Below are 115,343 nucleotides of genomic sequence, written 5' to 3'. Positions count from 1 at the left end.
ACCGCCTCGTCCTGGACGTAGGCGTCGCCGCGGCCCTGCTTCAGCGCCTGCACGCACTCGGGGTCGCTGCCGAACGTGACGATCTTCGCGTCCGGGGCGGCCTTCTTGATCGCCGGGATGGCCGGGGTGTTGGCGCCGGCGATGACCGTCTTGCCCTTGAGGTCGGCCGGGAGCTTGATGCCCGTCTCGTCCTTCTTGGTGGCGATGACCAGGCCGGAGCTGTAGTAGGGCCCGGCGAACGCGACCTGCTTCGCCCGCTCCGGGGTGATGCTGTAGGTCTGGAACACCACGTCCACGGTGCCGTTGGCCAGCAGCGCCTCGCGGGTCTCCGACGCCGAGTTGACGATCTTCACGTTGGGCTTGCCGATGATGTACTTGGCGAGCAGCCGGCCGAAGTCGGCGTCCAGGCCCTCGACCTTCTTCGTCGCCGGGTTCTGCTGGGACAGCAGCGGCGCGTCCAGCGAGCCGCCCACGATCAGCTCGCCGCGCTGCTTGATCTTCTCCATCGTGGAGCCGGCCGGAATGTTCGACGCCACCGGCGCCGAGGCCGCCAGGTCGTCGGTCTTCCCGCCGCCGGAACCGGGCACGGCCGAGTCGGAGTCGCCGCCGGAGCAGGCCGCGAGGCCCGTCAGCGACAGCGCGGCGACCGCGGCGACCGCCGCCCGCCGCAGCCCCGCAGGGGTACGCACCATGATCAACAACCTTTCTCGGGTGGCGCGCCATGGGCGGCGCGCCGGGGGTCGCACTAGTGGCTGAGGACCTTGGCCAGGAAGTCCCGGGCCCGGTCGCTGGCGGGGGAGTCGAAGAAGGCGGACGGCGTGCCGGTCTCGACGACCTCGCCGTCCGCCATGAACACCACGCGGTCGGCGACCTGGCGGGCGAACCCCATCTCGTGGGTGACGACCACCATCGTCATGCCGTCGCGGGCGAGGCCCGTCATCACGTCCAGGACCTCGCCGACCATCTCCGGGTCGAGGGCGGACGTCGGCTCGTCGAACAGCATGGCCTTCGGCCGCATCGCGAGCGCGCGGGCGATCGCGGCGCGCTGCTGCTGGCCGCCCGACAGCTGCGCCGGGAGCTTTCCGGCCTGCTCGCCGATGCCGACCCGGTCGAGCAGCTCGCGCGCGTTCCGCTCCGCTTCGGCGCGCGAGAGGCCGCGCACCCGCGTGGGCGCCAGGGTCAGGTTCTGCAGGACGGTCTTGTGCTGGAACAGGTTGAACGCCTGGAACACCATGCCGACGTCGGCGCGCAGCCGGGCGAGGGCGCGTCCCTCGGCGGGCAGCTCCTCGCCGTCGACGCGGACCGTGCCGGCGTCCGGCGTCTCCAGCCGGTTCAGGCACCGGCACAGCGTCGACTTGCCCGACCCGGACGGGCCGATCACCACGACGACCTCGCCGCGCGCCACGTCGAGGTCGACGTCGCGCAGGGCGGTGTGCTCGCCGAAGCGCTTGTGGAGGCCGCGCACCTCGATCATTCGGTCACCCACGTTCCAACTTCCTTCGAAATCGAAGTCAATGAGGACGATAGAACTTCAAATCGACGTAAGTCAACGCGTTGCCGTACCAAGTTCGCGCATGCTATCTATCTGGGGTGCGTAACAGCAGGGATGACGGACCGACTCCTGGAGCGGAGCGCCAGCGGAGCGGAGGGAGGCGGTCCGTCCGGCGGGTGCCGGGGGGTGTGGGGGGTCGCCCCCCACAAGCGAGCGGATCGGCGGCGCTGGTGCGGCTGGTGGCCACCGGCCGGGCGGAGTCGCGGGCCGAGCTCGCCCGCCTGTCCGGCCTCGCCGCGTCCAGCGTCTCGCTGCGGGTCGAGCAGCTCATCGAGGCCGGCCTGTTCGCCGAGGAGGGCGCCGGGGCCTCGCGCGGGGGCCGGCGGCCCCGCCGCCTCCGCCTCGCCCGCGGGGCGGGCGTCTTCCTCGTCGCCGACCTCGGCGCGCACCATGCCCGGCTCGCCGCCGTCGACCTCGCCGGGACGCCCCTCGCGCTGTCCGACCTCGCGTGCGACATCGCGGTCGGGCCGGAGAAGACCCTCGCCACGGTCATCGGCAGCCTCCGCGCGCTCGCCCGCGACCACGGGCTCGCGGACGTGCCCGTCCGCGGCATCGGCATCGGGCTGCCGGGCCCGGTCGACCCGGCGACGGGCCAGGTCGTCTCGCCCTCGCGGATGCCGGGCTGGAACGACTTCCCCGTGCGCGACCACGTGACCGGCCTCGCCGGCGTCCCGGCCCTGGTCGAGAACGACGCCAACCTCATGGCCGTGGGGGAGCACCGCCGGTCCTGGCCGTCCCTCGACAACGTCATGGTGATCAAGATCGGCAGCGGCATCGGCTGCGGCGTCATCGTGGACGGGCGGCTGCACCGGGGCCGCGGCGCGGCGGGCGACATCAGCCACGTCCGGATCCTGTCCGAGGCCACCGTCGACTGCTCCTGCGGTCACCCCGACTGCCTGGAGGCCCACGCCAGCGGCGCCGCCCTCGCCGCGTCCCTCGCCGCCCAGGGCATCCGGGCCGGCAGCCCGGCGGAGATCGTCGACCTCGTCACCGACGGCGTCCCGCAGGCCACCAGCGCGGTGCGCACCGCCGGACGCCTCATCGGGGACGTGCTGACCGCCCTGGTGAACTTCTTCAACCCCGACGCCCTGGTCATCGGCGGCAGCCTGTCCAACGCCGAGCCGCTCGTCGCGACGATCCGGGGCGTCATCTACGAGCGCTGCCTGCCGCTGGCCACCCGCAACCTGGAGATCGCCACGTCCCGCGCGGGCCGCGACGCGAGCATCCTCGGCGCGGGCCACCTGCTCCTCGGCACGTCGGACGCGTGGATCGACCGCGTCCTGGAACGCTGACCCCTACCGGCGGGCGGTCGCCGCCAGCGCCTCGCGGGCGGTCGCCACGTCCGGCGCGATGGCGACGCGGCGCTGCAGCCCCGCCACCTCCGACACCCTCCGGACGATGCCGCGCGGCGGCAGCACCACCCACATCGGGACGCCGAGCTCGGTCGCCCGCATCTGCGAGTGCGTGATCACGTGCAGCCCGTTGGAGTCGCAGAACGTGCAAGAGCTCAGGTCGAGGATCAGGGCCGGCACCCCGGCGTCGAGAAGCTCCCCGGCCTGCGCGAGGATCGCCGCCCCGTTGCTCAGGTCGACCTCGTCCGGGAACGTCAGCGTCCCGCAGGTCTCCGTGCGCTCCACTCGTGCCACTCCGAGATCCATGACTCGCCCCAAAGCCGGTTTCCTCACCTGGACGACGACGGGGGGGTACATCACTGCGACTGTATGCCCCGAACCTGGACGGAATCTGAAAGAAATGGTCAAGTCTGGGACGTCCCTCGCTCATTCCGCGGCGGTCCGGTGCACGCGCGGTTCGTCCCGCCGCCTCGCACGGAACCCCGATCTGACCACCCCGCTTGTCACACCAAAGCCCTATATTTCCCTCTGCGGCGTGCCGGCCTCGCGGATCAGGGGGTGGAGATGAGCAGGGACCCGGTCGTCATCGACGGCGGCGACAAGTCCTGCGTGCGGCTCCTCCTGGAGCTCCGCGGCCATATCGCCGGCCTGGCGCCCGGCACGGTGATCCACCTGATCGCCGCCGACCCCGCGGCCCCGATCGACCTGCCGGCCTGGTGCCACCTGACGGGCCACACCTACGTCGGGCCGCTGCCCGATGCCGCCGCCCCCACCTATGCCCTCCGGGTGAGCGCCGACCCCCGTCCCACCGAGCCCGACTCCCCCTGGCGCCCCCGCTGACCGGAACCGGTCGATCTCGCGGCTACCGGGCCGTGGACCGCTGCCGTGTCATGGCCTCGGTCATCGGGACGTCACCCTGGGCGCGGTAGGCCTCGACGACCCCGGCGACGTCGGCCTCCGGGCGGTTCTGGCTCATCTTCGCCTTGGCCTCGATCCGCGTGATGACCAGTTCGAGACCCACGATCGCGCGCAGCTGGCCTTCGACGAACGCGGGTGGCGCGTCGTCCACCGACCAGGCCGGGGTCCGGCCGTTCTCGTGGCGGTCGGTGAGGCGGCGGACCATCCGCCCGACCCACTCCGGATCGTCGTGCACCACGAGACGGCCGTAGACGTGCGCGGTGAGGTAGTTCCACGTCGGCACCACGCGCCCGTGCTCGGCCTTGGACGCGTACCAGGACGGCGACACGTAGGCGTCCGGGCCGTGCAGGATGAACAGCGACTCCCCGGCGGCGGGCTCGCGCCACTGGTCGTTGTTGCGCGCCACATGCGCCAGCAGCGCGCCGTGCTCGCCGGCGTCCGGGTCGTACAGGACGGGCAGGTACGTCGCGACGAGGCCGCGCGGCGTACTGGTCACGAGGTCGGCCGCGCCGCAGCCGGCGAGCAGCTCCCTGACCTCGGCGTCGTCCGCGGAGAAATGCGCCGGTACATACATGATCACGACGGTACCCGAGCCCCGTTGTCGGCACCTCGTGCGATGGTGGACGGGTGAGCGCCGATGAAGAGCGTGACGGGGTCCGGCTGACGAACCTCGACCAGCCCCTGTTCGACGGTGCGGACGCGACGAAGCGCGACCTGGTCGACTACCTGGACGCCGTCGCGGACCGCATCCTCCCGCAGCTCGCGGGCCGGCCGCTGTCGGTCAAGCGCGTGCTGCGCGGCCAGAAGCCGTTCATGCAGAAGAACACGCCGAAGTACACGCCGTCGTGGGTGCGGACGGTCGCGGTGTGGGCCGAGTCGTCGCAGCGCGAGGTGTCGTACGCGCTGTGCGACGACCGGCGCACGCTGCTCTGGTTCGCCAACCAGCGCGCGGTCGAGTACCACCCGCCGCTCGTCACGGCCGCCGCGTGGACGAGGCCCACCCACATGGTCCTCGACATCGACCCGCCGGAGGCGGACGCCTTCGACGCCGCGGTCGCCGCCGCGCATCTCGTCCGGCAGGCGCTGGAGGGCTCGGGCCTGCGCGGCGCGGTCAAGACCAGCGGCGCCAAGGGCGTGCACGTGTTCGTCCCCCTGGACGGTGCGACCTCCATCGAGGACGTCGCGGCGGCCACCCGCGCCCTGGCCGCCCGCGCCGAGCGGCTCGACCCCGATCTCGCCACGACCGCGTTTATCCGCGAGGACCGCGGCGGCAAGGTGTTCCTCGACTCGACCCGCGCGGGCGGCGCGACCGTGGTCGCCGCCTACAGCCCGCGGATCCGGCCCGGCGCGCCGGTGTCGTTCCCCGTGCCGTGGGACGAGCTCGACCGTGTCGCCCCGGCGTCCTTCACGCTGCGGACGGCCGCCGCGCTGGTCGCCGACCGCGACCCCTGGTCCGACCTCATGCCGGAGCCGCAGGGGCTGCCCGCCGACCTGATCGAGCAGGGCCACACGATCCCGATCGCGCGGGTCCAGGCGATGCACGAGGGCAAAAGGCGGGCCCGCGCCCGCCGGAACGCGTGAGCGGGCCCGCGCGCCGCGACGGAAACGACGCCGGGCGCCCGTTTTCCCGGCCATTCGCGACCGGGCCGGGAAAACGAGCGTCGAATTGTTCAGGAATTAAGGTTCACGGGCAGCGTCCGGTGCCCGTTGGAGATGAACGACTCGACCGGGCGCAGTTCGTCCGGCTGCACGGCGAGCGACATATCCGGGAAGCGCTCGAAAAGCGCCGGGAGTGACACCTCGGCCTCCATCCTCGCCAGATGCGATCCCACGCAGAAGTGGACGCCGTGCCCGAACGAGATGTGCTCCTTGTTCGCGCGGGTGAGGTCGAAGGAGTCGGCGTCGTCGCCGTGCAGGGAAAGGTCGCGGCCGGCCGCCGCGTAGGCCGCGAGAATCGCCTCGCCCTTCCCGATGGTGACGCCGTCGACGTCGATGTCCTCGACCGCGTAGCGCAGCGGCAGGTTCGCCACCGGCGCCTGCCAGCGCAGCGCCTCCTCGATCACCTCGCTCCACGGCACCTCGCCCGACCGGACCAGCGCACGCTGCTCCGGGTGCGTCAGCAGCGCCGTGATCGCCTGGTCGAGCAGGTTCACCGTCGTCTCGTGCCCGGCGGAGATCATCAGGATCAGCGTGTCGACCAGCTCGGTCTCGCTGAGCCGCGAGCCCTCCTCGTCCCGGGACGAGATGAGGACCCCGGCCAGGTCGTCGGCGGGCTCGCGGCGCCGGAAGGCGACGAAGTCCTGCAGGATGCCGTACATCTCGGTCTGGTTGGCGATGGCCTCCTCGGGCGTCAGCGCGGTGTTGAACACGCCGTCGACGCAGCGCCGCAGCGCCGGGCGGGTCTCGACCGGGACGCCGAACAGCCGGCAGATCACCTCGATCGGCAGCGGGTAGGCGAACGCCTCCCGCAGGTCGGCGCGCCCGCCGGGGGCCGCGGCGAGCCCGTCGACGAGGTCGCGGGTGATCCGCTCGACGTCCGGCCGGAGCGCCTCGGTGCGCCGCGGGGTGAACGCCCGCGAGATGATGTTGCGCAGCCGCCGGTGGTCGTCGCCGTAGGCGGTGAACATGTTCCGCACCGAGACCCACAGGCGGAGCGGCCAGTCCTCCGCGATTTCACCGTCGATCCATTTCGTCCAGTGCAGATGCGGGTTCTTGGATACTCGCGGGTCGGCCAAAAGGCGTTTGAGCTGCTCCTGGCCGGTGACCGCCCAGGCGGCGACACCGCCGGGGAGTTCCACGGGCGTCACCGGGCCCCGCTCCCGCAGTTTCGCGGCCTCGCCCTGGACATCGCTGCCGGACGGGTCGATGACGAGCGGATTCTCCATTGGGGACCTTTCCGAGGATCGCGTCGGAGCGCCGCGGCGGGCCGCTCCCGGATGAGCAACGCCTGCCAACGTACGGCGCACTCGGCGGGCTCGCCAGGTCACCCGGGGGACTTACTCGTCTACTCCCCTTTCGGCCTTTCCTTAAATGGCCGCTCGGAAATCCTCGGGACGGGTCTCGTTGTGCTGCGGATCGGTGAAGCGGCTCAGCGGATCGCCCTCCAGGCCCGGGACGGCGACCGGCGGCGCGGGCTCCCCCCAGCCGTGGCCGGGCGAGACCACGTTGTCGGGCGGCGCCTCCGCCGAGGACCCGTACAGGTAGGAGCCGAGACCGATCAGGAGCCGCTGCACGTCCGCCTGCGGCCGGACGACGAGCCGCAGGAACTGGCTCGTGGAGCCCAGCTTGTTGCCGCACTCGCGGACGAACACCCCGTGGTGGGTGATCAGGTGGTCGCGCAGCGCCACGCCGTCCTTGCCGTCCGGCAGCTTGACCATGATGAAGTTGCCCTGCGACGGGAACACCTTCAGCCCGGGCAGGGACGCGAGCTGCTGGGCCATCAGCATCCGGTCGCGGGCGAGCAGCCGCAGGCTCTCCCGGTACTCGGCGCCGTGCTCGCGCAACAGGAACACCACGACCTCGGCGAAGGAGTTGAGGTTCCACTTCGGCAGCGCCGCCCGGACGGTCTGCGCCAGCGCCGGGTTGGCGACCATGTAGCCGAACCGGATGCCGTGCAGTCCAAAGTTCTTCCCGAGGCTCTTCAGCACGATCACGTTGGGCCGGATGCGGGCCTCGTCCGCGACGCTGGTGTGCGCCTCGGCGTCCACGAAGTCCAGGAACGACTCGTCCACCACGACCAGGTCCAGGTCGATGAGGCAGTCCAGCAGCCGGACGATCTCGCGCCGCGGGACGTACCCGCCGTCGGGGTTGTTCGGGTTGCAGACGACCGCGACCCGCGACCCCCGCGCCCGGACGAACTGGACGAACGCGTCCACGTCGAACTCGAAGCCGCGCAGCTCGTGGAGCTGGAACATGTCGACCCGCTTGCCGGTCTCCATGGGCTGGTCCGTCCACCGCCCGAACGTCGGGATCGGCGTGGCGAGGCTCTCCCGGACGAGTAGATGGTCGATCCAGGTGATCAGCTCCGTCGAGCCGTTGCCCATCACGACCGTCTGCGGGTTGTGCCCCAGCGTGGCGCACAGCTCGGCCGTGATCGTGTCGGCGTCGCTCGGATAGTACTTGAGGATGTGCTCCAGGGAGCCCGACAGCTGGGAGAACATCCCGGGCGTCGGGAAGTACGGGTTGCACGGGATGCAGAAGTCGACCAGGTCCTGACGCCCGGACGACGCCCTCTGGAGGGCGAAGAAGGACGGGCTGTGCGCGTTCTTGCGCAGCAGTCCCGGATCGATCGGGTCCGTTGACACGGAGAAGCTCCTCGCGCGCAGGGGACACGCGCCGCCGGAGGGCGGACGACGTCATCCGGTGGGGGTGTGGCCCGTCGCCCCAGGGATACGCGCCCGCGTCCGCGAGGGTTCAGCGGCGCCCGGCGTCGTCTCGGAGGAGCTCGCGGAGCTGCTCGGACGCGTCCGGTTCGAGCGCCTCGTACCGCTCCCGGTACAGGGCGGCGGACGCGGCGGCCGGCCAGCCGCCCGGGAGGTGCTCGGCGGGCAGGCCGGGGTCGGTGCGCAGCAGCTGCAGCCAGTCGGCGCCGAGCAGGGTGAGGCGGGTGAGCGGGCGCCCGCGCCGCTCGCGGTCGGGCGTCCAGGTGGCGATGAAGGACTCGTGCTCGGCGCGGATCGCCGGCACGTCCCAGGCGCGGTGCAGCAGTCGCGGCACGTCGGTGCCCTCGACGGGGACGGAGTAGAACGCGTCGGCCAGCTCCGCGAGCCCGGCGTACTCGGGGCCGTCGAAGATCGCGTCGATGTCGACGCGGCCCGGCGCGATCCACAGCCCGTCCCGCAGCCCGCCGAACCCGGCCCAGATCAGCCGGGCCCGGATCTGGTGGCGCAGGTCGCGGCGGCTCTCCGGCATGGAGTAGCTGAGCAGCGTCCACTCGCCGCCCGGGTGGGTGAACGGCGCGGGCGAGGTGACCCGGGGCGTGGCCTCCCGCAGCAGGTCCTCGGCCCACGGGGTGAGCGAGAACCGCGCGGTGCGCCCCTCCCGGGTGCGGGCGAGCAGGCCCTTGCGGGTCATCCGGGCGAGCGTGGCGCGGCCCGCGGCCTCGGCGACGCCGAGGTCCTCCAGCAGGTGCAGGAAGACGCGGGAGCTGATCGGCGGGTGGCCGCGGTCGAGGACCAGGGACCCGAGGAAGCTGAACAGCAGCTGCTGGGGCGCACGCCGTCGTGGGCGTGCGCCCGGGAACGCGTCCTGCTCGGCGGTCATGCCCCCGTCCTTCCCCGGTCCGGTTCACCGGCCGCCATCACACCATGCCGCGGGTCCTCCCGGCGGTGACCCACATTATTCGATCAAATATTGACGCTCGACATCTTCGCATCTAACTTCGGGGGACGAACGGATCTGGGAAGGGTGGCAATGGAGCTGAACGGGAAGGTGGCGGTGGTCACCGGCGCCGGGCGCGGCCTCGGCCTCGCCTACGCCGGGGAACTCGCCCGCGCGGGAGCCGCCGTCGTGGTCAACGACGTGGACGCCGAGGCGGCCGAGGCCGCGGCGCGGCGGATCGCCGGCGCGGGCGGCCGGGCCGTCGCGCACGCCGCCGCGATCGGCACGTCCGAGACGGCCGAGGCCCTGGTCGCGCGGGCGGTGGACGAGTTCGGCCGGCTCGACGTGATGGTGACCAACGCCGGCGTCCTGCGCGACCGGGTGCTGTGGAAGATGACCGACGACGACTTCGACACCGTCGTCCAGGTCCATCTGCGGGGCACGTTCACCTGCGCCCGCGCGGCGGCCGTGCGGTTCCGCGAGCAGGGCGAGGGCGGACGGCTCATCCTGATCGGCTCCCCGGCCGGGCAGCGCGGGAACTTCGGGCAGACCAACTACTCCGCGGCCAAGGCCGGCATCGTCGGCTTCGTCCGCACCTGGGCGATGGAGCTGGCCCGCGCGAACGTCACCGTGAACGCGATCGTGCCGGTCGCGGCGACCGCGATGACCGAGACGATCCCGGCGCTCGCGCCGTACGTGGAGGCGATGCGCGAGGGCCGCGCGATGCCGCCCTTCGCCCGCCGCGCCCTGGCGTTCGGCACCCCCGAGGACGCCGCCGGCCTCGTCGCGTTCCTCGCGTCCGACGCCGCGTCCGGCATCACCGGGCAGGCCGTCGGCGTCGGCGGCGACCGGCTGTCGCTCTGGACGCACCCGGTCCAGGCGGTCGCCGCCTACCGGGACGGCGGCTGGGGCGCGGACGACGTCGCCGAAGCATGGCCCACCGTCTTCGCCGGGCATGAGCAGAGCGTGGGAGAGGACCTCCCCGAGGCTCCGGAGGCGGCACGATGACGAATCTCGACCTGGAGGCCCTGGAGGCCGTCGACGTCCACGTCCACGTCGAGACCGACGCGCACGGCCACCTGTCGCTCCCGGACGAGTACTTCGAGGCGTCCGCGAAGTACTTCGGCGGCGGGCACCGCACCCCGGACGTCCACGAGATCGCGTCCTACTACCGCGAGCGCCGCATGGCGGCCGTCGTGTTCACGGTCGACATCGAGAACGCCACCGGCCATCCGGCGCTGTCCAACGAGGAGATCGCGGACGCCGCGGCCGAGCATCCCGACGTCCTGATCCCGTTCGCGAGCATCGACCCCGCCAAGGGCCGCGCCGGCGCCCGGACCCTCCGCCGCCTGATCGAGGAGCGGGGGGTGCGCGGGATCAAGTTCCACCCGTCCCTCCAGGGCTTCGCGCCCAACGACCGCAGTGCCTACCCGCTGCTGGAGGTCGCCGCCGAGCACGGGGTCCCGGCCCTGTTCCACACGGGGCAGACCGGGATCGGCGCCGGCATGCCGGGCGGCGGAGGCATCCGGCTCGGCCTGTCGAACCCGATGCTGCTGGACGACGTCGCCGTCGACCTCCCCGACCTGACGATCATCATGGCGCACCCGTCGTTCCCGTGGCAGGACGAGGCCCTCGCCGTCGCGACGCACAAGCCGAACGTCTACATCGACCTGTCCGGCTGGTCGCCCAAGTACTTCCCGCCGCAGCTCGTCCGGTACGCCAACAGCCTGCTGCAGGACAAGGTGCTGTTCGGCTCCGACTTCCCCGTCATCACCCCGGACCGCTGGCGGGAGGACTTCGCGAAGCTGGAGATCAAGCCGCACGTCCGGCCCAAGATCCTCAAGGAGAACGCGGTCCGCGTCCTCCGCCTGGGACCCGCCAAGGACCACGACCCCGACCAGGGAGGCACGCAGTGAGCACGACCGTCGCGTTCGAAGACCTGAAGGGCCTGGCCGGCGCCTCGCTCGGTTCAAGCCGCTGGCTGGAGGTGGACCAGGACCGGATCAACCTCTTCGCCGACGCGACCGGTGACCACCAGTGGATCCACGTCGACCCCGAGCGGGCGAAGAAGGGCCCGTTCGGCGGCCCGATCGCGCACGGGTACCTGACGCTGTCCCTGGTCATCCCGCTGTGGACGGAGCTGCTCGACGTCACCGGCATCACGACCAAGGTCAACTACGGGCTGGACAGGGTCCGGTTCCCGGCGCCCGTCCCGGCCGGGGCCCGCATCCGGCTGTCCGCCACGCTGGCGGAGGTGTCGGACGTCGCCGGCGGCGGCGTCCAGGTCACCGCCGACCTCGTCGTCGAGATCGAGAACGGCGGCAAGCCCGCCTGCGTCCTGCGAGCGGTCTTCCGCTTCTACCCGTGAGGCCGCGGGGCCCCGCGCACGGTTCCGGTCAGGTGTCCGTATGATGGACACCCTGGCCGGCGGCGGGGAGGGGACGATCGATGCCACGGGAAGGCACCGGACCGGATTTCATCGAGGCGCTGGCCCGGGGCCTCGACGTCATCACCGCCTTCGAGGCGCGGCGCCCCGTGATGTCGCTCGCCCAGGTCGCCGAGGCCGCGGGCCTCGCCCGCCCCACCGCCCGCCGCATCCTGCTCACGCTGCGGGAGCTCGGCTACGTGCGGGTGGAGGAGGGCGGCTACGCGCTCACCCCGCGCGTCCTCGACCTCGGCGTCGCCTACGTCCGCTCCATGAGCCTGTGGGACGTCGCGCGCCCGCACATGGAGCGGCTCGTCGCCCGGACGAACGAGTCCTGCTCGATCGCGCAGCTCGACGGGTCCGACATCGTCTACGTCGCGCGGGTCGCCGTCCCGAAGATCGTCGCGTTGACGGTGCAGATCGGGACGCGGTTCCCGGCCCTGCAGACCTCGCTCGGCAAGGTCCAGCTCGCCGCGCTCGACCCGGCCGAGGTCGACCGGATCCTCGCCGAGCCGACCCGCTCCGGGCTGGAGCCGCGCGTCCACCTCACCCGCGAGGAGCGGGACGCCGAGCTGCGCGAGGTGCGGGCCCGCGGATGGGCGCTGACGGACGAGCAGCTCGCGCGCGGCATCCGCTCGGTGGCGGCGCCGCTGCGGGACGGCTCCGGGGCGGTCATCGCGGGCATCAACGTGAACACGCACGCCGCCGAGACGCCGCTGGAGCGGCTGCTGGAGGAGCACCTGCCGCTGCTGCTGCACACGGCGGGGGAGATCAGCGCCGACTTCGCCCGGCTGGAGGCCGTCCCGCAGGTCACCCGGCCGGCCGCGGGGTGAGCACGATCCGGCCCGCCGCCGTCCCCTCGGCCTGCCGCCGCCACGCCTCCGCCGCGTCCTCCAGCGGGACGGTCTCGTGCGCGACGGCCAGCTCCCCGGCCGCCGCCCGCTCGGCGACGAACGCGATGGACTCGGCGCGCTGTTCCGGCGTCAGCTCGTTGTTGGTGTAGCCGAGCACCCGCAGCGACCTGCCCCGGATGGTCGAGGACTCGATCGGGCACGTCTCGCCGGCCGAGCTCCCGAGGTTGACCAGCCGCCCGCCGGGACGCAGCGTCCCGGCCGCGGCGGCCGCCGGGGCGCCGAACAGCGGGTCGAGCACGAGATCGACCGGGCCCTCGGCGGCGCCGGCGAACCGCCGCCCGAGCTCGGCGACGTCGGCGGTGTCGAGGGCGACGACGGCGTCCGCCCCGGCCCGCCGCGCCCGCTCCCGGCCGTCCGCCGACCGCGCGCCCGCGACGACCCGGCGCGCCCCCGCCGCCCGGGCGAGGCGGACGGCGGCCTGCCCGACCACGCCGCCCGCGCCGAGCACCACGACCTGCTCGCCGGCGGCCAGCTCGCCGCGCCAGGTCAGCGCCATGTGGGCGGCGACGGCCGACAGCCCGAGCGCGGCCAGCGACACGGGGTCGGCCCCGTCCGGCAGCGCGACGAGCGCCGCCTCCGGCACGGCCGCGACCTCGGCCATGCTCCCGTCGCCGGGCGCCATCCCGGCCGGGCACGGGAACCACACCGTCCGGCCGCCGGTGGTCCCGACGCCCTGGACGCCCGGCACGTACGGTGTCGCGGGCCGTCCGAAGTAGGACGTCCCGGTGGCGCACAGCAGGTCCAGCGGCGTGATCGGTGCGGCGAGGACGTCGACGAGCACCTCGCCGTCCCCCGGCACGGGCGGCTCGCGGTCCGCCACCACCGGCGGCCGGCCCGGCTCCCTGATCTCGGCGGCGCGCATCCGCTCGGGTCGCGTCATCGGCTCAGGTCGCGATGTCGGGGTAGGGGAGCGTGAACGGCGAGAGCCGCCGCGCGTACTCCAGCTGGAACCCGAGCGGCTCGTCGTGGTCGCGTTCGAACATGGCGATGAAGAGCGTGAGCGTCAGGAACGGGTGCGCGCCCAGCTCGAACAGCTTCGGGTAGTCGTGCCCGGCGAGTGCGGCCCGCTCGGTGTCGTCGAACCGCAGCCAGGTCGACGACTCGCCGCCGTGGCAGTTGATGATGCGGTTGGCCTGCTCCTCCTCCCACCAGGCGACGGTCGCCTCCGGCTCCTCCCGGTAGCGCTCGACGAGCTCCGGGTCGCGGTCGACGGTGTAGAGGAACTTGTTCAGCAGGTACTTGCTCACTGGCCGGCTCCGTTCGGGTACCAGGTGAAGTACGCCTCCATCGTGTGGAACAGGTCGTAGGTGTCGACGTAGTCGGCCTTCCGCCCCTCGCCCGCGACGCCCATCATGAGCATGAAGTCCATGAACCCGTGGGTGGCGTTGCCGGGCGCGTGCAGGCTGTCGAGCGTCACCTCGGCGAGGCACCCCTCGATGTCGCCGGAGGAGATCCACTCCACCGCCTTCGCGTCGAACTCCGGGTCGGGTCCGTGCGGGCCGAACTGGCGCGGGCCGCCGAGCTCCAGCGACAGGTGCCCGGTGCCGATGATCGCGACCCGCCGGTCCCCGGGCCACGACTCCACCAGCTCGCGGATCGTCCTGCCCAGCTGGACGAACCGCTTCGGCCGCGGCAGCGGCGGCGCGAAGATGTTGGTGTAGACGGGCACGATCGGCAGGTCGTTCTGCGGGCGCAGCGTGATGATCGGGCACGTGATCGAGTGGTCGATGCGCAGCTCGTTGGAGAACGCCAGGTCGAAGCCGGCGTCCAGGCCCTCCCGCAGCAGGTACGCCGACAGGTCCTCCTGGCCCTTGAACAGCATCCGCGGCAGCCCGAACTCGCGTTCCTCGTTGTACCAGTTCGCGTCGTAGAACGGCGCCTTGCCGATGAGGAACTGCGGCATGTTGTCCAGCCACAGCTGGTGGAAGTGGTCGGAGCCGACCATCACCAGGACGTCCGGCCGGGCCCGGGTGAGCGTCTCGCGGAACGCCTCGACCTTGCGGACCCACTCGTCCGCGAAGTCGGGGCGGTCCTCCCCGGTCGCCGTGCTCGCGCGGTGGTAGAAGGGGTGGTGGGTCGAAGCGATCACAGCGACCAGTTCAGCCATGACGGTCTCCGGGGGTGTAGGGGGCGGGGTCGACGGACCGGTTGTTCAGGTCGACCGACAGGAAGATCTCGTTGCCGACGGGGCGGCGCAGCTCTTCGGCGAGCTGCCCGATCAGCCCGGCGGTGCGGGCCAGGAGCGCGAACCCGCGCAGCAGCTCCAGCGGCAGCCCGAGGTCGGCGAGGGCGGCGCCGCAGACCCCGGCGCCGTTCAGCGGGAGCTTCTTGCCGAGCACCTCGGGGTGGACGCGGCCGATCGCGGCGAACAGCGCCAGGTGCGGGCCGAACGTCCCCTCCTCCGCGGCGATCCGCATCAGCCGGGGGGTGCGCGGGTCGCCGTCCTTGTGCACGTGGTGGCCGAGGCCGGGGACGAACCGCCCGGCCTCCCGCTCGGCCCGGACGGTCTCCAGCGCCAGCGCGTCCCAGCCCGCCTCGTCCGCGGGGGGCTCGCCGGCCGAGGCCAGGACGTCGTGCAGGAAGCGGCCCGTGTCCTCCGTGACGCCGAGGAACCGGGAGCCGCCGCCCAGCAGCCCGGCGGCGAGCGCGCCCTGCACCGAGTCGGGCGCGGACAGGTACGTCAGCCGGGTGACGATCGCGGTGGGGGTGAAGCCGTGGTCGGCCAGCGCCGCGAGGACGGCCTCGAACACGCGGGTCTCGCCCGGCGCGGGACGTCGCTGCGCCGCCAGCCAGAACGCCAGCTCGCCGAACCCGACCTCGCCCATCACCTCCTCCGCGAGGTCGTGCCCCAGCAACGTGATCGTCTCGCGGCTGGACGCGCCCAGCGCCGTCGGGTACTCGCGCGGCTCAGCCACGGCCGTCCTCCCGCGGTGCGCGGAGCCACTCCCGCAGCTCGGCGCCGTGCTCGTCGAGCTCCGGCGGCGGCAGCCGGTACGTCGCGGGCGTCCGCGAGAACCGGATCGGGTGCCGGGTCGTCGGCACCGCGTGGGCGCCCTCGCCGACCACCACGACCGGGTCCAGCTCGAACCGCTCCGCCATCGCGAACCCGCCGTCGATGGTGTTGATCGGCCCGCTCGGCACGCCCGCCTCCACCAGCAGGTCGAACCACTCGACCGCGCCGCGCTCCTTGAGCCGTTCGACCAGGAGGGGCCGCAGCTCGTCCCGGTTCGCGGTGCGGGCCGCGTTGGTCGCGTAGCGCGGGTCGTCCGGGATGTCGGGGATGCCGAGGACCTCGCACAGCCTCCGGAACTGCCCGTCGTTCGCCGCCGTGACGATCAGGTCGTTGTCGGCGGTCGGCAGCGGCTCGTAGGGGAACACGCTCGGGTGCGCGTTGCCCATCCGGTACGGGACGGTGTCGCCGGCGACGAAGGCGGAGCTGTGGTTGACCAGCCCGGTCAGCGCCGACGACAGCAGGTTCACCTCGACGAGCTGGCCCTCGCCGGTCGCGTCGCGGTGCCGCAGCGCCGCGAGGATGCCGATCGCGGCGTGGTTGCCCGCCATCACGTCGAACACCGAGATCCCCGCCCGGTACGGCGGGCCGTCCGGGTCGCCGGTCAGGCTCATCAGCCCGGAGATCGCCTGCACCATCAGGTCGTACCCGGGGACGTGCCGTCCGGCGCCCGACCCGAACCCGGTGATCGAGCTGTAGACGACGCCGGGGTTGCCCGCGCGCACCGTGTCGTAGTCGAGCCCGAACCGGGCGAGGCCGCCCGGCTTGAAGTTCTCGATGACGACGTCCGCGCGGCGGGCCAGCTCGCGGGCCGCCGCGGCGTCGTCCTCGTCCCGCAGGTCCAGGGCGATCGAGCGCTTCCCCCGGTTGACGCCGAGGTAGTAGGTCGCCGTGTCGCCGCGTGTCGGCGGCGTCCACGACCGGGTGTCGTCGCCCTTCGGCCCCTCCACCTTCACCACGTCGGCGCCGAGGTCGGCGAGCAGCATCGTCGCGTAGGGACCGGCGAGGATCCGGGAGAAGTCCGCCACCAGCACCCCCGACAGCGGCCCCTCGCGCGCGGTGTCCGTCATCCGGCTCCTTCGATCGTCCGTTGGACGGACGTTCGTCCGTCACCTCGATTCTGGCACGCCGATATCTGGACGGGTCAAGTGGTTGACACTTTGACTACCGGTGACAAGAGTGGCCACAAGCAGGTGTGACCGTAGAGCGGACATGAGTCCGTGCTGCTCCCGGCGGTCGTGTCCACGGACGAGGAGTGCAACCGATGAGCGAGTTCGAGCCCGGCCGTCCCCTGGTGCTGCGCGGCGGTACCGTCCTGCCGATGACCGACGGGCGTGCGGTGCTGGACCGCGCCGACGTCCTCCTGGAGGGCGAGACGATCACCGCGGTCGGCCCCGACCTGCCGGTACCGGACGGCACCGCCGAGATCGACGCGTCCGGCGGCATCGTCATGCCCGGCATGATCGACACCCACCGGCACATGTGGCAGACCGCGATGCGCGGCTACGGCGCCGACTGGACGCTGACCCAGTACTTCGTCTGGTACTACCTGGAGCACGGCAAGCGGTTCCGCCCCGACGACATCCACGCCGGGAACGTGCTCGCCGCGCTGGAGGCCATCGACGCGGGCGTGACGACGGTGGTCGACTGGTCCCACGGCCTGCAGACCCTCGACCACGCCGACGCCGCGGTGGACGCGCTCCGCTCGGTGCCCGGGCGGTTCGTCCTCGCCTACGGCAACATCCAGGCGCCGCCCGCCGAGTGGACCGGCACGCCGGAGTTCCGCGACTTCGCCGGCAAGCTCATCGGCGGCGACATGCTCGGCTTCCAGATCGCGTTCGACGTGGTGGGCGACCCGGCCTTCCCGGAGAAGCCCGCCTTCGAGGTCGCCCGCGAGCTGGGCGTCCCCGTCACCACCCACGCGGGCGTGTGGGGCGCGACCAGCGACGAGGGCATCAAGCAGATGCACGACCACGGGTTCATGACGCCCGAGACCGTGTACGTGCACGCCGCGTCGCTGTCGGCCGACTCGTACCACCGGATCGCCGCCACCGGCGGCTCCATCTCCGTCTCGACCGAGAGCGAGCAGAGCGCCGGGCAGGGCTACCCGCCCACCTGGTTGCTGCGCGCGCACGACATCCCGGTGTCGCTGTCGATGGACACGAGCGTCTGGTGGAGCGGCGACCTGTTCTCCGCGATGCGGACCACGCTGGGCGCCGACCGCTGCCGCATGCACATGGAGGCGCACGGCAGCGGGGACACCGTCACGCACTGCAGCCTGCGCGCCGACCAGGTCGTCGACTGGGCCACCCGCGGCGGGGCCCGGACGCTCGGCCGCGACGACCTCGGCAGCCTCGAACCCGGCAAGAAGGCCGACGTCGTCCTGATCAAGAACGACGACTCGCCGGTGTCGTTCCCCCTCCTCAACCCGTACGGGCACGTCGCGTTCCAGGCGCAGCGCGGGGACGTCCACACCGTCGTGGTGAACGGGCGCGTCGTCAAGCACGCCCACCGCCTGGTGGACGCGGACCTCGCCGCCGCCCGGCGCGAGGTCGAGGCCACGGTGGAGTACCTGCGCTCGTCGATGGGTGAAGAGGAATGGCGCAAGGGCATGTACCCCGACGTCCCCGAGACGAAGGTCCTCGACAACCCCTACACCTACACCGACTTCCGGAGTTCCTCCACGCACACCCGCTGACGCACCGCGTCCCGATCGGCCCGCCGCGGCGGGGTCCTGCCTGGACCGATGAGTTTCCGGGACCCGCCTGGTCTGCACTGGTGAAGCGACCTACAGCGGGAGGTAACGATGGCATCCGGACCGTTCATCACGTGCCTGTGGTTCGACGGGCAGGCCGAGGAGGCGGCGAACTACTACGTCTCCGTCTTCAAGGAGGCGAAGATCGGCGACGTCTTCCGCGCGACCGAGGCCGGCCCGGGCGAGCCCGGGTCGGTGGTGACCGTGGAGTTCGAGCTCAACGGCCAGAAGTTCGTGGGCCTCAACGGCGGCCCGCAGTTCACCTTCAACGAGGCGATCTCGATCCAGATCCCCTGTGCGGACCAGGACGAGGTCGACTACTACTGGAACCGGTTCACCGAGGACGGCGGCGAGCCGGGCCCCTGCGGCTGGGTGAAGGACAGGTTCGGCGTGTCCTGGCAGGTCATCCCGACCGTGCTGCACGAGCTGATGAGCGACCCGGACCCGGCGAAGGCGGCACGCGCCACCGGCGCGATGCTGTCCATGGGCAAGATCGACATCGCTGAGCTCCGCAGGGCCCACGCGGGGGAGTGAGAGAGCCCGCGCGGGGGAGTGACCGGCGGGCGGCGCGGCGGGGCGCCGCCCGCCCAGGCCGGGTCAGGCCGCCCCGGTCCGCCGGGCGGAACCGGAGGCGGAGCCGGAGGCCAGGCCGGGCGGCGCGGCGGCGAGGGCCGCCTGGATGGCCTCGACCAGCGCCAGCGCCGACTCCTCGGTCAGCTCGACCGCGACCCGCGCGGACGGCCCGTCGCCGGGATTGGTGAAGTCGATGTTCACCGTGTGCTCGTGGCAGGCGTGGTACGGGTGGTCGACGTAGACCGCGCCGTCGGTCAGCGTGAACCAGCCGGTGGCGCCCTTCGCCGCGCCGTCCAACTGGACCTTCACGGTCTGGTAGGTGCACATGCCGGGTCCTTTCAGGCGCTCAGGTGGCGGCCGAGGAAGGTGAAGATCTTCTGCCAGCCGTCCTTGGCGGCGTCGGGCCGGAACGCCGGCCGCTCGACGGCGAAGAACGCGTGCCCGGCGCCCGGATAGGTGTGGAACTCGTGCTCCTTGCCGAGCCGGGTCAGCTCCGCGTCGAGCGCGGCGACCTCGTCCGGCGCCGGGAACCGGTCCTCCTCGCCGAACAGGCCGAGCAGCGGGCACGACAGGTTCGGCGCCTTGGAGATGATCGAACCGGCGGTGGTCGGGGCCTCCTCCGGCGGGTCGGTCACCACGAACGCGCCGTAGCAGTCGACGGCGGCGTCGATGTCGAGATCGCAGGCGGCGAGGAACGCGTGCCGGCCGCCCGAGCAGTGCCCGATCACGCCGACCTTCCCGTTGGCGTGGTCGAGGGAGTTCAGGTAGGCGGCGGCTCCCGCGACGTCGCCGACGAGCTGGTCGTCGGGGACGCCGCCCTTGGCGCGGGCCGCGGCGGCCTGGTCGTCCGGGCTGACGCCGGCGCCCTCGCGCGAGTACAGGTTCGGGACGATCGCCGCGTACCCGTGGGCGGCGAACGTCCGGGCGAACTCCTTGGTGCCGGGGTCGTACCCGGGCAGATGGTGGATCACCACCACGCCGCCGCGCGGCGCGTCGCCCAGCGGCCTCGCCAGGTACGCCTCGAGCTCGTCGTCCCCGTGGCCCGTGATGGCGACCGTCCCGGCCCACATCGCGTCGTCCATGACCATCAGCTCCGTTCCTCGGCGGTGGGCGTGCACGCCGTGCCCGGCACGGACGTGCGGATCTCGACAGTCTCTCGCACGCCGGGCGGGGCTCAGGAGTCCAGGGTCCCGGTGCCCAGCAGGGCGAACAGGAGCAGGCCGATGGCGACCCGGTAGATCACGAAGGACGTGAAGGTGTGCCGGGCGACGAACCTGAGCAGCCAGGCGATGGACGCGTAGGCGACGACGAACGAGACGGCGGTGCCGACCACCAGCGGCAGCGGGTCGGCGCCCGACCCGAGCGCGCTCGGCAGCTCGTAGATTCCGGCGCCGGTCAGGGCGGGCAGGCCCAGGAAGAACGACAGCCGGGTCGCGGCGACCCGGTCGAGGCCGAGCAGCAGGCCGGTGGACATCGTCGCGCCCGACCGGGAGAAGCCGGGGAACAGCATCGCCAGGATCTGGGACGAGCCGATCAGCATCGCGTCGGTGAGGGACGTGTCGTCCTCACCGCGCTTGTGCCTGCCGTACCGGTCGGCGAGCCACATCACGACGCTGCCGCCGAGCAGGGAACCGGCGACGACCCACAGCGAGGCGAGCGGCCCCTCGATGAGGTCCTTGGCGGCGACGCCGACGAGCACGACCGGGACGGTGGCGAAGATGACCCACCAGCCGAACTTGTAGTCGTGGTGGTAGCGCTCCGCCGGCTGGGCGATGCCGCGGCCCCACGCGCGGACGATCCGGACGATGTCGGAGAAGAAGTACACCAGCACGGCCGCGATCGCGCCGACCTGGATGACGGCGGTGAACCCGACGACGGACGGGTCGTCCACCGGGATGTCCATCAGGCCTTCGGTGATCTTCAGATGGCCGGTCGAGGACACCGGGAGGAACTCGGTCAGGCCCTCCACGATCCCGAGGACGATCGCCTGCCCGACACTGATCACGCTCAAAGACCCGGTTCCTCTCCTGACCTGCGGCTGTCCGCGGCGAGCCTACTCCCGGCCGGTGATCGCACCGGGCGATGTGGAGGAGGTGTTCACCCATCATTAACCGAACCGACAGGCGGGGGAACGGACAGGCGGGGGAACGGCCTGGCCGGGGGAGGTCAGCCCCAGACCTCCTCGGCGGTCTCGGCGATGAGGCGAAGCTTCGCGGCCTGCTGCTCGGCGGTCAGGACGTTGCCCTCGACGGTGGAGGAGAACCCGCACTGCGGCGACAGGCAGATCTGCTCCAGCGGGACGAACCGCGACGCCTCGTCGATGCGGCGCTTGAGGTCGTCCTTGGACTCCAGCTCGCCGCGCTTGGTGGTGACCAGGCCGAGCACGACCATCTTGCCGGGCGGGACGAACCGGAGCGGCTCGAAGCCCCCGGAGCGCTCGTCGTCGTACTCCAGGAAGAAGCCGTCCACGGCCAGCTCGCCGAACAGCGCCTCGGCGACGAAGTCGTAGCCGCCCTCCGCCGTCCAGGACGAGCGGAAGTTGCCCCGGCACATGTGGGTGGTGACGTTCATGCCCTCGGGGCGCCCGCCGATCGCGGCGTTGATCTGCTTGATGTAGCGCAGGTGCAGGTGCTCGGCGTCGTCGCCGCGCTCGGTGATCATGGCCCGCTGCGCGGGGTCGTTGAGGTAGGCGAGGCTGGTGTCGTCCAGCTGGAGGTACCGGCAGCCCAGCTCGCCCAGCCGGCGCACCTGCTCGGCGTAGGCGGCGGCGAGGTCGTGCCAGAACTCCTCGATGTCGGGGTACACCTGCGGGTCGATCGCCGCGGGCCCGCCCCGGTAGTGCACCATGTTCGGCGACGGGATCGTCAGCTTCGGGGTCACGCCCTCCTCGACCGCGTCCTTCAGGAAGGCGAAGTGGTCGGCGAAGATCGTGTCGTCCAGGCGGACCTTGTCGTGCACGCGCAGGGCGGCGGTGGTGAACTCGATGTCCCCGTCCGCGCCGTGGAACCGGACCTTGATCTTCTCGTCCGCCGGGCTGATCCCGCCGAGCCGGTAGATGAAGTCCATGTGCCAGGACGTGCGGCGGAACTCCCCGTCGGTGGCCGACCGGAGCCCGGCCTCGCGCTGCATCCGGACCACGTCGCGGATGGCGGCGTCCTCCGCCGCGGCCAGCGCGGCCGCGTCGATGCGGCCCTGGGCGCGGTCGTCCCGGGCCGCGAGCAGCTCGGGCGGACGCAGCAGGCTGCCGACATGGTCGGCGCGGAACGGCGGGGCCGTCCGCACGGAACCGGTTGCACCTTCGGTCACGGCTCGCTCCCTCCGCGAGGCGGGGTCTGTGGCCCTGCCAATCTAGGCACACTCGCGACGACGATCAATGGTCTGCCGAAGATGGGCCGCGGCCTCGTGCTCGGCGCCGCCTCCGGTCCGGTCCCGTCCCGCCGGTACGGGAAAGGCCGTCCCGTGCGGATCATCGATGGTTGGATCATCGCCATGCAGATGGTGGAACGCCCGTGGGGCGTGACCGCGTACGGCGCGGCGAGTGTCAAGGCGGCGCCGGACCTGGTGCGGGCCCGGTTCAAAGTGATCCGCGTGGAGCAGACCCCGTCGGACGCGTTCGCGGTCGCCAGCGACGCGGTGCAGGCGGTGCGGCGGGCGCTCCGCGGGCACGGCGTGGCGGACGGCGCCGTCGAGCGTTCCCGGCTCGGCCTGAAGAGTTCGTGGAGCTACGGGTCGGAGCGCAAGTTCCTCGGCTACGAGTGCCAGGCGGCGTTCTCCGTCGAGTCCGCCGATCTCGACGACGTGCAGGGCCTGCTGGTGGACCTCGTGGCCGCCGGCGCCAACGAGATCGAGGCCGTCGAGTTCGACGTGACCGGCAAGGGCGACCTGCGCGCCGAGGCGCGCCGCGAGGCCGTGACGGCGGCCCGGCGCAAGGCGGAGCTGTACGCGGAGGCCGCCGGGGTCCGGATCGGCGCCGTCATCCACATCGACGACGTGGACCCGGAGGGGGCCGGCTTCGAGCGGTACCGGGGCCACGGCTCCGGCGGTGCCGCGTCCCCGCAGGATCTCGCTCCAGGACATGTGGTGGTCTCCGCCGCCGTCATCCTCGGGTTCTCGATCGCGCGGGACTGACACCCGCGGTCAGCCGGCCGCGTTGCCGAGGGCGGCGACCGCGGCGAGGTCGCGCCACGCGGTGGTGGGGCGCAGGGTCTCGTCGGGATCGCCGTTGAAGGGGTCCAGGACGACCGTGTCGGCGCCGAGGGCCCGCAGCCGGTCGAGGTCGTCCGCCACCTGCTCGATGGTGCCCTCGCCGGCGAGGCGGTCCGGCCGGGTGACGGGGGACCGCGTCAGCCGGAGAAGGATGCGGGGCTGGAGCGCGGGAACCGGGCGGCCATGGTCGTCCGCGATGGTCTTCAGGCGCTCCAGGGCGTCCTGGAGCCACGGGAGGGTGAAGCGCAGCGGGTGCCACGCGTCGCCCAGGCGCACGGCCCGGCGGAGCGCGGCGTCGCTGTGCCCGCCGATCCAGAGGGGGATCCGCCCGGCGCGGTAGTCGGCGGTGTGCTCCCACGCGGTGCGGATCGTCTGCAGGTACTCGTCGGTCAGGGCGCCCCGGCGGCCGAACGGGACGCCGAGCGCCGCGAACTCCTCGCGCGCCCATCCGACGCCGGTGCCGAGGACCAGCCGCCCGCCGCTGAGGTCGTCGAGGTTGGCGGCCATGCGGGCGACGAGCAGCGGGTGCCGGTAGGGGACGATGAGCACGGTGGTGCCCAGCCGCACCCGGTCGGTCACGCCCGCCAGCCAGGAGAGCGTGGTGAACGGCTCGTAGAACGGCGCCGGGTACTGCTCGGCGACGTCGGGCGTGATGGCGACGTGGTCGGAGACCATCAGCAGGTCGAAGCCGAGGCCCTCGACCGTCCGCGCCCACTGCCGCAGGACGCCCGGGTCGGTGCCGGGGCCGAAGTTGGGAACGTTGACTCCGAAGCGCATCATCCGAGGCTAGCCGCCGTCAGGGGCGCGGCCAGGGATGGCCGGCCAGCCGCTCGATGTCGGTGTTGAAGCGCTGGAGGAAGGCGGCGAAGGCGGCGACCTCGTCCGATGTCCAGTCGGCCATGATCTTGTCGATGCCGGTGACGATCTGGGCGCGCTCGGCGTCCAGCCGGCGCTCCCCCTCGGCCGTGATGCGGAACTTGCGGGCGATGCCGCCCTCGGGGTCGGGGATGCGCTCGACCAGGCCGTCGCGGAGCATGGCGGAGGTCTGCCGGTTGAGGGTCGAGGGGTCCAGGTCGAACGCCTCGCTGAGCTGCCGGATCGACATCGGGCCCTCGATGCGGACGCGGCTGAGCAGGATGTAGGCGCTGCGCTCCAGCAGGCCGCCCTCGCGCCGGGACCGGCGGGTGGCCAGGCTGTGCCGCCCGAGCAGCATCGTCTCGTACTCGATCAGGTCCGTGGGCTTGTCCATGCGGTTCCTTCCGGCGCCTCCGTTCCCGAGGTCCCGTGTGCATGCATACCACAGTGATATGTGTCATACACACGTTGTGCATTCAGCACATCATATGTAGCGTGCACACGCCGGTGTCGCCGAGAAGCAGGGAGATCCACGTGGACGATTCCAGGCCGTCCGCCCGGTCGGGGAACGGCGTCGTCGCCGTGCTGGCGGTGGCCGGCATCGTCGCGGCGTTCATGCAGACGCTGGTGGTGCCGCTGATCGCGGAACTGCCGCGCCTGCTGGACACCACGGCCTCCAACGCGTCCTGGGTGGTGACCTCGACGCTGCTGGCGGGGGCGGTCGCGATGCCGGTGATCGGCCGCCTCGGCGACCTGTACGGCAAGCGCCGCGTCCTGCTGGCCTGCGCGGTGCCGCTCACCGCCGGGTCGGTGATCTGCGCGCTGTCCGGCTCGCTGGTCCCGATGGTGGCCGGGCGCGGCATGCAGGGCCTCGGCATGGGCATGATCCCGCTCGGCATCAGCGCGCTGCGGGACGTCCTGCCGCCCGAGCGGCTCGGCCCGTCGATCGCGCTGATGAGCTCGTCGATGGGCATCGGCGGCGCCCTCGGCCTGCCGGTCTCGGCGGCGGTGGCCGAGAACCTGAGCTGGCGCGCGCTGTTCTGGGGGTCGGCCGCGCTGGCCCTGCTGATCGGCGTGCTGATCTGGCTGCTGGTGCCCGCGATCCCGCCGGGCGCGCGGGGCCGGTTCGACATCCCCGGGGCGCTCGGGCTCGGCACCGCGCTCGTCTGCCTGCTGCTCGCCGTCTCCAAGGGCGCCGACTGGGGCTGGACGAGCGGCACGACGCTCGGGCTGCTCGCGGCCTCGGTGGCGGTCACCCTGATCTGGGGACTCTGGGAGCTGCGCACCCGCGATCCGCTGGTGGACCTGCGGATCACCGCGCGGCGCCAGGTGTTCGTCACCAACGCGGCGTCGATCGTCATCGGGGTCGCCATGTACTCCCAGGCCCTCATCGTCCCGCAGCTCCTGCAGCTTCCCGAGGCCACCGGCTACGGGCTGGGCCGGTCGATGCTGGCGGCCGGCCTGTGGATGGTCCCGAGCGGCCTGATGATGATGGTCGTCTCACCGCTCGGCGCCCGGCTGTCGAGCGCCCGCGGCCCGAAGACGACGCTGGTCACCGGCAGCCTCGTGATCGCGCTCGGCTACGGGTCGTCGGCCGTCCTGATGGGGTCGGCGTGGGGGCTGCTCGTCGTCACCTGCATCTGCGGCGTCGGGGTCGCGCTCGCCTACGGGGCGATGCCCGCGCTGATCATCGGGGCCGTGCCGCGGTCGGAGACGGCGTCGGCGAACAGCTTCAACACGCTCATGCGCTCGATCGGGACGACGGTGTCGGCGGCGGTGGTCGGGGTCGTCCTCGCCCACATGACCGTCGACCTCGGCGGGCACACGCTGCCGTCCGAGAACGGGTTCCGCACCGGCATGATGATCGGCTGCGGCGTCGCCCTCGCCGCCGCCCTGACCGCGCTGGCCCTGCCGCGGCGTGCCGCCCCGGCCGCCGCCGGGCACGCCGTCACGGCCGAGGCGCACGCCCCCACCAAGGCCTGAGCCGCGCCCGCGTTCAGCGGGCGTCGCCGCCGGCGCGGCGCAGCAGGTAGGTGTCCATGATCCAGCCCTTCCGGGCGCGGGCCTGCGCCCGGACGGCGCGGATCTCGTCCGCGACCTCCGCGACCGGCCCCTCGATGAGAATCTCGTCGGGGGTGCCGAGGTAGGCGCCCCAGTAGATGTGGAAGCCGGGTCCCGCCTCGGCGAACGAGCAGTGCGCGTCGAGCATGACGACGACGTCGTCGGCGGTGGCGCCCTCGGCGGCGAGGCGGCGGCCCGTGGTGATGTGGACGGGACGCCCCACCCGCGTCAGGCCGACGCGGTGCCGGGCGGTGAGCGCCGACACGCTGCTGATGCCCGGGATCACCTCGTACTCGAACTCGGCGCCGACCTCCTCCAGCGCCGCGAGGGTGCTGTCGTAGACGCCCGGGTCGCCCCAGACCAGGAGCGCGCCGGTCTCCCCGTCGGCCAGCTCGCCGTCGACGAACGACTCGTAGATCCGCGCGCGGCGGGAGCGCCAGTCCTCGACGGCCGCGGTGTAGGCGGCGGCGGTGCGGTCGCGTTCGGGGTCGCGGGCCTCGACGATCCGGTACGGGGCCCGGCCGTGCTCGGCGATGAGGGCGCGCCGAAGGTCGCCCAGGTCGTGCTTCGCCCCGCCCTTGTCGACGAGGAGGAACGCGTCCGCCGCGGCGATGGCCCGGGCCGCCTGGAAGGTCAGCTGGTCGGGGTCGCCCGCGCCGATGCCGATGATCGAGAGCCGCTTCACGCCGCCAGTGTGCCAGAGCGCCTCCGATAGGCTTGTCGCCCCGTTTCCCCCCGAGGAGGACAGTGGACACGCGCGTCATCACCGTCGTCGGAATCGGCGCCGACGGGTGGCAGGGGCTCCCCGAGGAATCGCGCGAGGCGGTGCGGAAGGCGGAGGTGCTCTTCGGCAACGACCGGCAGCTCGGCCTGGTCCCCGTCGAGGAGCCCGAGCGGGTCGCCTGGCCGTCCCCGCTGCTGCCCGCCCTGCCGGGCCTGCTGGAGAAGTACGCGGACCGCGAGGTCGCGGTGCTGGCGAGCGGCGACCCCATGTTCCACGGCATCGGCTCCACCCTCGCGGAGATGCTCGGCGCCGACCGGCTCCGCGTGCTGCCGCACCCGTCCTCGGCGTCGCTGGCCTGCTCCCGGCTCGGCTGGCCGCTGGACCGGGTGGACGTCCTCAGCATCGTGGGGCGTCCCGCCGCGGTCCTGAACGCGGCCGTCGCCCCCGGCCGCCGCCTCCTCGTGCTCGGCGCCGGGCGGGAGGCCCCGATCATCGTCGGCGCGCTGCTGTCCGGCCGCGGCTTCGGGCCGAGCCGGATGACCGTCCTGTGCGATCTCGGGGCCGCGGAGGAGACGGTCCAGCGGGGGACGGCGCAGGAGTGGACCGAGCCCGCCGCGTCCGCGCTCACCCTCACCGCCGTCGAGTGCGTGCCGGGCCCGGACGCCGCGCCGCTGCCCCGCACGGCCGGGCTGCCCGACGACGCGTTCGAGCACGACGGTCAGATCACCAAGAGCGAGGTCCGCGCGGTGACGCTGTCCCGGCTGGCTCCGCTGCCCGGCGAGCTGCTGTGGGACGTGGGCGCCGGCACCGGGAGCGTCGCGATCGAGTGGGCGCGGGCCCACCCGACCTGCGCGGCCGTCGCGATCGAGAGCAGCGCCGGCCGGGCGGAGCGGATCGGCCGCAACGCGGCCGCGCTCGGCGTGCCTGGCGTGCGGGTCGTCGAGGGCGAGGCCCCGGACGCGCTGGACGGCCTCCCCGCGCCCGACGCGGTGTTCATCGGCGGCGGGCTCACCCGCGCCGGCCTGCTGGAGCGCTGCTGGGACGCGCTGAAGCCGGGCGGACGGCTCGTCGCCAACGCCGTCACCCTCGAATCCGAGGTCAGGCTGGTCGAGGCGCGCGCGGAGCGCGGCGGCGAGCTCGTCCGCGTCGCCGTCGAGCGGGCGGGCCGGCTCGGCGGCTTCACGGCCTGGCGTTCCGCGCTGCCCGTCACGCTCTGGACGGTCCGCAAGGATCCGGCGTGACCGTCCGCTTCGTCGGTGCCGGCCCCGGCGCCGCCGACCTCATCACCGTGCGCGGCCTGCGCGTGCTGGAGTCCGCGCCGGTGTGCCTGTACGCGGGGTCGCTCGTGCCGCGCGAGCTGCTGGACGCCTGCCCGCCCGGCGCCCGCCTCGTCGACACCGCGAACCTGACCCTCGACGAGATCGTCGCCGAGATCACCGCGGCGCACCGAGACGGCCTGGACGTCGCGCGCCTGCACTCCGGCGACCCGTCGGTGTTCAGCGCCGTCGCCGAGCAGATGCGGCGCCTGGACGCGGCGGGCGTGCCGTACGAGGTCGTGCCGGGCGTCCCCGCGTTCGCCGCGGCGGCGGCCTCGCTGGGGCGGGAGCTGACCGTGCCGGGCGTCGGCCAGACCGTGATCCTCACCCGCACCGCCGTCCGCGCGACCCCGATGCCGGACGGCGAGGACCTGGCGACCCTCGGCGCGAGCGGGGCCACGATGGTCCTGCACCTGGCCGTGCAGCGCATCGACGCGGTGGCGGCCGAGCTGCTGCCGCACTACGGCGCCGGCTGCCCGGTCGCCGTCGTCGCCCGCGCCACCCGGCCGGACGAGGTCGTCCTGCGCGGCACCCTCGCCGACATCGCGGACCGCGTGCGCGCGGCGGGCGTGACGCGCACGGCGGTGATCGTCGTCGGCCGCGTCCTGACGGCGTCGGCCTTCCCCGACAGCCACCTCTACAGCGCGGACCGGGATCGAGCGTGCGGCGCGTCCTGATCCTCGGCGGGACGGCCGAGGCACGTGCCCTCGCGGCCTCCCTGACGGACGTGCACGTCGTGTCGTCGCTGGCCGGACGCGTGTCCGACCCCCGCCTGCCGGTGGGGGAGGTGCACATCGGCGGGTTCGGCGGCGCGGAGGGCCTGGCCGCGTGGCTCCGCGAGCACCGGATCGACCGCCTTGTGGACGCGACGCATCCGTTCGCGGAGCGGATGAGCGCCTCGGCCGCCCGCGCCTCGGAGATGACGGGCGTGCCGCTGCTCGCGCTGCGCCGGCCGGGGTGGCACGAGGAGGACGGCGACGACTGGCGGCGCGTCCCGTCCCTGGCCGACGCCGCGCGTGCGCTCGCGGATGACGCCCGTGTCTTCCTCACCACGGGCCGTCGCGGCATTCCGGTGTTCGCCGCCCGGGCGGACGCCTGGTTCCTCGCCCGGTCGGTCGACCCGCCGGAGCCGCCCGTCCCGTCCAACGTGCACGTTCTGCTGGCGCGCGGCCCCTACACGGTGGACGGCGAGCGCGCCCTGATCCGCGAGCACCGCCTGAACGTGCTCGTCACCAAGGACAGCGGCGGCGCCATGACGCGCGCGAAGCTCACCGCCGCCCGCGAGGCGGGCATCCCGGTCCTCATGGTCGACCGCCCGCCGCTCCCCGCGGGCGTGCGGACGGCGGACGACGTGGCGGCCGCCGCCGTGTGGGTTCAGGGGTAGAGCGGGTTCAGGGGTGGCGGCGCGGGGTGTAGACGACGCCCTGATCGGTGACGCGGGTGGTGGACGAGCCGATGATGAGCAGGCAGCGCATGTCGACGTCCTCGGGGTCCAGCTTCCCGAGCGTCGTCACGGTGACGCTCTCCTCCGGGCCGCCGACGTCGCGTCCGACCACGACCGGCGTCTCGGGGGAGCGGTGCTCCAGCAGCAGGTCGCGCGCCGCCGGGAGCTGGTGCCTGCGGCGGCTGGACGCCGGGTTGTAGAGGGCCAGCACGAGATCGGCTTCGGCGGCGGCCCGCAACCGCCGCGCGATGACGTCCCACGGCTTGAGGATGTCCGAGAGCGACAGGACGCAGAAGTCGTGCCCGAGCGGGGCGCCCGCCCGTGCCGCGACGGCCTGCGCGGCGGTCAGGCCGGGCACGACCCGCACCGGCACGTCCGCGAACTCGTCCTCCGCCGCGACCTCCAGCACGGCCGCCGCCATCGCGAACACGCCCGGATCGCCGGACGAGACGACGGCCACCCGCGCCCCGTCCCGCGCGAGGGTCAGCGCCTGCCGCGCCCGGTCGGCCTCCACCCGGTTCCCGGACGAGTGCCGCCGCTGGCGCGGGTTCGCGGGGACCCGGTCCAGGTAGGGGCCGTAGCCGACGAGGTCGGTCGCGGACGCGAGGACGTCCTGCGCCTCCGGGGTGAGCCACGGCCGTCCCGCCGGGCCGAGCCCGACGACCGTGACCGCGCCGGAGCCGTGAGCCGGTCCGGGGGGCGGCGCGGTGAAGGACTTCTCCGCCGGGCTCGTCAGCAGGGCGAGCGACATGTACGGGACGTCCGCCGGATCGACGTCGGCGAGCGGCACGACCCGCTCCCGCTCGGACGATGCCCGCTCGACGTACCAGGCGTCGCCGAGCCTTCCGGCGTCCTCGAACGCCTGCCTGACCTTCGGGAACGTCCGGCCCAGCTTGAGGACGGCCGCGGCGTCGGTGTCCCGCAGCCGTTCGGCCAGCTCCTCGCCGGGCAGCGTGCCGGGCAGGACGGTCAGCGTCTCCTCCCGTTCCGCCAGCGGGCGTCCCGCCGCGGCCGACGCCGCGCTCAGCGAGGTCACGCCGGGCACCACCTCGGTCGGGTAGCGCGAGGCGAGCCGCTTGTGCAGATGCATGTAGGACCCGTAGAACAGCGGGTCCCCCTCGCTCAGGACCACCACCGTCCGTCCCGCGTCCAGGTGGGCCGCGAGACGGGCGGCGCAATCGGCGTAGAACTCGTCCAGCGCCCCCTCGTAGCCGCCCGGATGGTCGGTCGTCTCGGTCGTCACCGGATAGACGAGCTGCTCCTCGACCTGGCCGTCGCGCAGGTACGGTTCGGCGACCGACCGGGCGATGCTGCGGCCGTGCCGCGCGCAATGGAAGGCGACGACGTCGGCGTCGCCGATGAGCCGCGCCGCCTTCACCGTGACCAGCTCCGGATCGCCGGGCCCGACCCCCACGCCGAACAGCCGTCCCGCCATCACTCCGCCTCACTGGCGACGGCGTTGACCGCCGCCGCCGTCATCGCGCTGCCGCCGCGCCGCCCGCGCACCGCCAGATGGTCGAGGCCGCTCGCGGCGAGCGCCTCCTTCGACTCCGCCGCGCCGATGAACCCGACCGGCACGCCGATGACCGCCGCCGGACGTCCCGCGCCCTCCTCGACCATCTCCAGCAGCCGGAACAGCGCGGTCGGCGCGTTGCCGACGGCCACGACCGCCCCGTCCAGCCGGTCGCGCCACAGCTCCAGGGCGGCCGCGCTGCGTGTGGTGCCGAGCCGCGCGGCCAGTTCGGGCACGCCCGGCTCGCCCAGCGTGCACACGACCTCGTTGCCCGCGGGCAGCCGGGCCCGCGTGACACCGGACGCGACCATCCGCGCGTCGCAGAGGATCGGCGCGCCGTCCAGCAGCGCCGCCCGTGCCCGCCCCACCACGCCCGGCGACCACACCAGATCCTCGACGAGGTCGGTCATCCCGCACGCGTGGATCATCCGCACGGCGACCCGCGCCACGTCGTCCGGCAGCCCCGACAGGTCGGCCTCCGCACGGATCGTCGCGAACGACCGCCGGTAGATCTCGGCGCCGTCCCGGACGTAGTCGATCACTGCTGTCCCTTCGCCGTCTTCAGCACGACCGGACCGCGGGGCATCCCGCAGCGCCGCTCGCATCCCGCCCAGTGGACGGGGGTCTCGGGGGCGCGGCTCAGGCCGCCGACGAATCGCCGGGCCTCTCCCTGCACGTCCCCCCGCGACTTGGCGCAGCCGGGACTTCCCGTGCACGCGGTGACGCCGACCCAGGGTGAATCGGGGTCGGTCGCGAACCCCGCGGAGCCGAGCCGTCCCGCGATGCGGTGCGCGTCCGCCGGGCCCAGGTCCCGGACGACGACGCCGCGCCAGGGCGTCACCCTGACCTCGTCCGCGATGCCGGCGAGCGCCTCGGCCTGCGCGCCGGACAACCGTCCGAGCGGCGGGACGGCCTCCAGCGCGACCAGCCCGTCCCGCTGCGGGATGACCCCGGCGTGCGGACGCGGAGGCTCCGCGGCCGCCGCGGCCTCCACCAGCTCTCCGCCGAGTTCGGACGCCACACGCCGCGGGCCGTCGGGTATCTCCGCCAGGCGCCAGGCGCCGCCGCGGATCCTGAGAAAGATCTCGGCCGCCGCGACCATCGTCCGGACCGGGTCGTCGGACGGCAGGACGCTCGGAGCCCCGGCCAGCAGAAACCCGCCGGGAGTGTGCGTGAGGTCCGCTTGCAGGGAGGCCACGTCGCCGGTGCCGTCATCGAACGCGAACAGGAACCGTCCCGGCAGCCCGGCCAGCAGGGGCCGTCCGCACAGCGTCCGATCGAGTTCGGTGACCAGCGGGTCCGTGTCCAGGGCGCCGTGCGCGCCGCGCCCGCCGAGCGGCGAGGCGACGATGTTGCGCACCCGCTCATGGGACGGAGCGGGAAGCAGCCCGGCGGCCTCCAGCCGCCCCGCGAGCGCCGCCGGGTCGCGGACGCCGCGCACCTGGAGGTTCCCCCGGGACGTCAGCTCGATGACGTCCGAGCCCACCTCACGGGCGGCGCCCCCGAGCACTCTGAGCTGCGTGGACGACACCGCGCCCCCCGGCACCCGGACGCGCGCCAGCGCCCCGTCGGCGGCGTCGTGAGTCTGCAGCGCCCCGGGACACGCGTCAGCGCGGGCTCTGACATTCGGCACGGGGAGGATGTTAACCACACTTTGCGGGCGGGCCGCGCTGCCGTAGGGTTCTGGGCAGGCGATGGCAATGGGAGGAAGCCGGTGCGAATCCGGCGCGGTCCCGCCACTGTGACCGGGGAGCGAACCCCGCTTGAGGCCACTGTCCGCACGGACGGGAAGGCCGGGGCGAGCATCGATCCGGGAGCCAGGAGACTCCTGCCGTCGCGACACCCGCGACCGGGGCGAGGACCCCAGGGGGAGGAACGGCCGTGTCCGCTGGCACCGTGCTGCTGCTGTCGACGTCCGACACCGATCTGCTGAGCGCTCGCGCGTCCGGAGCCGACTACCGGCTGGGCAACCCGGCGCGGCTCGCCGTGGACGATCTGCCCGGGCTGGTCGAGGGAACGGCTCTTGTCGTGGTGCGCCTGCTCGGCGGGCGGCGGGCGTGGGAGGACGGGCTCGACGCCCTGCTCGCGGGGCCCCGGCCGGTCGTCGTCCTCGGCGGCGAGCAGGCCCCCGACGCGGAACTGATGGAACTGTCGACGGTGTCCGGCGGCGTCTGCGCCGAGGCGCACGCCTACCTCGCCCACGGCGGTCCCGCCAACCTCGCCGAATTGCACGCGTTCCTGTCGGACACGGTGCTGCTGACCGGACGCGGGTTCGCGCCGCCGCGGCCGGCGCCCGCCTGGGGACGGGTCGAGCGCGAGACCCGCGGTGGTGACGGGCCCGTGATCGGCGTGCTCTACTACCGCGCCCACCACATGGCCGGGAACACCGACTTCGTCGAGGCCCTGTGCGACGCCGTCGAGGACGCCGGCGGGCGGGCGCTTCCCGTGTTCTGCTCGTCGCTCCGCACGGCGGAGCCCGCACTGCTCGACACGCTCCGGGAGGCGGACGCGCTGGTCGTGACCGTCCTCGCGGCGGGCGGGACCAGGCCCGCGACGGCCGGGGCCGGGGGCGACGACGAGGCGTGGGACGTGGGCGCCCTGGCCGCGCTGGACGTCCCGATCCTCCAGGGGCTCTGCCTCACGACGAGCCGCGCCGAGTGGGAGGCGAGCGACGACGGCCTGTCCCCGCTGGACGCCGCGTCGCAGGTCGCGATCCCCGAGTTCGACGGGCGGATCATCACCGTCCCGTTCTCGTTCAAGGAGACCGGCGAGGACGGCCTCACCGTCTACCGGGCCGATCCGGAGCGGGCCGCGCGGGTCGCCGGGATCGCCGTCCGGCACGGGCGCCTGCGGCACACCCCGCCCGCCGAGCGGCGCGTCGTGGTGATGCTGTCGGCGTACCCGACGAAGCACTCCCGCGTGGGCAACGCCGTCGGACTCGACACCCCGGCGAGCACCGTGCGGCTGCTGGCGCGGCTCGACGAGGCCGGCTACGACCTCGGCGAGGGCTTCCCCGGCGTCCGGGAGCAGGACGGCGACGCGCTCGTCCACGCGCTCATCGCGGCCGGCGGGCAGGACGAGGACTGGCTCACCGAAGAGCAACTCGCGGGCAATCCGGTCCGCATCTCGGCGGCGTCCTACGAGCGCTGGTACCGCACCCTCCCGGAGGTGCTCCGGGGCGAGACGGAGCTGCACTGGGGCGCGCCTCCCGGGCAGCTGTTCGTCCAGGACGGCGACATCGTGCTCGCCGCCCTCCGCGCCGGGAACGTCGTCGTCATGGTGCAGCCGCCGCGCGGCTTCGGGCAGAACCCCATCGCGATCTACCACGATCCCGACCTGCCGCCGAGCCACCACTACCTGGCCGCGTACCGGTGGCTGGCGGACGAGTTCGGCGCGCACGCGATCGTCCACGTCGGCAAGCACGGCAACCTGGAGTGGCTGCCCGGCAAGGCGGCGGGCATGTCCGCGTCGTGCGGCACCGACGCCGCGCTCGGCGACGTCCCGCTGATCTACCCGTTCCTCGTCAACGACCCGGGGGAGGGGACGCAGGCCAAGCGCCGGGCGCACGCCGTCCTCGTCGACCACATGGTCCCGCCGATGGCCCGCGCCGAGACTTACGGCGACATCGCCCGCCTCGAACAGCTCCTCGACGAGCACGCGACCATCGCCGCGATGGACCCGGCGAAGCTGCCCGCGATCCGCGCGCAGATCTGGACGCTCATCCAGGCCGCGCGACTCGACCACGACCTCGGGCTGGACGACCGTCCCCACGACACCGAGTTCGACGACTTCATCCTGCACGTGGACGGGTGGCTGTGCGAGGTGAAGGACGCGCAGATCCGCGACGGCCTGCACGTCCTCGGCGAGGCACCGGAGGGCGCGGCCCGCGTCGACCTGGTCCTGGCCATGCTCCGCGCCCGCCAGGTGTGGTCGGGACGCGAGACGCTCCCCGGCCTGCGCGAGGCGCTCGGCCTCAGCGAGGACGGCGGCGAGGCCCTCGGTGACGTCGACGCGGCCGAGGCCGCCGCCCGCGATCTCGTCCAGGCCATGGAGGACGCCGGCTGGTCCGTGGACGCAGCCGCCCGCGTCGCCGAAGGCCTCCCGGAGGGCCGCCGCGAACCCGTGACCCGCGTGCTGGAGTTCGCCGCGTCCGAGGTCGTCCCGCGCCTCGCCCGGACGCCCGACGAGCTCGACCACGTCCTGCACGCGCTGGACGGCGGCTACGTCCCGGCGGGCCCGAGCGGGTCGCCGCTGCGCGGGCTCGTCAACGTCCTGCCGACCGGGCGGAACTTCTACTCGGTGGACCCGCGCGCCGTCCCGAGCCGGCTCGCCTGGGAGACGGGGCAGGCGATGGCCGCCTCGCTGCTGGACCGCTACCGCGCCGACCACGGCGAATGGCCGCGCTCGGTCGGCCTGTCGGTGTGGGGGACGAGCGCGATGCGCACGGCGGGCGACGACGTCGCCGAGGTGCTGGCCCTGCTCGGCGTCCGCCCGGAATGGGACGAGGCGTCCCGCCGCGTCACCGCGCTGGAGCCGATCCCGGTCGCCGAGCTGGGCCGGCCGCGCATCGACGTGACCGTCCGCATCAGCGGCTTCTTCCGGGACGCGTTCCCGCACGTCGTCGCGATGCTGGACGACGCCGTCCGCCTCGTCGCCGGGCTCGACGAGCCCGAGACCGACAACCACGTCCGGGCCCATGTCCGGGCCGACATCGCCCAGCACGGGGACGACCGGCGGGCCACGCTGCGCGTCTTCGGGTCCGCGCCGGGCGCCTACGGGGCCGGGCTGCTCCCGCTCATCGACAGCCGCAACTGGCGCGACGACGCCGACCTCGCCGAGGTGTACGCGGTGTGGGGCGGCCACGCCTACGGGCGCGGCCTCGACGGCGTCCCCGCCCGCGCCGACATGGAGAGCGCCTACCGGCGGATCGCCGTCGCGGCCAAGAACATCGACACCCGCGAGCACGACATCGCCGACTCCGACGACTACTTCCAGTACCACGGCGGCATGATCGCGACCGTCCGCGCGCTGACCGGCCGGGCCCCGGAGGCCTACGTCGGGGACAGCACCCGCCCGGACGCCGTCCGCACCCGGACCCTGTCGCAGGAGACCGCGCGGATCTTCCGGGCCCGCGTCGTCAACCCGCGCTGGCTCGCCGCCATGCGGCGGCACGGGTACAAGGGCGCGTTCGAGCTGGCCGCGACCGTCGACTACCTGTTCGGCTACGACGCGACCACCGGCGTCATGGCGGACTGGATGTACGACCGGCTCACCGCCGCCTACGTCCTGGACGAGGAGAACCGCGCGTTCATGGAGGAGTCGAACCCCTGGGCGCTGCACGGCATCGCCGAGCGGCTCCTGGAGGCGGCCGAGCGCGGCATGTGGGAGCACCCCGACCCGGAGATCCTCCAGGGTCTCCAGGAGGTCTACCTCAAGGCCGAGGGCGACCTGGAGGACGACACCAGCCGCTGAGCCGCCTCCGGATGTCCGGCCCAGTGCAGGTGCAGGTAGGACGCGGTGACGCGGTCGTCCCCGAACCCGTCGGACCCGTCCCGCCACCGGAACAGCGGTGCCGCGCCGGTGGACAGCGCCGTCCGGTGGAACTCGTGCCCCCGGAACCGCTCGCCCGGACGGGTCAGCGGCGACTCCGCCACCGCGACCGCCTCCCGGTACCCGAGCGTCAGCCGGGACGTCATCGCCGCCCGTCCCGGCACCCGCCCGCACATCGGCAGCCCGTCGAGCTCCTCGCACAGGTACAGCAGCCCGGCGCACTCGGCGGCGACCGGCCCGGCGAACGCGGCGACCTCCGCGAGCATCGGCGCGTTCGCGGCGAGGTCGGCGGCGTGCACCTCGGGGAAGCCGCCGCCGATGACGAGCGCGCCCGTCCCGTCCGGGAGGCCCTCGTCGCGCAGCGGATCGAAGACGGCGACCTCGGCGCCCGCCGCGCGCAGCAGTTCCACGTGCTCCGCATAGGAGAAGGTGAACGCCGGCCCGCCCGCCACCGCGACGACCGGGCCGCCCTTCACCGGGACGACCTCGCCGGCCGGGTCCCACGCCGTCCCCGCGAGCGGGGGAGCGGTGCCCGCCAGCCGGAGCAGCGCGTCCAGATCGCAGGAGCGGCCGACCAGCTCACCGAGCCGCTCCACCGCCCGCACGGCCGCCGGCCCCCGCTCCGCCGCCGGGATCAGCCCCAGGTGCCGGGACGGCGTGACCACCGCGTCGTCCCGCCGGATCGCGCCGAGCACCGGCACGCCCGCCGCCTCCAGCGCGCTCCGGCACAGCTCCTCGTGCCGGTCGGAGCCGACCCGGTTCAGGATCACGCCGCCGATCCGCACGCCCGGCTCGAACGTCGCGAACCCGTGCACGACCGCCGCCACCGACCGGCTCTGCCGCGCCGCGTCGACCACCAGCACCACGGGCGCCGCGAGCAGCTCCGCGACGTGCGCCGTGGACGCGAACCCGGTGTCGCCGCGCCCGTCGAACAGGCCCATCACCCCCTCGACGACCGCCACGTCGCACCCGGCCGCACCGTGCAGGAACAGCGGCCCGACCCGGTCTTCCCCGGTCAGCCAGGGATCGAGGTTGCGGCCCGGCCGCCCCGCCGCGAGCGCGTGGTAGCCGGGGTCGATGTAGTCGGGGCCGACCTTGTGCGGCGACACCTTCAGCCCGCGCGCCCGCAGCGCCGCGATCAGCCCCGTCGCGACCGTCGTCTTCCCCGACCCCGACGAGGGAGCGGCGACGACCAGCCGGGGGATCACCACTCGATGCCCCGCTGGCCCTTCTGCCCGGCGTCCATCGGATGCCGGACCTTGCCCATCTCCGTCACCAGGTCGGCGGCCTCGACGAGCCGGCCCGGGGCGTCCCGGCCGGTGACGACGACGTGCTGGTTCCCGGGACGCCCGGCCAGCGCGGCGACCACGTCGTCCAGGTCGATCCAGCCCCACTTGAGCGGGTAGGTGAACTCGTCCAGCACGTAGAAGCGGTACGTCTCGGCGGCCAGGTCCCGCTTGATCTGCTCCCAGCCCTCCCGCGCGTCCGCCGCGTGGTCCGCCTCGGTGCCGGGCCGCCGGATCCACGACCAGCCCTCGCCCATCTTGTGCCAGGAGACCGGACCGCCCTCGCCGCTCTCGCCCAGTACCCGCAGCGCCCGCTCCTCGCCGATGCGCCACTTCGCCGACTTCACGAACTGGAACACCCCGACCGGCCAGCCCTGGTTCCACGCCCGCAGTGCCATCCCGAACGCGGCCGTCGACTTGCCCTTCCCCGGCCCGGTGTGGACGATCAGCAGCGGCCGGTTGCGGCGCTGCCGGGTGGTCAGGCCGTCGTCGGGGACGGACACGGGCTTTCCCCGGGGCATCTCAGGCCGCCTTCCTGTGATCGCGGACGGCCCCGCCGAGGTCGTCCAGCGGGACGAGCCGAGCCCCGAGCCGCACCGCCAGCCGCCCCGCGAGGCCGAGCCGCACCGGGCCTGACTCGCAGTCCACGACGATCCCCGCCGTGCCCGCCAGCAGCCCCGCCGCCCGGTCCACGTCGCCGCCCGCGGTGGCCCGGCCGTCCGTGACGACCACCAGCAGCGGGCGCCGCGCCGGGTCCCGCAGCCGCTCGGCGCGCAGGACCTCGGCCGCCCGGACGAGCCCGGCGGCCAGCGGCGTGCGCCCGCCGGTCGGCAGCGTCCGCAGCCGCGCCGCCCCCGCCTCGACCGACGACGTCGGGGGCAGGACCAGCTCGGCCGTCCGGCCCCGGAACGTGATCAGGCCGACCTTGTCCCGGCGCTGGTAGGCGTCCAGCAGGAGGCTGAGGACGGCCGTCTTCACCGTCGTCATGCGGCGGCGGGCCGCCATCGACCCGCTGGCGTCCACGACGAACAGCACGAGGTTGCCCTCGCGCCCCTCCCGGACCGCCTCCCGCAGGTCGTCCGCCCGCAGCACGAGGCCCGCGCCGTCCCGGCCGCGCGCCCGCTGGTGCGGCGCGGCGGCCAGCAGCGTCGCGACCACGTGCGGGTCGCGAACCCGCGCGTCCGGGCGCCGCGCCCCGGTGACCCGCCCCCGAGGCGTCCGCGCCCGCGATCGCCTCCCCGCGATCCCCTCACCAACCCCCGGAATCTCCAACAACGGCACCGCATACGGCGCCATGACCACCGCAACCCGCTCGCCCCCATTCGCGCCGCTCGTCCCATCCGCGGCCCCCTCACCCGACACGCCGCCCTCACCCGGCGCCGCGCCCCGCTCCGAGCCGTCACCCCCCGAATCACCGCCGCCCCACACGCCGTCGTCGCCCCACGCGGGGTTGTCCCTCCACGCGGGGTCGTTTCTCAAGGTGGGGTCGTTCCTCCGCGTGGCGTCCTGTCCCTGCGCGGGATCCTTGCCTCGTGAGGTGTCGCCCTCCTGTGTGGTGCCGTTTCCCTGGGCGGTGTCGCTCTCCTGCGTGGGGGCGTTCTCTTGCTCGGGTTCGTTTCCCGGCGGGGTGTCGCTTTCTGGTGCGGGGCCGTCGGGTGGTGGGTCGTCGTCGGGTGACGTGCTGTTCAGGAGTTCGTCGAGCAGGGACTCGTCCAGGCCGGGTGCGTCGAACGGGTCGCGGCGGCGCCGGTGCGGGAGCGACAGCCGGGCCGCCGCGCGCACGTCGTCGGCCGTCACCACGTCCCGTCCGAGCCAGGCGGCGTGCGCGAGGGCGGCGTTGGCCGTGACCAGGTCGGCGCGCAGCCCGTCGACCTCGAACCCGGCGCACACCGCCGCGATCTGTTCGAGGCGCCGGTCCGGGAGCCGGACGCCCTCCAGCCGCTCCCGCGCGGCGCCGATGCGCCCGGCGAGGGCGGCCTCCGCGTCCGCCCACCGTGCGGCGAACGCGGCGGGGTCCGCCTCGAACGCCAGCCGCCGCCGGACGACCTCGGCGCGTTCCTTCGGATCCCTGGACGCGCTCACCTCGACGGTCAGCCCGAACCGGTCGAGGAGCTGGGGACGCAGCTCGCCCTCCTCCGGGTTCATCGTGCCCACCAGGAGGAACCGGGCGGCGTGCCGGACCGACACCGACTCGCGCTCGACGTAGCAGGTGCCGAGGGCGGCGGCGTCCAGCAGCAGGTCCACCAGGTGGTCGTGCAGCAGGTTCACCTCGTCGACGTACAGGACGCCCCGGTGCGCCGCCGCGAGCAGCCCCGGCTCGAACGCCTTCACCCCCTCCGTCAGGGCCCGCTCGACGTCCAGCGACCCGGCGAGCCGGTCCTCGGACGCGCCGACCGGCAGCTCCACCAGCGCGGACGGCCGCCGCTCGGCGGGTCCGCCCGCCTCGTGCGGCCCGTCCGGGCAGGACGGGTCCGGCGCCGCCGGGTCGCACGCGAACCGGCAGCCCGCCACGGTGTCCACGGCGGGCAGCTGCGCGGCCAGCGCCCGCACGATCGTCGACTTGGCGGTGCCCTTCTCGCCCCGCACCAGCACGCCGCCCACCCGCGGTGAGACGGCGTTCAGCAGCAGCGCCAGCTTCAGGTCGTCCAGCCCGACGACGGCGCTGAACGGATAGGTGGCGTTCACTCCGAGACCTTCCGGTTGACGTGCGCGACCCGCCAGCCGTCCCGGGCGGCGGTCAGCCTTGTGGTGGACAGCGGCGCGAGATCGATCCGGTCGGCCGCGAGGACGCCGATGCCGAGCGCGTGGGCGAGCGCGGCCCGGATGACGCCCGCGTCGCAGACGGCGACGCCGGACGGCCCGGTGCCGAGCCACGCGCCGACCCGCGCCGCGAGGTCCGCCCGGCTCTCGCCGCCGTGCGGGGCGGCGTGCGGGTCCGCCAGCCAGGACGCGAGCGCGTCCGGCTCGCGGGCGGCCACCCGCGCGTAGGCGGTGCCCGCCCACCGGCCGTGGTCGGCCTCGGCGAGGGCCGCCTCGGCGCGGGCGTCGAGCCCGAGCGCGGCGCACGTCTCCCGGGCGGCCGGCGCGGGGGACGTCCAGCACGCGCCGTCCGGCAGCCGCCCGGCGAGCGCCCGCGCCCTGGCCAGCGCGGACGGGTCGGCGGCGGCGCCGGCGGGGAAGCGGGCCTCCCGCATCCCCGCCGACGTCGCGTGCCGGACGAACAGCACCCCGTTCAGGCGGGCCCGCTCACGCCGGGGCCGGCGCGGGACGCGCGGCCCGGTCGCAGAACCATCCGAAGAGCGTGCCGAACGACGCCCAGAACACCAGTTGCGTCCCGAGCGAGGTGATGCGGAACCGCCACAGCAGCGTGGCCGGGAAACCGTCCGGCACCTCGTCGACCCCCGGGAGCAGCAGCGACGCCACGACCACCGGGACGAGGAACGCGAGCACGGCCGCGGGCCAGCGCGCCCACGGCCCGCCCGGCACGCGCCGCGCCGTGGTCACCGCGATGGCGGCCGAGAGCAGCCCGACCCCGATCATCGCCAGGTACAGCACGGTCCGGCTGTTGATCGTTTCCGGGTCGCCCACCGCCGGCGGGTTCGCCGGGTACTTGAGGAACGGGACGAGGATGACGGCGGCGAAGGCGGTCCCGGCGGCGGCGAGCGCGAGCCCGCCGTCCGACCGCGGGCCGACACGCCCCCGCAGGGCCGCGAACACGAGCGCGAACACGCCGCCGGCGGCGAGCCCGTAGAGCCCGGTGGCGAGGAACAGCCCGGCCTTCTGCGTGCCCCGGCTCACCTCTTCGCCGTGCTCGTGGGCCGCCCCGGCGCCGTGTTCGTGGACGGCGCCGCCGTGCTCGTGCGCGGCGGCGGCGTTCTCCAGCGCGATCGCCTCGTCGATCCGGGGTTCACCGGCCGTGAAGGCGAAGACGCCCGCGACGAGACCGGCCAGCAGGCCCAGCAGCAGGCCCCTGACCAGCAGGGTGCGCACCATGTCAGTGGCAGGGCACGCCGAGCAGGTGCCGCCCGTCGTGCATCAGCTCGTGGAGGTAGCCGCCGGTCTGCGACACGGCGCCGTTGTCCATCAGGACGAGGTAGCCGAGCAGCAGCAGCACGGGGACCGCGAGCAGCCAGGGAACGATTCGGTGAAGGGGGATGGTGCGAGCGGGCATGCTGCGTGCGGACGCAGTGCTCACGGTGCCTCCGTAGGGGATCTAGCGCGTCCCGGACAATGAGGTCGCGATCACCCGAGCGACCTGGCTCCCGGGATCCGCGTCCCGGATACAGTGGCGCGTCCGCACCGGCATCTCACCGGATTTCCCTCGGGCGACCGTGAATCAGCCGAACCGTACGGCGCCGTGGACACCGCTGTCAATGTCGTCCACTGTCGATGTCGTCCACCCTGACCGATACCGCGATTGTGGTCATGACGCTCCGTTCACCTACCATGACGGCTTCGGTGCTTCGTGTCCCCTCGCTCCCGAAACACGATGACGATGGAGTCGTACATGATCAGCCAAGACACCGGGCGGCCCGCGTCGCTCGACGACGTCAAGGGGTGGTTCCCCAAGGTCGACCAGCTGCTCTTCACCTGGTTCCTGGAACGCCAGGAACGCATGGGGCAGCGGGGCGACCTCGTGGAGCTCGGCTCCTACCTCGGCAAGAGCGCCATCCTCATGGGGCGGCACCTGCGCGAGGGCGAGACCTTCACGGTGTGCGACCTGTTCGACTCCGACGCACCGGACGACTCCAACCAGGCGGAGATGGAGGGCTCGTACTCCACCCTGACCCGCAGGGGGTTCGAGTCCAACTACCGCGCGTTCCACGATGAGCTCCCGGAGATCATCCAAGGCCCCACGTCGCTCATCCTCGACCACGTCCAGCCCGAGACCTGCCGGTTCGTGCACGTGGACGCGTCCCACCTGTACGAGCACGTGAACGGCGACATCCGGGCCGCGCACGTCATGCTCCCCTCCGGCGGGCTCATCGTGTGCGACGACTACCGGTCCGAGCACACCCCCGGCGTCTCCGCCGCGGTCTGGGAGGCGGTGGCCGTCGACGGGCTTCGCCCGATCTGCGTGACGACCCAGAAGCTCTACGGCACCTGGGGCGACTCCGCCACCGTCCAGGACGAGCTCCTGGAGTGGCTGCGCGGCCGGGAGGACGTCTGGCACGAGGTCCAGGAGGTCGCCGGGCGGCCGCTCGTCCGCATCAAGGGCAAGGCGGCGAAGAAGAAGAACGATGGCGCCAAGCTGAAGGAGCGGCTCGCCCAGGCCGAGCAGCGGCTGGCCCGCACGGAGGAGAAGCTGGCCCGCGCCAGGCACGAGCTGGAAGCCGTCCGCGGCTCGGTCAGCTTCAAGGTCGGCCGGAAGCTGACCGCCCTCCCGCGGGCCGTGCGCGGCGGCCGCGAACCGTAGAGCGGGATCCGGGCTCCGCGTCGATAGAACGCGTTCTAGTATCGGACGCATGCGACACGGCATCGTGCTCTTCACCAGTGACAGGGGCATCACGCCCGCCGCCGCCGCGAAGGCCGCAGAGGAGAACGGGTTCCACACCTTCTACGTGCCCGAGCACACGCACATCCCGGTCAAGCGCGATGCGGCGCATCCGGGCACGGGTGACGAGACGCTGCCCGACGACCGCTACATGCGCACGCTGGACCCGTGGGTCTCGCTGGCGTCCGCGGTCACCGTCACGTCCACGATCCGGCTCGCGACCGCGGTGGCGCTGCCGGTGGAGTCGGACCCGATCACGCTCGCCAAGGCCATCGCCACGCTCGACCACCTGTCCGGCGGGCGCGTCACGGTCGGCGCCGGGTTCGGGTGGAACACCGACGAACTCGCCGACCACCACGTCCCCGCGGGCAAGCGCCGGACGGTGCTGCGCGAGTACGTCGAGGCGATGCGCGCGCTGTGGACCGAGGAGCAGGCGTCCTACGCCGGGGAGTTCGTCTCGTTCGGCCCGTCCTGGGCCTGGCCCAAGCCCGTCCAGCCGCACATCCCGCTGCTGATCGGCGCGGGCGGCGGGCCGAAGACGTTCGCCTGGATCGCCGCCCACGCCGACGGCTGGATCACCACCCCGATCGAGCGCGACATCCTGCCCAAGGCCGCCGAGTTCCAGGCGGCCTGGAGCGACGCGGGGCGGACCGGCCGGCCGGAGATCTCCGTCCTGGCCGCGATGCGCCCCTCGCCCGAGGACATCGCGGCATGGGAGGAGGCCGGCGTCACCGAGATCATGTGGGGTCTGCCGGACAAGCCCGCCGACGAGGTCGTCGCCTTCCTCGGCCGGCACGCCCGGCGCCTCGGCCTCTGACCTCCGGCGTCTCTGGAGCCCCGGGAAGGGAGCACTTTCCCTCCTGTTGAGGGAACTGGTCAAACCCAGTCGAAGCAAGAATTACAAACTTCAACCAAATTGCTCAGGCTTGGCCCGACTCGTCCTCGCCGGGGCTCACCCTGCGTCCGACACCGGCATAGCACCATTGGCGGTCGGCCCGGAGTGGAACGGTCGAACCCGGGTCCGGACGCCACATCGACAAAGTGGTGAGTCCCGGATCGACGAGTTCGAAGCCGTCGAACAGGCGCGCGATCTCCGCGCGGGCGCGCAGGGTGATCTGATACGTGGCCTTTTCGTATACCGCGCCCGCGTCCCGGACCCGGCTGTCGGTGTCGAAGTCGCCGGTCACGTGCGACACGGCCAGGTAGCTCCCGGGGACGACCGCGTCGCGCAGTCGCGCCACGATGCCGGGCGGGTCGTCGTGGTCGCCGATGAAGTGGAGCACCGCCAGCATCAGCACCGCGACCGGCCGGTCGAAGTCGATGAGCGCGTTCAGCTCCGGATCCTCCAGGATCTCGCCGGGCCGCCGGGCGTCGCCCTGGATGACCGTCACCTCCGGTGTGGCGGCCAGCAGCGCCCGCCCGTGGGCCAGCACGACCGGCTCCCGGTCGACGTAGACGACGCGGGCGTCGGGCGCGACCTGGTGGGCGATCTCGTGCACGTTGCCCTGGGTGGGCAGCCCCGAGCCGATGTCGATGAACTGGCGGATGCCGGACTCGGCCAGGAAACGCACCGCGCGCCGCAGGAAGGCGCGGTTCTCGCGCGCCATGAACGGCGTGTCCGGAGCATGCCGGACCACCTCTTCCACGGCCTCCCGGTCGGCGGCATAGTTGTCCTTGCCGCCGAGGAGGTAGTCGTACATTCGCGGGACGTTCGGCGTATTCACATCGATGCCGTCCATCATCTCCTCCCGGCCTCTCGTGGGCGGATCGTGTCCGGCTTCGGACTTATCGCGATTCGTCCCCCAACATGTAAGCATTGTGATCAACTCGGGTACAACCGAAGCCGAGATCTGTACGCGGGAGCGCAAATGCCAGGCGACGCCAGCACAGCATCGCAAATCCCCGGACCGCCCACCGAGGACGACGGCGGCGCCGCCATCGCGGCCGCCGGCGGGCTGCACAACTACCAGCTCGAACTGCACGGCGAGTACGGGCCGGTGGTGCGCTTCCCGCTGCCCGGCGCGGGCCTGGCGGTGTCGGTCGCCGACCCCGTCCTGCTGGAGGCCACCGCGAAGATCGACAAGCGTCCGGAGAAGCTCTTCGAGTTCCTGGCGCCCCTCCAGGAGTCGGGCAACCTCCAGACGATCCCGGCGGCCGAGCACGGCCCGTGGCGGCGGGTGATGCTGTCGGTGCTGGCCGGTCGCCCCTCGCACGAGGCTCATTTCGCACAGTTCACCGCGCTGGCGACCGGCATGGCCGACCGGTGGTCGGCGCGGGCGGCCGCCGGCCCGATCGCCCTCCAGAAGGACCTCAGCGAGCTGTCCCTGAGCATGATCTGCCAGTACGCGCTCGGCAGCGGCCTGGGGTCCGAGGAGTCCGCCGGACGGGTCGTGTCCGCGTTCGAGACCGTCCTCACCCACTACATGGGCCAGGCGGACGCGTCCGGTGGCGAGGAGGCCCGCCGGGCCGAGGAGGCCCTGGCCTACCTGCGCGCGACCACCGACGAGGTGCTCGCCGCGCACCGCGGGCGGGACGACGCGGACCGCAGCGACCTGATCGCCGCCCTGGCCGCCGCCGGCGAGTCCCCGGCGCGGATCCGCGACACCGTCCTGATGACCATGCTGGCCGCCCACCACACCACCGGCGTCGCCATCTCGTGGACTCTGTACCTCCTGGCCCGGCACCCGGACGCGGCGGAGCGCGCCACCGCCGAGGTGGACGAGGTCCTCGGCGACCGTCCCGCCCCGGACTACGGCGACCTCCGGAAGCTCGCCCGTCTGGACGCGGTCGTCAAGGAGGCCATGCGGCTCTACCCGCCGGGCCCCTACGGCGCGCGGGAGGCCACCGAGGACCTCCGGCTCGGCGAGTACACCGTCCCGGCGGGCACGACGATCTTCTATCCGTTCTGGGCCGTGCACATGAACCCCGAGTACTGGCCCGACCCGGAACGGTTCGACCCCGGCCGGTTCACCCCGGAGGCGTCCGCCGGACGCCCCCGCCTCGCCTACATCCCGTTCGGGCTCGGCCCGCGCAGCTGCGAGGGCGCGGCCCTGGCCATGGTCGAGGCCGAGCTCGTCCTGGCCATTCTGCTCAAGCGCTTCCGCTTCGAGCTCGCGCCCGGCCAGACGATCACCCCGATCGAGCGCTTCGTCCTCTGGGCCGCCGACGACATCCGGATGAACCTCACTCCCCGGTGAGGGCCGGGCCCGCTAGGCTCGCCGCCCGTGACGATCGATGGCTGGTGGGGCCTCATCGAGCGGGCCCGCGCCGAGGTGGGCGACCGTGCCGATGACCGGAACCCGCCCGATGACCCGCTGCCCGGCGCGCTGACGGACCTCCTCACCGGGCTGGAGGCGGCGCAGATCATCGACTTCTATGCCAAGGCGATCGAGGTGACCGACACCGCGTACCGGCAGCCGCTGTGGAACGCCGCCTATCTCATCGAGGGGGGCTGCGGGGACGACGGCTTCATGGACTTCCGCGACGGGCTGATCCTGCTCGGGCGAGAGACGTTCACGCGGGCCGTGGCCGACCCCGACTCCCTGGCGGGAGTGCCCGTGGTCGTCCGGATGAGCCGCGACGAGGGCGGCTGGATCGGCTTCGAGTCGCTGAGCCGCCCGGTCACGGACGCCTACCGGAGGGTGCGGGGCGAGACCGGCTCCCTCGACGCGGCCATGGAGACGGCCGTGCGCGGGATGACGCGTCCCGCGGAGCCGGCCGGGGAGAGCTGGGACGTCGAGGACGACGACGAGACGCGGCGGCACCTCCCGCGTCTCGCGGGGCTCTTCGTCGGCTGAACGCGCCGCCGTCACCGTCGCGTAGGTGCCGGTCCGGCCCGCGCCGTGCAGAGCCCTCGCCGCGGGGTAGAGGTGACGCATGATCGCAGAGGAAGGTTCCGGTGACCGTCCCGCGGACCGCCATCTCAGGCCGCGGGGAGCCGGTGACGACGCCGTGGCCGCGGCCGGCCGCGTGACGGAGGCGCTGGAGACCACGGAGTGCGCGCGGGGTCACCTGTACGCGTTCCATCAGCTGACCGGCCGGGCGGACGGGCAACTGGACGAGGCCGTGGAGCTCCTGCGCGCCGCGGGCCACGGCGACCTGGCGGGCCGGGTCGCCGAGGAGCTGATCGGCCGCAACGTCCTGCGGGGCCGCTGGACGTTCCAGCTCGTGGAGGAGTACGACGAGGGCTACTACCAGGCGTTCCACCGGCTGGAGGGCGAGGTGCGCGCCCGCCTCACGGGAGGCCGGCGGCACGTCCAGGAGGCCGAGATGAAGGAGCGGCGGCGGACGCGCGGCCTGCCGGAGCACGCCGCCGCGCCGGAAGGCGAGACCGGCCCGCCGCGGTGATTCGGCCAGGTCGGACCGGGTAGGCCACGCCCGTCGGCCCGGCGGAGGCCGGGCACCCACGCGACGGTATCGGGGGGCGCCGTGCGAGTACGGTGGCGGCGGCGCGCGCGGGCGGCGCGCTGGCCCGCGGGCATGGGCATCGCCCTGTGGCGGTGGCTGCGGAACTCCCGCCGGGTGCCGCGGGGACGGCTCCGCACCGGGGCCGTGTCGGAGATCAGGCGGATCCCGCGCCGCGGCGGGGACCGGATCCAGGCCCCGCGGCAGGGCACCGGGCCGGTCTACCAGCGGCGCTACACGGTCCGCGTCTCGGGCTGCCGGCTGACCGCGGCCGAGCTGATCGAGCGCCTCGGCGAGGATCTCAACGCGGCCTCGCCGGTCGAGGTCGCCGTCTTCGACAAGACCGTCGGGGCCTCCCGGCCGCTGGAGGCCGGGGACGAGTACGTGGTCCACATGCCGGGGCCGTGGAACTGCCCGGTCCGGGTGGTGGAGCGGACGCCGGAGTCGTTCCGGTTCGCGACGCTGCAGGGCCACCTGGAGGCGGGGGAGATCGAGTTCCGGGCCCGGGACCTCCCGGACGGCGACGTCGTCTTCACGATCGAGTCCTGGGCGCGCAGCGCCGACCGGTTGGGGAAGGCGCTCTACGTGGGCCTGGGCATCGCCAAGGAGATGCAGCTGCACATGTGGACGCACTTCTGCGCCCGGGTCGCCGAGCTGTCGGGCGGCCGCATGATCGGTGACGTGGACGTCCGGACCGAGCGGGCGGACGTCTCGGGTCCGGGGCGCCCGCAACGGCTCGTCGCCGGCGCGGTCACCGCCGCGTTCGCCCGCCCCTTCGCCCTGGCGGCACGGCTGCGCGACCGGCCGCTGCATCCCCGGGGCCTGGTGTTCGACGCCACCCTGACCCTGCACGGGACGTCCCGGTACTGGGGCGTCCCGTTCCTCGACGACCACACCGAGCTGCGCGGCCGCGCACGGCTCTCCCGAGCGGCCGGCCTGCCTCCCCTGCTCCCGGACGTACTGGGCCTGGCGCTCCGATGGCGGCAGCCACAGTCAGAAGACGCGGAGCTGCTGCTGGCGACGACCGGACGGACCCGGCTGGGCCGCCACCTGCTCCGACCCGCGACCAGGTGGAGCCCGGCGTTCTACGGTTCCCTGCTCGCGTATCGCGCCGGCGACCGCCGGGTCCTGCTGGGCGCCGTGGCGCGACGAGGCTCGGACGTTCCCGCCGATCTCGTCTCCCTGGCGCGCGCCCTGGACGAGCGGCCGCTGCTGCTGGACCTGGTGGCGGCCACCGAGTTCGGCCGCTGGGAGCGGTTCGGCGAACTGCGGATCCAGGGGCCCGCACTGGACGACGGCGAGCCGATGCGCTTCAACCCCGTCCTCAACCCCATATGGGGACTGCCTCCCGCGGGGCTTCTCCAGCAGGCGCGCGGCGTCACCTACACCGCCGTGCAGAACGCGGCCCGCCGTGCCGGGCATGGACGCCCGGAGCGGTCGCGCCCGCCGGAGAGGACCCGATGAGGACGAGGACCCGCGTCGAGCGGCGGATGCGCCGGCGCCACGCCGGCCTGCACCGGCTTCCCCTCAACTTCGACCCGGACCGGCACGACATGAACCGCCCGGAGCGGGGCTGGCACCTCGACGACTTCCGGCAGCCGCTGCCGCCGGAGCCGCCCGGCCCGCCGGTCGAGGGAGGGAGCTGGGAGATCGCCCGCCACCTGGTCCGGAATTACGAGTACGCCGACCCGGGCATCATCCGGGAGATCTGCCGCTCGGGACCTCCGGAGCCGGGCCGCGACATGCTGCTCGAAGGCCGGTTCTACGGGCTGCGCTTCTACCTCGGCCTCCGCGTCGGAGGCGTCGTCGACGGGGTCGTCGACGTGGACGGCCGCCGCGCACGGGTGTGGGGCTGGAACTACCGGACGCTGCAGGGCCACCTCGAACGCGGCCAGATGGACCAGGAAGTGCGCAAGTGGCTCGACACGGGGGAGGTGGAGTTCCACGTCCACGGCTTCTCGCAGCGGGCGTCCATCCCGAACCCGATCGTGCGTCTCGGCTTCGTCCTCTTCGGCCGCGCGACACAGCTCAGGTTCTACAGGCGAGCGTGCCGCCGCATGGAGACCCTCACCGCCGCCGCCCTCAAAGCAGAACCCGCAGACCGGGCATGATGCAGTCCACCCCGAGAAGGCCGCCTTCCGCGGCCTCCCCCGCATCGAGCGGTCAATACGCCTAGACGGCGCTCACCTGCACAAGCGGTGAAGCGGATCTGAAAGCGGATGGTGGCAGACTGCCACCGGCCCTTGAGCTGCGTAACCTCGGGGAGGAAGGGCGCGCGTGATCAGAGTTGAGCTATTCGACAACATGCCGATCTATGCGAACGGCCTTTCCGTCTTGCTCGGCCAGAACGGAATCACGGTGACCGGGATTCACTCGGATCTGCAGAGCGTCGGATCGTGGTTGCGGGCGGACGTTCTCGTGATGGCACTCCCGCTCGCGCACGAGGCGTTGACTGATTCGGCGTTCTCCCTCGGGGCTCCACCGTTGCTCCTGGTCACCGATGACGCCCTCGCGGTCCGTTCGACGCCGCTCGCCGCCTACGCCTGCGGCTGCGTGAATCGCGAAGCGGACGGCACGAGCTTCGTCTCGGCCGTGCGGGGGGCGGCCCGGGGCGCGCGGTTCTGGGAGGGCGCCGAGGTCACCGAGCCGGCCGCGCCGGAGCCGGCGCAGCGGCTCGGTTCGCTTTCCTCGCGGGAGCACCAGGTCTTGAAGCTCATCGCACGGGGATTCACGCACAACCAGGTCGCGACCCGCCTGGGCATCAGCCGGCACACGGTCGACACCTACGTCAAACGCATCCGGTCCAAGTGGGCTCTCGGCAACAAGGCCGACCTGACCAGGGCGGCGATGCTGGCGCTCCGGAGCTGACCCCTACCGGTTCCTGCCGGTCGGCCGGGCCGGGGCGGGCGGATGCGCCGTGGTTCCCTCTCCGGGGTCTGCTGCCGGCCACCGCCCCGCATCGGGACTGACGATGATCGCGCCCTCGGCCTGGCCGGCCAGTGCCCGCACCACCACCTGAGCGCATTCGACCGGATCGAGGCCAGGCCGCGATGACGTCAGGTTCGCGGGGCGGGCATCGGTGGCCGCCGGTCCGGTCCGGCCGTGACCTGTGGCGCGCTCCCGCACGGTGAAGCCATCGATGCTCACGAGCACGGTGCCGTCCGGTGCGATCAGCTCGATATCGCCGGTCGCCGTCGGGGTCGCCGTCGACGACCCCCGGCGCAGGTGGCTGTGGAAACCGGCCGGCAGGTCGCCGTACACCCGCATCCGCCCGATGGCCGCCGGTGCGAGAGAGCCTTCGCCGGCCGCCAGCATGGCGGCGGTCGCGGTGTCCAGGAGCGCGGGATGCAACCGGTGCTCCGAGATGTCGGCTGCGAACGCGTTCATCAGCGTGACCGCCACGAGCTTTTCCCGGCCGGCCTGGGCGGTCGCCGTCACGTTGTGCCAGCGCGGGCCGACCGTGAACGGATGCCCTTCCGGCAGGTGCGCGCGCCGGCCGGTCTCCGTCATCCGGGTGGTGAGCGCCGCGAGATCGGCCACGGGCGCGCTGCCGTCGTGCCCAAAGATCCAGCCGGTCACGTGGGGGACCCGGCCGTCCTCGGCGGTCGACCTGATCGCGAACTCGTACCCACCGTCGGAGGGGGCGAGCGTCACGTGTGCGGAGCGGGTTCCCTGGACGGTGAACGGCTCGTGGAAGGCCACGTCACGCAGCTCGACCGCCGCGCCGGAATCGGCGGACCTCTCGCCGAACAGTCTGATGACGAGGTCGAGCCAGGCGGTCTCCGGCATCACCGGAGTCTGGCCCATCCGATGCTCGTCGAGCGTCCAGTGGGTGCTCGCGCTGAACTCCATCTCCCACGTCATCGCCGCGGCCGGCAGCTCCGGCTCTGCCATCGTGTCGGTCGGTGCGGTGTCGGTCGGTGTGAGGTCGGTCGGTGTGAGGTCGGGCGGAACCGGGCAACTGATGCTGACCGGGCGGCCGAACGACGGCGGGGGCACCGCCATCGCGTCGAGGACGGCGTCGCCCGCCGCGTCCGTGGGCCTGCCCGTCCTGCCGGAGAAGAGCACGGTCAAGTCGAGAGGTGGCGCATCGGCGAAGACCTCCGCGAGGTTCGCCGAGCCCAGGGCCTTCCTGACGGAGACGGCGGCCGCTTCCGGGAATGAGATCGTTGCCGGTTCGTCGTCATGGCTGAGGTGGAACAGCCCGTTGACGGGCCCGAGCCGTGCTGTGAGCGCGGCCAGTTCGCCGCGCAGGGCGTCCCGGTCGCCGAGGTCGGCGGCGAGGGGGTGCAGATCCACGCCGCGGGCGCGCAGCCTGTCGCCGAGTGCCCGCGCGACCGCGAGGCCCGGCCCGTCGAGCCCACCGGTGACCACGTAGACGCCGCCTTCGCGAAGCACGTCGGATCCGGTGGCGGGAAGCACGAGCGGGCATCCGACGGGCAGCCATCGGTTCCGTCCGCGAAGCGCCACCAGGAGAGCCGGGTGGCCGAGCCGGAGCTCCGCGGCGATGTCCGCCCGTCTCACCCGGTCGCCGATGTCGATCACGCCGCCGCGCATGCCGGACGCGGCGCCGAGGAGGTCGCGAGCCAGGCCGAGGAGCACGGCTCTGGCGGGATCGACCCGGTCGTCTCCGGAGATGTCCACCGCACCGTTGGTGAGGACGTGGAACGTGGGCGTGCCGGGTCCGGACCGCCGGCCGGTCGCGAGCTCCGCGAACGCGACATGGCTCTCGGCCATCTCGTCCACGCGGGCGGGGAGGACGGTGGATCCGGCGGCCGGCGGCGCCGCCAGACCGGCGGCGTGGACGAAGGCGTCAGGCCGCTCGCCGTTCTCCTCCATCACGAGCCCGACACGCCGCAGATCGCCGGCCCCGCCGATGACGAACCCCGCGTCCGTCTCGGCGAAGCCCGCGCCGCGGCGGACCACCGTCGTCCGGTAGCCGGCGAGCCGGAGGGCGAGCAGGACGCGCTCGGCCTGCTCGCCGTCGTCGGGCGACAGCACGAGGGCGTTTCCGGAGCCGCCGTTCGCGGTCTCAGGCCGGGGCCGGCGCATCCATTCCACGGTGCTGAACGGGGACGGCTCACCGGTGCCGGTACCGGCGCTCGTGACCGTGTCCACGGCCTGGAGCCGCTGCGGTCCGCCGTGCGATCCGGTGTCGTCTGGCGGGTCGATCCGGTATCGGTCTCGCTGATAGGGATAGCCGGGCAGGGCCACCCGCCGGGACGGGGCCGGGTGCCCGGCGGCTTCCCAGTCGACCTCCACCCCGTTGACCCACAGCTCCGCCACGGCGTGCGCGATGCCGTCCAACCCCTCCTTTCCCGCGGGTGACCCGGCCACGACGGGGGCCTGCGGGTCGACCGCCACGGGGTCGCCGAGCGCGGTGCCGGGTCCGACGTCCAGCAGCAGCCGGCCGGGCGGGTCCAGCACGGCGCGCAGCGCCTGGCCGAGCGGCTCGGGCCGCATGGATCGGCCGGTCAGGAGCCCTGGATCGATGTTCTCCAGGTCGGTGACGCGCCGGCCGGTCGTCCCCGAGTAGATCGGTACCCGCGGTGGCTGGACCGGTGCCGCCGCGATGGCGGCCGCCCATCGTGCGGCGGCCTCTCGTGCGTCGCCGCCCGGATACCCGACCATCGCGCGGGCGCATACCGCCTCCACCGCGGCGGGGAGGTCGAGCAGGCCGGCGACGGTGGCCGCGGTGATCTCACCGAGGCCGTATCCGAGTACGGCGTGCGGTTCGACGCCGAAATCACGCCACATGGCGTCCAACGCGCATTGCATGGCGAACAGGAGGGGCTCCACCACAGCGGGGTCGGTCGCCGGCCGGTCGGCATGCCAGGTGTCGTAAAGGCGCCGGGCACCCGCCCGTTCGAACAGCTCCAGGCACTCGTCCATGGCCACGGTGAAGGCGCGGACCGACCCGTAGAGGGCGATGGCCGCGCGCGGCGGGAGCGTGTCCATCCCGGAGAACAGGAGCACGGTGGACGCGTCTCCGGCGCGACCGGTGAGCTGCCGGGCGGGGTCGGTCAGCGCATTGGCCGCATCGACGGAGTCGGTGCACACGGCGGCGAGCCGAACGGGATGTGCGGTGCGGCCGTGCTGCAGGGTCGCCACGGCGTCGGCGAAACGCTCGTCGCCGTGCGTGGCGAAATGGCCGGCGAGCCCGGCCCGGAGCTCCTCGGTGGCGCGGTTGGACCGTGTGGACAGCACGACGACATGGGGCGGGGTGCCCGGCGCCGGTGCGGGCAGCGGGTCCGGGTCGGGCACATCGCCCACCACCATGTGGACGTTGGTTCCGCCGATGCCGGACGCGCTCACCGACGCGACGCGTGGCCGGCCGGCCTCCCGGGGCCAGTGGCGCAACTCGGTGGCGATCGTGAACGGGGCCGAGGCGAGGCCGGGCCGGGGAGCGGACCGCGTCATCCCGATCGTCGGTACGATCGCCTCGCGTTCCAGCATCAGCACCGTCTTGATCAGTCCGGCCATGCCGGTCATCGTGGCGAGGTGCCCGATGTTGCACTTCACCGAGCCGATGACGGTGCCCGGGCGGGGCGGCCGGTCGTCGGCCAGCATCGCGAAGGCCTCCGCGAGGGCGCCCACCTCGGCCGGGTCGCCGAGCGGCCGGCCGGTGGCGTTCGTCTCGACGTACCCCACCTCCGCCGGGTGTACGCGGGCGAGCGCCATAGCCTCAGCGATGACCGCCGCCTGCCAGGAGACGCTCTGCGCGCTGAACGACGCCTTGTCGGCGCCGTCGTTGTTGACGGCGCTGCCTCGGATGACGGCCCTGACGGCGTCGCCAGCCGCGATGGCGTCGGCCAGGCGGCGGAGCACGACGACCCCGGCGCCGCTGCCGGAGACCATGCCGGTCGTGCTCCGCAGGCCGTCCGTCCGCCGGCCGTGGCCGAGCGGCGGGCCGACCACCGAGCCGCCCGCGATGGCCAGATCGCAATCGCCCGCCCGGAGTGACTGCGCCGCCAAGTGGGCGGCGACCAGCGAACCCGAGCATGCGGTGAGCACCGTCATGCTCGGCCCGTGGAGGTCGAGCGTGTACGACGTGAGCGTGGCGAGGTGGTCGGCCGGTCCGGCGCTGCCGAACACGCCGGCGGACTCGTCGATGCCGAACGGATCGTAGCCCGCGTTCTCCAGCGCCGCGTGGCACGTCTCGATGAAGATCCGGGTCTGCGGGTCGCAGAGGCGCGCCTCGTCCGCGGTCATCCCGAACAGGTCGGCGTCGAACAGGTCGGCGTCCGGCGTTCTCGGGCCGGTCCGCGGTCCGCCGGCCGGGGGAGAGGGGCGGGACTCCACGCCCGAGGCCAGGTTGGCCCAGTACTCCTCAAGGTCGCGCGCACCCGGGAGCCGGCAGGCCATCCCGACCACCGCGATGAGGTCGCCGGTCATGGTCACGAACCTTTCCGCTGCCGCAGACGATTTCGAAGCGCGCGCCGGTCGTACGGCGTCCAGGCGGCGCCCGCGGGCGGCCGGCCGGCTCCTCGATCGGCAGGTTCGGCCGAGCCGGCGATGAACACGGCGAGAGCGCGCACGGTCGGGTGCTCGAAGAACGCGGAGATGGGCGGTTCGCGGCCGATCCGTCGCCGCAGACGGGCGGACACGCCGATCATCGCCGCGGAGTCCAGTCCGGCTTCGAAGAAGCTGGCGTCCACGGGGATCGTCCGGCCCACCTGCTCGCGGATCGAGTCGGTCAGCGCGGTGACGAGCTGCCGCTCATCGTGCGTCATCGTCCCGCCTCCTTGCGGACGAGGGTCGCGAATGCCGCTGGGGTGGGGGCGCGGAAGACCGCGCCCATGGTGAGAGGCGTTCCGAACGTGTCGCTCGCGATCTGAGCCAGGCGCGCGGCGAGCAAGGAGTGCCCGCCGCTCAGGAAGAAGTTGGCGTCCCGACCCAGGTCGGGTCTGCCGAGCACGGACCTCCAGAGGGCGATGAGCGCCGCCTCGGTCTCGTCGGTCGCCTCGGCGCCGTTCCGGTGGTCGCCGCGGGCCGGCGGGCCGGCCGGACGTGCGGCCAGCGCACGGTAGTCCACCTTCCCGTTGGCCGTGGTCGGCAGCGCGTCGAGCACCGTGATCCCGCTCGGCACCGCGTAGCCGGGCAGCACCTCGCTCACGTGGTTCCAGAGCTCGGTCTCCAGCCCGGCCCGATCGGCGACGACGAACGCGGTGATCCTGGTGTCGGCGGCCGAGTCGCCGACCACGATCGCCGCCGCCGTCGTGACGTCCGGATGCGTCTCCAGTGCGGCCTCCACCTCGCCGAGCTCGATGCGGTGCGCCCTGATCTTGACCTGACGGTCCGCCCGGCCGAGCAGCTCGATGGTCCCGTCGGGCAGCCAGCGGGCCCGGTCGCCGGTGCGGTAGTGCCGGCCGAGCCGGGCACCGTTGCCGAACCGCTCGGCGGTCAGGTCCGGGCGGCCGTGGTAACCGGAGGCGACGCCGGCACCGCCGATGCACAGCTCGCCGGCCAGACCGACCGGCCGGGGCCGGCCGCGCTGGTCGACGATGTCGACGGTGGTGTTGGCGATCGGCCGCCCGATGGTGATCCGGGCGTCGGGGTCGGTGATCTCGGTGGTGGTCGACCAGATGGTCGTCTCCGTCGGGCCGTACACGTTGAACACCCGCGCGCCGGTCGCCAGGAGCCGTCCGGCGAGTCGCGACGGCAGGGGTTCCCCACCGCACAGGATCGTGCGGCCGGTCAGCCGTCCGGTCCCGTGCTCGGCGACCAGCCGCCACGTGGTCGGCGTCGCCTGGATCACCGATACCCGCTCCCGGACGATGAGGTCGAGCAGCTCGGCCGGCCGCGCCGCCGACTCGTCCGGAGCGACCACCACCCGCCCGCCCACCGCAAGGGGAAGGCACAGTTCGAGGGTGGAGATGTCGAACGCGAACGTGGTCAGCCATGTCATCGCGACCGAGGCGTCCAGGCCGAGCTCGGCGGTGAAGTGGCGGACCACGTTCGCCAGGTTGCGGTGGGTCAGCCGGACGCCTTTCGGCCGTCCCGTCGACCCCGACGTGAAGATCACGTACGCGGGGTCGGCGGGGGCCGGGCCGTACTCGAACCGGTCCGGCCCGGTGCCCGCCGCCGTGGCCGGATCGGGAAGCGGAACGCGGATCCGCCCGTCGAGGCACCGCGGCGGAATATCGTCGCCGCCGACGACCAGCGCGCAACCGGCCTCGTCCAGCTGCTGGAGGAGCCGGCGGGGCGGGTGGCCGGGGTCGAGCGGCACGTAGCAGCCGCCCGCCGCCCAGACCCCGATCGCCGCGGCGGCGGTGCCGGCGCCGCGCGGAGCCGCGACCGCGACGAGCGGATGGTCCGCGCGGCCGTGGCTCAGCACGGCGTCGCGGACCGTCGCCGCGGCGGACATCAGCCGGCCGTAGGTGGTGGCGCGTCCGTCCTGCGTGATCGCGACCGCGTCGGGCCGGTCGCGCGCCGCCTTGACGATCATGTCGAGCACGGTGGGCGGGGCCGGCCACGGCACGGCGGTCCGGTTGGCGACCGTGACGACGTGCCGGTCGCGGGCGGTGCGCAGGTCGAAGTCCGCGAGCGCCAGGCCGGGATCCGCGACGGCCTGGTCGAGCGCCAGCTTGAACCGGTCGAGGAAGCGCTCGGCGAACGCCGCGTCGTGGATCTCCGTGGCGTACTGGAGGCCGACGCGCAACGTCCCCGCCACCGGTTGGACGACGAGCTCCAGGTCGAACCTGGACAGGCCGGTGTGGACGTCCCGGAAGCGGGAGCCGTCGCCGAGCGGCTCGTCGGAGGTCCGTTCCGGCCGGAAGTTGTAGCAGTGCCGTACCAGGGCGCCTCGCCACCACGCGGGTTCCGAGCGGTCGGGGCGGGCGGTGGCGAGCAGTTCGAAGGGCATCGCGCCGTTCTCCCTGCCGGTGACGATCTCGCCGGAGACCCGGGCGACCAGGTCGGCGAATCCGGCCCGGCCGTTGAGGGAGACTCTCAGTGGCACCGTCGCCACGTGGTAGCCGACATCGTGGTGGCCGACATCGCCGGCGTCCTCGGGGCGGGTGTCCATCATGACGCCGACCACCGCGTCGGGTGCGGCTCCGTGCTCGTGGAGCACCAGGTAGAAGGCGGCGAGCAGGATCGCTGAATCGGTCGCGCGGCAGCGCCGGCGGAGCCCGGCGAGCATGTCGGCGGGCACGGTCAGCACCCGGTCCAGCTCGGCGCCTGAGAACGCGGGTTCCTCCGGTGAGGCGGCCGACTCCTCCAGCCGCATCCCGGTGGCGTCGAACCCGGCGAGCCGTTCGCGCCAGTACCGCACCGCGGACTCATCCTGCCCGCTCCGAGCCCGGCTGGGCACCGGCGCGGCGATCGGCGGCTCGTGTCCGCCGCTCAGGGCCAGGTAGGCGCGGCGCAGGTCGGTGAGCACGGTGTCGAGGCTGGCCGCGTCCGTGACGATGTGGTGCGCGACGACGCAGATCACATGCTGGTCCGGGCCGGGGATGAACAGGCCGGCGCGGACCAGCGGGGGCTCGCCGAGCTCGAACGGCCGTGCGGCGAAACGCCGCAGGTCCGCCGCCAGCTCGCCGGGTTCGGCCTGATGGACCTCGACCTCGACGTCGACCTCGTCCGGCCGGTGCTCGCGACGGACCGGCACCCCGTTCACCGCGGGAAACGACCTTCGAAGCGCCGGGTGCCGGGCGACCACGAGTTCCAGGGCCCGGCGGACCGGCCACCAGCGGGCCGGCCCGCTCACCTCGATGGCCGTGGCCACGTTGGACACCCCGCGGTGCGGCACGAGCTGCTGGAACGCCCACAGCCCACGCTCGTTCGCATCGAGCCCGGTACCGAGCGGGGTGGCGGCGCCGGTCATGCCGGCCGCCGGGCGCTCGCGTCGGCCGGCACGGCCGCGACGGCGTCCGCGAGCTCGTCGGGCGCGTCGTCGACGAGCCAGTGACCACCCGGGACCGCGCGCAGGTCGACGGATTCGGAGCTGTGCCGGCGCCAGCCGAGCAGCGCGCCCCGCTCGACGTCCGGGTCGTCGGTGCCGAAGCACACGGTGATCGGTACCGGCAGCGGCGGGGCGGGCCGATGGCGGTAGCCGGCGAGCACCGCGAAGTCCGCGCGCACCGCCGGCTCGGCGACCTGGCGGAGCCTGGCGTCCCCCGCGAGGGACTCGGGCACACCGCCGTCGTCGCGCAGCCGAGCCCACAGCTCCTCGCGGGGCAGGTGCGCCATGCGCCGTGGCCGCCGGGCGATGTCGGGGGCGTCGTAGGAGACGACGACGAACCGGCTCGGCATGGCCGCGCCGCGCAGGGCCAGGCCCTGGAGCACCCCGTAGGCGAGGAGTGCGCCCGCGCAGTAGCCGAACATCGCGTACGGCCGGTCGTCCACGCGCTCGATGAGGGCCTGGGCCAGGGCGTCGACCAGCGGCTCGAACACCGTGATCGGCGGTTCGGACAGCCGTCCCTGCCGGCCCGGCAGGTTCGCCGACCACAGCGAGATGCCGGCCTTCTCACCCGCGCGGGCGAGCCCCGCGAGCTGCGTGCACCCCGCCCCCGCGTGCGGGAAGCCGTACAGCGGCATGCCGTCGTTCGCCGCGAGCGGCACGAACCAGCCGTACTGGTCCTGGTCGGTCACCGGGGACGCCTCCGTTCGCTCAGCAGGGCCGCGAACCGCGCCGGCGTGGGGGCCGCGAACACGTCGGTGAAGTCCACGTCCGTGCCGAGCCGGACGTTCACCCGTTCGGCGAGCTCCACGGCGATGAGCGAATGGCCGCCGCAGAGGAAGAAGTTCGACTCGGCCGTGATCCGGGGGTGGTCGAGAAGGGTGCGCCACAGCTCGACGACGAGCCGGGTCGTCGGGTCGGCCGGCGGCTGCGGTGCCGGACCGTCGCCGGGCGGCGCGACCGACTCCGCGAGCCGACGGTAGTCGACCTTGCCGCTCCCATTGGTGGGGATGTCTCCCACCACGGCGAACCGGGCAGGAACGGCGGCGCCGGGCAGCAGCCCGGCCGCGTGCCGGCGCAGCCGCTCCATCTGGTCGTCGCTCGCGGAGATCTCGCCCTGGACGGCGGCGACGATCCTGAGACCGCCGGCGGCGTCGGGCTCGGCGAGCGCGGCCGCCGCGCGCACCCCCGGGTGCTGTTCGAGGACCGACTCGATCTCACCGAGCTCGACGCGATGCCCGCGAATCTTCACCTGCCGGTCGACCCGGCCGAGGAACTCCAGCTGCCCATCACGGCGGAGGCGCACCACATCGCCGGTCCGGTAGTGCCGGCCGAGCCCGCCGGCCGTCCGGAACACCCGGCCCGTGCGTTCCTCGTCGCCGAGGTATCCGAGCGCCACTCCGCGCCCGCCGATGCAGAGCTCGCCGGGAACGCCGGGCGGAGCGGCCCGGCCGTGCTCGTCCACGACCCGGACAGTGGTGTTGGCGATGGGGCGGCCGATGGGGACCCGCTCGGGGACGGGCGGCTCCAGCTCGGCCGCCGTGGACCAGATGGTGGTCTCGGTCGGACCGTAGACGTTGAACACCTGGCACTTCTCGGCGAGCAGCCGCTCGGCCAGCGGCGCCGTCAGCGGCTCGCCGCCGCACAGGACCCGCCGGCCGCGCAGCCGGCCGCGCAGCCGCGGCACCAGCTGCCGCCACGTCGTCGGTGTCGCCTGGATCAGTGTGACGTCCGCGCGTTCGACCAGTGAGGCGAGCACCCCGGGGTCGACCTGGGCGCGGTCGTCCGCGACGACCGCCCGCGCTCCCGTGCTCAGCGCGAGGAGCAGTTCGAGCGCGGAGATGTCGAACGCGAACGTCGTCAGCCACATCACCCGGTCGCCCGGTGTCACCTTGAGCATGTCCGCGAAGTGGCGGACCACGTTGGCCAGGTTGCCGTGGGTCACCAGCACGCCCTTGGGCCGGCCGGTCGAGCCGGAGGTGTACAGGAGGTAGGCGGGCGCATCCTCGGGACCCGGTGCGGACCGGGTCTCGGGTATGCCGCCGGGCACGGTGTCCAGCCTGACGGCGTGCCGTCCGCCCGCCAGGTCACCCGGAAGATCGCGGTCGGTGAGCACGACACCCACTCCGGCGTCGTCCAGCTCGTGCCGGGCGCGGGGGATCGGGTGCGCGGGGTCCAGCGGCAGGTACGCGGCGCCGGCCGCCCACACCCCGAGTACGGCCGCCGCCAGCCCTGGACCGCGGCCCGCGTACGTGCCGACGACGTCGCCGGGGGCGACCCCACGGGCGAGCAGCGCGTCGCGCACCCCCGCGGCCAGGCCGGCGAGCTCGCCGTAGGTCAGCTCGTCGACGGCCGGAGCGCCGGGAGTCCGCCGGGCACGATCGCTGATCATGTCCGGGACGGTCCCGGCCGGCCACGGCCGCGCGGTGTCGTTGACGCGCGCCAGGAGGGCCCGGTCCGCCGCCGGCAGGGCGTCGACCTCGCGCAGGGGCCGGTCCGGATCGGAGGCGAGCGCGATCAGCAGGTTCTCGTACCGGTCGAGAAGGTCGGCGACGTCCTCGTGGCCGTGCGCCTCGGTGCTGTAGACGGCGGTGAGCTCGAAGGGCGGGCCCGCCTGGACGATCAGCTCCAGGTCGAGCCGGCTCAGCCCGTGCCACGCGTCGACGTACTCGACGGGCCGGCCGGCCATGGTCAGCTCGTCCGGCCCGGCCGGACGGTAGTTGAACGACTGGCGGAACAGCGGCGCCCGCCAGTCGGCCGACCTGGTGTCCAGGGCGTGCCGCACCGACTCGAACGAGGCGTGTCCGTGTTCGAGCCCGCCGAGGAAGGCGTCCCTGGTCGTCCGGACGAGGGTGGCGAAGTCGGTGCCGAGGTCGACTCGCACCCGGATGGGCAGGATGTTGGCGTGGAAGCCGGCGGCGTCGTTCCGCGCACTGCCCCGTCGGGTGGTCACCGGGACACCGACCGCGAGGTCCGGGCCGGCCCCGTGGCCGGCGAGCAGCAGGTAGTACGCGGCGAGCAGGACGATGTTGTCGGTCGTCCTGGTGCGGGACCGGAGCCGGGCGACCGCCTCGCCGGCCTCCTCGGACAGTGTGCGGTCGAGCCGCGCCGCGGCGAAGGTCGGCCGGTCGGGGACGGGCCGGGCGCCCGCGAGAGCGAGGCGCTCCGGATCGATGCCCGCCAGATGCTCGGTCCAGAACTCGATCGCCGCCGCGTCCGGCGCCGGCTCGACCTGCGGCGGAGCGGGCGCGGGCAGCTGGGGTGAGGTGTCGCCGTCGGCGTACGCGTCGTACAAGGCCGCCGTCTCCCGCGTCACTATCCGCGTGGTGACGTCGTCGACGACGAGGTGATGGAGGACGACGCACACCACGGTCGCGTCCGGCAACATGATCATGTGCGCCCTGACCAGCGGAGGGCGGTCGAGGTCCATGCGTTCGGCGATCAGGCCGGTGACGAGTTCCGTCACCTCCTCAGCGGTGCCCTGGTGCACCTCTAGCGGCACCGTCGCCTCGTCGGCGGCAAGGAACCGTTTGCGCAGCTCGTGCCCGACGGGCTGGATGGACGTTCGCAAGGCCGGATGCCGCCGCACCACGTGGTCGAGCGCTTCTCGCAGCGGCCACCAGCGCAGCCGCGCCGGCACCTTCACCGCGAAGCCGACGTTGCAGATGCCGTGCTCGGGAACGAGCCGGTGCAGCATCCACTGGGCGCGCTCCTTGTCGGAGATCGGCGTGTCCCGCTCGGTGATCGCCATCAGGTCGCCGCGCCTTCCGCCGCGATGATCTCCGCCAGCGCGCCGAGCGTCGGGTGGTCGAACAGGGTGACGATGCCGGTCCGGATGCCGAACTCGGCGCGGATCTCCGACATCAGCTCGACGGCGCTGAGCGAGTTGCCGCCGAGTTCGAAGAAGTCGGCGAGTTCGCCGGACGGGGCGATGCCGAGCACGCGCTCCCACAGCGCCGCCAGGCGGTCCCGCACCGATCCGGAGGTCACCGCTGCCGCGACCGGCGTCGCCGCCGGTGCCGCGACCGGGGCCGCCACCCGCGACGAAGGCGTCGGCGCTCCCGGCTCCGTCACTCGCGGTGGCGGGAGGGTCGGTGCCCCCGCGATCACCGTGGTGCGCACCGGCACACCGTTGACGTGGGGCCGCACCGACACCTGGTACGGGTGCCTGGTCCCGAGCAGCGACAGGAACAGCGCGCCGCCGTGCTCGGGCGCGATGCCGTCGACCGGGCCCTCGTCTGGGAGGAAGGTGCCGTCGATGACCTGCCGCATGCTGAACCCGGCGATCCGCGCCACGAGGCTCCCGCCCGCGGTGTAGAGGTCGATGTCCGCGACGATGAGGCCGGCACCGGAGGGACGCCTGCGGATGTGGCTGACCGACTCGGCGGGCAGGTCGGCGTGGAGTTCGAGCGACTCGTAGCCGAACGGCAGGCTCAGGCCGTCGGCGGCCGGGCGGCGTACCGCGGAGGTCGCGCAGTCCAGCACGGCGGGGTGCAGCGGATGGACGTCGAGATCCGGCTGGAACGCCTCGGGCAGGGCCAGCTCGATGAGCAGTTCGTCGCCGTGGTCCGGCCCGGTCGTGACACCGCGGACGATGTCCCAGCGCGGGCCGACGGCGAACAGCCGCGGATGGTCTTCCTCGCCGTGGTCGGGCGACGGGGCGGTGAGCCGTTCCCGCAGATTCTGGAGCGACGCGCCGGGGCCGGGTGGCGTCGCGATCTCGTCCGCGTCCATCGAGACCACGCAGCCGGTCGCATACCGGACGTTCTCGCCGCCGGCACCGGTCGCCGGCGTGGATCCCACGGCGAAGCGCCAGCCCGGGCCGTCCGGCCGGAACAGCACCTCCACCTGCCGCGCCTCGGGCACCGGGAGGGGCCGCTGGAAGACCACGTCGGTGAGCCGCAGCGGTCCCGCGTGCGGCTCGATGACCTCGCGGTACGCCCGGACGACGAGGTCGAGGTGACCGGTGCCGGGGAGCACGGGAACGCCGTCGATCCGGTGCTCGTCGAGGACCGGGTGCTCGCGGGGATCAAGGACCGCCGACCACGTCCGGGAGCCCTCGGGCGCCGGTTCCGGCCGGACGGCCATGCCGACCGTGTGCCAGGCAGGCCAGTTGAGGCTCACCGCCGGGATCCCGGCGCGCGCCATGAGGCGGCTCTGCGCGTCGGCGAACGCGTTCGCCGCGGCGTAGTCGGCCCCGCCGAGCAGCCCGTCGACGGCGGCTCGGCTGGAGAACGTCACGAAGAAGTCGAGCGGCGGCTGGTCGGCGAGCAACTCGGCCAGCACCACCATGCCCATCGCCTTCGGCCACAGCACCGCCGCCGTGTCGTCCCGGTCGCGGCCGAGCAGCGTGCCGCCTCCCGCGACGCCTGCCAGATGGACGATCCCGTGCACCGCTCCGTGCCGGGTGCGCAGGATGTCCAGCACGCGGCGCATGCTCCGGTGGTCGCCCACGTCGCACTCCTCCACCGAGACCGTCGCCCCGGCGGCCTCCAGCGCGGCGACCCGCGCCCGGCGGCGCTCGTCGTCCGCGGCGATCCCGTGCCGGCCGAGCAGGACCAGGTGCGGGCGCAACCCGGTGTCGGCGAGCGCGCCGGCCACGGCCAGTCCGAGATCGCCGAGCCCTCCGGTCAGCACGTAGACGCCGCCCCTGCGGACGGCCGGCGCGGCGGGAGCGTCCGGCGTGTAGAGCCGATCGGTCCGAACCCATCGGCCGGGCCCGCGCAACGCCACGACCCGGTCGGTGCCGGTGGCGGTGATCTCGGCGGCGAGGTCCTCCTCGCGCACGGGGTCGCTGACGTCGACCAGCCGGCAGGTGAGGTCGGGCGTCTCCATGGCGAGGCTGCGGACCGCCCCGTGCAGTGCGGCCTTCGCCGGGTCGAGCGGTTCGGCGCCGGTGAGGTCGACCGATCGACCGGCCAGCACCAGCAGATCCGCCTCCGGGCTGTGCCGGCCGCCGTGCTGGACGAGCGCCACAAGGCTGTGCAGCGTGCTGTCGAGCTGCTCGTCCAGGTTCGTCCTGCTCGGCCGGTCGAGGACCGCCATCGACAGCGCGTGCACCAGGAGCGCCGGCCGCTTCCCGCGGTCGGCGAGCGCGGTGAGGACGTTGCCGAACTGCTCCGGCCGGTCGAGGCGGACCCGGAATTCTTCGCCCTCCTCGGCGAAGGCGGCGCCGGGGCGGACCACCACGGGCCGGTAGCCGGCCTGCCGCAGCGCCAGCAGGACCGGCAGCGACGCCTCGTGATCGGCCGGCACGACGGCCACCGCGGGTGCGCCCGCACCGGTTCGCCGGTTCGCGGGGCGCGGTTCCTCGACCCAGGTCGCGGTCGTGAACGGGGTCACCCCGTCGTGGCCGGCCGCGACGTCCTCCGGCTCGGGCGCGACGGCGCCTTCACCGCCCTCCTCCGGCGTTCGGTCCGGCACCGTGCCGCGCAGCGGCAGCCAGTGCCGGCTTCGCCGGTAAGGGTAGGTAGGCGCCGGCAGGCGGTGGAACGCCTCCCGCTGCCGGACGGCCGCCCAATTGAGCTCGTGCCCTTCCGTCCAGAGGGCGGCGGCGGCTTCCAGCACCGAGAGAAGCTCGTCGTCCCCCGCACGCGCCGGCAGCGTCGCCACCGCACCGCTCGTTCCGGCCCGCACCGCCCGGTGCTCTCTGGCGAGCCTGGTCAGCGTATGCCCGGGGCCGACTTCGAGCAGCAGCCGGTCATTCCCGCCGAGAAGATGGTCGACCGCGAGGTCGAAGCGGACCGGTCGGACCAGCTGGTCCGACCAGAACCGCGCCAGCCCCGTCTCGGCGCCGGCTGGACCGCCCGCGGCCGAAGAGAAGACGGGGACGGCCGGCTCGTGCGACCGGACGTCCGCGAACGCCAGGTCGAACTTCGTCGCCGCCTGCGCCATGTGCGGGCTGTGGAACGCGTGCGGGACCGGGAGCAGGCGAAAGTTCAGGCGGCGCTCCCTCAGCAGGGCCTGGACCTCGTCGAGCCGGTCGGCGGGACTCGCCAGCACGACCTGCCGCGGACCGTTGACCACGGCGACGCTCACCTCGTCCGGCAGCAGGCCGGACACCTCTTCGGCACCGGCGCTGACCGCGACCAAGCCCCCGGGCGGCATGGCGGCCATCGCCTCGGCCCGCGCGCAGACCAGGCGGACCGCGTCCGGGAGGTCGAAGACGCCCGCGACGGCGCCCGCGGTCAGCTCGCCGATGCTGTGCCCGAGCACTCCGGCGGGGGTGATGCCCCACGAGCGCCACATCTCGGCCAGCGCGAACTCGACCGAGAACAGCAGCGGCTGGGCGACGGTCGTGTCGGCGAGTGCCGAGGCGTCGGGGTCCCGCCAGTGCCCTTCGAGCCGGACCCCGTGCTGGGCGAACGCCTCAAGGCAGGTGTCCATCGCTTCGGTGAAAACCGGGTCGGCTCCGTGCAGGTCGGCGGCCATCGCCGGGTACTGCGCCGCCTGGCCGGGGAAGGCGAAGATCACGGGAAGTGCGTCACCGGTGCGGATCGGGGCCGCGGGCAGCGTGCGCGCCGCCTCCGCGGCGTCCCGCGCCACCACGGCGGACCGGGCCGCGTGGCGGGTACGGCCGTCCTGCAGCACACCGGCCGTGTCGGCGTACTGCCCGGCGCCGGCGCCGTCCAGCGCCGCCGCGGCGCGCTCCTGGTAGACCCGCGCCGCCTCGGGTGTCCGGGCCGACAGCACGATCACCTGTGGCCGCCGTGCGGCCGGGGAGTGCCGCACGGGCGGCCCCTCCTGCACGACGAGGTGGACATTGGTACCACCGAAGCCGAACGAGCTCAGGCCGGCGATCCGGGGCCGCGCGGCGTCCCTCGGCCACGGCGTGGTCCGGTCACCGATGACGAACGGCATCGTGTCCAGGGACAGCCGCGGGTTGGGCTCGGCGAAGTTCACCGTCGGCACGAGCTGCTCGTGCTCGATGCAGAGCACCAGCTTGATCAGCGATGCGATGCCCGAGGCGTGCCCGAGGTGACCGATGTTCCCTTTGACCGAACCGAGAACGATGGGGGAGTCGATCCGGTCGGCGCCGAGGGTCCGGTGGGCCTGAGCGAGCGCGGTCACCTCGATCGGGTCGCCGAGCGGGGTGCCCGTCGCGTGCGCCTCGATGAACGAGACGTCCGGCGCCTCCACCCCGGCGAGCACCATGGCCTCGCGGACGGCCTGGACCTGGCCGGAGACGCCCGGCGTGGTGAACCCGGCCTTCGCCGCGCCGTCGTTGCTCATCGCCGAGGCTCGGATGACCGCCCGGACCCGGTCGCCGTCGGCGAGGGCGTCGTCCAGCCGTTTGAGGACCACCGCGCCGGCGCCGGTGCCGAAGACGGTGCCGGCGGCGCGATGATCGAACGGCCGGACGTGCCCGTCCGGCGACAGGGGCCCGCCGGGATCCCACAGGTAGCCGGAATGGGCCGGCATCTCCACCTCGCTGCCCGCCGCGACGGCGATGTCGCACTCGCCGGTCCGCAGTGCCTGGCAGGCGAGATGCACGGCCACCGCCGAACTCGAACAGGCGGTCGACACCGTCAGTGCTGGGCCGCGGAAGCCGAAGCGGTAGGCGAGATGAGTCGCCGCGTAGTCCGGATGGCTGAGCGTGCTCAGGGCCGCGTTCCCGCTGGAGTTGGCCTCGTAGCCGGTGGGGCGTCGCACGTGCAGGTCCAGGTACCGGTTGACGCCGACCGCGCCGAAGACCCCCGCCCCGTCGGCGATCCGCGCCGGGTCGTACCCGGCGTCCTCGACCGCCGTGTGCCCGACCTCCAGGAAGAGCCTGATCTGGGGGTCGAGCAGGGTGGCGTCGCGCGGGGTGAAGCCGAAGAAGTCCGCGTCGAACATCTCCAGTTCGGGCGTCTCCGCCACCGCCTTGACATAGCCGCTGTCGGCCAGCATCGAGGCGGGCACGCCCGCGGCCAGGAGCTCCTCGTCGGAGGGGAACCGGACCGCTTCGTGCCCGGTGCGGAGGTTGTCCCAGAATCGGGCGGCGTCCGCCGCGCCGGGGAGCCGGGCGGCCAGCCCGATCAGGGCGATGCCGTCGGTGTGGTTGCTCATGTACTCGTCTCCTTCGGGCAAGCCGCGGAGCGGGCGGCGAGCCGCCGGCCGCGAACCTCCGCGAGGTACCGCGCCCGCCGGGTCACCGGCCGCGGTGACTCGGCCTCCTCGCCGGCCAGGTAGCCGGCGAGACCGCGGACGGTCGTGTGCTCGAACAGGACGGTGACGGGGAACGCGCGGGCGGTCACCTGCTGGAGGCGGACGTGCGCCTTGGTCAAGAGCAGCGAGGTCGCGCCCAGGTCGAAGAAGTTCTCCTCCGCACCGACCCGGTCATGTCCGAGAACCTCCTCCCACACTGCGGTGATGGTTCGTTCCAGCTCGGTCCGCGGCGCGGTGGCCGCAGAGGGCCGGGCCGGGGCGGGCACCGCGCCCGGAGCGTCGCCGAGCCGCGCGCGGTCCACCTTTCCGTTGCGGGTCAGCGGGATCTGCGGCACGAGGTGGACCGCGGCCGGCAGCATGTGGTCGGGCACAGTCCGGCGGAGGTGCGCGCGGATCGAGCCGAGCGTCGGTGCCGTGCCCGGTTCCGCGACCAGATGAGCGACGATCCGGGCCTCGCCGTCGGGTCCAGGGCGGCCGGTAGCCGCGGCGTCCCGGACGTCCGGGTGGACGCGCAGCCGGCGGTCGATCTCCGCCAGCTCGACGCGGAACCCGCGAACCTGTATCTGGGACCCGGTCCGCCCGAGCACCGTGACCTGACCGTCGGGCCCGAGACGCCCGATGTCGCCGGTCGCGAACCGGTGGTGGCCCGGGATCGGATCGCCGGCGCGTCCGGGCAGCGCGCCGGCGTACGCGTCGGCGAGGTACGGGCTTCGGACGGTCACCGTGCCGAGTTCACCGATCGCGGCCGGCCGCCCCGATCCGTCGACGACGAGCAGTTCCGCTCCCGGCACGCCGCGGCCGACCGGAAGCACCGACGCCGCCGGCAGGGCGCCGGACTCCGCGACCACGGCGAAGCCGACGATCTGCGGCGTCTCGGTCGTCCCGTACCCGTTGATGACCGTGGCGTTCGGCGCCCACCGGCGGATGCCCGGGAGATCCCCGGCCATGAGCAGATCGCCGGCGCAGCACAGCAGCCGGAGCTCGGGCAGTGGCGGGACGGCTAGCGGCAGGCTGAGCAGGCGGCACAGCGCGGGGGTCGCGTGCAGGACCGTCACGGACTCGGCGGCCAGCCAGTCCAGAAGCTCGACGGGCCTGCGAAGGAGGTCGGGCGGTACGCACAGGGTGGCACCGGCCCACAGGGGGGTCAGCACGTCACGCAGCAGAGGGTCGTGACCGAGCCCCGAAAGGAGGGCGAAGCGGTCCGCGGCGTCGATGGCGAACCGTTCCGTGTACCAGGACAGGAAGTTGGCCAGCGGCGGCTGCCCGGCGCGCACCGGCTGCGCGTACCCGGTCGTGCCCGAGGTGAACGCCGCGTAGGTGTGCCGGCGCGGGTCGGGGTCGCGCACCGGCCACGAGGCCGCCGAACGCGGTGGCGGCGGGACGAGCCATGTGGCCGTCGTCTCGCGCAGCTCGCCGGAAACGGGGCCGGCCACCGTGATGCCGACGGGGGCGTCGAGTACCGCCAGTTGTTCGGCGAGCCGGGCGGCCGGATGCCCTGCGTCGAGAACGGCGAAGGCCGCTCCGGCGCCCAGCACACCGAGCATGGCGGTCACCAGTTCCGGTACGCGGGCGGCGAGGACCGGAACGGTGTCGCCCGCCCGGACGCCGGCGGCGACCAGCGCCGTGCTCTGCTCGGCGGCCGCCGCGTAGAGCTCGCCGTAGGAGGTGCCGCGGCCGGAGGCGTCGCGGACCGCGATGCCGTCGCGGTGGCCGGCGACGGTGTCGGCCAGCGCCCGCACCAGGTCCGGGGGCCGCGTGCGCAGGTCCGCGGGGGGCCGCGCACCGGCACCCGGCACGTGGTGGGCCACCGGGCGGTCCGGAGCGCGGCAGAACCGTTCGAGCAGCGCGACGAACTGGTCGAGGAACGCGACCGCGTGCCCGGCGTCGAGGGCGGCGGTGTCGTACACGAGGTCCAGCCGGAGCTCGTCGCCGTGTTCGGCGACGTAGATGGACAGATCGAACAGCGCGCCCGGCACCGGCGGCTCGGCCAGCTCGGTGATGAGGCCGGTCATCGAGGGCGGGGCGGCGGGTGCGCCGAGCCAGTTGAACCACACCCGGAAGAGCTGGTTGCGCCGGCGGGCGCCGCTGCGCAGATCATGCAGGATCCGATCGACGGGGACCTCGGCGTTGCCCGCGCCCTCCGCGAGGGCGCGGCCGGTCGCGGACAGCAGGTCGCCGAACGTCGCCCGATCGTCCACCGTCAGGCGCAGCGGCAGCGTGGCGACCAGGAATCCGATCATGTCCAGGGTCTCCGGACGGTCCCGATGGCCGAGCGGAACGCCGACGATCAGGTCCCGCTCACCGGACCAGCGCCGCAGCAGCACCGACAGCCCGGCGAGCAGCAGGACGTACGGGGTGACCTGGTGCGCGCCGGCGATCCGGCGGATCCGACCGGCCAGCGCCGCGTCGAGGCGCACCGCGTGCCGGCCGGGCCCGCCGGCCGCCGGGCCGGTGGCCGGGGCGGGCAGCGCCGGCGGCGCCGGCGGATCGGCGAGCGTCCGGCGCCAGTACTCGCGCTGCGGGGCGCCCGCCGACCCGTTCGCGACCGCGGCACGCCGGACGGCCAGCTCGGCGCTGCCGATGCTCAGCCGGGGAAGGTCTGGGGCGGTGCCGGTGACGGCGGCCGAGTACAGCCGGCCGAGCTCGCGGAGCAGCACCCGTTCGGACCAGTCGTCGAACACCAGGTGGTGCACCACGATGACGAGATCGTGGAGGTCGCCGTCGTGCCGTACCAGGGCCGCGCGGATCAGCGGAGCGCAGGTCAGGTCGAACGGCCGTCCGACGAACCGCTCGATCGTCTCGCCGGGCCGCCCCCCGGCGTCGACGACCTCGAACGGGCACGGCATCGGGTCGCGCACGGTGAGTTCGGGGCCGTTCACGGCGACGTGCACGTGGCAGCGCAGCGCGTCATGTCTGGCGATCAGCGCGTCCAGCGCCGAGCGCAGCGCGTTCACCCGCAGGTCGCCGGTCAGTCGCACCACCGTGGGGAGGTGGTAGGCGGGGTCGGCGGGGTCGAGCTGGTGCAGAAGCCAGAGACTGTGCTGGCCGAGCGTGAACGGCGCCGCGGAGACGGGGCCGGACGGGGCCACCGGCGCGACCGGGTCGGCCGCCTGTACCGCGGCGGCGAGCTGCCGGATCGTGGGGCCGGTCAGGACGGTGCTCGCGGAGACCTCGACCGAAAGCTCCCGCCGGATGGCGATCGCCAGCCTGGCCGCCGTGAGCGAGTCGCCCCCGGCCTGGAAGAGACTCTCCGTCGCGGTCCGCGGCGGGCGGCCGACCAGCAGCGCCCACTGCTCGCCCAGCGTACGCTCGATGTCGTCGGCCGGCCGGAACGCGGTCACAGCCGGCTCGGCGCCGGAGGCGAGCGCTCGCCGGTCCACCTTCCCGGACGCGCTGAGCGGAAGGGCGCCATGGACCCGGACCTCAGCGGGCACGGCCGCAGGCGGCAGCGACTCCGCCAGGTACCGCTTGAGCGTGTCGCCGAGGCCGGGCGGGGGCGGCGCGGCCGCCGCGACGACATGGGCGATCAGGACGCCCTGCCCGCCGACGCGCTCCAGCAGGACGGCGGCGTCGCGCACCTCGGAATGCCGCCGCAGCGTCGCTTCGACGCCGTCGAGGCCGACCCGCACACCGCGGACTTTGACCTCGTTGTCGGACCTGCCGACATGGACCAGTGCCCCGTCCGCTCGCCGCCGCACGAGATCGCCGGTACGGTACCTGCGCCCGCCCGCCCCGTCCGGGAGGAAGCGCTGCGCCGTCTCCGCGGGCCGTCCGTGATAACCGCGGGCCAGGCTGGGACCGCCGAGGTGGAGCTCACCCACGGCGCCCGGGGGGACCTCGTTCCCGCCCGGGTCGAGGACCGCCACCTCGACCCCGGGGAAGGGACGGCCGATCGGGACGGCGTCCGTCTCCACGGATTCCTCGGTCACCTCGTGGTAGGTGCTGTCGATGCCGGCTTCGGCCACCCCGTAGGAGTTCACGATGCGCGTGGTCGGCGCCAGCAGCGGCGCCAGCCGGCGGAACTCCTCGGTCCGCCACTGCTCGCCGCCGGAGATGAACAACCGGACGCGGTCGAGGCGCGCGCCCGTGTCGGACATCCACTCGACCAGCAGCCGGATCACCGAGGGCGTCAGTTCGAGCGTGTCCACGGATTCGGTCGTCAGCAGCCGCCACAGCGCCGCGGGATCGAGCAGCGTGGCCTGCCGGCACAGCACCAGGCGCCCGCCGGAACACAGCGCCCGCACGATGTCCGCGATGTGCACGTCGAACGCCGGGCCGGCGCCCTGCAGGCACGTGCGGGGCGAGTCCAGCAGGTCGTACTCGGCGGCCCAGCCGGCGTACGCGGCGGCGAGCGCGCGATGCGGCACGGCGACCGCTTTCGGCTCCCCGGTGGACCCGGAGGTGTGGATGACGTAGGCGAGGTCGTCCAGGTGCGTGGACGTCTCCGGCCGGCGCCGCCGTGGTGGGCGCCCGGCGTGCGGCACCTCGATCACGCCGGTCCCGACGCCGGCGGCGCGCACCAGGTCCGGGGCGCCGACGAGGGCGGCCGGGGAGACGCCGGCGAGCATCCGCCGGATTCGTGCCGCGGGAGACGCCGGGTCCACGGGCATGTAGGCGCCGCCCGCCCGCCACGCCGCGAACGCCGCGACCACGGAGTCGGCGCCGCCGTCCTCGGTGACGACGGCGACGACGGCGTCCCGCCTCACGCCGGCCCGTACGAGCCTGCGCGCCAGCAGGTCGATGCGTGCGTCGAGCTCGCCGTAGGTGATCCGCCGCCCGTCCGAGACCACTGCGATCCGGCCGGGGTGCCGGGCGGCGACGGCGGTGAACCGGTCCGGGACGGTCGGCCCGGCGGCGCGTGCGCCCGCGGGCGGCCAGGCACGGTCGGCGGCGGTGAGGTCGCGTGGCATCAACAGGCTTTCTCGGACTCGGCGGACGGGCTTCTGGCACGCTAACCACCGGCGCCTGACATCTGCCTGTCACGAGTTTGCGGGACATGTCCGCTGGTCCCGGGCGCGGCGAGACTGGGGCCGCGATGGACCGGTGGTCCCGCGGCCATCGGACCGTCGCCACCGGACCGTCGGGACGCCGCCTCGGAGGAGTTGCGATGGGAAGACCTGATCCGATCGCCATCATCGGCATGGCAGGCCGGTTTCCCGCCGCGAACGATATCCACGAGTTCCGTGACAACGTGTTCGCTGGCCGGGACTGCCTCACGACCCTGTCGGCCGACGAGCTGCGCGCCCACGGGGTCGACCAGGAGCGGCTCGACGCCCCCGACTACGTCCGGCGGCGTCCACTGCTCGACGAGGCCGACTCGTTCGACGCGGGCTACTTCGGGCTGACCCGGCGGGAGGCGCAGATCCGCGACCCGCAGCATCGCCTCTTCCTGGAGACCGCGCATGCCGCGCTCGAGCATGCGGGCTACGACTCGACGACCTACGACGGCCACATCGGCCTCTACGCCGGCGCCAACGTGAACCGCTACCGGTACGACCACGTGGACCGGCGGCCCGACCTGGTCGACATGGTCGGGGACGCGGCCGTCGATCTCGGCAACTTCCCGGACTACCTGGCCACCTTCACGGCGTACAGGCTCGGGTTGCGCGGCCCGAGCATGACGGTCCTGACGGCGTGCTCGACGTCCCTCGTCTGCGTGCACGAGGCCTGCAAGTCGATCCGGGCCGGCGACTGCGAGATGGCGATCGCCGGCGGGGTGGACGTCGAGTTCCCGGTCGGCCGGGGGTACTTTCCGATACCGGGCGGCATCCTGGCCAGGGACGGAGTGTGCCGCCCGTTCGACGAGAGCGCGAGCGGCACGAACTTCGGCAGCGGGGTCGGCGCGGTGCTGCTCAAGCCCCTGCCGGCCGCCATCGCCGACCGGGACACCGTGTACGCGGTCATCCGGGGTTCGGGCATCAACAATGACGGTGACAGGAAGGTCGGTTTCGCCGCTCCCAGCATCGCCGGCCAGTCCGAGTGCATCCAGCGCGCGCTGCGCACCGCCGAGGTCGATCCACGCACCATCTCCTACGTGGAGGCGCACGGCACGGCCACGCCGGTCGGCGATCCCATCGAGATCGCCGGCCTGGTGGACGCCTTCCGGGCGGTCGGCGGGGACGATCTGCCGCACCAGTACTGCGCGATCGGCTCGGTCAAGTCGAACATCGGTCACCTCGGTCAGGCCGCCGGCGTGGCCGGCCTGATCAAGACCGTGCTGGCCCTGCACCACCGGCGCATCCCGGCCAGCGTCAACGTGGACGCGGTGACCACCCGCGTGGACTGGGCCCGGTCACCGTTCGCCGTGGCGACGAAGACCGTGCCATGGCCGGCCGAGGACGGGTGGCCGCGGCGGGCGGCGGTCAGTTCCTTCGGGTTCGGCGGCACGAACGCGCATCTCGTGCTCGAAGAGGCACCGCCCGCGCAGGCGCCCGCGCGGGATCGCCGGAGCACCGAGGTGATCTTGTGGTCGGCGGTCGACGAGGCGGTCCTCGACCGGCAGCGGGGCCGGCTGGCCGCCTACTTCGACTCGCTGGCCGAACGGGACTTCCCGGACGCCGCGCACTCGCTGCGGGTGGGGCGCACCGCGAAACCGGTGCGCGCCGCCCTGCTCGCCGCCGACGCGGGGGACGCCGCCGCGGGTCTGCGGAACCGGGCCCGCGTGCTCCGGCCGGACGGGGTCGGGCGGCGGGTCGCGTTCGCCTTTCCCGGGCCGGATGCGCCGCGGCCGGCGGCGTTCCGCGACCTGTACGCGAGCGAGCCGAGCTTCCGCGCCGGCGCGGACGCGGCCTTTGACGTGCTGGAGCCGTTGCTGGACATCGATCTGCGCGCCCTGTGGGCGAAGGGCGACGCGGCGGCACTCGCCGAGCCGGTCGCGGCGCTGCCGCTGCTGTACGTGCTGGAGTACACACTGGCGAACTGCCTGATCCACTGGGGCGTCCGGCCGGACGTCCTGTTCGGGCACGGGTTCGGCGAGTTCGTGGCGGGCGCGGTGGCCGGAGTGCTCGACTTCGAGCCCGGGCTGCGCGCTGTGGCCGCGCTCGCGCGGCTGACCGAGGACGCGCCCCGCGGGGAGGCGCTCATGGTTGCCGCGGGTCCCGAGGAGGTGCTCGCCGCGGTCACCGGCGGTGTGGCGGTCACCGCCGTCAACGCGCCGCGACAGGTGGAGATCTCCGGCCCGGCGGACGCCATCGCCGCGGCGGCGGACCGGTTGACCGCGAACCATGTCCCGACCCGCCGCCTGCACCGCGCGCATGCCATGCGCGGACCGGCGATGGCCGGCGTCGCGCGGCGCTGGCCGGCGATGCTGGCCGAGCTCGGACCGAATCCACCGCGCCTGCCGGTGGTGTCCGGGACGAGCGGTTCGGAGATCACCGCGGAGCAGGCGGCGTCCGCCGAGTTCTGGGCGCGCCTGCTCGTGGACCCGGTCGACTTCGACGCCGCGGCGGCCGAGGTGCTCGGCGCGGGCCCGGCCACCGTGGTCGAGGTCGGACCGGACCGGACCCTCGGTGCCCTGCTCGGCCAACGCGGCGACCTGCGCCGCCGGCGGTCCCGGGTCCTGCAGTTCACTGGAACGGGCGGCGGCGAGCACACCGATCTCGATGGCGTCCTCGTGCGGCTGTGGCTCGACGGTGAGCCGGTCGGCTACTGGCGCCACCTCGGGCGGCGCGGCTACCGCAGGATCGCGGCACCGGGCTATCCGTACGACCGGCGGCGGTTCTGGGTCGACGTCCCCATCGACCCGGATGGCTGAGCCCGTGCTGTCGGTGACCGTCGTCGACCAGGTCGAGCCGATCACGGCCGGGTTCACCGAGGGACCGGCCTCGCACCCGCACGTGGCCGGCGAGCTGCTCCGGGTCGAGCGGCTGTACGCGGCGCAGGGCGGCGAGGTGCGGTACGTGGTCGCGACGGATCGAGGCGGCCGGCTCCGCGGGCTGCTTCCCGTGTACCCGGTGCCGCGGCGGAGCGGCTCGGCGGTCGACCCGGCGGAGCTGTTCGGGCCCGTCGGCGCGCGATGGGAGCAGGCCGTGTGCCTCGGCTCGCTCGGTACGTTGCCCAATGCGGTGACCGCCTGCGGCCCCGACCGGGTCGAGGTGCTGCGCGCCCTGTTCGAGCGCGGCGTCGAGCTCGCGGCCGCCGCCGGGGCGGACTTCGTGTGCGTCCCGCAGCTCGAGGACGAGATCGCTCCGGCGGTCGCGGCGGTGCTGCCCGCGCGGTCCATCGCGCGGAGCACGTCCTGCGATGCGATCGTCGACGTCACGTTCACCTCGTTCGACGGGTACGTCGCGTCGCTTCCCGCCCGGCGGCGGCAGTTCCGGCGGGAGCGGCGCCGGTTCGCGGCGTCGCCGCTGCGGCTGTTCGAGGTGCCCCTGGTCGACGCCGTCCGCGAGCTGGCACCGCTGCTGCACAACGTGGAACGCAAGTACGGCAGCCGGGATGCGCTGGAGGTCCACGAGATCTACCTGCTGACCACGGGGCTGGCGATGCGAAGTTCGAGCACGACACTGGTCGCCTGCCGCGGGCGGACGCCGGTGGCCTTCTCGGTGATCTGGGAACAGGGGCCGGACTGGTCGGTGCGCTGCTGGGGCTGCGACTACGAGCTGACCAGCGGGACCTGCGCGTACTTCAACCTTGTGTTCTACGAACCGCTCATACGGGCGGCCGAGCGCGGCGTGCGATCGGTGAACTTCGGCACCGAGGCGCTGGAGCCCAAGCGGCAGCGCGGTGCCCGGCTGCGCCGGTTGACCACGCTCGGTGCGGCGGCGGACTCGTGGACCGTCCGGAGGGCGTCCGCGGTCACCGGCTGAGCGGTGAGCGCTGGGGAGTCGCGCTGGAGCGTTGACTCATGCGGATGCTCCGGTGTAGTTCCGGATCCCCACCCTGAAGATCCACCGGGTGAAGGCGACGAAGGCGACCGCGACGGCGAACTCGCCGAGCAGCGTGTACCCCGACAGCCTCGACAAGAGCGCGTCGGCGGGCAGGGAGACCGACAGCCCGATCGGTACGACGAAGGTCAGGGCCGCCCGGAGCCAGCCGGGGTAGATGGTCATCGGCCAGCGGCCGGCCTGGTACACGTACTGGAACAGCTCGGCGATCTCCTCTGTGCGCACGAACCAGAACGACGTCGTGACCAGGGAGAACAGGAAGCAGTAGAGGATGACGGTGCCGAGGAGGAGCGCGACGCAGAACATCACGACGTCGGTGACCCGGATCTGCGCCGGCAGGAGCGTCGTCGCCCAGGCGATGACACCGAGCCCGAAGAGGACGTCGATGCCCTGCCACAGGTCCACCGCGCGGCTGCTGACCCACAGCTGGGTGTCCACGGGCTTGGCCAGGACGAAGTCGAAGCCACCTTCGCGTACGTCCTCGACCAGCCTGGCGAACACCGGCCGGACGATCATCCGGAGGAGCCCGCCGACGAGCGTGAAGACGCCGAAGAGGACCAGTAGCTGAGGTCTGCTCCAGCCTTCGAGGTCGTCGACATGGCTGAACACGAGGTCGATCGTGATGACGCCGATGACCAGCGCGAGCACGTTCTGCAGCAGTTGCACGGCGAGGTTGGCGCGGTACTGCAGCTCGTTGAGCAGTTGCACGCGGAGCATCAGCAGCGCCAACCGCGGGGCCCTCATGTCCCCACCGCCGTGTGCCGGCGGACCGCGGAGCGCCACATGAGCGCGACCGCGCCGCTACCCGCGGCCGCCCACAACGCCTGCATGCCGAGCCCGGCGAGCAGCTCCCGCGCCGGCAGATCGGCGACGAGCGACTCGACGGGGAATCCGAACACCCACCGGAACGGGAGGAACTCCGCGATGTCCGCGAGCCACGGCGGCAGCAGCGAGAGGGGCACGAGCCGGCCGGACAGGAGCAGCTCAAGGACGAGGAACAGGTCGAATGCCGCGCTAGCCCGGGTGGTCCAGAAGGTGGTCATGCCGAGCAGCCACAGGTACAGCGTGCGCAGCAGGAACGCGCCCCATAGGGCGAGGACGAAGACCACGAGCTCGACCGCGGTCACCGTCAGCTCCGGTCGGAACACCAGGGCCAGCGCGGCGGTGACCGGGAGCCACAGGACGATGGTGACGAGTTTCTCGCCCCCCTTCTCGGCGATGTCGGCATGGATCGGATGCATCGGCCGCAGGAGCGCGGCGGCGAAGGACCCACTGCGGATCCGGCCCTCGAATTCGTACGGGCTGAACGTCAGGGTCATGTTGCGCACCAGGGCCAGCACGACGAAGTAGGCGGCGATCTCGCGGTGGGTCCACGCTCCGACGGAGCCACCGCCGGCCGCGGCGACCGCCTGCCAGAGCATGAGGTAGATGACGCTCTCGGTGGCGATGATGGCTATCAGCAGGTAGTTGGTGACCCGGTACTGCAAAACCTTGCTCGCCGACACGGCGACGGACTTTCGATAGAAGCCGGCCCGCGCGCGCACGCGCGCCGCGACCCGGGTCATCGCCGTCCCCGGTTGGCGAATATCGTCGCGATCAGATCCTCGATCGGCGGGTCCGATATGGACAGGTCGACGACCGGGTGGTTGGCGAGCAGGTGCCAGGTTGCCGCAGCGATGTCGTGTTTCGGTATCCGGAGCCGGACCCGGCCCGGCTCGACCCGGGTGACCAGGCCGTACCTCGACAGGTCCGCGGGCCCGTTCAGGATGACGTCGACCTCCTTCATCGACCCGAACCGGGCACCGACGCCGGCCAATCGGTCGTCCAGCAGGATGCGCCCGCCATCGATGATGATCACGCGGCGGCACAGCGCCTCGATGTCGGCCATGTAATGACTGGTCATGAGCACCGTCGCGCCATGCCGTGCGGCGTAGCCGCCCACGAAGGCCCGGATCCGCCGCTGCATCACGATGTCGAGGCCGAGCGTCGGCTCGTCCAGGAACAGCACCGCCGGCCGGTGCAGCAACGAGCCGGTGAACTCGACCTTCATCCGCTCGCCCAGCGACAGGTTGCGCACCGGCTTGCGCAGCAGGGGGCCGATCTCCAGAGCCTCGACCAGCTCATCGCGGATGCGCCGGTAGTCCCGGTGCGGGATCCGGTAGACGGCACGGTTGAGCTCGAACGAGTCGTCGACCGGCAGGTCCCATTGCAGCTGGTTGCGGTTTCCCGCGACCAGAGTGATCTTCGTCAGGTAGTCGGGGCGCCGCCGGGCCGGTACGTGACCGAGGACCCGCACCTGGCCACCGGTGGGATGCAGCAGGCCGGTGAGGAGCTTCAGCGTCGTGGTCTTGCCGGCACCGTTCGGGCCGAGGAACCCGACGATCTCGCCGGCATGGATGTCGAAGGAGACCCCGTCCACCGCGAGGACCCGGCGGGTGCGGCGGCGTACCACGCCGGCGATGGCCGCGCCGAGGCCGGCGTCGCGTACCGGGACGGTGAATGACCTACGAAGATCTCGAACGGTGATCGCCGGGCCGCCGCCGGACGCCGTGCCGCGCGGCAGCGGTGTCCACCGGCCTTCCTGAATCTCGTTCACAGGCTGTACCGCTCGCAACGTCGATGGTTTGCCGAACGTGCCCATTTTCCGGGCCGCGCCTGCCCGTCACCTGTCACCTGTTCGCGGGGCAGCGGGCCGCCAGGTCCCGGATAACGGTGACTTGTCGCGGTGTCGTACTACGTCCATCATCTGGTGATCGTGGCTATGGACACCGTGACCTCGGCACCGTCGGCCGCGCCGGGCGCCGGGCTGGTCGACCTCGACCGCGGGTGGTCGATGTGGCCGCTGGCCGCGCTGCGCTCGGCGGGCCTGCCGTACGACCGGCTCGCCCCGCTGGCGGCCGCCGCCGAACTGGCGATGCCTCCGGGAGCCGAGCGCGACGCGGCACTGCGCGCCCGCTCGCGTACGGCGGTCGACCGCCTGCTCCTGGACGGCGTCCTGCTGAGAGCCCTGGCGTGGCAGAACCCGCCCGCGATGGACAACTGGGTCGGCGACTACGTTCGCGCGCTGGCGCAGGGCGAACGCCCCCGCCTGTCCAGGATGGATCGACGGGATGCGCTGATCGCCCGCTATGCGCAGCGCTACTGCGCCAAGAACGACACCATCGGGTTCTTCGGCCCGGTGTCCTGGGCGCGGTGGTCGCCCGGCACGACCTCGGTGTCCGGCGGCTTCGGCGTCCGGCGGTCCGGGGTCTTCTTCGAGGTGTGGGCGATCGAGGCGATCGCCGCGGCCTGGGCCGCCGACCCCGCGCTGCGCCGCCACCTTCCCGTCCGGCTGAACCCGTCCTGCTCGCTGGTGGACGGGTCGATTCTCCGGCCGCACCGGCCCCCGGTGCCGCTGGACCCGGCGGTGGCCGAGATCGTGGGGGTGCTGGGGGAGGTTCGATCCGTCGGTGAGGTGAAATCGCGCTTCGGACCCGCCGCGGTCGCGGCGCTGGACCGGCTGGCCGGCGCGGGGATAGTGCGGATCGGGTTCCGTGTTCCACTCGACGCCCACCCCGAGCGGCATCTCCGCGACCAGGTGCGCGCGCTGCCCGACGACTGTGCCGAGCGCGACCTGTTGCTGTCCACACTGGACTCCCTGGACGCGGACCGCCGCGCAGTGGCCTCGGCGAGCGGCGCCATGGCGTTGCACGAGCGGCTCGCCCGACTCCGCACGCGGGTGGCGGCATGCGGCGGTGACCGTGCCGTCACCGTGCCGCGGCGGACGTCGGGGGGCCGGACCCCGGTCTACCTCGACTGCCGCCGCGATCTCGACGTCGAGCTGGGCGCGGAGCTGCTGGACGGTCTGGCGGCCCCGCTCGGCATCCTGCTCGACAGCGCGAGGTGGCTGGCGGGCCAGGTGGGAGAGACCGTCGAGGAGGAGTTGGGCCGGCGGTACCGCAAGCTGCGTTCCGGCTCTGCCCGCGTTTCGCTCGCCGACCTTCAGTTCGCCTCCGCCGACGTGCTGGCGCAGGGGAACGACCTGCTGGACCCGGTCGTGGCGGACTTCCAACTGCGCTGGGCGCAGATCCTGTCCGACGGCGCGGCCGGCGTCGAACTCGACGTGGGGGAGGCCAGACGCCGCGCCGACACGCTGTTCCCCGCGAGCGGGCGGCTGTGGGCCGCCGCGCTGACCCATAGCCCCGACCTGATGCTGCGCCGCGCCGGTGGTGGCGCGAGGTGGGTCCTCGGCGAACTGCACGTCGCCCTCAACACCCTGGAGAGCCGGGTCTTCCGCACGCAGGCCGACGACGAGTCGGAGCTGGTGGCGCTCGTCGCGGACACATCACCGGGACGTGTCATGCCCGTCTACCCCAACTCGTCGCCAGAAGTCGGACCGCGCACCTACCCGCCGCCCGCGCTGGACCCGCCTGGCCGGTACCGCTACTGGTCGTACGGTGCCGACGACGGCCACCCGTCCGGTGCGGGCAGCACGCCGGCGACCGCGCTGTCGGTGACCGAGGCCGGCGGGCGGCTGATGGCCACGGCGGAGCGGGACGGCTGGGCCGCGCCGGTGCTCGAATGCTTCGGCGAGTTCGTCACCGCGCTCGTGGTCAACCTGTTCCGGCTGCGGCCGCCGAGCCGGTTCGCGCCCAGGGTGGCCTTGGGGGACCTGGTCGTGTGCCGGCGGAGCTGGCGGTTCCGGGCCGGCGAGTTCGGGACTCCGGCGCGGCGGCGCGAGGATCCGGGACACGACCGGATGCGCGCCTTCGCCGAACAGGCGCGCATGCCGCGGCACGTCTTCGTGCGGACCCCGGCGGCGGCCAAACCGTTCCATGTGGACTTCGCGGCCCCGCTGCTCGTGGACAATCTGGCCAGGGCGATCCGCGGCGCGGCGCCCGACGCGCCGATCGACCTGGTGGAGATGCTGCCCGCGCCGGACGAGCTGTGGTTGCGCGACGGTAGCGGTGCGCGCTACACCTCCGAGTTCAGGGTCGTCGCGGTCGATCGGCCCCGGGACCGGGCGTGATCGGGTGCCCAGCCGATACTGCGCAGCCGGCGCACCCTGGCCCCGCGCCGGGTCTTGGCCTCGATCGTTCCGGTTCCGACGTACAACCGCCGCGCGTCGGCCGCGTCGGCCCGGATGATCGGCTCGTAGTACATGAGGTTGAAGTAGACCGCCGCCTCGCGGACCAGCGGATGCGTGTCGTCACATCCCCAGACCCGCGTACGCCACACGGAGCCGAGATCCCACAGGGTGGTGAACGCGATGGGCCGGTCGGCCACGGACGCCACCAGCGCGGTGCCGCGGTCGCCCATGGCTTGTGCCGTGGTGCGCAGGTACAGCCGTTGGAGCTCCGGCCGGGGCGGCACCCCGTACCGGCTTTCCACTCCGGTCAGGTAGGGCTCCAGGTGGACGACCTCCGCCGGCGGCAGCTCGCGCAGGGTGACGCGGGACTCCCGGAACAGCCGGCGTTCCCGGCGGATGTGGGATCGGCGCTGCCTGGGCAGCGACATGACGTACTCGTCGAACGAGCCGTACCGGAGGTCGAAGTAGGCCTCCTCGCGTTCCCCGCTGAACTCGGGATCTGCTCCCAGACATGGTCGGACCGCGGCGTGCTGCGCGTCGCTCAGATGCGGGAAGCAGACCAGGTCAGGTGAGTGGCGGACACTGATGGCGACTGCCTCCTCGACCAGCGCGGCCGCCGTGTCCGGCGTGCATACCAGGCTGTTCGGCGCGGTGGCGTCCGACCCGATCAACATCATCGACCGCCACGCGGGGTCGGTCTCCTCCTGGAACAATCGCGCGACGGTCTCTTCAGGCAGCGCGGACCGGGATGTCGGGTACAGCGGCAGCAGACCGTGCACGCCCGAGCGGGTGCGCGCGGTCAGGTACATGGTGGTCATGGAGCTGAACCGCCGCAGGCGCTCGACCCGTTCCAGCTCGCGCAGATTCTGATCGGCCACGGGCAGCTCGGAGTGCCGGGCGCGCAGTTGTGCGATGGACGTGTGCAGTTCGACGACCGGTGGCATCCGGCCTCACACGAACCGGGGACCGGTCAGCCAGCCGAGCAACGTGTAGCGGGCGCCGGCGGTCACGTGGGTGACACGGTGGCCCTGGAACGCGGGGAAGACGACCGCTTGGCCGATCTTCTGGTCGATCGGCTCCGCCTCCAGGATCTGGAGCTCGCCGCCCTGGTAACCGTCGTTGAGCGGCATCGAGAAGGCCAGCTTGCTCGCGTCGGCGTCCGTGTAGTCGGTGTGCCAGTCGTGGCGGTAGCCGGGCAGATACCGCGCGACGCGCAACGGCTGGTGCCAGCCGTCGAGGGCCAATCCCCAGCACTCGTCGTTCACGTCCGCGAGGAAGCGCAGCGTCCGCTCGTGGAGGTCGTCGAAGTGCGTCCGGAGATCGAAGATGCTCTGCCGCACCACGTGCCCGACCGCGTCCTCCGGAACCTCGTAGTCGACCCACAGGTCGAACGCGTCCGCCGTGTACAGGAGCTCGCGGCACTCCTCCCGCGTCATCAGCTCGCGTTGGACGTACATCGGGAACGAACGTGCCGATTGCGACACATTCTGCATTTTTCCTCGTTTCATCGCTTCTTCTCATCGTGTCCGGGCCGGTCCGGTGCGGGCACGTCGCCGAATTCGGGGACACCTCGCCGGAGCTCATCGCAGGCTCGCGGCCGCCCACTCGTCGCGGCCGAGCGCGAACGCCATGTCGACGTGACCGATCGACGCGCTCGGGGACACCGCGACCCCGTATCCACGCGCCTCGCCCAGGGCCCATGCGTCCTCCGGGTGCACGGACTCGGTCCGGACGACCCGCCGCCGGATCCGGCCGAGCGTCTCGTGCTCGGCGGCGGCGTCGATCTCCTCGGCGAGCCGCACGGCGTGGCAGGTGCGCGCGTCCGGAACCGATCGCAAGACCAGGCTCTCCACCCGATCGTCGAGGCAGGCCGTCAGCGTCTCGAGTGGCGAGGGCCCTTCCGGCCGCCAGTCGAGCCGCCGCTCCGCCGCCCGGGCGTCCCGCCCGGTGGCGGACAGCAGAGCGTCGAACCTGAACCTGTTCATCACGGTCGGTGCTCGTCCCCGCCGGACCAGGGTGCGCACGGAGAACCCGGGCCCCAGGCTGCTCGCGATCCGGTCCAGGTCGGCATGGGCGAGGTGCAGCTCGGTGGTCCGCGCCATGGCCGCCCGCACCGATCGCCGAAACTCCCCGGCGGTCGTTTCGGCCGGGCCGCCGGTCGCCAGCTTCATCACCTGGCACGTACGGGACAGGTCGCGGTTGACGATGTCGCCGAGGAAGAACGCCCCGTCCGGGGCCAGCGCGCGGGTCGCACTGCCGATGACCTCGTAGAGATGCTCGACACTCGGCAGGTACTGGATCACGGAGTTGAGCAGGACCAGGTCGAAGGGACCGGTGATCCGGCCGGCCGAGCGCGCGTCGGCGTGCAGCAGCTCGACGGCGGCCAATGCGGGGTCGGCGCTGGTCAGCCTCCGTGCGCGCTCGATCGCCTCAAGCGAGAAGTCAAGGCCCAGATAGCGGTCGCGGCGTGCGGCCAGCCGGCTCATGATCAGACCGGCGCCGCACCCGATGTCGAGCACGCGCCGCGGCGACAGCGCGTCGAGACGCCGGACCGTGGTGTCCACCCACTCCCGCATGTGCTGCGGAGGTATCGACGTCGGCGTGTCGTGGTTGAACCAGCCGGCCGTGTTGAACCCGTCCTCGGCGTTCGCGCCCGAGAACCGGTAGGTGGTCTCCCAGTAGCCCTGCCAGCCCTGCGCGGACTCGGCCCCCGTTCCATCCGACGCCGCCGCGGTGGGCGCCGGGCGGCCGCCGGGCGGCGGTACGACTCCTCGTGATCGGAGCACCGCCGCGATCCGGCGCGGAGTGCGCAACGCGAACAGCAGCTCGACGGTGAGGTTCGATCCGAGCCACTGGTTCAGCAGCGACACGATCTCGACCGCATCGTCCACCGTCAGGCCGACCTGGACCATGGTGACGTCGGCATGGACCGCGCCGGGGTCCACCACCGCGGACCACACGTCGAGCACCGCACGGACAAGGTCGTCCACGTCCGGCGCCGGCGTGCCGGACGCCGCCTTCCGGAGGTCGCTCACCGCTGCGCCCTCCTCGTGCCGGTCGCCGTGAGCCCGCTGACGCACCCGGGGTGCCGCTGCGGTACCGCCCGGCTGAGGCTCGCGGGGCCGCTCATGAGGGAACGAGGTCTTCCGCTCGCCGTACCGCCGCCATGGCGTGGAACACGTCCTCCTCGGCTTCCGGGCAGTGCAGGATCACCGTGGTGACGCCCAGCCGCAAATACTGCAGGAGGATTTCCGCGACCTCTTCGTAGTTGCCGACCAGGTACGGACAGAACTCGTGCACCAGGCGGAACGGACGTAGCCAGTACGCCCCGGCGGCGTCCGACGGGCGGCCGGAGGCCTTCCACAGGTCGCTGTGCCAGTCGGCGTCGAAGTTGCCCGCCGTGAACTCGCGCATCGTCCGGCCGGCCGGATTCTCGGGATAGCGCCGGAGGGCGATGCGCCAGGCCTCGGCGCTCGTCTCCCTCGCGATGATGCCGATACGGATTCCCGTGCTGCCGGACGGGACGGAGCCGCCGTCGTACTCCGACGGCGGGTGCGGGTAGGTGAGCCTCGTGGCGTCGAGCGCGGCCGCCGTCCTCACGGCGGCCGGCGAGTTCCCCGCGACGAAGATCCGCGGCGCCAACCCCTCCGGCAAGGCGGGGCGCAGTGTCGCACCGATGAACTCGTAGTGCTTCCCGCGGTGCGTGTAAGACTGCTCGCCGCCGAGGAGCCTGCCCATGATCGTGCCGTATTCGAGCAGCCGCTCGTAGCGTTCGTCGTGCTTGAGGAAGCTGCCGTAGGCGTTCAGTTCCGGCAGGTAGCCTCCGGTGATCAGGTTCAGGTCGACCCTGCGCCCGTAGAGGGTGCCCATGGTGGTGACCAATCGGGCCGCGCTGTACGGGTGCAGGTATGCGGGCTGTACCGCGACGAGCGGCACGAGTTCCTCGGTCCGTTCGACGATGTACTGGGCCGCCGCCCACGGGTCGATCGACTCGCCGTCGGTGAACAGCAGCAGGCCGCGTACGCCGGCCCGCTCCGCCCACTTCGGCACCTCGTTGAGGTGGTCGAGGCCGTCCGGCGTTCGCTCTCGCACCCATGGTGCGGTGCAGTACAGGGTGACCATCTGAGCTCCTGGAGGTCGGTGGGCCAGGTCGGGATTCAGTCCAGGAAGCAGTCCTCGACGGTCTGCGCGAACTCGTCGAGGGACGCGCCGATCGGCTGCGGTACAGGCACGCATCCGCTCGTCCGGTACTCACCGAGCCGATCCTGGATCTCTTCTCGGCTTCCGATCAATGACAAGACCTCCGGGTCGTGCTTCCCATTGATGTCCAGGACGTATCGGTAGTAGGGCAGCATCCGGTAAGACGTCACGTACTTCGCCCACTGGGCCCGGTGCTCCGCCACCTCGCTTCCGCTGTAAGCAGGGAGATTGACGAGCACGCGGAATTCGTCCGCGCTCTTGCCGAATTCGGCGCACGCCTCATGCACGGCGGGCATGACGTGCTCCCGGATGTAGCGGGGCGAGCACAGCAGAAGGAGAATTCCGTCGCAGAACTCGACGGCGAGCCGGATCATCTGCGGCCGGAGCGCGGCGAGGTAGAACGGCACCGGCAGGCGCGGACTGGTGTACTGCGCGTGGGCGGTGAAGACCTCGCCGTCCCAGTCGACCGATCCGGTCGTGGTCAGCTCCCGCACGATGGACAGGTACTCGCGCATTACCCGGATGGGCGGTCCCTGTTTGTAGCCGAGCACGAACTCGTTGATGAACTGGTGGCTGAAGCCGAGGCCGAGCATGTAACGGCCACCGGACACTTCCGCCAGGCTGGCCGCCGACTGGGCCATCGACACCGGATGGCGGCCATACACCGGCAGCACGGCGGTGCCCACCCTGATGGTGGGGGCGGCATTCAGGTAGGCGGCGGCGAAAACGGTCGCGTCCCGCTGATCCGGCTGCTGCTCGAGCCAGATCTCGTCGACGCCGATATGGTCGGCGGTCTGGACCCGTTTGATCAGCTCGCCGGCGCTGAAATACCGCGGCGAGACGATGAGCGGCCGTCGCGCGAACGTCATGTCGCATCACTTCCCGCGATTTCCTCGGGGCTGGGAACCGGTATCGATCTTGAAAGGGCTGGCTCCCCAGTTTCACCGAAGCGACCGCCGGCTCCGATCCGCGCGCGCTGGCAGGAAACGGTCGGCAGCTTGCTGCCACCGGCCGCCTGTGGACATCGGGCGAGGAGAAGCGGGCGACCATCATGACCAGAGCATCTGCCGCCGATCGTGAAAGCCCTGCCACCAGACCGTGTCCGGTAAATCTCGGGCGAGGTCGCGCAGCCAGGACTTGACGTAGGCGGGGGAGCCGCACGCGACCGGGCGCCCGCCTGCCGTGCCACGCCGTTTGCGCCATTTCTGCTGATCGGTCTTCTCCGAGATGAACGCCTTGATGTCCCGGCAGCCCAGACGGGCGCGGATGTGGACCTGGCCGAGCACCGGCGACGACCTCGCGCCGTCGAATCGTCGGCCCGGGTGAGGTCAGCCGTTTTCCGGCTTCCGATGTCCTTCGAGCTCGGCGGCCAGTTGCCGGATGGTGGGGGCGGCGAACACGCGTTTCACCGACAGCGGCGTCTGGAAGTATTCCGACATGCGGTGCACCAGCCGGACCGCGATCACCGAGTTGCCACCGAGATCGAGAAAGCTGTCGTCAAGGCCCACCGCCGCCACCCCGAGCGCCTCCTGCCAAAGCCGGGCCAGGGCGCGCTCCGCCGCCGATTCGGGCGCCTGGTGGGGCGTCGCGAGGTGCCGGCGGTCGACCGCGGCCGACTCCGGCTTCGGCTCACTCGCCATCACGGCCGACGTTGGCTGGTGCGCGCGCCGCTCTCGCTCGGCCGGATCTCCCGGCGATACGACCACCTGCGGCCCCACGCCGCTGCCGAGGATGATCCGCAGCGCCCCTGCGTCTCCCGAGAGAGGACCTCGGCTCGGGACCGATCCGGGCGGGGTGGTGTACGCCGTCCGATCCGGCCAGTTGATGGAGACCACATGGCGGCCGGACGCCCACTGCGCCTGGGCGTATGCATCCATGACCGAATTCGCGCCGGCATGAGCGGTCTGCACGTAGTCGTCGGCGATCTCCGCTCGTGACGAGTGGAGTACAAGAAGCTTCGGGTGGAACACCTCGTCAGCCACGTACATTCCGGTCACCCTTGTTGCGAACACCCTTTCGGCCGCCTCGCGGGTGCGGGCTTCCGGCCGGCCGCCGCGGGCGATCCCGGCAAGGTGGAACACCCCGTCCACCGGGCCGTGCTCGCGCATGGCGGCCCCGCGTACCTCGTGCACGCGCGCTTCGTCCGTGACATCTCCGGAACAGACGAGAACGGCGCCGCCCGCCTCTTCCACCGCATGAACGCCACGGATCCGCCGCACGGTCGACTCATCGTCGCCGCTCGCAAGGAGCCGCGGCCATTCCGAGCGATTCGGCAAGCTCGTGCGGTCGAGCAGTACCAGCCGCGCACGCACGGCGTGGGCGAGCTGCCGAGCAAGCTCCAGTCCGAGTTCCCCCAACCCTCCGGTGATGACGTACACACCGCGCTCCCGCAGTACACCGTTGCCGGTTGGGCTCAACCGGAGAGCGGAGTGGGCAGGGACCCATCTCTTCCGGCCGCGAAAGGCGACCTGCCGTTCGAACGTCGGTGCGGTGAGTTCCTCGAACAGTCGGGCGCCGAGGATCTCGGGGTGGCCGGACCCGACGTCCAGGCTCTGACAGGCGGCCGAGGCGAGCTCCGGCGAGCCCGCGGTGACCAGCCCCAGGACGCTCGACTTCGCGGGCTCCACGCGCCCGTCGCCGGCCACGTCCTGCGCGGCGCTCGTGATCACGGAGACGCGGGCCGTGAGCGTGGTGCTCGACAGTGCCGCCTCCCGCATCACGTGCAGCGCGCTGAACAGACCTTCGTCGAGCAGCCTGCGAGCATATGCCTGCTCGCTCACGTCCTTCGGCCGGTTCCCCAAGCCCCAGGCATGGACGGCCCGTACGCGGGTGTATCCGGCGTCCACCAGGTCAGTGATTATCCGAGCGTGGTCGGAGCGTTGATCAACGCGAATCGTGTAGCGGCCATCCGTTTCCGCCGTGAACTCGGTCCCGGGCTCGACGACGATCACATTCTGTCCGGTATCGCGCAGTCGGCGGATCAGCTCGCCGGCGACCGGCTCCGCCCGGAGCCGGAAGACCACCCATGCCTTGTGCCGGTCGGCGGCGGGAAGCGGCGCCCGTTCCGGTGGCGGCGTCTCCCGCCAGGTGGGGACGTGGATCGGCCCGCCGTCATCGGTCGCCTGGGAGGCGTCTTCATCCGCCTCGACCCAGAATCGCCGCCGCTCATACGGATAGGTGGGCAGGGGAACGCGCCCTGGCCGGTCGTCCGACCAGAACCGCTCCCAGTCGACCGACGCTCTGGCCTCCCATAGCCGGCCGATCGCTTCCAAGAACACGGCGGGATCGTCGCGATCGTCCGATGCGCGACGCATGGCGGACACGACCGTCGGTTCCGGGCCCGCCTCCGGGACGGCGTGTGCGCGGACGAGGTCGCCGAGCGCCCGCCCGGGGCCGACCTCGGTGAAGATGTATGTCCCCTTGTCCACGAGCAGGCGAAGCATCTGCGTGAAGCGCACGCGGCCGCGCAACTGGCGGACCCAGTACTCCGGGTCCGTGGCTTCCTCGGCGGTGATCCAGGTGCCGGTGACGTTCGACTGGAACGGCTTGTGCGGCGGTCTCAGGCGGACGGCGCGGACGCGCTCGCGGAAGGCTTCGAGGACCGGATGCGGCAGCGGTGAATGAAGGGCATGCGACGTCGGAAGAGAGTGGCTTGCGATCCCTCTCCGGGTCAGCGCCTCCCGCAATCGCCGCACGTCGTCGTGCGGTCCGGAGGCCACGCACACCTCGGGTGCGTTGACCGCCGCGATGGCCACGTTCGCCGGAAGCAGCGGCCGGAGCGCTTCTTCGCTCGCCAGCACCGTGAGCATGGAGCCGCCGGGCAGCGACGGGACAAGTGAACCTTGATCTGCGACCAGCCGGATGGCGTCGTCGGCGTCCATCACTCCGGCGAGGCAGGCCGCCACGTATTCTCCGACGCCGTGCCCGGCCATCGCGGACGCTTCGATCCCGCGGCTTTCCAGCAACCGGGCGAGCGCGTACTCCACCGCGAAGAGGGCCGGTTGAGCCGCCGAGGCCCTGGCGAGCCGGGCCGTCGCTTGCTCATCGTCCGCTTCGGGGAACAGCAGTCCGGCCAGGTCCAGGCCGTGCGACTCGGCGAGGAGGGCGGAGAACCGATCGATGTGAGCGGCGAAATCCGGCTCGTCCTCGTAGAGGCCCCGGGCCATCCCGGGATACTGCGTGCCCTGCCCGGGAAAGAGGAACACGACCTCATGCCCGCCGGCTCGGGCCACCGTGGTCGCCGTGCGGCCCGGGCTACCGTCGCGCAGGCGGGCGACGGCCTCCGCGGTGTCCCGCGCGATCAGCACTCGTCGAGCGGCGCGGTCCGCGCGCCCGACGTTGAGCGTGTAAGCGATGTCGGCGAGGTCGCCGGACGCACCGGCCAGGTGCCCGGCCAGCTCGCGCTCGGATGCCTCCAGCGCCGAGGCGGTGTGGGCGGACAGCGTCAACAGCCGGTACGGTCGCGGCCGCCGCGCCCGTGGGCGGGCGCCCGGCGGCTCCTCGAGAATGACGTGCGCGTTCGTGCCGCCGACACCGAAGGCGCTGACCCCCGCGCGTCGCCGGTCGCCGTCGCCGCGCCACTTGGTGAGCGTGTCGACCACGTAGAAGGCGCTCGACTCGAAATCGATCTGAGGGTTCGGCTCGGTGAAATTGAGGCTCGCGGGGAGCAGGCCTTCGCCGACGCATTTCACGGTCTTGATCAGGCCGCAGACGCCGGCCGCGGCTCCGAGGTGGCCGACATTGCCCTTCACCGAGGCCAGGCCACGGGGTGCGCCCCGCGCGCCGTCACGCCGGTAGGCGCGGTCCAGGGCCGCCACCTCGATCGGATCGCTCACCATCGAGCCGGTGCCGTGCGCCTCGACGAAGCCGACGCCGGCCGGCTCGATTCCCGAGGCGGCGAGCGCGGCATCGATGACGGCCGCCTGGCCGTCGACGGCAGGGGCCATGAGCGCGGTCTTTCCCGAGCCGTCGTTGTTCACCGCCGAACCGGCGATGACCGCGTGGATCGTGTCGCGGTCGGCGAGCGCATCGCTCAGCCGGCGGATCGCCACGGCTCCGGCCCCGGAGCCGAACACCGTGCCGTTCGCGTTGGCGTCGAAGGGGCGCACCGTCCCATCCGGGGAGAAGAACCCGGCGCCCGCGGTGTAGAAATAGCCGCCGACCGGGAGCCGGATCTCCACGCCGCCGGCCAGCGCGATCTCGCACTGCCCGCTGCGAAGCGCCTCACAGGCCATGTGAACCGCCACCAGCGATGTCGAGCAGGCGGTGACCACATTGAGCGCCGGCCCACGCAGGTCGAGCCGGTACGCCACGCCCGTCGCGAGGTAGTCGAGGTGGTTCGCGAAAAGTACGCGCGCCTCTCCCACCGCCTCCATGAAGGCCCGGTTGGCGAGGACATTCTGCGTCAGGTACTCGTTGTGGCGGGCTCCCGCGTAGAGGCCGACCCGGCCGCCGAAGGCACCCGGATCGTAGCCCGCGTGCTGCAACGCGGTGTGGCAGATCTCCAGGAACACTCGATGCTGGGGATCGAGCATCTCGGCGTCTCGCGGCCCCACCCCGAAGAAGTCCGCGTCGAACAGCTCCATGTCATCAAGGACCGAGGCGGCCTTCACATAGTCCGGATCCCGGATATATTCGTCCGGAACTCCGGCCGCACGCAGTCGGTCATCGCTCAGCGTGGAGATCGACGCGACGCCGCCGGTGAGATTCTTCCAGAACTCGTCCACATCGCGAGCACCGGGAAAACGGCATGCCATGCCGATCACAGCAAACGCGTCCCGTGTGCGATCGACCACGTGCGCTCAACCTCCAGTTTCAGTGAACGAAATGATCCGCCATGCGGAGTCCGCAGGGGTGACGACGGATTCGCCGTCGCCACCCCTGCGGCGCAGCGGCTAGGGCCGTGCGTAGAGGTGGGAGAATTCTGCGTCCTCAGCATTCTCCACGGCGTCGTACTCTGCATTCTCCGCTTCGTCGCTGATGTTCCAGGACTGCGAGTTCAGTTCGACGCTGCGCTTGCTGTCGCCCATACTGTCACCTCCTTCCCAGGGTTTGTCCGACCCGCGAGTGGCCGGAGCAGATTCAGCCCGCAGGCTGAAAAATGTGCGTGCTCTGCGCGACGACAAAGTCCATGTGGGCGCCGGTTATGCCCTCGCCGAAGCCGATGTGCAGAGGGCCGGCCCCCTCGTTGAGCTGCGAGTTCACCTTCCAGTTCACCTGGGGCAGCACGGCCTGGTTGGTGCCGATCCCCAGTTCCATGGCCTGCAGCCCGAGCTCCGGGTTCGTCACCTCGCGGAGCGCCTCGGTGAAGTCCTTTCCACCGGCTTGGAGGCTGGTCAGCACGTTCGCCTCCATCCGCAGAACCAGCGGGGCGCGTTCGACCAGCTCGGCACGGAGCCGCTCCGCGGCTCGGATCCTCGCGTCGCCTTGCTGCGTGAAACGCGGATGGCGTGCCACGAGCGCACCTGCGGCGACGACGGTGCCCTCGATCGTGAATGGACTCGGCCGGCCGGACAGAGGCCTGTTGTTCAGCGCGAGCTCGCAGTAACTCCCCACCCCGACCCACTGCCCGACGTCAATGGCCGGTTCGGGCAGGGCGTCGATGCTCATGCTGTCGGCCAGGGAGCAGACGATGTGCGTCCGCTGCTGACCCGGCTTGCGGTTCGCCGTCCCCGCGCGTCCCGGCTCGTCTCCGCCTTCATCAAGGGCCCCGTCGTGGAACACGAGTCGGCCGGCCTGCTCTTGCAGGTTCTCGATCCAGTATCGGGAGTTCTGGCAGGCCGTGGCGTAATCGGTCGCCATGGTGAGCTTCTGGGTGTACAGAGCCGCTTCGAGGGACGCGTCGAAGCTGGCGATCGGGACGGTGAGGACCCGGAACTCGCGGAACATTCGCCTGAGCTTGACGCTGACGAGGCTGTGCCGCAGGAACAGGACCACATTGGCTCCCGGCGGAATCGTTTCCACCTCGGCGAGCGGCACGTGTTCCAGACCGTAGTACCCGGCTGCGATCCCGACCCATTCGTCATCGGTCACCGCGTATATCCGACCGTCGCCGGGAAAGATCTGACGAAGATTGCCGTGGCCGCCGTTGGCGTATCTGCCGGCCGATGCGCGGTCCTGCTGCTGCATGCTCCACCTACTCCTGCCGCAACGTGATGGGATGACTCTCCAGATATTCGTCGAGAAGTTTTCTCGCCTCGTCCTTCTCTTCGGTAGGCACGGTTTCCGAGGCGGGCATCATGGAATAGTACTCATCGCGGAGGATCGAGCCGATAACGGCGTCGTAGTACGTCCCGTCGATGAAGTGGTAATCGCGGAGTATTCCCTCAATCTGCATGAATCCGGAACAGAAGTTATGGATGGCCCCCTTGTTGTACAGGCCACACGTGAACTCCACTCGATGCGCGTTCTTCGAATTGAAGAGTATGTCCACGAGAAGCATGACCGACTCCACGCCGAATCCCATGCCCCACATCTCGGCGTCGCCGATCATCGACCCGACGACGAAGTTGCCCGGAGCCCCGATGTTCCGGTAGCTGACCGTGCCGATGGCTTGGCCCTCGCGCGTCCGCACGATCAGGAACGTGTCCTTGACCTGCTTGGTGAACTCCTTGAATTCACTCGGACTCATGAACTGCCTCGTGCCGGACGCATAGACCCAGCTCGGCGACGACGACCACGTCGACAGCAGCTCGTAGTCGTCTTCGAAGATGGGCGTCAGCGCTACCGAGTAATCTGCCTTCATGACACTCCGAATTTCCTCATCCCGATGCAGGGGCCAAGTAGACGGCGAGTTTCGCTATTGCCGGGCGTCCGGTGCGCCATGTTCAGGTGACGCCGGATATATTGATCCTCCATCCCGAATCAGCTGACCGGGCGCATCGGGGCCTGCCGCGCCCACCCGCACGCCGGCCTGGAACCGGCTCACCGCGTCCAGATCGCGGAGCACCATGGCGATATGCCGGCGGCAGGTGCGGACGGAAATGCCCAGCCGGCGGGCGACCGCCTCGTCGGTGAGCCCGTCGGTGAGCAGCCGGACGATGGCGCGGTGCAGGTCGTCGGCGACCTCGTGGTAGCCGATCTCTTTGGCGGAGTAGGGCTCCGCCGCGCTCCAGGTGGCTTCGACGAGGTCGAGAAGGAGCTGGACGGCGGACTCGTTGCGGATGGCCACCCCGAACGTTCCCGCCCGGTCCGGCCGGTGCAGCAGGAAGGCGACACTCGCGTCGAAGACCATGAGCTGCCGGGACAGCTCGCCGGTGGTCCGCACCTCGGCGCCCGCTCTGATCAAGGGGTCCAGCCGCGAGCGGGTGCGGATGTCGGTTCTGACCGAGTGCTGCAGGAGCATGCGGACGTGGACGCCGCGGTCGAGCATCGCCGAGCCGCCGGGCACCAGCCGCCGGACGTCCGCCTCTCGAACCCCCGGGTAGTGGTTCGGGTGGAACGCGACAAATCCGGACGTGCAGCGCACGGCCGCCAGGTGGAGGCGACCGGCGAGCTCGTCGGGACTGCGCAGTTCCTCGATGTCCGTGCCGGCGCCGGCGCGCCTGGTCGACTCGTACTGCGGCCGGAACACGCTGAGCTGCCGCCGGATCCTGTTGATCGTCGCGGTACGCCGCCTGACCTCCTCGTCGATGGGCGAGATCAGCGTGGCGGTGGCGACCTCCGGGTCGACCGGCACCAACCAGGTCTGGTCGGCTCCGTCGTCCACCCGCAACAGGTGCAGCCCGGTGAGGGTTTCGACCGCGGAACGGACGGCGGCCGGCGCCATGCCGAACTCGGCCGCGATGGCGTCCTCGTCGGCGCGGATCCGCCCCCGCCGCAGCGCGTGTGCGTAGACCACGCGCGCCTCCGGATCGGGGTGATCTGGTCGATCCCGGTGCGGGCCGCCGTCGGCGGGCGCGTGGGGGATCGTCAGCACTTCGAGTTCGTTCATGACCACCGGTCACCTGCTCAGGACGGCCTGCTGCTCTGCGATGGACTGGTCGACGAACTGGGCCAGCGTGCGCACCGTCGGGTACTCCAAGACCACGGTCGCGGACACGGTGACATCGAGCATGTCCTTGATCCGGACCGCCAGTTGCACCGCCACGAGCGAGTTGCCGCCGATCTCGATGAAGTCCTCGTCCAGGCCGAGCTGGTCGATGCCGAACGCGTCCATCCAGAGCCGGCGCAGACCGCGCTCGGTGTCGTTGATGGCTTCGATGTCGACCGCCGGAGCGTGTCGCCGTGTTCGGTTGGTCCCGGCGAGCTGCCCGCCTTCCGCTGTCGCGATGTTCGCCGCGAACCCCGCGATGCGGTCCGCCCGCGCGGCCGGTGGCTCCGTGCTGATCACATATTGGGCCTCCCGGCCGCCGTTGAGGATCCGCCACGTCAGCTCGATGCCGTGGTCCGGAGCCAGCAGCAGTTCCGCGGTGGCCGGGCGCGCGGTGGCCGGCAGGTCGATCATGGAACCCGTGGGACGGTCGCCGAGTGCGCTGTGGACGGCGGCGGTCTCGATACCTCGGACCGAGTAGTTCTCGATGGCGACCAGCTCGCATCCGTCCTCGTCCATGATGGAAAAGTCGAAGCTCGCGATGTCCCGGCCCGCGATGGCGACACCGCGTGGTACGCCATGGCTGTACACCCTGGCCGGCAGCGGGGCGCGAACGACCACCCGGCCGTACGCCAGCGGGAGGAACCCTCGACCGTCCCCACTGAGATCGGGAAGGTCCAGGCCGAGGCCGGTCGCGCCGTCGAGCAGCGCCGGATGCAGCACGAACTCGTCGAGGTCGCCGTCGAGGCCGCTGGGGATCGCCAGCTCGACGAGATGCTGACCGTGGCCCGTGTGCACCCGGTCGATGACGTGCCAGTGCGGGCCGAACGTCACCGGGGACTCCGGGTCGTCCAGCGTCGGCCGGTAGCCGGCCGCGTCGCATTGCGCGCGGAGCGCGGCCAGATCCCGCCGCGGCGGCGCCTGGGTGTCCGCCGTGGCGTCGGCGGTGCCCGAGGCATGCCGTTCCCACGGCGCGTCGAGGTCGTCGGCCGGCCGGCTGACCACGGTGAAGTCGATGGCGGTCGGCCCGCTCGGTCGCCCGACCACGCGCAGCTCGCGTGGCCCGTCGACGGCGAGCGGCCGGGTGAAGATCAGGTCGCGGAGTTCGACGGGGCCCGGCCGCACGGCCGTGTCGTACGCGGCCCGGATCAGCTCGACGTAGGCGACGCCCGGGTAGACGGCGTGTCCGTTCATCCGGTGGTCGGACAGCACCCAGTGGCACGTCGGATCGATCCGCGAGGAGAAGGCGATCTCGTCACCGGGGAGTCGATGGCCGAGGAGGGGATGGGAGGGCTGGGGGTCGCGCCCGGCCTCCAGCGCCCGGAAGCCCTCGGGCGCGTCGGCCCGTGTGTCCACCGTCATGCCGACGTCGGCCCAGCCGCACCAGTTGACCGAGATCGCGGGGCAGTGCGCGGGCGGGCGTGCCTGCGCGTAGGCGTCGAGGAACGCGTTGGCCGAACAGTAGTCGACCATGCCGTAGTCACCGCTGACCGACACGATCGAGGAGTACAGCACGAGCACGTCGATCTCTCGCCCGAGCAGCCGGTCGAGCACCAGCGTGCCCTCGACCTTCGGCGCGAGCACCTGCTCGGCCTGCTCCCTCGTGCGGACCAGCGCCATGCCGCCGCCGGCCACGCCGGCCGCGTGGAACACGCCGTTGACGGGCCCGAACCGCTCCCGCGCGGCGTCGACGACCATCTGCATGGCGGCCTCGTCCGCGACGTCCGCGACGGCGGTCATCACCTCGCCGCCCAGCCTCTCCACCTCCTGGATGCCGCGGATCCGAGCGCCCGTGCGATCATCGCCGTTCTCGGTGAGGTAGGCGTCCCAGTCCTGGCGCGGCGGCAGCGGCGTGCGTCCGACCAGGATCAGCCGAGCCGCCACGCCGCGCGCGAGCGCCTTGGCGGTCTCCAGCCCGATCCCGCCCATACCTCCGGTGATCAGGTACACGCCCCGTCGCCGGAGCAGTCGAGGTACGTCCGTGTGGTCGGGCAGGTCGGTCTGCTCGTACTCCTCCACCCACCGGCGTCCTGCCCGCAAGGCGACCGTCCTGTCGGTGACCGGCGTGTCGAGCTCGGTGAGGAGCGGTTCGACGTCGGCGAGATCCGCCGCGGAGGTGTCGATGAGCTGGCAGGTGATCGTCGGCGACTCGTGCGGGATGACCCGGCACGGGCCGCGCAGCAACGACTTGGCCGGGTCGATCTGCTCTGCACCCGACACGTTGCAGGTACCGCTGGTGAGGACGCGGATCTCGACGGGCCGGTCCGGCCAGTGCGCCAGCCAGGCCTGCGACAGGAACAGCACGCTGTAGAAACCGGTGTCGCGGATCTCGTCGACAGCGGAGAAGTCGTCCTGTCCTGCCCAGAGTGACCGGCCGGACGTCCAGCCGTGCAGGACGGAGGCCGGCCTGCCGGGTCCTGCCTCCAGGGCCTTGAGCAGCTCGTCGTAGTCGGGACGGTGACCGGGAACGATCTCGAAGTGGTGGTCGTCGAGCTTCGCGAACCGAGCGCCGGCGCTGACGCGGACCACCGTCGCGCCCCGCGCGGCGAGCTCACCGGACACCGCCTCGGCCGGTCCCTCCGCCGGGGTGAACACCAACCAGGTGTCCGAGCCGCCGGCCGCCGGGCGGGACGGCGGCCCGGACGCGGGCAGCGGCCGGCGCCGCCACACCGGCAGGTAGCCGGGGCCGCCGGCGGGTTCCCGCGACCGCGCATCGTCGTCACCGGTGCGGGGATCGGGCTCCACCCAGTACCGCTCCCGCTCATACGGGTACACGGGCAGGGAGACGCGCTTGCGCCCGGCTCCGGCGCGCAGTGCCGCCCAGTCGAGCGGGACGCCGAGCGACCAGAGTCGTCCGGCGGCCTCGGCCAGCGACCTGGCGTCGGAGCCCGTCGCGGTCGGCCGGCCGAACGAGGCCACGACCTTCGCCGCCTTGGGCAGCGCCTGCCGGGCGAGTGAGGTGAGGTTCTGACCGGGCCCGACCTCGAGCAGCACCGCCCCGGTCGCCGCGAGTTTCCGGCAGGCGGCGTCGAAGCGAACGGTGCCGCGCAGGTGGTCCGCCCAGTAGCCGGGGTCGACCGCCTCGCTGTCGGTGATCTGCCTGCCGGTGAGGGTCGACACGAACGGGATCGAGGGGGACTTGAGCGGGACCTCGGCGACCGTGTCGCGCAGCGGCTCCACGACGGGGTCGAGCATGGAGCTGTGGAAGGCGTGCGAGGTGTGGAGGGGCCGGCAGCGCACGCCCCGTGCGTCGAGCCACTCGGTCAGTTCCGCGACGGCATCGGCCGGCCCGGCGACGACGCAGGCCCTGGGGCCGTTGACCGCCGCGAGGTCCAGTTCGTCCGGCAGCATCGGGAGAAGGTCGTCGGCGGCCATCGGCACAGCGACCATCGAGCCGGCCGGCATGGACTGGGTCAGCCTGCCTCGCGCCGCGACCAGCTCCAGCGCGTCCGGCAGCGTGAAGACCCCGGCCAGGCAGGCGGCGACGTACTCGCCGACGCTGTGGCCGGCCATCGTCGCCGGTTCGACGCCCCAGCTCATCCACAGCCGGGCCAGTGCGTACTCGATCGTGAACAGGGCCGGCTGGGCCAGCTCGGTCCGCCGCAGCCGGTCCGCCTTCGCGGTGTCGTCGGCGTCCCGGCCGCGCTCGCCGAACATCACGTCCCGTACGTCGCAACCCAGATGCGGCGCCAGCAGCTCCGCGCACTCGTCGACCGTCTCGCGGAACACCGGTTCCGTCCGGTACCCCTGCTCGGCCATGCCCACGTGCTGCGCGCCCTGGCCGGGGAACAGGAACGCCACCGAGGCGGTACCCCGCGTGTCCGGCGGCACCGGCATGGCATCGTCGAGTTGGGCGATGGCGTCGTCGACGTCCCGGCAGACCACCGCGTCGCGGCGCTCCAGCTGCGCCCGGCCGACCTGCAGCGTGTGCGCGACGTCGGCGAGTTCCAGCTCGGGGTGGGCGCGCAGATGCGCGGCGAGCTCGGTGCGCATGGTCGCGAGGGCCGACTCGGTCTTGGCCGACAGCGGCAGGATCTGCCAGGTGCGCCCGGGGTCGCCCGGTACCGCGGGCGGCGCCTCCTCAAGGATGACGTGCGCGTTGCCGCCGCCGATGCCGAACGAGCTCACCGCGGCCCGCTTGGGCGTGCCACCGGTTCGCCACGGCGCCAGCTCCGCGTTGACGTAGAACGGCGTCTCGGCGAAGTCGATCTCCGGGTTGGGCGTCACGAAGTTGAGCGAGCCCGGGACGAGCCCGTTCCGCATGGCCAGCACGGTCTTGATGAGCCCGGCGATACCGGCGACGGATCCGAGATGGCCGATGTTCGTCTTGACCGACCCGATGGGGCAGGCGCGCTCGCCGACGGCGCCGGCCTGCCTGTACGCGGCCGATAGCGCGGCCACCTCGATCGGATCTCCGACCCTCGTCCCCGTGCCGTGCGCCTCGACGTAGTCGATGGTGTCCGGTGCGACGCCGCTCGCGGTGAGCGCCTGCGAGATCACGGCCCGCTGGCCCTCCTCGCTGGGTGCGCTGAAGCCGGTCTTCGCGCCCCCGTCGTTGTTGACGGCGGAGGCGAGGAGGACGGCATAGATGTGATCGCCGTCGGCGAGCGCGTCCGCGTAGCGTTTGAGCACCACCGCGCCGGCACCGGTGCCGAAGTTCGTGCCGCCGGCGTCCGCGTCGAAGGCGCGGATCCTGCCGTCGCGGGCGAACATGCCGTTCTCGGTCCACGTCCGTCCATGGTGGTAGGGCAGGACGACGTGGGACCCGCCGGCGATGGCCATGCCGCACTCGCGGTTCAGCAACGCCTGCGCGGCCAGGTGGGTGGCGACCAGCGAGCCCGAGCACGCGGTGGCGATCGAGAGCGCGGGGCCGGTGAGACCGAGGGAGTAGGCGACGCGCAGTGCCACGTAGTCCCCGTGGTTGCTGATGTCGACGCCGAGGTCGCCGACGGCATCGAGGACCCGCTGGTTCCGGAAAACGTTCTTCCAGTGGTACTCGGCCGGCCCGCTGGCGCCGTAGACCCCGATGTCGCGCCCACCGTTGCCGGCGGCGTAGCCGGCGTCCTGCAGAGCGGTGCTGCACACCTCGAGAAACAGCCGCTGCTGCGGATCGGTTATCTGGGCTTGTCTGGCGCTGTAACCGAAGTACTTCGCGTCGAAATACTCCATCTCGTCCAGGAGGGGGCGGACCCGGATGTAGTCCTGATCGGCGATGTCCTCCTCGGAGACGCCGGCGCTCCGCAACTGCTCGTCGGTGAGCCTGGTGAAGGACTGCACGCCCTGTTCGAGGTTGCGCCAGAGCTGGGTCGTGTCGGCTGCTCCGGGGAACCGCACGCCCATGCCGATGATGGCCACCCTGCTGGCCACATGTTCCGGAAAACCCGGCTCGTCACCCACCGCGCGTCCTCTCGTTGTGGCGTCGCACCGCCGAAAGGCGAGATCCGTTCGCCGCACAGTAGGCGCGGACTCGCCTCCCCGGCATGCCCCGGGAAGAGGGGACAGGAGGGTGTCCTGGGTTTGCGGGACATGACGCCGAGCACGCGGCTCGCCAGCATGGACGGGTCAGCGTGCTACCGGTATGGAGGTGCCGTGCGAACCTCATCGTCAGCCGACCGGGCGCTGGGGCCGCAGTGGTTCGTCCCGCTGAACGACGACGGTTCGCGACCGCACCGGGTGCTCGCGCTGCCGCAGGCCGGCGCGGGGTGCTCGGCGTTCGCCGACTGCGCGGCCCTGCTGCCCGGCGACATCGGGCTGTGGGCGTTGAACCCCCCTGGCAGGCAGGCGCGATTCGACGAGCCGTCGATCACCGACCTGGACGATCTCGTCGCCGGCATCGCGGCCGAGCTCTCGCGCTGGACGGCGCGGCCCTACGTGCTCTTCGGGTACTGCTCGGGTGCGCTGGCCGCATTCCTGCTCGCGCGTGCCGTCGAGGCCGGGGCCATGCCGGCGCCCGTGGCGCTGGTCGTGGCCTCCTACCCCGCGCCGCAACTGGTACGACCCGACTCCGCCCTGCACACTCTGCCGTCGGACGAGTTCTGGTCGCGGATCCGGTCGTTCGGTGGCTTTCCGATGACACTCGCCGCGGAGCCGGACTACCGGGAGATCTTCGAACCCGCGCTGCGCGCCGACTTCGCCGCCGTGTCCGGCTTCGCCTACGTGGACGGTCCACCGCTGGGCATGCCCATCGTGGCGGTGGCCGGGCGCGATGACGGCACCAGCTCGGCCGGGGAACTGCGCGCTTGGGAGGCCCAGACCAGCGCCGGTTTCCGGATGGAGTTCGTCGACGGCGACCACTGGCTGCTGGACGGTGGCCAGGCCGCGGTGATGGCCCTCGTCGAGCGGGAGTTCCGGCGGTGACCGAGCTCGAACGGCGGATCAGAGCCGCGTTCGCGAGCCGGGCCCCGCGGGGGCGCATCCTGACCGACCGCACCAACTTCTTCGAGGCGGGTTTCACCTCGGTCATTCTGGCCGCCGTGCGCGCCGACCTGGACGGAGCCGGGCTCTCCCTCGGCATGGTCGACATGTTCCGTTACCCGACGCTCGCCACGTTGATCGAGGAAGTCGAAGCACGCGCGGCGGCAGGGACCGGGCACCCGGCGCGCGCGAACCGGGCCGCCGCCGCGCGGCTTCCCTGGGACTCGTGACATCGAGAGGGGCCAACCGTGTCAGAGCGCACGCGGCCGACGCCGCAGCGGCGGGCCGACCTGCCCGCGCACTGGATGTCTCGGCCTGCTCCCGGGCCGGACCCCGAGACGGCGTCGGCCTTCGACAGGCTGCTGGACCAGGCCGTCAAGGAGGGGCCGGCGCGACCCATCGACTACCGGCTGCCGGCACCGAAGTGGCAGTTCCTCTGCCATGCCGCCGACCGAAGGGGCTTCGTGCTCCACGGAACGGGCGACCCCGGCATCACGTGCTTCGAACCGCGCCGGCCGGCGGACCCATCCGAATTCGGTGGCCGGCGGGCGGTCTTCGCCGCGATGGACGGCATCTGGCCGATGTACTTCGCGGTCATCGACCGGGCCGGGCACGCGATGACGCTGGTCACCGCGTGCATCCGGCTCAACGAGGACCGGGACGGCCCCTACTACTTCTTCTCGATCACCCGCTCTGCCCTCGAACGGCGACCGTGGCGCGAGGGAACGGTCTACCTCCTGTCCGCGGACGGGTTCGAGCCGCAGCCGCGGATCGCCTTCGGCGAAACGGAGGTCCGGATAGCCCAGGCGGCGAACCCGGATCCGGTGGCGCCCGTCGCCAAACTCACCGTGCGGCCGACCGACTTCCCGTTTCTCCACCAGATCCGCGGCCACGACGACCAGCTGATGAAAGCCCGTGCCATGGCGGGCGACGTGTTCCCCTGGCGCGAGGACGATTGACGTTCCCGGAAATGCACGATCCCCAGGCCGGACACGATGTCTGACCTGGGGAGATCATGGTGGGCGATACTGGGATTGAACCAGTGGCCTCTACCGTGTCAAGGTAGCGCTCTCCCACTGAGCTAATCGCCCTCGTGCGCTGCGAGGTGGAGACGGGATTTGAACCCGTGTACACGGCTTTGCAGGCCGTTGCCTCGCCTCTCGGCCACTCCACCAGAGCGAGGCCTGACGGGGCCTCTCAGAGCGGACGACGGGATTCGAACCCGCGACCCTCACCTTGGCAAGGTGATGCTCTACCAACTGAGCCACGTCCGCCTGCCGCCTGGGGGTCGCCCCCCGGGCTCGCATGGACAACTCTAGCGGAATCCTGGAGTGCTTGCGTACCGCGCGGGCTCGGAGTCGGTGAGCTCGGCGTGCAGGGAGTTCCAGAAGTCGAGTTCCTTGTCCTCTTCGAGGTGGGCGATGCGGCCCCAGAACTCGCGGTCCTCGGCCTCGTGGGCGGCGGCGAGGGAGAGGGCGGGCATCAGGGTGGTGCCGGCGTCGGCCGCGTCCAGGTCGGCCGGGGTGACGTCGGCGGGGAGCGCGACCGGGGTGGACGGGCGGTGGTGCTTGCCGCGCTTGCGGACGCGGATCGGCGGCGTGGTGGGGGCCTTCGCGGCGGCGGCGCGGCCGGCGGCGAGGGCGACGGTGCCGCAGAGGACGAAGGCGAGGATCCCGCCGATGACGACCTCCTGCGCGGGGAGGTGCTCGGGGGGCGCGGAGTGCTCCTGCTCCTGCGCGTGCGTCGTGGTGGCGGGGTCGCCGATCTTGTCGACGGTGGGGGCGGGGGCGGCGTGCTTCGGCGTGTACTTGGCCTCGACCTTGATCTTGGACGGGTAGCCGAAGCCGACGACGGTGTCCATGTCGCGGGTCTTGCGCATGAGCTTGTAGCCCTCGGCGTTGCCCTCGATGGTGTGCAGCGTGTGGCCGTCGACCTTCTCGACGATGCCGACGTGGTCGACCTGGTCGATGTCGCCGGAGCCGTTCCAGTCGTAGAAGACGATGGCGCCGGGCTCGGGGTCGTGGCCCCAGGCGTCGTGCTTCTTGAACCACTTGGCGTGCTGGACGGTGGAGGCGAACTGCCCGGTCTGCTCGGTGACATCGGCCTTGTCGGCGGCCCAGGCGAGGAACATGTCGCACCAGGGGGCCGTCTTGAAGTAGGCGTCGTGGTCGCCGTCGACGTTCTTGGCGTACCAGTCGCCGAACTTCGTGTAGCCGTCGCCCTTCTCGGTGTAGCCGAGTTCCTTCTTGGCGATGTCGAGCAGTTTCTTGCCGATCGGGTCCATGTCGCTCCCTGCCGCACCTCGCTCGTCCGGGCAGGGTGGCGCCCGACCGGGGGGACGGAACGCGCCGCGGCCCCCGGCCCGGGGGGTCCAAGGTCACGTTCCGATCTCGACGGAATGTAGCCGAGGTAAACGGGGGGCGGCAAGCCGTTCCCGACAACCGGTCAAAAGGGACTACTCAGTAGTAGCCACGCGGGAGGACGGTGACCGGACAGGGGGTGGCGCGCAGGACCTTGAGCGCGATCTCGCCCACGAAGACCCGGTGCGCGGCCGCGTCCTCGCTGGACGCGCAGACGAGCAGCTCGCCGTCGGGCCAGTCCACGTCGTCCAGGGCGTCGGCGACGTCGTCCCCCTCGGCGAGCTCGGCGGAGACCTCCTCGGGCGGCAGGTCGGCCGAGTCCACGGCGAGGCGGATGGCGAGGGCGAGGTCGTCGCGGAGCCGCTCGGCGTTCACCTCGCCGATGGCCAGCGTGACCAGCCGGAGCGGGACCTCCAGCCGCTCGGCGGCCTGGGCGGCGCGGATGACCGCCTCCTCGCACTGGGGGCGCCGGACGTACATGACCGTGATGCGGCCCAGATCGTCCGGCGGGACGTAGCCGGACGGGGCGAGCATCACGGCCTCGGTCGCCGAGTGCAGCAGGTGGTCGGCGGCGGCGCCGACGCCGATGCGGCCGCGGGCGCCGCCCTCGGGGGAGCCGACGACGATCAGGTCGGCGCCGATCCGGCTGGCGAGCACGGTGAGGCCGCGGCCGACGCTGCGCCCCTCCTGGACGTGCAGGTCCGCGGGCCACCCGTCCAGCGCCTCCGGCACCTGGTCGAGGACCGCGCGCGCCTCCCCGGCCGCGGCCGGCAGGTCCGGCGGGGCGACGGTCGCCACGCTGAGCCGGCCGCCGGTCAGCGCGACGATCCCGCGCGCGAGGTCGAGCGCCTCCCTGCCGCCCGCGTCCGGGACGTAGCCCGCGAGCACGTGTTCACCGATCATGCTCCTGAGCATTCCCCCCGGAGGGCCGTCACAGACCAGCGGCGGTTTGCGGTAGTTTTTCCTGATTGTCGTAAGTTTGGGGGGATTTTCATGGGGGCCGAGGTGTCCGACCTCAGACCCGGACGCTGGACCATCGACCCGGTGCACTCCGAGATCACCTTCGCGATCCGGCACCTGATGACCACGGTGCGCGGGTCGTTCCCCGACTTCGGGGGCGAGGTCGTGGTCGCGGACGATCCGCTGGAGTCCGCCGCGCGCGCGGAGATCCGGATGGGCTCCATCGACACCCGCAGCGCCGAACGGGACGAGCACATCCGCTCCGCCGACTTCCTGGACGTCCGGCGGCACCCGGTGATGATGTTCGCCGGCACCGGAGTGGAACGTGCCACCGTCGGCCGCCGCGCCCGCAGCCCCCGCTACCACCTGGACGGCGACCTGACGATCAGGGACGTGACCCGGCCCGTCCGGCTGCTGACCGAGTTCCACGGAGTGAGCACCGACCCGTGGGGCGGCCTCCGCGCCGGCTTCACCGCGACCGCGGCCATCAGCCGCCGCGCCTTCGGCATCGAGTTCAACGTCCCGCTGCAGGGCGACCGGGTCATGCTCGGCGACGAGGTCGCGATCGCGCTGGAGATCCAGGCGGTGCTGGCCACGGCCGACGCCGGCACCGGCGCCGCCGAGGCCCCGGCCTAGCCGCGCGCCGCGCGGGTCAGGCCCAGCAGGTCGCGGGCGGGGCCGGCGGGACGCTGCCCGGCCGGCCACACCGCGCGCAGCGGCCGGGAGAGGTCCAGCTCGGGGACGGGGACCCTGATCAGCCGTCCCGCGGCCAGCTCGTCGGCGACGGCCAGGTCGCTCACCACGACCGGGCCCGCGCCCGAGACGGCCGCCGCCTTGAGCGCGGTGGTGGACGCCAGTTGCAGCAGCGGGGGCGCCGTCCCGCCGTGCGAGGCGAGCGCCCGGTCGAGGATCTCGCGCGTCCCCGAGCCCTGCTCGCGCAGGACGAGGGGCGTGACCGCCAGCTCGGCCGCGGTCACCCCGGACCGCCGCCGCGCCCAGGCGTGGCCCGCGCCGACCACGACGACGAGCCGGTCGGTCGCGACGATGGTGCCGCTCAGGCCCGCCGGCGTCCGGGCGCCCTCCACGAACCCGAGGTCGGCGTCGCCGCCGCGGACCTCCTCGGCGACCACGGTCGAGTTCGCCGTCCGCAGCGTCACCGCGACGCCCGGCCGGACGGTCTTGAGCGTCACCAGCCAGCCGGGCATCAGGTACTCGGCGACGGTCAGGCTCGCCACGACGCGCAGCCGCCCGTCCCGGCGCTCGCGCAGCGCGCCGAGGCCCGCGTCGAGCGCCTCCGCCGCCGCGATGACCTGCCGGGCCCACTCTGCGACCAGAGCGCCCGCCTCCGTGGGCCGCGAGCCGCGCGGCGACCGTTCGAGCAGGGCCACGCCGGCCTGCCGCTCCATCGAGCGGATGCGGGCGCTGGCGGCGGGCTGGGTGACGCCGAGCTCGGCCGCCGCCCGCCCCACGCTGCCCAGCCGGACGACGGCGAGCAGCAGTTCGAGGGCGCCCAGGTCGGGGACGCGATGCGACACGGCCATGCCCCCGATCCTACGTGACCCATAAGGCCGCCTTATGAGCCCATAGGGCCGTGGCGTCTACTGCCGCGACCGCCGGCGGCGGACGCTGGAGGGCATGAGCCTCCCGACCCTCCACGGCGCGCCGCTGGGCGCGCTCGACCGTCCCGCCGAGGCGTTCCGCCATCTCGGGCCCAACTGGTACGCGGCCGTGATGGGAACGTCGATCGTCGGGACCGGCGCCCGCGCGCTGCCGGTGGACGTCCCCGGCCTGCACGCGTTCGCCGTCGCCGTGTGGATGCTCTCGCTGGCGATGCTCGCGGCGCTGATGACGGCGCGCGCCGTCCATGTCGTCCGGCACCCGGACGTGGCCCGGTCCCAGCTCCTGGACAACCCCGCCACCGCCGTGTTCTACGGCTGCCCGCCGATGGCCCTGCTCGCCGTCGGCTACGGCACGCTGGTGCTCGGCCCGCCCGTGATCGGGCACGGTGCGGCGATCGCGCTGGACGCCGTCCTGTGGAGCCTCGGCACGGCCTATGCCGTGGCCGTCGCGGCCGGCGTCCCCTACCTCATGATCACCCGGCACCGCCTCGAACCGGGCTCGGCGGACCCGACCTGGCTGCTGCCCGTGGTCGCGCCGATGGTCGCCGCGGCGCTCGGGCCCGCGCTCGTCCCGCACCTGCCGGAGGGCCAGGCCCGCGCCACGCTGCTGTTCGGGTGCCACGCCATGTTCGGCGCGAGCCTGCTCGCCACGCTCGTCCTGCTCCCGGGCATCTGGACGCGGCTGGCCGGCGGCCGCCCGTCGCCGGTCACCCTCACCCCCGCGCTCTTCCTGGTCCTCGGGCCGCTCGGGCAGTCGACGACGGCCGCCGTCCAGATCGCGGACGCGGCGGGCGCGGCGGACGCCGTCCCCGGGTACGCGGCGGCCATGCGCGCGTTCGCCGTCCTCTACGGCGCCCCCGTGATGGGCTTCGCGATGCTCTGGCTGGTCCTCGCGGGCGCCGCGAACCTGCGGGCCCTGCGCGGCGGGATGCCGTTCGCGATGACGTGGTGGGCCTTCACCTTCCCGGTCGGGACGTGCGTCACCGGCGCCTGCGGCCTGTACGAGGCCACCGGCCTGGACGCGCTGGCCGGGCTGGCCGTGCTCCTCTACCTGCTGCTCGTCGCGGCCTGGGCGGTCGCCGCGGTCCGGACGCTCCAGGGCGCGGTCAGCGGCCGGCTCTTCCTGCCGGCGCGCCCCGCCGTCCCCGCCCCGTCCTAGAGCAGGAATACCGGTCCGCGCTCCGGGGTTCTGTAGGATGGTTGAACGTTCTACTATCTGGAGGCCGGGCATGCAGTTCGGGATCTTCACGGTCGGCGACGTCACGCCCGACCCGACCACCGGGCGCACGCCGTCCGAGGCCGAGCGGATCAGGGCCATGGTCGCGATCGCCGACAAGGCCGAGGAGGTGGGCCTGGACGTCTTCGCGACCGGCGAGCACCACAACCCGCCGTTCGTGCCGTCCTCCCCGACGACGATGCTCGGCTACATCGCGGCCCGCACCGAGCGGCTGATCCTGTCCACCGCGACCACGCTGATCACCACCAACGACCCGGTGAAGATCGCCGAGGACTACGCGATGCTCCAGCACCTCGCCGGCGGCCGGGTGGACCTGATGATGGGACGCGGCAACACCGGCCCCGTCTACCCGTGGTTCGGCAAGGACATCCGCGACGGCATCCGGCTGGCCATCGAGAACTACCACCTGCTCCACCGGCTCTGGCGCGAGGACGTCGTCGACTGGGAAGGCGAGTTCCGCACCCCGCTGCAGTCGTTCACCTCGACCCCGCGCCCGCTGGACGGCGTCCCGCCGTTCGTCTGGCACGGGTCGATCCGCAGCCCGGAGATCGCCGAGCAGGCCGCCTACTACGGCGACGGCTTCTTCGCCAACCACATCTTCTGGCCCAAGGAGCACTTCCAGCGCCTCATCGGCTTCTACCGGCAGCGGTTCGAGCACTACGGCCACGGCTCCGCCGACCAGGCGATCGTCGGCCTCGGCGGGCAGGTGTTCATGCGCAGGAACTCCCAGGACGCCGTCCGCGAGTTCCGCCCGTACTTCGACAACGCCCCCGTCTACGGGCACGGCCCGTCGCTGGAGGAGTTCACCGCCGAGACGCCCCTCACGGTCGGCAGCCCGCAGCAGGTCATCGAGAAGACGCTGACGTTCCGCGACCACTTCGGCGACTACCAGCGCCAGCTGTTCCTGATGGACCACGCCGGGCTGCCGCTGAAGACGGTCCTGGAGCAGATCGACATGCTGGGGGAGGAGGTCGTGCCCGTCCTGCGCAAGGAGTTCGAGTCGCTGCGCCCGGCGCACGTCCCCGCGACCGCCCCGACCCACACGTCCCGTCTCGCAGAGGGGGTCAAGTGACCACGCTCGCCGTCGTCTCCGCCGGGCTCGGGCGGCCGTCGTCCACCCGGCTGCTCGCAGACCGCCTCGCCGCCGCGACGACCGAGGCCCTGCGCGCGGACACCGCCGTCGAGACCATCGAGCTGCGCGACCACGCGCACGCCATGGTCGACGCCACCCTGACCGGCTTCCCGTCGGGGACGTTCCGCGCCGCCGTCGAAGCGGTGACGGGCGCGGACGGCCTCATCGCCGTCACGCCCGTCTTCAACGCGTCCTACACCGGCCTGTTCAAGACGTTCTTCGACGTCCTCGACCGGGACGCCCTGGAAGGCACGCCGGTGCTGCTCGGCGCGACCGGCGGCACCGCCCGCCACTCCCTGGCCATCGACTACGCCATGCGCCCGCTGTTCGCCTACCTGCGCACCAGCGTCGTCCCGACCGCCGTGTACGCGGCGTCCGAGGACTGGGGGAGCGGCGAGACGGCTCTGCCCGACCGCGTCGCCCGCGCCGGCGCCGAGCTCGCCGCCCTGATGGAGGCGCGTCCGGCCCCGGCCAAGGACGATCCGTACGAGAACCCCGTTCCCTTCGAGCGGCTCCTCGCCGGACGCTGATCTTTCCTAAGCCTTGGCTTATATAAGCGAAGCCTGTACCTTGGGCTCGTGCACGCGTTCGATGTACTGGGCGACCCGGTGCGGCGCCGGATCCTGGAGCTGCTCGCCGACGGCGAGCGGTCGTCCGGCGAGGTGACGGCGGTCGTCCGGGAGGAGTTCGGAATCTCGCAGCCCGCGGTCTCGCAGCATCTGAAGGTGCTGCGCGACAGCGGGTTCGCGGTGGTGCGGGCGGAGGGGACGCGCCGGCTGTACACCGTCGACTCCGCGCCGCTGCGGGAGGTCGACGAATGGCTCGACCGCTTCCGCCGGTTCTGGACGCCGCATCTCGACGCCCTGGCGACCGAGATCGCCCGGGGCAAGCGCGCACGCCGACACGACCCAGGGAGCGAGACATGATCGAAGTCACCGGGCAGATCAACGCGGTACGGCGCAAGGTCGGCGAGCGGGTGCTGGAGGCCGGCACCGCGCGGACGTCGACGGTCAGCCAGGTCTACGACACCGGCGTCGAGGACCTGTGGGACGCCGTCACCAACCCCGAGCGGATTCCCCGCTGGTTCCTGCCGATCTCGGGTGAGCTCCGGCTCGGCGGCCGCTACCAGATCGAGGGCAACGCGAGCGGGACCATCGAGACCTGCGATCCGCCCAAGGGCTTCTCCGCGACCTGGGAGTACGGCGGCCAGACGTCCTGGATCGAGGTCCGGCTGACCCCGGAGCAGGACGGCCGGTCGCGCTTCGAACTGGAGCACATCGCCCACGTCGACGACGGCATGTGGGACCAGTTCGGGCCGGGCGCCGTCGGCATCGGCTGGGACATGGCGCTGCTCGGCCTCGCCCTGCACCTGGCGACCGGCAAGAACGCCCCGGAAGAGGTCGGGCCGGACTGGTCCACGACCGACGAGGGCAAGGAGTTCACCCGGCAGAGCGGCGAGGCCTGGCGCGAGGCGCACGTCGAGTCGGGCGCCGACGAAGCGGTCGCCCGCGCCTGCGCGGACCGCACCATCGGCGCCTACACCGGAGAGGCGGAGTGATCCCGGCGCGGGATCGCTGACACGCCCCGCGGGTCCCGGGAGCGCACCTGCCGACCAGGCAGAATGTGCCGGGTGGACGTCCGGGTGGGGGTCCGCGTCGAAGGGGTAGTGCAGGGCGTCGGGTTCCGGCCGTTCGTGCACGGCCTCGCCACCGGCCTCGGCCTGTCCGGGCTGGTCGGCAACGACGCGGGCGGAGTGTTCATCGAGGTCGAGGGCGCGCCCGACGAGGTCGGGCGGTTCCTGGACGGCCTGCGCGCGCGCCCGCCCCGGCTGGCCGTCGTCGAACGCGTCACGGTCCGCGACCTGGCCGCGGCGGGCCGCGACGGGTTCGTCATCGTGGGCAGTGACGCGTCGGGCGAGCGCCGCGCCCTGGTCTCCTGGGACTCCGCCACCTGCGACGACTGCGTGCGCGAGATGCGCGACCCCGCCGACCGGCGCCACGGCTACGCCTTCATCAACTGCACGAACTGCGGGCCGCGCTTCACGATCGTCAGGGACGTCCCCTACGACCGGCGCAACACGACCATGGCGGGCTTCGCGATGTGCGGCGAGTGCACCGCCGAGTACGAGGACCCGGCCGACCGCCGGTTCCACGCCCAGCCGGTGTGCTGCCCGTCCTGCGGACCGTCCCTCACCGTGCGCCCCGCCGCCGGCGACCCGCTGGAGGCCGCGCGGTCGATGCTCGCGGACGGCGCCGTCCTCGCGGTCAAGGGCCTCGGCGGCTACCACCTCGCCGCGAGGGCGGCGGACGGCGGCGCCGTCGGCGCGCTGCGCGCCCGCAAGCACCGCGAGGACAAGCCGTTCGCCGTCATGGTCCCCGATCTGGCGGCGGCCCGGGCGCTCTGCGTCCTGTCCGACGCCGAGGAGGCGCTGCTGACCGGCCCGCGGCGTCCGATCGTGCTCGCGCGCCGCCGCCCTGACGCGGACCTCGCCGGCGCGGTCGCGCCCGGGAACCGGTCTCTCGGCCTCATGCTGCCCTACACCCCGCTCCACCACCTCCTGGTCACCGAGCCGTTGGTGCTGACCAGCGGGAACGTCTCGGACGAGCCGATCGCGCACCGCGACGCCGACGCCCTCGAACGCCTCGGCGGCATCGCCGACGGGTTCCTCCGGCACGACCGCCCCATCCACACGCGCACCGACGACTCGGTGGTGCGGGTCTTCGCCGGCCGGACGCTGCCGCTGCGCCGGTCCCGCGGCTACGCGCCCGAGCCGATCCCCATCGGGGACGGCCCGCCCGTCCTGGCGTGCGGGGCCGAGCTCAAGAACACGTTCTGCCTGGCCCGGGGCGGCCGGGCGTTCGTCTCCCACCACATCGGCGACCTGGAGAACCACGAGACGCTCCGCGCGTTCGAGGAGGGCATCGCCCACTTCCGGCGCCTCTTCGACATCACGCCCGAACTCCTCGCCCACGACCCGCACCCCGAGTACCTGTCGACGAAGTACGCGCTCGACCAGGACCTGCCGCCGGTCGCCGTCCAGCACCACCACGCCCACATCGCGTCCTGCCTCGCGGACAACGGCGTGGACGGCCCGGTCATCGGCGTGGCGTTCGACGGCACCGGATACGGGACGGACGGCACGCTCTGGGGCGGCGAGTTCCTGGTCGCCGACCTGCGCGGCTTCGAGCGCGCCGGGCACCTGGAACCGGTTCCGATGCCCGGCGGCGCGGCCGCGATCCGCGAGCCCTGGCGCATGGCCGCCGCCTACGGCGTCCCGGACGGGCTGCCGGTGGCGCGCCGCCGTGACTGGCCCGCCGTCGCGGAGATGGCCCGGCGCGGGATCAACGCTCCGCTCACCTCCAGCATGGGCCGCCTGTTCGACGCGGTCGCGGCCGTTCTCGGCGTCAGGGACCGGGTCACCTACGAGGGGCAGGCCGCGATCGAGCTGGAACAGCGCGCGGATCCGGCGGAATTCGGTGCGTACAGGGCGTCTCTCGGTGGCACGTCGTCCTTCGTGGCGCGCGGCCGCGATCTGCTGGACGCGGTGGCGGCCGACCTCGGCGCCGGAGTTCCGGTCCCGGTGATCGCCGCGCGCTTCCACAACGGCGTGGCGGCCCTCGTCGTGGACGGCGCGTCCCGCGTCCGCGAGGCGACGGGGCTCGCCACGGTGGCGCTCTCCGGCGGCGTGTTCCAGAACATGCTCCTGCTGGACCGCGCGGTGTCCGGCCTGGCCGGCGCGGGTTTCGACGTCCTCACCCATCACCGCGTCCCGCCCAACGACGGCGGCATCAGCCTTGGTCAGGCCGCCGTCGCCACCGCTCGTCACCGGCGGCGGGACACCGCGTGATCGGTCGAAAACGGGCACGCTCGCACCTCCGAGACGGCATGATCATCGGATGGCGGACGACAGGGACGAGCGGCAGCCCCTCTCATGGCTGATCCGGCGGTGGGCCGGGCCACTGGCGATGGCCGTGGCGGTCGCCGCCTCCATCGGCGCGGTGCGGCTGCTGACGGACGAAGGCTTCTCGTCCACGGGCCCCCTGGCCGATCGCGAGCCGCGCTTCCTGCTGACCGTCTGGGACACCGGAGACTCCCCGCACGGGAGCGGGCGGAAGCCGTGGTTGCAGGTCCGCGCGCTGCGGCAGGACGGCCGATCGCGACCGGTGGATTCGGTCCGGCCGCCGGCGTCCGCGGGCACGGCACAGGAGATCATCGAAGCGCCCGGTGGCGCGTTCGTCGTCTCCTCCCTCCGGGAGGACCCGTGCGAGAGCCGGCTGTACCGGTTCGGCCTCACCGGCGACGGCCATGTGGAGGACCTTGAACCGCTGGGCGAGGCCGGCGCCGTCCCGGCACGCGTCGCCGGTCTGGCGATGAGCCCGGACGGTGCCCGCCTCGCCTTCACGACCGCACCGTGCACGGAAGATCCGCAGGCTCCGCTCCCGCCCGCCACGGTGACGGTTCTCGACATCGACTCGAACGACCGCCGGACGTGGACGGCCGCCGCCCCGTCGCTCATCGGCGAGATCGCCTGGGCGCGCGACGGCCGCACGCTCGGCTACGCCCTCAGCGACGTCCGCCAGGGCGCCTCCGCCGGACACGGATGGCCGGGCGGGCAGGGTGAGAGCACGGTCGAGAACGTCACCGTCCATGCCCTCGACACCCGCGCGAAGGGCGCCGATCTCGGGGGCGGACGCATCCTGTTCCGCCAGCCGGGCGGCTCCGGGGCGGTCACCACCGCGGTGATGAATCCGGACGGCCGCACAGGGCTCGGCGTCCTGAAGCGAGAGCGGCCCGCGACCACGGTCTTCTTCTCCTTCGCCGGAGGCGGGCCGATGCGCGTGACCCGCACCATCGAGCGCGAGCCGAACACGGTGGCCCTCATCGCCGTCTCCGGCGAGGGCGAACGGCGCTATGCCTGCCTGGGCGGCATCGACTCCTTCGGCAGGGTGACGGACGGCGCCTTCACGAACCGGTCGGGCTCGGTCTCCGGCTGCGGATCCGCCTACGCCTACTGAGCGGGCCCGCCGCGCGGGCGGGTCACAGGCTGCCGAGGACCCGGGTCGCGGTGATCTCTATCACGACGCGGTGCGGGTTGGGGCGCGGGGGCTTGTAGCGGACGGTGTAGAGCCGCTCGGCGAGGGCCACGGAGGCCGGGTCCGTCCGCACGACCGCGCGGCCCTCGACGGTGGCCCAGCGGCGGCCGTCCACCTGGGTCACCGCGGCCGGGAGGCCCGCCTCGCCCGCGTGCCGGACGTGCCGCGCCTTCGCCGAGGAGGCCGAGGTGATCACGCGGACGGTGCCGCCGTCCAGGGTGGCGCCGACGGGCACGGCGTGCGGGGTGCCGTCCGGGCGGAGCGTGACGAGGGCGCACACGCGGCGCTCCCGCCAGAAGGCGATGAGCCGCTCGTCGGCCAGGTCGAGCCGGTGCTTTCCCCCCACCTGCACGATCTTAGGCGCTTCCGCGGCGGTCGCACCCCGCCCGCCCGGGTTTATGCTTAGTTAGGCTAGGAAACTATTTGCAGGGGGTGCGCGTGCCGTCCAACCACTATCCGTGGGTCGCGCTCAGCAACACGACGCTGGGCATGCTGCTCGCCACGGTCAACTCGTCGATCGTGATCATCTCGCTGCCGGCGATCTTCCGTGGCATCGACCTGAACCCGCTGGAGCCGGGCAATGTCAGCTACCTGCTGTGGATCCTGATGGGCTACATGCTCGTCTCGGCGGTGCTGGTGGTGACGCTCGGCCGGCTCGGGGACATGTTCGGCCGCGTCCGGATGTACAACGCCGGGTTCGCGGTGTTCACGGTCGGGACGCTCGTGCTGGCCCTGGACCCGTTCCACGGGAGCGCCGGGGCGCTCTGGCTCATCGGCTGGCGGATCTTCCAGGGGATCGGCGGCGCGCTGCTGATGGCGAACTCGGCCGCGATCCTCACCGACGCGTTCCCGGCGCACCGGCGCGGCATGGCGATGGGCGTCAACCAGGTGGCGGGCATCGCCGGCACCTTCATCGGCCTCGTCGCGGGCGGGCTGCTGAGCGAGATCAACTGGCGGCTGGTGTTCTTCGCGTCCGCGCCGATCGGGATCATCGGGACGGTCTGGGCGTACCGGAGCCTGGTGGAGACCGCGACGCGGGCGGTCGCCGCGCGGATCGACTGGCTGGGCAACATCACCTTCGCCGTCGGGCTCACCGGCCTGCTCGCCGCGATCACCTACGGCATCCAGCCCTACGGCGGGCACGACATGGGCTGGACGAACCCCTGGGTGATCGGCGGGATGGCCGGCGGCGTCGCGGTCCTCATCCTGTTCTGCTGGATCGAAACCCGGGTGGCGCAGCCCATGTTCCACCTCGGGCTGTTCCGCATCAGGGCGTTCACGGCCGGGAACGCGGCCGGGCTGCTCGCCGCGGTCTCGCGCGGCGGGATGCAGTTCATGCTGATCATCTGGCTGCAGGGCATCTGGCTGCCGCTGCACGGCTACGACTACGAGGACACCCCGCTCTGGGCGGGCATCTACCTGCTGCCGCTGACCGCGGGATTCCTCGTCGCCGGGCCCGTCTCGGGGCACCTGTCCGACCGGCACGGCGCCCGCGCCTTCGCCTCCGGCGGGCTGGTGCTGTCCGCGCTGGCGTTCGCCGGCCTGCTGCTGATCCCGACCGACTTCGGGTACACCACGTTCGCGCTGCTGATCTTCCTGAACGGGATCGGCTCCGGGCTGTTC

Annotated in this window: 93 protein-coding genes, 3 tRNA genes and 1 riboswitch (2 of these 97 running past the window's edge); of the genes, 38 read left to right on the top strand and 58 right to left on the bottom strand. The window is 72.9% G+C overall.

Annotated features, from left to right (window positions below):
* Window positions 1-692 carry the 5' portion of a glutamate ABC transporter substrate-binding protein gene (locus BM339_RS21995; RefSeq protein ID WP_033333719.1) on the bottom strand. 244 nt of this gene lie to the left of the window's left edge, so 692 of the gene's 936 nt are visible here — the first part of the coding sequence; its start codon is at window positions 690-692; its stop codon lies beyond the left edge, outside the window.
* A gap of 53 nt (window positions 693-745) precedes the next feature.
* Window positions 746-1,474, bottom strand: a complete 729-nt coding sequence (locus tag BM339_RS21990) for an amino acid ABC transporter ATP-binding protein (RefSeq protein ID WP_075022039.1) — start codon at window positions 1,472-1,474, stop codon at window positions 746-748.
* A gap of 248 nt (window positions 1,475-1,722) precedes the next feature.
* Between BM339_RS21990 and BM339_RS21985 the strand changes: the two genes are divergently transcribed.
* Window positions 1,723-2,844 (top strand): ROK family protein, encoded by a 1,122-nt coding sequence (locus BM339_RS21985; RefSeq protein WP_024936356.1) that lies wholly within the window; start codon window positions 1,723-1,725, stop codon window positions 2,842-2,844.
* A 3-nt stretch (window positions 2,845-2,847) separates the two neighbouring features.
* Here BM339_RS21985 and BM339_RS21980 read toward each other — a convergent pair whose 3' ends face one another.
* Window positions 2,848-3,198 (bottom strand): STAS domain-containing protein, encoded by a 351-nt coding sequence (locus tag BM339_RS21980; RefSeq protein WP_161791057.1) that lies wholly within the window; start codon window positions 3,196-3,198, stop codon window positions 2,848-2,850.
* 270 nt (window positions 3,199-3,468) lie between these two features.
* On the opposite strand from BM339_RS21980, the gene BM339_RS21975 reads away from it, so the two are divergent.
* Complete coding sequence (locus BM339_RS21975; RefSeq protein WP_021598120.1) at window positions 3,469-3,744, top strand: sulfurtransferase TusA family protein; 276 nt, start codon at window positions 3,469-3,471, stop codon at window positions 3,742-3,744.
* 22 nt (window positions 3,745-3,766) lie between these two features.
* On the opposite strand, the gene BM339_RS21970 is transcribed toward BM339_RS21975, so the two are convergent.
* Entirely contained in the window at window positions 3,767-4,396 is a 630-nt protein-coding gene (locus tag BM339_RS21970) for an FMN-binding negative transcriptional regulator (protein ID WP_075022076.1), read from the bottom strand.
* A 53-nt stretch (window positions 4,397-4,449) separates the two neighbouring features.
* Between BM339_RS21970 and ligD the strand changes: the two genes are divergently transcribed.
* Window positions 4,450-5,403: a non-homologous end-joining DNA ligase gene (gene ligD, locus BM339_RS21965; protein ID WP_075022038.1), complete on the top strand. Its 954-nt coding sequence runs from the start codon at window positions 4,450-4,452 to the stop codon at window positions 5,401-5,403.
* Between the two features lie 89 nt (window positions 5,404-5,492).
* Here ligD and BM339_RS21960 read toward each other — a convergent pair whose 3' ends face one another.
* From BM339_RS21960 to BM339_RS21950, 3 genes are all read right to left on the bottom strand, one after another.
* Window positions 5,493-6,707, bottom strand: coding sequence for a cytochrome P450 family protein (locus BM339_RS21960; RefSeq protein WP_021598117.1), 1,215 nt, complete (start codon window positions 6,705-6,707; stop codon window positions 5,493-5,495).
* Window positions 6,708-6,848: 141 nt separating this feature from the next.
* Window positions 6,849-8,126 (bottom strand): pyridoxal phosphate-dependent aminotransferase, encoded by a 1,278-nt coding sequence (locus BM339_RS21955; RefSeq protein WP_143118548.1) that lies wholly within the window; start codon window positions 8,124-8,126, stop codon window positions 6,849-6,851.
* 109 nt (window positions 8,127-8,235) lie between these two features.
* On the bottom strand, window positions 8,236-9,084 hold the full coding sequence (locus BM339_RS21950; protein WP_021598115.1) for a PaaX family transcriptional regulator: 849 nt from the start codon (window positions 9,082-9,084) through the stop codon (window positions 8,236-8,238).
* A gap of 150 nt (window positions 9,085-9,234) precedes the next feature.
* Between BM339_RS21950 and BM339_RS21945 the strand changes: the two genes are divergently transcribed.
* The 4 genes from BM339_RS21945 to BM339_RS21930 all read left to right on the top strand — a co-directional run bounded on the left by BM339_RS21945 (window position 9,235) and on the right by BM339_RS21930 (window position 12,399).
* The gene (locus BM339_RS21945) at window positions 9,235-10,149 is read left to right on the top strand and encodes an SDR family NAD(P)-dependent oxidoreductase (protein ID WP_075022037.1); all 915 of its coding nucleotides are present in this window, start codon (window positions 9,235-9,237) and stop codon (window positions 10,147-10,149) included.
* Window positions 10,146-11,057: an amidohydrolase family protein gene (locus BM339_RS21940; protein WP_021598113.1), complete on the top strand. Its 912-nt coding sequence runs from the start codon at window positions 10,146-10,148 to the stop codon at window positions 11,055-11,057. The genes BM339_RS21945 and BM339_RS21940 overlap by 4 nt, the downstream gene beginning before the upstream one ends.
* Window positions 11,054-11,509, top strand: coding sequence for a MaoC family dehydratase (locus tag BM339_RS21935; RefSeq protein WP_021598112.1), 456 nt, complete (start codon window positions 11,054-11,056; stop codon window positions 11,507-11,509). The genes BM339_RS21940 and BM339_RS21935 overlap by 4 nt, the downstream gene beginning before the upstream one ends.
* 80 nt (window positions 11,510-11,589) lie before the next feature.
* A complete protein-coding gene (locus BM339_RS21930) occupies window positions 11,590-12,399 on the top strand; it encodes an IclR family transcriptional regulator domain-containing protein (RefSeq protein ID WP_021598111.1) in 810 nt (269 codons plus the stop codon).
* Here BM339_RS21930 and BM339_RS21925 read toward each other — a convergent pair.
* The 5 genes from BM339_RS21925 to BM339_RS21905 are packed head-to-tail and all read right to left on the bottom strand — an operon-like array spanning window position 12,377 to window position 16,560.
* On the bottom strand, window positions 12,377-13,360 hold the full coding sequence (locus BM339_RS21925; protein ID WP_244938596.1) for a quinone oxidoreductase family protein: 984 nt from the start codon (window positions 13,358-13,360) through the stop codon (window positions 12,377-12,379). The two genes, BM339_RS21930 and BM339_RS21925, sit on opposite strands and share 23 nt — an antisense overlap.
* 4 nt (window positions 13,361-13,364) lie before the next feature.
* Window positions 13,365-13,727 carry a hypothetical protein gene (locus tag BM339_RS21920; RefSeq protein ID WP_021599489.1) on the bottom strand — a complete coding sequence of 121 codons (363 nt, stop codon included), beginning with the start codon at window positions 13,725-13,727 and terminating at the stop codon, window positions 13,365-13,367.
* A complete protein-coding gene (locus BM339_RS21915; RefSeq protein WP_075022036.1) occupies window positions 13,724-14,587 on the bottom strand; it encodes a DODA-type extradiol aromatic ring-opening family dioxygenase in 864 nt (287 codons plus the stop codon). The genes BM339_RS21920 and BM339_RS21915 overlap by 4 nt, the downstream gene beginning before the upstream one ends.
* Window positions 14,580-15,395 (bottom strand): citryl-CoA lyase, encoded by an 816-nt coding sequence (locus tag BM339_RS21910; RefSeq protein WP_075022035.1) that lies wholly within the window; start codon window positions 15,393-15,395, stop codon window positions 14,580-14,582. The genes BM339_RS21915 and BM339_RS21910 overlap by 8 nt, the downstream gene beginning before the upstream one ends.
* Entirely contained in the window at window positions 15,388-16,560 is a 1,173-nt protein-coding gene (locus BM339_RS21905) for a CaiB/BaiF CoA transferase family protein (protein ID WP_075022034.1), read from the bottom strand. Before BM339_RS21905 ends, BM339_RS21910 begins: the two co-directional genes overlap by 8 nt.
* A gap of 194 nt (window positions 16,561-16,754) precedes the next feature.
* Here BM339_RS21905 and BM339_RS21900 point away from each other — a divergent pair, with 194 nt between their 5' ends.
* Window positions 16,755-18,188 carry an amidohydrolase family protein gene (locus tag BM339_RS21900; RefSeq protein WP_021599485.1) on the top strand — a complete coding sequence of 478 codons (1,434 nt, stop codon included), beginning with the start codon at window positions 16,755-16,757 and terminating at the stop codon, window positions 18,186-18,188.
* 108 nt (window positions 18,189-18,296) lie between these two features.
* Window positions 18,297-18,779 carry a VOC family protein gene (locus BM339_RS21895; protein ID WP_021599484.1) on the top strand — a complete coding sequence of 161 codons (483 nt, stop codon included), beginning with the start codon at window positions 18,297-18,299 and terminating at the stop codon, window positions 18,777-18,779.
* Window positions 18,780-18,842: 63 nt separating this feature from the next.
* On the opposite strand, the gene BM339_RS21890 is transcribed toward BM339_RS21895, so the two are convergent.
* From BM339_RS21890 to BM339_RS21875, 4 genes are all read right to left on the bottom strand, one after another.
* Window positions 18,843-19,145: a DUF6295 family protein gene (locus tag BM339_RS21890; protein ID WP_075022033.1), complete on the bottom strand. Its 303-nt coding sequence runs from the start codon at window positions 19,143-19,145 to the stop codon at window positions 18,843-18,845.
* An 11-nt stretch (window positions 19,146-19,156) separates the two neighbouring features.
* A complete protein-coding gene (locus tag BM339_RS21885) occupies window positions 19,157-19,900 on the bottom strand; it encodes a dienelactone hydrolase family protein (RefSeq protein WP_024936360.1) in 744 nt (247 codons plus the stop codon).
* 92 nt (window positions 19,901-19,992) lie between these two features.
* Entirely contained in the window at window positions 19,993-20,823 is an 831-nt protein-coding gene (locus BM339_RS21880; protein WP_244938613.1) for an undecaprenyl-diphosphate phosphatase, read from the bottom strand.
* A gap of 161 nt (window positions 20,824-20,984) precedes the next feature.
* Window positions 20,985-22,124: a 5-methyltetrahydropteroyltriglutamate--homocysteine S-methyltransferase gene (locus tag BM339_RS21875; RefSeq protein ID WP_075022031.1), complete on the bottom strand. Its 1,140-nt coding sequence runs from the start codon at window positions 22,122-22,124 to the stop codon at window positions 20,985-20,987.
* Between the two features lie 81 nt (window positions 22,125-22,205).
* On the opposite strand from BM339_RS21875, the gene BM339_RS21870 reads away from it, so the two are divergent.
* Complete coding sequence (locus BM339_RS21870; RefSeq protein ID WP_218163719.1) at window positions 22,206-22,946, top strand: SIMPL domain-containing protein; 741 nt, start codon at window positions 22,206-22,208, stop codon at window positions 22,944-22,946.
* A 9-nt stretch (window positions 22,947-22,955) separates the two neighbouring features.
* Here the strand turns inward: BM339_RS21870 and BM339_RS21865 are convergent, their stop codons facing one another.
* Together BM339_RS21865 and BM339_RS21860 are read right to left on the bottom strand one after the other, a co-directional pair.
* Window positions 22,956-23,801: an LLM class flavin-dependent oxidoreductase gene (locus tag BM339_RS21865; RefSeq protein WP_024936362.1), complete on the bottom strand. Its 846-nt coding sequence runs from the start codon at window positions 23,799-23,801 to the stop codon at window positions 22,956-22,958.
* A 19-nt stretch (window positions 23,802-23,820) separates the two neighbouring features.
* Complete coding sequence (locus BM339_RS21860; RefSeq protein ID WP_021599135.1) at window positions 23,821-24,273, bottom strand: MarR family winged helix-turn-helix transcriptional regulator; 453 nt, start codon at window positions 24,271-24,273, stop codon at window positions 23,821-23,823.
* 140 nt (window positions 24,274-24,413) lie between these two features.
* Between BM339_RS21860 and BM339_RS21855 the strand changes: the two genes are divergently transcribed.
* Complete coding sequence (locus tag BM339_RS21855) at window positions 24,414-25,862, top strand: MFS transporter (protein ID WP_075022030.1); 1,449 nt, start codon at window positions 24,414-24,416, stop codon at window positions 25,860-25,862.
* A 13-nt stretch (window positions 25,863-25,875) separates the two neighbouring features.
* Here the strand turns inward: BM339_RS21855 and cobF are convergent, their stop codons facing one another.
* Window positions 25,876-26,625, bottom strand: coding sequence for a precorrin-6A synthase (deacetylating) (cobF, locus tag BM339_RS21850; RefSeq protein ID WP_024936364.1), 750 nt, complete (start codon window positions 26,623-26,625; stop codon window positions 25,876-25,878).
* 62 nt (window positions 26,626-26,687) lie between these two features.
* On the opposite strand from cobF, the gene cbiE reads away from it, so the two are divergent.
* From cbiE to BM339_RS21835, 3 genes are read left to right on the top strand one after another with little or no spacing between them, the layout of a single operon-like run.
* Window positions 26,688-27,905 carry a precorrin-6y C5,15-methyltransferase (decarboxylating) subunit CbiE gene (gene cbiE / locus BM339_RS21845; protein ID WP_075022029.1) on the top strand — a complete coding sequence of 406 codons (1,218 nt, stop codon included), beginning with the start codon at window positions 26,688-26,690 and terminating at the stop codon, window positions 27,903-27,905.
* On the top strand, window positions 27,902-28,657 hold the full coding sequence (gene cobM, locus BM339_RS21840; protein WP_075022028.1) for a precorrin-4 C(11)-methyltransferase: 756 nt from the start codon (window positions 27,902-27,904) through the stop codon (window positions 28,655-28,657). Before cbiE ends, cobM begins: the two co-directional genes overlap by 4 nt.
* Window positions 28,642-29,364 (top strand): cobalt-precorrin-6A reductase, encoded by a 723-nt coding sequence (locus BM339_RS21835; protein ID WP_075022027.1) that lies wholly within the window; start codon window positions 28,642-28,644, stop codon window positions 29,362-29,364. The genes cobM and BM339_RS21835 overlap by 16 nt, the downstream gene beginning before the upstream one ends.
* A gap of 7 nt (window positions 29,365-29,371) precedes the next feature.
* Here BM339_RS21835 and BM339_RS21830 read toward each other — a convergent pair whose 3' ends face one another.
* Genes BM339_RS21830 through BM339_RS21820 form a run of 3 tightly spaced genes read right to left on the bottom strand, consistent with a single transcriptional unit; the run spans window position 29,372 to window position 32,570 of the window.
* Window positions 29,372-30,859, bottom strand: coding sequence for a precorrin-2 C(20)-methyltransferase (locus tag BM339_RS21830; RefSeq protein ID WP_075022026.1), 1,488 nt, complete (start codon window positions 30,857-30,859; stop codon window positions 29,372-29,374).
* Window positions 30,859-31,479, bottom strand: coding sequence for a precorrin-8X methylmutase (locus BM339_RS21825; RefSeq protein WP_021597722.1), 621 nt, complete (start codon window positions 31,477-31,479; stop codon window positions 30,859-30,861). Before BM339_RS21825 ends, BM339_RS21830 begins: the two co-directional genes overlap by 1 nt.
* On the bottom strand, window positions 31,476-32,570 hold the full coding sequence (locus BM339_RS21820) for a hypothetical protein (RefSeq protein WP_075022025.1): 1,095 nt from the start codon (window positions 32,568-32,570) through the stop codon (window positions 31,476-31,478). The genes BM339_RS21825 and BM339_RS21820 overlap by 4 nt, the downstream gene beginning before the upstream one ends.
* 71 nt (window positions 32,571-32,641) lie before the next feature.
* A riboswitch (cobalamin riboswitch) is annotated at window positions 32,642-32,765 on the top strand.
* A gap of 53 nt (window positions 32,766-32,818) precedes the next feature.
* Here BM339_RS21820 and cobN point away from each other — a divergent pair.
* Entirely contained in the window at window positions 32,819-36,409 is a 3,591-nt protein-coding gene (gene cobN / locus BM339_RS21815) for a cobaltochelatase subunit CobN (RefSeq protein WP_021597720.1), read from the top strand.
* Here the strand turns inward: cobN and BM339_RS21810 are convergent.
* The 6 genes from BM339_RS21810 to BM339_RS21785 are packed head-to-tail and all read right to left on the bottom strand — an operon-like array spanning window position 36,364 to window position 41,968.
* On the bottom strand, window positions 36,364-37,695 hold the full coding sequence (locus tag BM339_RS21810; RefSeq protein ID WP_256255410.1) for a cobyrinic acid a,c-diamide synthase CobB: 1,332 nt from the start codon (window positions 37,693-37,695) through the stop codon (window positions 36,364-36,366). The genes cobN and BM339_RS21810 overlap by 46 nt on opposite strands.
* Window positions 37,692-38,294, bottom strand: coding sequence for a cob(I)yrinic acid a,c-diamide adenosyltransferase (gene cobO, locus BM339_RS21805; protein WP_021597718.1), 603 nt, complete (start codon window positions 38,292-38,294; stop codon window positions 37,692-37,694). Before cobO ends, BM339_RS21810 begins: the two co-directional genes overlap by 4 nt.
* A 1-nt stretch (window position 38,295) precedes the next feature.
* Complete coding sequence (locus BM339_RS21800; RefSeq protein ID WP_075022024.1) at window positions 38,296-40,458, bottom strand: VWA domain-containing protein; 2,163 nt, start codon at window positions 40,456-40,458, stop codon at window positions 38,296-38,298.
* The gene (locus BM339_RS21795) at window positions 40,455-41,000 is read right to left on the bottom strand and encodes a histidine phosphatase family protein (RefSeq protein ID WP_024935930.1); all 546 of its coding nucleotides are present in this window, start codon (window positions 40,998-41,000) and stop codon (window positions 40,455-40,457) included. The genes BM339_RS21800 and BM339_RS21795 overlap by 4 nt, the downstream gene beginning before the upstream one ends.
* Before the next feature lie 19 nt (window positions 41,001-41,019).
* Window positions 41,020-41,766, bottom strand: coding sequence for a CbtA family protein (locus tag BM339_RS21790; RefSeq protein ID WP_024935931.1), 747 nt, complete (start codon window positions 41,764-41,766; stop codon window positions 41,020-41,022).
* Between the two features lies 1 nt (window position 41,767).
* Window positions 41,768-41,968 carry a CbtB domain-containing protein gene (locus BM339_RS21785; protein ID WP_024935932.1) on the bottom strand — a complete coding sequence of 67 codons (201 nt, stop codon included), beginning with the start codon at window positions 41,966-41,968 and terminating at the stop codon, window positions 41,768-41,770.
* A 312-nt stretch (window positions 41,969-42,280) separates the two neighbouring features.
* Between BM339_RS21785 and BM339_RS21780 the strand changes: the two genes are divergently transcribed.
* Both BM339_RS21780 and BM339_RS21775 read left to right on the top strand, forming a co-directional pair.
* Window positions 42,281-43,189, top strand: coding sequence for a class I SAM-dependent methyltransferase (locus BM339_RS21780; RefSeq protein WP_021595802.1), 909 nt, complete (start codon window positions 42,281-42,283; stop codon window positions 43,187-43,189).
* 49 nt (window positions 43,190-43,238) lie between these two features.
* Window positions 43,239-44,084: an LLM class F420-dependent oxidoreductase gene (locus BM339_RS21775; protein WP_021595801.1), complete on the top strand. Its 846-nt coding sequence runs from the start codon at window positions 43,239-43,241 to the stop codon at window positions 44,082-44,084.
* Window positions 44,085-44,187: 103 nt separating this feature from the next.
* On the opposite strand, the gene BM339_RS21770 is transcribed toward BM339_RS21775, so the two are convergent.
* Window positions 44,188-45,006: an SAM-dependent methyltransferase gene (locus BM339_RS21770; RefSeq protein WP_033332864.1), complete on the bottom strand. Its 819-nt coding sequence runs from the start codon at window positions 45,004-45,006 to the stop codon at window positions 44,188-44,190.
* Window positions 45,007-45,135: 129 nt separating this feature from the next.
* Between BM339_RS21770 and BM339_RS21765 the strand changes: the two genes are divergently transcribed.
* From BM339_RS21765 to BM339_RS21740, 6 genes are all read left to right on the top strand, one after another.
* Complete coding sequence (locus BM339_RS21765) at window positions 45,136-46,464, top strand: cytochrome P450 (protein WP_021595799.1); 1,329 nt, start codon at window positions 45,136-45,138, stop codon at window positions 46,462-46,464.
* Window positions 46,465-46,491: 27 nt separating this feature from the next.
* On the top strand, window positions 46,492-47,064 hold the full coding sequence (locus BM339_RS21760; protein WP_075022022.1) for a DUF4240 domain-containing protein: 573 nt from the start codon (window positions 46,492-46,494) through the stop codon (window positions 47,062-47,064).
* Window positions 47,065-47,143: 79 nt separating this feature from the next.
* A complete protein-coding gene (locus tag BM339_RS21755) occupies window positions 47,144-47,614 on the top strand; it encodes a hypothetical protein (RefSeq protein ID WP_021595797.1) in 471 nt (156 codons plus the stop codon).
* 81 nt (window positions 47,615-47,695) lie between these two features.
* Window positions 47,696-49,135, top strand: coding sequence for a DUF1990 family protein (locus tag BM339_RS21750; RefSeq protein ID WP_075022021.1), 1,440 nt, complete (start codon window positions 47,696-47,698; stop codon window positions 49,133-49,135).
* A complete protein-coding gene (locus tag BM339_RS21745) occupies window positions 49,132-49,782 on the top strand; it encodes a DUF1990 family protein (RefSeq protein ID WP_021595795.1) in 651 nt (216 codons plus the stop codon). The genes BM339_RS21750 and BM339_RS21745 overlap by 4 nt, the downstream gene beginning before the upstream one ends.
* 310 nt (window positions 49,783-50,092) lie before the next feature.
* A complete protein-coding gene (locus tag BM339_RS21740) occupies window positions 50,093-50,539 on the top strand; it encodes a response regulator transcription factor (protein ID WP_200871915.1) in 447 nt (148 codons plus the stop codon).
* A 3-nt stretch (window positions 50,540-50,542) separates the two neighbouring features.
* Here the strand turns inward: BM339_RS21740 and BM339_RS21735 are convergent, their stop codons facing one another.
* From BM339_RS21735 to BM339_RS21705, 7 genes are read right to left on the bottom strand one after another with little or no spacing between them, the layout of a single operon-like run.
* A complete protein-coding gene (locus tag BM339_RS21735; protein WP_075022020.1) occupies window positions 50,543-55,066 on the bottom strand; it encodes a type I polyketide synthase in 4,524 nt (1,507 codons plus the stop codon).
* 2 nt (window positions 55,067-55,068) lie between these two features.
* Complete coding sequence (locus tag BM339_RS21730; protein ID WP_021595792.1) at window positions 55,069-55,404, bottom strand: acyl carrier protein; 336 nt, start codon at window positions 55,402-55,404, stop codon at window positions 55,069-55,071.
* Window positions 55,401-58,499, bottom strand: a complete 3,099-nt coding sequence (locus BM339_RS21725; RefSeq protein ID WP_075022019.1) for a non-ribosomal peptide synthetase — start codon at window positions 58,497-58,499, stop codon at window positions 55,401-55,403. The genes BM339_RS21730 and BM339_RS21725 overlap by 4 nt, the downstream gene beginning before the upstream one ends.
* Window positions 58,496-59,266 carry a thioesterase II family protein gene (locus BM339_RS21720; protein WP_083597818.1) on the bottom strand — a complete coding sequence of 257 codons (771 nt, stop codon included), beginning with the start codon at window positions 59,264-59,266 and terminating at the stop codon, window positions 58,496-58,498. The genes BM339_RS21725 and BM339_RS21720 overlap by 4 nt, the downstream gene beginning before the upstream one ends.
* Window positions 59,263-62,325, bottom strand: coding sequence for a non-ribosomal peptide synthetase (locus BM339_RS21715; RefSeq protein ID WP_075022018.1), 3,063 nt, complete (start codon window positions 62,323-62,325; stop codon window positions 59,263-59,265). The genes BM339_RS21720 and BM339_RS21715 overlap by 4 nt, the downstream gene beginning before the upstream one ends.
* On the bottom strand, window positions 62,325-67,622 hold the full coding sequence (locus BM339_RS21710; protein ID WP_075022017.1) for a type I polyketide synthase: 5,298 nt from the start codon (window positions 67,620-67,622) through the stop codon (window positions 62,325-62,327). Before BM339_RS21710 ends, BM339_RS21715 begins: the two co-directional genes overlap by 1 nt.
* Window positions 67,619-72,631 carry a non-ribosomal peptide synthetase gene (locus BM339_RS21705; protein ID WP_075022016.1) on the bottom strand — a complete coding sequence of 1,671 codons (5,013 nt, stop codon included), beginning with the start codon at window positions 72,629-72,631 and terminating at the stop codon, window positions 67,619-67,621. Before BM339_RS21705 ends, BM339_RS21710 begins: the two co-directional genes overlap by 4 nt.
* A gap of 197 nt (window positions 72,632-72,828) precedes the next feature.
* On the opposite strand from BM339_RS21705, the gene BM339_RS21700 reads away from it, so the two are divergent.
* Window positions 72,829-75,474 (top strand): type I polyketide synthase, encoded by a 2,646-nt coding sequence (locus BM339_RS21700; RefSeq protein WP_075022015.1) that lies wholly within the window; start codon window positions 72,829-72,831, stop codon window positions 75,472-75,474.
* A complete protein-coding gene (locus BM339_RS21695; protein ID WP_021595034.1) occupies window positions 75,467-76,528 on the top strand; it encodes a GNAT family N-acetyltransferase in 1,062 nt (353 codons plus the stop codon). The genes BM339_RS21700 and BM339_RS21695 overlap by 8 nt, the downstream gene beginning before the upstream one ends.
* Window positions 76,529-76,564: 36 nt before the next feature.
* Here the strand turns inward: BM339_RS21695 and BM339_RS21690 are convergent, their stop codons facing one another.
* Genes BM339_RS21690 through BM339_RS21680 form a run of 3 tightly spaced genes read right to left on the bottom strand, consistent with a single transcriptional unit; the run spans window position 76,565 to window position 79,202 of the window.
* Window positions 76,565-77,350, bottom strand: a complete 786-nt coding sequence (locus tag BM339_RS21690) for an ABC transporter permease (RefSeq protein WP_024935938.1) — start codon at window positions 77,348-77,350, stop codon at window positions 76,565-76,567.
* Complete coding sequence (locus tag BM339_RS21685) at window positions 77,347-78,171, bottom strand: ABC transporter permease (RefSeq protein WP_021595036.1); 825 nt, start codon at window positions 78,169-78,171, stop codon at window positions 77,347-77,349. The genes BM339_RS21690 and BM339_RS21685 overlap by 4 nt, the downstream gene beginning before the upstream one ends.
* On the bottom strand, window positions 78,168-79,202 hold the full coding sequence (locus BM339_RS21680; RefSeq protein ID WP_021595037.1) for an ABC transporter ATP-binding protein: 1,035 nt from the start codon (window positions 79,200-79,202) through the stop codon (window positions 78,168-78,170). Before BM339_RS21680 ends, BM339_RS21685 begins: the two co-directional genes overlap by 4 nt.
* Window positions 79,203-79,367: 165 nt before the next feature.
* Here BM339_RS21680 and BM339_RS21675 point away from each other — a divergent pair, with 165 nt between their 5' ends.
* Complete coding sequence (locus BM339_RS21675) at window positions 79,368-81,614, top strand: lantibiotic dehydratase (RefSeq protein WP_075022014.1); 2,247 nt, start codon at window positions 79,368-79,370, stop codon at window positions 81,612-81,614.
* Here BM339_RS21675 and BM339_RS21670 read toward each other — a convergent pair.
* The 12 genes from BM339_RS21670 to BM339_RS21620 form a co-directional block, all read right to left on the bottom strand.
* Window positions 81,560-82,618 (bottom strand): peptidogalycan biosysnthesis protein, encoded by a 1,059-nt coding sequence (locus BM339_RS21670; protein ID WP_021595039.1) that lies wholly within the window; start codon window positions 82,616-82,618, stop codon window positions 81,560-81,562. The genes BM339_RS21675 and BM339_RS21670 overlap by 55 nt on opposite strands.
* A 6-nt stretch (window positions 82,619-82,624) precedes the next feature.
* Window positions 82,625-83,131 carry a 2OG-Fe(II) oxygenase gene (locus BM339_RS21665; protein WP_075022013.1) on the bottom strand — a complete coding sequence of 169 codons (507 nt, stop codon included), beginning with the start codon at window positions 83,129-83,131 and terminating at the stop codon, window positions 82,625-82,627.
* Window positions 83,132-83,254: 123 nt separating this feature from the next.
* A complete protein-coding gene (locus BM339_RS21660) occupies window positions 83,255-84,709 on the bottom strand; it encodes a methyltransferase domain-containing protein (RefSeq protein WP_075022012.1) in 1,455 nt (484 codons plus the stop codon).
* Window positions 84,710-84,800: 91 nt separating this feature from the next.
* Entirely contained in the window at window positions 84,801-85,796 is a 996-nt protein-coding gene (locus BM339_RS21655) for an LLM class flavin-dependent oxidoreductase (RefSeq protein ID WP_021595042.1), read from the bottom strand.
* 35 nt (window positions 85,797-85,831) lie between these two features.
* Window positions 85,832-86,743, bottom strand: coding sequence for an LLM class flavin-dependent oxidoreductase (locus tag BM339_RS21650; RefSeq protein ID WP_075022011.1), 912 nt, complete (start codon window positions 86,741-86,743; stop codon window positions 85,832-85,834).
* 180 nt (window positions 86,744-86,923) lie between these two features.
* Entirely contained in the window at window positions 86,924-87,160 is a 237-nt protein-coding gene (locus BM339_RS21645) for a hypothetical protein (protein WP_021595044.1), read from the bottom strand.
* A gap of 42 nt (window positions 87,161-87,202) precedes the next feature.
* Window positions 87,203-91,669 (bottom strand): type I polyketide synthase, encoded by a 4,467-nt coding sequence (locus BM339_RS21640; protein ID WP_143118543.1) that lies wholly within the window; start codon window positions 91,667-91,669, stop codon window positions 87,203-87,205.
* A gap of 99 nt (window positions 91,670-91,768) precedes the next feature.
* Window positions 91,769-91,903 (bottom strand): hypothetical protein, encoded by a 135-nt coding sequence (locus BM339_RS51570; RefSeq protein WP_021595046.1) that lies wholly within the window; start codon window positions 91,901-91,903, stop codon window positions 91,769-91,771.
* A gap of 52 nt (window positions 91,904-91,955) precedes the next feature.
* Entirely contained in the window at window positions 91,956-93,002 is a 1,047-nt protein-coding gene (locus BM339_RS21635; RefSeq protein WP_021595047.1) for a CgnE/CgnB domain-containing protein, read from the bottom strand.
* Window positions 93,003-93,009: 7 nt separating this feature from the next.
* Window positions 93,010-93,618, bottom strand: a complete 609-nt coding sequence (locus BM339_RS21630) for a GNAT family N-acetyltransferase (protein ID WP_075022009.1) — start codon at window positions 93,616-93,618, stop codon at window positions 93,010-93,012.
* A 54-nt stretch (window positions 93,619-93,672) separates the two neighbouring features.
* Window positions 93,673-94,806 carry a helix-turn-helix transcriptional regulator gene (locus tag BM339_RS49975; RefSeq protein WP_021595049.1) on the bottom strand — a complete coding sequence of 378 codons (1,134 nt, stop codon included), beginning with the start codon at window positions 94,804-94,806 and terminating at the stop codon, window positions 93,673-93,675.
* A 9-nt stretch (window positions 94,807-94,815) separates the two neighbouring features.
* Entirely contained in the window at window positions 94,816-100,302 is a 5,487-nt protein-coding gene (locus BM339_RS21620; protein WP_218163717.1) for a type I polyketide synthase, read from the bottom strand.
* Between the two features lie 192 nt (window positions 100,303-100,494).
* Between BM339_RS21620 and BM339_RS21615 the strand changes: the two genes are divergently transcribed.
* The 3 genes from BM339_RS21615 to BM339_RS21605 are packed head-to-tail and all read left to right on the top strand — an operon-like array spanning window position 100,495 to window position 102,278.
* Window positions 100,495-101,262 carry a thioesterase II family protein gene (locus BM339_RS21615; RefSeq protein ID WP_021598910.1) on the top strand — a complete coding sequence of 256 codons (768 nt, stop codon included), beginning with the start codon at window positions 100,495-100,497 and terminating at the stop codon, window positions 101,260-101,262.
* Window positions 101,259-101,549: a phosphopantetheine-binding protein gene (locus BM339_RS21610; protein WP_075022008.1), complete on the top strand. Its 291-nt coding sequence runs from the start codon at window positions 101,259-101,261 to the stop codon at window positions 101,547-101,549. The genes BM339_RS21615 and BM339_RS21610 overlap by 4 nt, the downstream gene beginning before the upstream one ends.
* A gap of 18 nt (window positions 101,550-101,567) precedes the next feature.
* Complete coding sequence (locus BM339_RS21605; protein ID WP_021598912.1) at window positions 101,568-102,278, top strand: hypothetical protein; 711 nt, start codon at window positions 101,568-101,570, stop codon at window positions 102,276-102,278.
* Between the two features lie 57 nt (window positions 102,279-102,335).
* On the opposite strand, the gene BM339_RS21600 is transcribed toward BM339_RS21605, so the two are convergent.
* The 5 genes from BM339_RS21600 to BM339_RS21580 form a co-directional block, all read right to left on the bottom strand.
* Window positions 102,336-102,410, bottom strand: a tRNA-Val gene (locus BM339_RS21600).
* Window positions 102,411-102,422: 12 nt separating this feature from the next.
* A tRNA-Cys gene (locus BM339_RS21595) sits at window positions 102,423-102,493 on the bottom strand.
* A gap of 27 nt (window positions 102,494-102,520) precedes the next feature.
* Window positions 102,521-102,593: transfer RNA gene (locus tag BM339_RS21590), tRNA-Gly, on the bottom strand.
* 41 nt (window positions 102,594-102,634) lie between these two features.
* Window positions 102,635-103,603 (bottom strand): CHAP domain-containing protein, encoded by a 969-nt coding sequence (locus tag BM339_RS21585; RefSeq protein ID WP_021598913.1) that lies wholly within the window; start codon window positions 103,601-103,603, stop codon window positions 102,635-102,637.
* A gap of 175 nt (window positions 103,604-103,778) precedes the next feature.
* Window positions 103,779-104,582, bottom strand: coding sequence for a universal stress protein (locus BM339_RS21580; protein ID WP_021598914.1), 804 nt, complete (start codon window positions 104,580-104,582; stop codon window positions 103,779-103,781).
* 90 nt (window positions 104,583-104,672) lie between these two features.
* Between BM339_RS21580 and BM339_RS21575 the strand changes: the two genes are divergently transcribed.
* Entirely contained in the window at window positions 104,673-105,275 is a 603-nt protein-coding gene (locus BM339_RS21575; RefSeq protein ID WP_075022007.1) for a YceI family protein, read from the top strand.
* Here the strand turns inward: BM339_RS21575 and BM339_RS21570 are convergent.
* Window positions 105,272-106,180 (bottom strand): LysR family transcriptional regulator, encoded by a 909-nt coding sequence (locus BM339_RS21570; protein WP_075022006.1) that lies wholly within the window; start codon window positions 106,178-106,180, stop codon window positions 105,272-105,274. The genes BM339_RS21575 and BM339_RS21570 overlap by 4 nt on opposite strands.
* Before the next feature lie 94 nt (window positions 106,181-106,274).
* Between BM339_RS21570 and BM339_RS21565 the strand changes: the two genes are divergently transcribed.
* From BM339_RS21565 to BM339_RS21535, 7 genes are all read left to right on the top strand, one after another.
* A complete protein-coding gene (locus BM339_RS21565) occupies window positions 106,275-107,417 on the top strand; it encodes a TDT family transporter (RefSeq protein ID WP_075022005.1) in 1,143 nt (380 codons plus the stop codon).
* Window positions 107,418-107,487: 70 nt separating this feature from the next.
* Window positions 107,488-108,567 carry an LLM class flavin-dependent oxidoreductase gene (locus BM339_RS21560; RefSeq protein WP_021597166.1) on the top strand — a complete coding sequence of 360 codons (1,080 nt, stop codon included), beginning with the start codon at window positions 107,488-107,490 and terminating at the stop codon, window positions 108,565-108,567.
* Window positions 108,564-109,157 (top strand): FMN reductase, encoded by a 594-nt coding sequence (locus tag BM339_RS21555; protein WP_021597165.1) that lies wholly within the window; start codon window positions 108,564-108,566, stop codon window positions 109,155-109,157. Before BM339_RS21560 ends, BM339_RS21555 begins: the two co-directional genes overlap by 4 nt.
* A gap of 48 nt (window positions 109,158-109,205) precedes the next feature.
* A complete protein-coding gene (locus tag BM339_RS21550; protein ID WP_021597164.1) occupies window positions 109,206-109,553 on the top strand; it encodes an ArsR/SmtB family transcription factor in 348 nt (115 codons plus the stop codon).
* Entirely contained in the window at window positions 109,550-110,185 is a 636-nt protein-coding gene (locus BM339_RS21545) for an SRPBCC family protein (protein WP_021597163.1), read from the top strand. The genes BM339_RS21550 and BM339_RS21545 overlap by 4 nt, the downstream gene beginning before the upstream one ends.
* Window positions 110,186-110,257: 72 nt before the next feature.
* On the top strand, window positions 110,258-112,474 hold the full coding sequence (hypF, locus tag BM339_RS21540; protein ID WP_244938600.1) for a carbamoyltransferase HypF: 2,217 nt from the start codon (window positions 110,258-110,260) through the stop codon (window positions 112,472-112,474).
* A gap of 49 nt (window positions 112,475-112,523) precedes the next feature.
* Window positions 112,524-113,642: a WD40 repeat domain-containing protein gene (locus BM339_RS21535; protein ID WP_075022004.1), complete on the top strand. Its 1,119-nt coding sequence runs from the start codon at window positions 112,524-112,526 to the stop codon at window positions 113,640-113,642.
* Between the two features lie 22 nt (window positions 113,643-113,664).
* Here BM339_RS21535 and BM339_RS21530 read toward each other — a convergent pair whose 3' ends face one another.
* The gene (locus BM339_RS21530; protein WP_083597826.1) at window positions 113,665-114,066 is read right to left on the bottom strand and encodes a TIGR03618 family F420-dependent PPOX class oxidoreductase; all 402 of its coding nucleotides are present in this window, start codon (window positions 114,064-114,066) and stop codon (window positions 113,665-113,667) included.
* An 86-nt stretch (window positions 114,067-114,152) separates the two neighbouring features.
* On the opposite strand from BM339_RS21530, the gene BM339_RS21525 reads away from it, so the two are divergent.
* Window positions 114,153-115,343: the 5' portion of an MFS transporter gene (locus tag BM339_RS21525; RefSeq protein WP_256255414.1), read on the top strand. It continues 528 nt past the right edge of the window; 1,191 of the gene's 1,719 nt are visible here — the first part of the coding sequence; it begins with the start codon at window positions 114,153-114,155; its stop codon lies off the right edge, out of view.

Source organism: Actinomadura madurae (assembly GCF_900115095.1).
GTDB classification, from domain to species: Bacteria; Actinomycetota; Actinomycetes; order Streptosporangiales; family Streptosporangiaceae; genus Spirillospora; species Spirillospora madurae.
This window is presented reverse-complemented; position numbering and strand designations above follow the sequence as displayed.

Coding starts and splice junctions, on each gene's coding strand:
- BM339_RS21565 (WP_075022005.1), top strand. CDS start 106,275: ATGAGCCTCCCGACCCTCCACGGCGCGCCGCTGGGCGCGCTCGACCGT.
- BM339_RS21900 (WP_021599485.1), top strand. CDS start 16,755: ATGAGCGAGTTCGAGCCCGGCCGTCCCCTGGTGCTGCGCGGCGGTACC.
- BM339_RS21695 (WP_021595034.1), top strand. CDS start 75,467: ATGGCTGAGCCCGTGCTGTCGGTGACCGTCGTCGACCAGGTCGAGCCG.
- BM339_RS21830 (WP_075022026.1), bottom strand. CDS start 30,859: ATGGCGGGACGGCTGTTCGGCGTGGGGGTCGGGCCCGGCGATCCGGAG.
- BM339_RS21710 (WP_075022017.1), bottom strand. CDS start 67,622: ATGAGCAACCACACCGACGGCATCGCCCTGATCGGGCTGGCCGCCCGG.
- BM339_RS21895 (WP_021599484.1), top strand. CDS start 18,297: ATGGCATCCGGACCGTTCATCACGTGCCTGTGGTTCGACGGGCAGGCC.
- BM339_RS21905 (WP_075022034.1), bottom strand. CDS start 16,560: ATGACGGACACCGCGCGCGAGGGGCCGCTGTCGGGGGTGCTGGTGGCG.
- BM339_RS21715 (WP_075022018.1), bottom strand. CDS start 62,325: ATGGCGATCACCGAGCGGGACACGCCGATCTCCGACAAGGAGCGCGCC.
- BM339_RS21670 (WP_021595039.1), bottom strand. CDS start 82,618: ATGCCACCGGTCGTCGAACTGCACACGTCCATCGCACAACTGCGCGCC.
- BM339_RS21775 (WP_021595801.1), top strand. CDS start 43,239: ATGCGACACGGCATCGTGCTCTTCACCAGTGACAGGGGCATCACGCCC.
- BM339_RS21535 (WP_075022004.1), top strand. CDS start 112,524: ATGGCGGACGACAGGGACGAGCGGCAGCCCCTCTCATGGCTGATCCGG.
- BM339_RS21915 (WP_075022036.1), bottom strand. CDS start 14,587: ATGGCTGAACTGGTCGCTGTGATCGCTTCGACCCACCACCCCTTCTAC.
- BM339_RS49975 (WP_021595049.1), bottom strand. CDS start 94,806: ATGAACGAACTCGAAGTGCTGACGATCCCCCACGCGCCCGCCGACGGC.
- BM339_RS21770 (WP_033332864.1), bottom strand. CDS start 45,006: ATGGACGGCATCGATGTGAATACGCCGAACGTCCCGCGAATGTACGAC.
- BM339_RS21575 (WP_075022007.1), top strand. CDS start 104,673: ATGGGGGCCGAGGTGTCCGACCTCAGACCCGGACGCTGGACCATCGAC.
- BM339_RS21865 (WP_024936362.1), bottom strand. CDS start 23,801: ATGCGCTTCGGAGTCAACGTTCCCAACTTCGGCCCCGGCACCGACCCG.
- BM339_RS21685 (WP_021595036.1), bottom strand. CDS start 78,171: ATGACCCGGGTCGCGGCGCGCGTGCGCGCGCGGGCCGGCTTCTATCGA.
- BM339_RS21545 (WP_021597163.1), top strand. CDS start 109,550: ATGATCGAAGTCACCGGGCAGATCAACGCGGTACGGCGCAAGGTCGGC.
- BM339_RS21745 (WP_021595795.1), top strand. CDS start 49,132: ATGAGGACGAGGACCCGCGTCGAGCGGCGGATGCGCCGGCGCCACGCC.
- BM339_RS21975 (WP_021598120.1), top strand. CDS start 3,469: ATGAGCAGGGACCCGGTCGTCATCGACGGCGGCGACAAGTCCTGCGTG.
- BM339_RS21665 (WP_075022013.1), bottom strand. CDS start 83,131: ATGTACGTCCAACGCGAGCTGATGACGCGGGAGGAGTGCCGCGAGCTC.
- BM339_RS21570 (WP_075022006.1), bottom strand. CDS start 106,180: ATGGCCGTGTCGCATCGCGTCCCCGACCTGGGCGCCCTCGAACTGCTG.
- BM339_RS21870 (WP_218163719.1), top strand. CDS start 22,206: ATGGGCCGCGGCCTCGTGCTCGGCGCCGCCTCCGGTCCGGTCCCGTCC.
- BM339_RS21705 (WP_075022016.1), bottom strand. CDS start 72,631: ATGCCACGCGACCTCACCGCCGCCGACCGTGCCTGGCCGCCCGCGGGC.
- BM339_RS21690 (WP_024935938.1), bottom strand. CDS start 77,350: ATGAGGGCCCCGCGGTTGGCGCTGCTGATGCTCCGCGTGCAACTGCTC.
- BM339_RS21700 (WP_075022015.1), top strand. CDS start 72,829: ATGGGAAGACCTGATCCGATCGCCATCATCGGCATGGCAGGCCGGTTT.
- BM339_RS21635 (WP_021595047.1), bottom strand. CDS start 93,002: ATGCAGCAGCAGGACCGCGCATCGGCCGGCAGATACGCCAACGGCGGC.
- BM339_RS21940 (WP_021598113.1), top strand. CDS start 10,146: ATGACGAATCTCGACCTGGAGGCCCTGGAGGCCGTCGACGTCCACGTC.
- BM339_RS21735 (WP_075022020.1), bottom strand. CDS start 55,066: ATGACCGGCGACCTCATCGCGGTGGTCGGGATGGCCTGCCGGCTCCCG.
- BM339_RS21860 (WP_021599135.1), bottom strand. CDS start 24,273: ATGGACAAGCCCACGGACCTGATCGAGTACGAGACGATGCTGCTCGGG.
- BM339_RS21925 (WP_244938596.1), bottom strand. CDS start 13,360: ATGACGCGACCCGAGCGGATGCGCGCCGCCGAGATCAGGGAGCCGGGC.
- BM339_RS21560 (WP_021597166.1), top strand. CDS start 107,488: ATGCAGTTCGGGATCTTCACGGTCGGCGACGTCACGCCCGACCCGACC.
- BM339_RS21650 (WP_075022011.1), bottom strand. CDS start 86,743: ATGACGTTCGCGCGACGGCCGCTCATCGTCTCGCCGCGGTATTTCAGC.
- BM339_RS21630 (WP_075022009.1), bottom strand. CDS start 93,618: ATGAAGGCAGATTACTCGGTAGCGCTGACGCCCATCTTCGAAGACGAC.
- BM339_RS21790 (WP_024935931.1), bottom strand. CDS start 41,766: ATGGTGCGCACCCTGCTGGTCAGGGGCCTGCTGCTGGGCCTGCTGGCC.
- BM339_RS21945 (WP_075022037.1), top strand. CDS start 9,235: ATGGAGCTGAACGGGAAGGTGGCGGTGGTCACCGGCGCCGGGCGCGGC.
- cobO (WP_021597718.1), bottom strand. CDS start 38,294: ATGCCCCGGGGAAAGCCCGTGTCCGTCCCCGACGACGGCCTGACCACC.
- BM339_RS21580 (WP_021598914.1), bottom strand. CDS start 104,582: ATGATCGGTGAACACGTGCTCGCGGGCTACGTCCCGGACGCGGGCGGC.
- BM339_RS21655 (WP_021595042.1), bottom strand. CDS start 85,796: ATGGTCACCCTGTACTGCACCGCACCATGGGTGCGAGAGCGAACGCCG.
- BM339_RS21740 (WP_200871915.1), top strand. CDS start 50,093: ATGGCACTCCCGCTCGCGCACGAGGCGTTGACTGATTCGGCGTTCTCC.
- BM339_RS21725 (WP_075022019.1), bottom strand. CDS start 58,499: ATGACCGGCGCCGCCACCCCGCTCGGTACCGGGCTCGATGCGAACGAG.
- BM339_RS21675 (WP_075022014.1), top strand. CDS start 79,368: ATGGACACCGTGACCTCGGCACCGTCGGCCGCGCCGGGCGCCGGGCTG.
- BM339_RS21890 (WP_075022033.1), bottom strand. CDS start 19,145: ATGTGCACCTACCAGACCGTGAAGGTCCAGTTGGACGGCGCGGCGAAG.
- BM339_RS51570 (WP_021595046.1), bottom strand. CDS start 91,903: ATGGGCGACAGCAAGCGCAGCGTCGAACTGAACTCGCAGTCCTGGAAC.
- BM339_RS21765 (WP_021595799.1), top strand. CDS start 45,136: ATGCCAGGCGACGCCAGCACAGCATCGCAAATCCCCGGACCGCCCACC.
- BM339_RS21990 (WP_075022039.1), bottom strand. CDS start 1,474: ATGATCGAGGTGCGCGGCCTCCACAAGCGCTTCGGCGAGCACACCGCC.
- BM339_RS21960 (WP_021598117.1), bottom strand. CDS start 6,707: ATGGAGAATCCGCTCGTCATCGACCCGTCCGGCAGCGATGTCCAGGGC.
- BM339_RS21885 (WP_024936360.1), bottom strand. CDS start 19,900: ATGGACGACGCGATGTGGGCCGGGACGGTCGCCATCACGGGCCACGGG.
- BM339_RS21755 (WP_021595797.1), top strand. CDS start 47,144: ATGATCGCAGAGGAAGGTTCCGGTGACCGTCCCGCGGACCGCCATCTC.
- BM339_RS21950 (WP_021598115.1), bottom strand. CDS start 9,084: ATGACCGCCGAGCAGGACGCGTTCCCGGGCGCACGCCCACGACGGCGT.
- BM339_RS21930 (WP_021598111.1), top strand. CDS start 11,590: ATGCCACGGGAAGGCACCGGACCGGATTTCATCGAGGCGCTGGCCCGG.
- BM339_RS21780 (WP_021595802.1), top strand. CDS start 42,281: ATGATCAGCCAAGACACCGGGCGGCCCGCGTCGCTCGACGACGTCAAG.
- BM339_RS21970 (WP_075022076.1), bottom strand. CDS start 4,396: ATGTATGTACCGGCGCATTTCTCCGCGGACGACGCCGAGGTCAGGGAG.
- BM339_RS21730 (WP_021595792.1), bottom strand. CDS start 55,404: ATGACGCACGATGAGCGGCAGCTCGTCACCGCGCTGACCGACTCGATC.
- BM339_RS21585 (WP_021598913.1), bottom strand. CDS start 103,603: ATGGACCCGATCGGCAAGAAACTGCTCGACATCGCCAAGAAGGAACTC.